An 89,720-nucleotide genomic window follows, 5' to 3' on the forward strand; every position below is an offset into this window, starting at 1 on the left:
GGGACGACCTTCGTCGCCGCGGTCGCCAGCAGCCCCGCCGCCTCGGTCACGCCGTGCTGCGCGCGCGCGGCCGCGAGGGCATGGCGTAGCGCGTCCCTGTCCTGTGGCGTCAGCGCCTCCCGCCCCGCCAGCAGGCGCAGGCGCTCGGCGAGGCTGTCGGGCGTGATCGGCGCTTCCACCGCGACGATCTCCCCGATCGCGGCGGCCAGGGTCGCGGGCGGGATCTCCGCAGGGGGCAGGCCTTCCGGCAGCGCGGGCGCGGCCTCGCGATAGGGCTCGGCGAGGCCAGGAACGGGGGGCGCCGCAGGCGGGGGCGCGGCGGCGGGGGAAGCCGCGGGCGCGGCGCTGAGGGCGGCCTTGACCTTCGCCGCCTCCGCCTCCGGCCGCGCATACCAGGCGAGCGACCAGGCGCGCGCGAGGCGCCAGCCCATCATCTCCAGCGCCGCCGGACGGCCGCGCTCGCGGTCGCGCGCGCAGCGCAGCGCGGACCAGTCGCCGGCATCGGCCTCGATGCCGAGCTCGTAGCCCTGCTCGCCGCGCGCGGCGACGTCGAGGAAGAGGCCCGCGAGGCCGACATGCGGCACCGGTTCCTTGCCTGCCTCGCGCACCGCCGCGGAGATCGCCTCGGTGATCGCGCCGCCCACGCCCTCCCCGCCGCCGCGCGGCGGCGCGGCAGGTGCCGCGGCGAAGGCGAGGAAGGTCTTGAGCGCCGCGACGCCGCGTCCGGAGGCGCGCTCGAGGTCGATGTCGTCCGCGCCGATGCCGGAGAAGACGACGCAACGCTTCTTCGCGCGGGTGATGAGAACGTTCAGCCGTCGCTCGCCGCCCTCGGCGGAAAGCGGGCCGAAGCGCATGGCGAGCCGGCCGTCCTTGTCGCGGCCGTAGCCGACCGAGATGAGGATCGCGTCGCGCTCGTCGCCCTGCACGTTCTCGAGGTTCTTGACGAAGAAGGGCTCGTCCTCGCGCGCGGTGAAGAAGGCGTCGGCGGAGGGGTCGGCGCGGCGCGCGGCCTCGATTGCATCCATGATCGCGTCGCGCTGCTTGATGGAGAACGCCGCGACGCCGAGCGTGTCGCCCGGGGTCTGCCTCGCGTGGCGCATCACCGCCTCCGCGACGGCTTCCGCTTCCGCCCGGTTGACGCCCTCGCCCGTCTCCCAGGCACCGTCCACGCGCACCAGGGACAGGCCAAGCTCGGCCGAGCGCGGGCGCGGCGAAGGCAGCACGAGCAGCCGGTTCCCGTAGAACTCGGCATTGCTCGTCGCGATCAGGCTCTCGTGCCGCGAGCGGTAGTGCCAGCGCAGCAGGGCGCAGGGCACGCCGCGCGCGTTGCACAGGCCGAGGATGCTCTCCACGTCGCGGGCGGCGACGGAATCGGGCGCGTCCTCCGGCGCCGTGTCGTCCTCCTCGCCGGTCATGCGCTGGAAGAAGCGCGTCGGCGGCATCTGGCGGTCGTCGCCGACGACGACGACCTGCCGGCAGCGCGCGATGGCGCCGAGCGCATCGACGGGTTCGATCTGCGAGGCCTCGTCCATCACCAGCAGGTCGAAGGTGAGGCCAGGGCGCAGCCCGTGCGGCGGCGCGAGGAACTGCGCGACGGACAGCGGGCTCATCATGAAGATGGGCTTCGCCGCCTGCACCGCGGGCGCGGCACGCAGCAGCAATTCGCGCACCGGCAGGTGGCCGCGCTTCTTCTCCATCTCGCCGCGGATCACGGTCATGCCGGGCATGCCGTCGCGCACCTGCTTCACGCGTTCCGCATGCGCGCGCGCGGCCTCGGCGCGGGTCAGGGCGATGCGGGCGCGATCGGCTTCGCGGAACTCGGTGACCAGGCGGTCATAGCCGGCGGCGTCGAAGGTGGCGAGGTCGGGAAACTGCGCGCTGGCCGCGCGCAGCAGGCCCTCATGCAGGGCGTAGGCGAAGGCGTCCTCGGCGGCCTCGGGCACGAGGCGGCCGTCCTGCAGGCGCTCCACCACCGGGCCGAGGCCCTGGGCTTCCGCCAGCGCGCGGCGCCAGCCCTGCCAGAGCGGCAAGGCCTCGGGTCGCATGGCCCATTCGCCGAGGCGCTCCGCGAGCGCGGCGAAGGACGGATCCGATGCGCCGAAGGCGGCGGCGGGATCGAGGGCCGTGGCCTGCTTCAACTCCTCCCATGCCGCAGCTCCGGCCTCGAGCACGGCGGCGTCGGCGGCGGGCGTCTCCTCGGCGAGCGCGGCGGCAGCCTCGGGTCCATGCTTCTGGCGCCAGAGGATCAGGGCGGACATGACCGAAGGGTCGGTGTCCTCCCCCAGCCACAGCCGTCCGAAGGCGGCGGCGCCGAGGGCATTGCCGCCGCGCACGCGGGCGCGCGCGGCCTGGCCGGCGATGGCGGCATCCAGCGCCGCGACGGGATCGGCGCCGTCGCGGGCGATGCGGGACGCGACCTCCTGCGCCGCGCGGCGGCCGGAATTCAGGAAGCCGAAGAAGCCGCCGGACGCGGCGAGCGTCCCGCGCGCCTCCTCCAGCCCCGTCACGTCGAGCGCGCCGGGCTTCAGGCGCGGGTCGCGCTTCGCGATGGCGAGGTTGGCGACGGCCTCGGTCAGCGCCACCAGCGGCGCGGGATCGGCGCGCCAGGCGGCGGAGCGCATCGCGTCCTTGTCGTGCGCCGGCGCCTCGCGCAGCGCGGCGGCGGAGCGCAGGCGCGCTGCGACGACGGAAGGTCCGGGCGCCGTGCCACCAGCCGTGGACAGAGCCGCACCGGCCGCGGCGAAGGCACGGATCCAGCCTGGCAGGCGTGCCATCAGCCGGTCGGCATCCGCCGGGCCGAGATCCGCCGTCACGCCGCGCCAGGGATTGCTGGCGCCGTCCGCTTCCACCGCGCGCGCGGCGAGGTCGCGCACCGCGTCGCGCTTCGCGGCGATCGTCGCGCCGTCCCAGGCAGCAGGGTCGAGGGTGAAGTCCGGCACCGCCACGCCCTTGCGGCGCAGTCCGACCAGCGTGCCGATCACCTGGTGCAGCGGGACGCCCGAGGCGCCCGCCGTGGCGCGCATCGCCGCGGCGTGGCGGTTGAGACGGCCGCGCAGCGTGGCCAGGCGTTCCACCACCGCCTGGCGGTTCGGCTTGGGTGGCGGCGGCAGGGCGAGGGTCGCGCGGAGTTCATCCAGCACCGCGCGCTTCGACTGCTTCTCGCTGTGCAGTTCGAGGCAGGCGGCGCCGAGTCCGATCTGCTCCAGCCGTCGCTTCACCACCTCCAGCGCGGCAAGCTTCTCGGCGACGAACAGGACGGAGCGTCCATCCAGCACCGCCTGCGCGAGGATGGTCGCGATGGTCTGCGACTTGCCGGTGCCGGGCGGGCCCTGGATGACGACATGGCCGCCGCGGCGCACGCTCTCGGCCGCCAGCGCCTGGGACCCGTCCATGTCCATGACGTGGTCGAGGCGCTCGACCGGGATCGCCTCGTCCACATCGGCGTCGTCGGGGAAGGTGGGCGGGGCGGAGAGCGGGTCTCCGCCGACGAGGGAACGCACCAGCGGGTGGTCGGCGAGGCCGGGATTCTCCTCCGGCCCCAGGTCACGCCACATCAGGAACTTTGCAAACGAGAACAGGCCGAGGGCGAGACCGTCCGCATCCACCGACCAGTCGGCGCGATCCTTCACCGCCGCTGCCACGGCCTCGGCCCAGCTCGTGGGGTTGTAGGTGTCGGGGTCGAATTCGGGCAGCGCGGTGGTGAAGTTGACCTTCAGCAGCTCGCGCAGGGAGAGGTTCTCGGCGACCTCGTTCGCGGTCGCGCGCAGGCGGAAGGTCTGCGAGACCCCTTCCCTCTCGAGCGCCACCGGCAGCAGGGCGAGCGGGGCGCGGCGCTCCGTCTCGGGCGTCGCGGGGTCGCGCCACACCAGCGCGCCGAGGGCGAGGTAGAGCGTCGGCACGCCCGTCTCCTCGCGCGCAGTGCGCGCATCCGTCATCAGGTCGCGCAGGCGGCGGGCGAGGTCGGGCGGCGGCAGGCGGACGCGCAGGCAGTCGTCGCGCTGCCATTCCTCGCGGGTGGCCTTGTCGTCGGCCTTCGTGACGCCCTCGGCCTTGGCGGCGGCCTTGGTGTTGCGGCGGCGGGTGCGGCGGGGCTTGCCTTCCTCGGGGGCGGGCGGTGGTTCGGGCGCTTCCTCCCCCGCGGCCTCGAAGCCGAAGGCGCGGCCGGCGGCGAGCGCACCCACCACGAAGTCGGCATCCTCGTCGTCGAGAATGACCACCCCGCGCGACCGCCCCGGCTTCGGCAGGGACAGCAGGCGGTTGCGGGTGGACAGGTCGAGCAGGGCGCGGCGGGCGTCCTCGAGGGCCTGGCGGAGATCGGTCATGTCCGGTCCTGGTCTGTCCGCCGGCGCGTTTCGAGCGCGGCGAGGATGAGGCGATCGATGGGATACCAAAGAAGCAGGCCCAAGGCGCCGAACAACGCCGAGCCCCACGACAGATGGCCGAGAAGCAGCAGGGCCGCGGGCAGCGCGACGGAGGCCGCGACGAGGGCCACGCCGGCGGCGGCGCGAAGGCGGGGTTCAGCCATGCTCCGCGCCGAGCAGGCGACGGAGGCGGAGTTCCTCGAGGTCGAGTTCCTCGGTCAGCCGGGCCATCAGTTCTTCCTCCAGCCCGTCCTCGGCGTGGTGGCGCAGCAGGCGGGCGCGGCCCGCGCGCAGCGCGTGCAGCCGGTGCTCGAGGCGGGCGGCGCGCTCAGCGGCGATCGCACCCTGGTTGATGCCGTCGAGCAGGCGCACGCGGTCGCGGTATTCCGGCAACAGGTCGTGGGCGATGGCGCCGGCCAGGATGTCTTCGGCGCGGCGTTCCATCTCGCGCAGGGATGCATGGGCGATGAGGGTGCGCGCGGCGGCTTCCTCGATGCCCATGCCCGGCCGGCGCTTCTCCTCCACGCCGAGCCGCCAGATCACCAATTGGAGCGTGGTGCCCTGCACCACCAGCGTCGCGAGGATGGCGCAGAAGGCCAGGAAGACGATGAGGTCACGCTCGGGAAAGGTCACGGGCAGGGCGAGCGCGGCGGCGAGCGAGACCACCCCCCGCATGCCGCACCAGGCGATGATGGTGGTGTGGCTCCAGGGCCTGGCCGAGCCGAAGCGCCCGAGGGCGGGGATGAGCCGCGGTATCAGCGAGGCCGGGAAGACCCAGACGAAGCGCGAGACGATCAGCACCAGGGAGAGCACCACGGCGAACCACGCCAGCGTCCACGCGCCGTAGGCGTCCATCCGGCCCAGGATCTCGTTGAGTTGCAGTCCGATCAGGATGAACACCAGGCTGTTCATCACGAACTCGATGAAATCCCAGACCACGCGGGATTCCCGCCGCGTGCGCGCCGAAAGCCCGTGCTGCGCGTGGCCGAGCACGAAGCCCGTCGTCACCACCGCGATCACGCCCGAGACATGGACGAATTCCGCGGCGAAGAAGGACGCGAAGCAGGCGATGAAGGACATCGCGGTCTCGAGCAGCGTGTCCTCGAGCCGCCGGATCGCGATGATGGCGCCGCGGCCCACCGCCCAGCCGATCGCCGCCCCGCCGATGGCCAGCGCGATGAAGGAGATCCCCGCCTCGGCCCAGGAAAACGCCCCGGCGATCGTCGCCGCCACCGCGAGGCGATAGAGCACCAGCGCGGCGGCGTCGTTCACCAGGCTCTCGCCTTCCAGCACCGCCACGATGCCCTTGGGCAGCCGCAGGCGGTGCAGCACGGCCCCGGCGGCAACGGCATCCGGCGGCGCGACGATGGCGCCGAGGGCGATCGCGGCCGAGAAGGGCAGCCACGGGATCAGCGCCACGGCGGTCACCGCGATGCAGAAGGCGGTGAAGAGCACCGCGCCGACGGCGAGGAAGAGGATCGGCCGGATATTGCCCTTGAAGGCCCGCCAGTCGGTCCGGTAGGCGCTGGCCTGCAGCAGCGGCGGCAGGAAGAAGGCGAGCGCGATCTCGGGGTCGAGCTCGACATTGGGCGCGCCGGGGATGAAGGCGATCGCCATGCCGCCGAGCACCAGCACCACGGCATAGGGCAGCCGCGCCCGCCGGGCCACCAGCGCGAAGCCGATGCAGACCGCGATCAGTGCCAGCAGCGCTTCGACGATCGGCATGGCGGCGGAAAGTGCCAAGGACTGGGCCGCATGGGAAGCGGCGGCAGTGGCGGGGTCCTGCCCCTGCCCCTCATTTCATGCCGAGTTGCGGCAGGAAGAAGATCAGGATCCCGAGCGTGATCAGCACCCGGACGAGGAAGTCCATGCTGTAGACGTAATCGAGGAAACGGTCAGCCGAGCTGCGCCGGTCGGTGTCGAGCGCCCTCATGATCATCGGGAGGAACACGGCCGCCGCGACCAGCAGCGCCACCAGGGCGAACAGGGCCACCTCGCCCAGGACGAGCAGGATGGGGGATACCGGTCCGGCTTGTTCCACGGCGGGACTCCGGGAAGGGCGGCCGTGCGGGCCTGCCCGCGCGACCGCCCCCAGATGACGGCACCGCGGGGCGAAACCGCCTTGACCTCGCGCAATTGGCGCGGCGGGCGCGCCCCTATTCGTCCTTCCGCCAGCGCCACAGCACGACGAAGCCCACGGCGCAGACCAGCACGACGGTGGACAGCATGCCCTGCACCACGCCGAAATTCGGGCTGTCCTTCGCCACGAACAGCGCGGCGATGCTGCCCCCGGCCGCCAGCAGAAGCCGGACGACGAGGTTGATCATGCCGAGGCCCCCCGCCCCTCCATCGAATCGATCCGTGCCAGGGCGGCCTTGAGCAGCTGCGTCAGTTCCAGCAATTCCCGCTCGCGCATCAGGTCGATCTTCTCGTGCAGCAGGGCGATCTCCGCCTCGGCGCGGATGTTCACCTGATAGTCGGCGAGAGCGCGGTCGCGGTCCACATCCGCCTGGCGGTTCTGGCTCATCATGATGACCGGCGCGGTGTAGGCCGCCTGGAAGGACAGCAGCAGGTTCAGCAGGATGAAGGGATAGGGATCCCAGGAGCCGGAGCCGAACAGGGCGTTGCCCAGGATCCAGGCCGAGATCATCCCGGTCTGGATCATGATGAACCGCCAGGAGCCGACGATCGCGGCGACGGCATCGGCCAGTGCTGCACCGAAGGGCGGCCGCGGTGCCGGCCCCAGGGTGCGGCGCCGCTTCCGGGCCCGCGCGATGGTCGCGCGCAGGTGCTGCCGGTAGGTGGGGGCCATGTGCCGCACCCCGTTTGTGGCCGTCTGCTGGTTCATCGCCGAGTCCCCGTCACCGTCCGGCCGGGCCAAGGTGGCCCCGCGGGCGGGCCGGCTCAATGGCTGGAGCGGAGCGTTCCGCCATCCACGTGGATCACCTGGCCGGTGATGTAGCGGGCGAGCGGCGAGCACAGGAAGGCGACCAGCACGGCGAGGTCCAGGGGCTCGCCAATGTAGCCGACCGGCACCTCCTTCTCCGCCCATGCCTGCCGGGCCTCCGGCGTCGGCATGATGCGGGTGTCGATCTGCTCGGAATGGATGCGGCCCGGCGGCACGCAATTCACCGTGATGCCGTCCTTCCCCAGCGTGCGGGACAGCGCCTTGGACCAGATGTGCACGGCGCCGTTCGGGGCATTGGCGGGGTTGATCGAGAAGGGTTCGTCCGTGCCCGTCAGGCTCACGATGCGGCCCCATTTCTGCGCCTGCATGGCCGGGATCAGGGCATGGGTGACGCGGCGGCCGGCCTCGAAGTTGAGCAGCATCGCCTCCTGCCAGACCTCGTCGCTGCCGAGGTCGGCCTGCGGGCGGGAACCGCCGGCATTGTTCACCAGGATGTCGCAGCGGCCGAAATGGCCGAGGACGGCATCGCGGATGCGCGGGGCGGCGTCGGGGGCGGTGATGTCCTGCTCGATGACCAGCGGCGTGGCGCCGGGCGGCAGTTCGGCCGCCAGGCTCTCGAGCAGCGCGCGGCGGCGGGCGAGGATGGCGAGGCGGCAGCCCTCCGCCGCCAGGGTCTTCGCGATGACACGGCCGAGGCCGACCGAGGCACCGGTGACAAGGGCGATCTTGCCGGTCAGTTGCAGGTCCATGGGCCAGGCTCCTCTGCGGTGACGCCGGGGCCAGCCTGCCATGGCGGCGGGCCCGCGGCGATGGCGCGGGCACGCTTGAGCGGCAGCGTGGCCGCCGGCATGCTGGTACCGCTTAAGGGCAGGTGCCATGCCGCGCGGCCCCGAGATCGACGCTTTCGCCGAGAAGCTCCGGCTGCTGCTGGACCGGGCGAACCTGTCCCGTGCGCAGGTGGCGCAGCGCGCCGGGGTGGACAAGTCGGTCGTCGCCCGCTGGCTGAACGGCGCCTTGCATCCGAGCGATCACACCCTCTCCGCGCTCAGCGCCGCGCTGGCGCAGGAGGTGGCGGGCTTCTCCCGGGCCGACTGGGCGCTGCCGGCGGCGGCGTTCGCTTCGCGGCTCGGCCTCCCGTCGCGGGCGCCGCCGTCACCGGGCGCCACGCCCGCCCCCCTCCTGCCCGGCGTGCTGGACTGGACGGCAGGGACTCGCGCGCGGACGGACCCGATGTATGCCGGCCTCTGGGCGCTGGCCTTCGCCTCACCGGCGAATGGCGGCCGCATCTTCTGCGTGCCGCTGCGCATCTGGCGCGAGGCCGGCGCGCCGACGCTGCAGGTCGAGTACTCGAATGGCATGATGCTGCATAACCGTGGCGCCGCCTTCGCCCTGGCCGGACGGCTCTGGGCGGTGATGGAATCCGTCGCCCGCCGGGATGCGCTGTCGATGCTCGTCGTGCAGGGCGTGGTCGAGCAGCCGGCGCTGATCCTCGACGGCCTGTTGAGCGGGCGGCGCAACACCGCCGTCGCGGCCCTGTTCAGCACGCGGGCGATGCTGTTCCGCCTCGGCCCGGAGCCGGATGAGGAAGGCTTCGCAGCCGCGATCGCCCGCGCCAACGACCTCGCCCGCGAAGGCTGGGAGCGGCGCCTGCCGCCGGCGCTGCTCGCGGCCTTCGCGATGCCGCCTGCCGAGGCGCCCGGGCCGAACTGGCTGCTGCTCGAACTCCGCGATGCCTGGACGCTTGGCGCCTGGCGCGACGAGGATGCGGCGCGCGCACCGCAGCGCGAGGCGCTGGCCTGCATCCGCGCTGCCTTCGGCGTGGCGGCGGAACCGTCGTGACGCATCGCGATGCGCCTCCCGGCGCCGCCTGCCGCGCCTGACCGCGCATCGGTCGGATGGGGATGCTTCCCGCCACGGACCGGGCGATCAGCCGCCCGGCCGGTGGAGGGTCCAGAAGATGCTCGGTTTCATCGTGCTCGCGGCCGGCGTGGTCATCCTGGCGCTGCTCGCGCCGCCACTCTGCCCGGCCGAGGAGGAACGACTGCGGCTCAGCCGCGACCCGGGCTTCATGGCCGGGCCGGTGTGACCGGGGCGCCGCCGCACCCCGGTCCGGCAGGCCGCACTACGCCGCGGTGACGAAAGCCCGCAGCGACTCGGCCTCCTGCTCCGCCTGCTCGATGCGCGCCTTCACCAGGTCGCCGATCGAGACCATGCCGAGCAGCCGCTCCTCCTCGATGACGGGGAGGTGCCGGCAGCGATGGGTGGTCACCAGCGCGAAGGCCTCGGCGATGTGCGTGCTGGCGCGCACCGTGATGAGCTCGCTCGTCATCAGGTCGCGTGCGGTGTGGGCCAGCGCGGCGGTGCCCTCCCGCGCGACGGCGCGGACGATGTCGCGCTCGCTGACGATGCCCAGGACCTTGCCTTCCGCATCACGCACCAGCGCGGCGCCGATGCGGTGCTGCGACAGGGTCTGGGCGATGGTCACTGCGTCCTCACCCGGGCCGACGGAGAACACGTCGCTGCCCTTCTGACGCAGGATGGCCTGAATGGTCATGTCTGCTCCCTCCTTTCCGCCGCCGGCCGGGGGGCAGGCGGGGCGCGATGACGGGACGCGCCGGGAGTGTGGCGAGGCGAGGGTCCGGCGAGCCCCGTCCGCGCAACCAATGCGCGAGCCTGCCAGCCCGGGACGGCACGACGCAAGGAAAGAAGCGCAGCGAAGGGGAAGGCCGCCAGCGTCCGGGCCGAACGATGCGGGGCCACGGCGCCGTCGGCCTGGCCGGCACCCGCCGCGGTGGTTGCCGGCGCGGCAGGTTAGCATGATGATCGTACATCTGAGGCCAACCAGGATGCATCGCATGGTCATCGCCAGGCGCTGCTCCTCGACGTTTCGGCCAAGCCCCAAAGGAGGAAACACACCGGTGACTTCGATCAACGGCCCGCGGCGCAGGGCGATCCTGGCGGCGGGCGCGGGCCTTCTCGCCGCCCCCGCGGTCCGCGCGCAGCCAGCCTTCCCCAATCGCCCCTTGCGGATGATCATTCCCTTCGCGCCCGGGGGCGGGACCGATCTCCAGATGCGCGCGCTGTGCGACGCCGCGTCACGCCGCCTGGGGCAGCCCATCGTGATCGAGAACCGATCGGGCGGCGGCGCCATCCTCGGCGCCATGGCGCTGGTGAACGACCGCTCGCCGGACGGGCATCTGCTCAGCCAGATGCCGTCCAATGTGTTCAGCTATCCCTTGCAGCAACGCAATGCGCCGTTCGATCCGGTGAACGACTTCAGCTGGATCATCCAGATCACCGGCTATGTCTTCGGCATCGCCGTGCGGGCCGACAGCCCGTTCCGGACGCTTGCGGATCTCATCGAGCATGCCCGGAAGAATCCGGGGCGTGTCAGCTATGGCTCGACCAGCGTCGGCGGCGTCCCGCATCTCACGACCGAGCGGATCGCCGAGCATTTCGGCGTGGAGATGACGAATGTTCCCTACCGCGGCGGGCATGAGTCCATCACGGCCGTCATCAACGGCACCATCACCGCCATGTCGGGCAGCGGCTGGACGGAGTTCGTCCGCAACGGGCAGATGCGGGCGCTGTGCTCGTGGGGCCCGCGCCGGCTCGCGAGCTTTCCGGATGTGCCGACGCTGAAGGAACTCGGCGTGGACATCGTCCAGACCGGTCCCTACGGCTTCGCCGGCCCGAAGAACCTGCCGGCGAACGTCGTCGCGACCCTGCACGACGCCTTCCGCGATTCGCTGAACGACCCGGCGCACCTCGCCGTCCTGGCGTCGGCGGACATGGAAGTGGATTACCTCGGGCCGCGCGACTACGCGGCGAGCGTCGCGCGCATCGTCGAACAGAACCGCGCGGTGTTGGGGCGGCTGGGATTGCTGGCCGGCTGAACGGCGCGCCACGATGCCGGTCGTCCGGTGCCTGGCGGCACGGGACGGCCGGCATCGGCCGCTGCGCGACGCCGCGGACGGGCGCCCCGCACGACCGGTCGCCTTCAGTGCGCCGGCACCGCCCCGCCCGCGAGCTGCGTCCGCACCAATTCCGCGAAGCGCCCATCCATCGCCACGAGCTCCGCGAAGGGCCCGCGTTCGGCGACGCGGCCGCCGTCGAAGACCAGGATCTCGTCCGCTTCCCGCACGGTGGACAGACGGTGGGCGATGATGAAGGTGGTGCGCCCCGCCATCAGCGCCGAGAGCGCCTTCTGCACCCGCGCCTCGGTGGCGGCGTCGAGGGCGCTGGTCGCCTCGTCGAGGATCAGCACCGGCGGGTTCTTGATGAGCGCGCGGGCGATGGCGAGGCGCTGCCGCTGCCCGCCCGACAGGTTCGAGCCGCGTTCGCCCACCACCGTGTCGTAGCCCTGGGGCTGGCGGATGATGAATTCGTGCGCCTCGGCCTGGCGGCAGGCGTCCTCGATCTCCGCCTGGGTCGCGTCGGGCCGGCCGATGAGGAGGTTCTCCCGGATGGTGCGGCTGAACAGCATGGATTCCTGGAACACCACGCCGACGTTGCGGCGGAGCGATTCCAGGCTGATCTCGCGCAGGTCGTGGCCGTCCAGCGTGATGCGCCCTTCCACCGGGTCCCACAGGCGTTGCAGCAGCGCCATGGCGGTCGACTTGCCCGCGCCGGTCTGCCCGACCAGGGCGATGGTCTTGCCCGGCGTGGCGCTGAAGGAGACGTCGCGCAGGATCGGCGGGCCGCCGGGATAGGCGAAGCCCACGCCCTCGAAGGCGACGGTGCCGGCGGCGCGGCCGACATCCAGCGCGTTCGGCGCCTCCGGCACCGTCGAGCGGGCGTCGAGCACGCCGAAGAGTTCCGCGATGCGCGGCTGCACGAAGACCATGTGGGAGACGAAGCCGATCGCGCTTTCCAGCCGCCCGATCAGCAGCGTGGCGAAGCCCATGAAGGAGACGATCTCGCCCACCGTCGCCTGGCCGCGCACATGCAGGACGGTGCCGTAGACGAAGATGGCGATGACGCAGAGCGTCGAGGCCGCGCGCGTCAGCACCGCGACGATCGCCCACCAGTTCAGCACCGGGAACTGGTGGTCGAGCACCTGGCGGATGATGTCGCCGAACATCCGCGCCTCGGAATTCAGGCGCGTGAAGGATTGCACGACGACGACGTTGGACAGCGCATCCTGCGCGTTGCCCGCGAGGCGCGAATGGAACTGCTCCACCTGCGCCTGCGCGTCCTGGGTGCGGCGGATGACGAAGGCGGAGACGGCCGCGAAGACGACCACAAGCACGATGAGCAGCGCGCCCAGCCGCCAGTTCATCGCCATGGTCAGCGGCAGCAGCACGATGAGCGAGACGAAGGTGATGATGTGCTCGCGGAAGAAGCCGAGCCACAACCCGAACAGGTTGTCGGTGCCGACCAGCATGATCTTCATCAGCCGGCCCGACTGCGTGTCCCCGTGGAAGGACAGCGGCAGCGCGAGCACGTGCTGGAAGTAGTCGTGCATCACCTTGAGCCGGTTGCGGTGCGCCATGCGGTCGGCAAACAGGCCGACGGCGACATTGGCGGCGATGCCGGCGAAGCCGACGGCGCCCCAGATGGCGAGCAGCGTCGTCGCCTCCTGCCACAGCGCCGCCGACTCCATGCGGTCGGAGCGCGCGAGCAGGTCCACCACGCGGCCGAACAGCACGGGTTCGAGGAACTGCAGCCCCGCCAGGGCCAGTGCGGCCACGGAGAGCCCGACCGCCATCGAACGATCGGGCCCGAGCAACCACAGCACGCGCCCGTACAGACTGAGGAACCCCATCGATCCGCGCCCCCTGCCCCGCACACCCTCCAGGGCCGCCGCCAGACTAATCGGGACAGCGCGCGCGCGCGAGGTTGATCCCGGCGCCCGGCCGGGCCAGTTTTCCACATCGGAAAGAACCGACCCGCCGCACGGGTCGCCGGGAGGAGAAACGAATGATCGACCGCCGCGCCCTCATGGGCGGAATCGCCCTTGCGCCACTGGCCCGCCCCGCCTTCGCCCAGGCCTGGCCTTCGCGGCCCATTCGCCTCGTCGTCGGCTTCCCTCCGGGTGGAACCACGGACCTCGCCGCCCGCGTGCTGATCGAGCCGCTGACCACCCGGCTCGGCCAGTCGGTGGTGGTGGAGAACCGGCCGGGCGGGTCGGGCGGCAACATCGGCGCCGACGTGGTCGCGAAGGCGGAACCGGATGGCTACACGCTGCTGATGCAGACCGTGTCCTCGGGGGCGATCAACTTCGGCCTCTACGGGTCGCGCATGCCGCACAGGCCGGAGGACCTCGCCGCCGTCGCGCTGGTGGTGAAGGTGCCGAACGCGATCTTCGTCAACAACAACCTGCCGGTGCGGAACCTGCGGGAACTGGTGGACCTCGCGAAGCGGCAGCCGGGCAAGCTCAACATCGGCTCCTCGGGCGTCGGCACCTCCCTGCACATGACCGGCGAGTTGCTGAAGCAGGCGGCGGGGATCGAGATGACGCACGTGCCCTTCCGCGGCGCCGGGCCGATGATCCAGGAGATCATCGCCGGGCGCGTCGAGGTGGGCGTGGACAACCTGCCTTCCGTCATCGGCCACCTGCGCGAGGGGCGGCTGCGGCCGCTCGCCGTCACCACCGCGACGCGCACGCCGACCCTGCCCGACGTGCCGACGACCGCCGAGGCCGGCTTCCCCGCCGTCGAGGCGACCGCCTGGTTCGGCATCGCCGCCCCGGCGCGCACGCCGCGCGCCATCATCGACCGCGTCGCGCGGGAGACCAACGCCGCACTCGCCGACCCGGCGGTGTGGCAGAAGCTCGCCGATCTCGGCGGCATGAAGCCGGGTCTGACGCCGGACGGGCTTTCCACGCCGGAAACCTTCCAGGCCTTCATCACCGCCGAGATCGCCAAGTGGGGCGAGGTGGTCCGGCGCGGCAACATCACGGTGGACTGAGGCCGCGGCATTGCGGCGGGCACCGCATGGTCTAGGCTGTCCCGACAATGAGGCGGAGCGCATCGTGACTGCTCCGCCCTGACGGGAAGGAATCGACCATGGGTATCGCCCGCCGCAGCGTGCTTGCCGCCTTGCCTGCCGCGCTCGCCGCGCCGCGCCTCGCCTGGGCGCAGGGCTTCCCCTCGCGCCCCATCCGCCTCGTCATTCCCTTCACGCCCGCAGGCACCACCGACCTCGTCGGCCGGCTGACGGCGGAGATGCTGGGCCGGCGGCTGAACCACCAGGTGGTGGTAGACAACCGGCCCGGCGCCTCGGGCAATGTCGGCGCCGAATACGTCGCGCGCAGCGAGGCCGACGGCCACACGCTGCTGCTGACCACCATCGGCACCGGCGCCATCAATTTCCCCGTCTTCCGCGAGCGCATGCCCTACAAGCCCGAGGACCTGCGGGCGGTCGGGCTGATGACGCGCGTGCCCAACGTGCTGATGGCGGCGAACAACACCAACATCCGCAGCGTCGCCGACCTGGTGCGGGAAGCCCGCGCGCGGCCGGGGCAGATCAACTACGGCACCGCCGGCATCGCGACATCCCCGCATGTGGTGGTCGAGCAGTTGCGGCTGGCCACGAACATCGACATCACCCACGTGCCCTTCCGCGGCTCCGCGCCGATGCTGACCGAGATGATGGCCGAGCGCATCGAGATCGGGATGGACAACATTCCCTCGGCCCTGACCTTCATCCGGGAAGGAAAGATCCGTGCCATCGGCACGACCGGCGCGCAGCGCAACCCGACCCTGCCCGACGTGCCGACGGTGGCGGAGCAGGGCCTGCCCGGGTTCGAGGCGACCGCCTGGTTCGGCGTGCTGGCGCCCGCCGCCACGCCGGCGCCGGTGGTGCAGATGCTGGGGCGCGAACTCAATGCCATCGCGCTCGATCCCGCCTTCCGCCAGCGCATGGAAGCGGTCGGCGCCGAGCCCCCGCGCCTGACCCCGGATGGCGGCACCAGCCCCGAGACCTTCGCGGCCTTCCTGCGCGCGGAAATCGCGAAATGGACGGATGTCGTCACGCGCGCGAACGTCCGGGTGGAGTGACCGCCATGCTGCGCCGTCGCTCGCTGATTGCCGCCGCCGCCGCCACGCTGCCGCTTCCCGCCCTCGGGCAGGAAGGGCCGTATCCCTCCCGCCCCATCCGCATGATCGTGAACTTCCCGCCGGGCGGGACCACGGACATCGCCGCGCGCATCTACGCCGAGCGGCTGCAGGCGCGGCTCGGCCAGCCCGTGCCGGTGGAGAACCGCGGCGGCGCCACCGGCAACATCGGCGCCGAGGCCGTCGCCCGCGCCACCCCGGACGGCTACACGGTGTTGAGCACCGCCGTCTCGCCGGCCGCGATCAACTACGCGCTGTTCGGTGCGCGCATGCCCTACAGGCCGGAGGACCTGGCCGCCGTCGGGCTCTACCTGCGCGTGCCCAACGTCATCATGGTCCATCCCTCCCAGCCCATCCGCACCATCCAGGACCTGGTGGCGGCGGCGAAGGCGCGGCCGGGGCAGCTCAACTACGGCAGCGCGGGCAGCGGCGGCTCCCCGCACATGTCGATGGAGATGTTCCTGCTGCGCACCGGCACGCGCATGACGCACGTCCCCTTCCGCGGCGCCGGTCCGATGCTGATCGAGGCGGTGGCCGGGCGGCTCGAGGCCTCGGTGGACAACATCCCGTCCTGCATTGGCCACATCCGCGACGGGCGGCTGCGCGCGCTGGCGGTGACAGGGCATGTGCGCTCCTCCGTCCTGCCCGACGTGCCGACCCTGGCCGAGACCGTGGTGCCCGGCTTCGAGGCGACCGCCTGGTTCGGCATGCAGGCGCCCGCCCGCACCCCGCGCGCGGCGATCGAGCGGCTGGGCGCGGAGATCGACGCCATCAGCAAGGAACGGGGCACGCGGCTGAAGCTCGCCGAGCTGGGCGCCGATCCGCCGAACCTGACGCCGGACGGCGGCACCACGCCCGCAACCTTCGAGACCTTCATCAAGGCCGAGATCGAGAAATGGGCGGAGGTGGTGCGCGCCTCGGGCGCGACGCTCGAGTGAGTGCGCGCCTCAGGCGCGACGCCCGAGTGAGTGCGCGCCTCAGGCGCGATGCCCGAGTGAGTGCGCGCCTCAGGCGCGACGCTCGAGTGAGCGCGCGCGCCATGCCCGGCGGCGATCCCTCCGCCGCATGCCCGAAGACACGCGGCAGATGAGGCGCACCTTCTACGGCTGGGCCACGCCGAACTCGAACCGCGTCTCCGTCATGCTGGAGGAATGCGGGCTCGACTACGCCGTGCGCGGCGTGAACATCCGCCGGCGGGAGCAGTTCGCGCCGGAGATCCTGGCGCTGAACCCCTACGGCAAGGTGCCGATCCTGGTGGAGGAGGCGGAGGACGGCAGCCCGCCGCTGGTGCTCTTCGAGAGCGGGGCGATCCTGCTCCACCTCGCCGAGACGCAGGGCATGCTGCTGCCGCGCGAGCCGCGCGCGCGGGCGGAGGCGATGGCCTGGCTGATGGTCGCGCTGACCTCGCTCGGCCCCTACACCGGCCAGGCGCATCACTGGACGGAACTCGCGCCGGAGAAGCCGGAGGCGGCGCGCGCCCACAGCCTTGCCCTGGTGGACCGGGTCTACCGGCTGCTCGACGGGCGGCTGGCGCGGGTGCAGCATCTCGGCGGCGACGCCTACGGCATCGCCGACATCGCAGCCTTCCCCTGGGTGGCGCGGCATGGCTGGGCGGCGCGGCGGCTCGAGGAGACGCCCAACCTGGCGCGCTGGTTCGCGGAGGTGGGCGCGCGGCCCGCCGTGCAGCGCGGCATGACGAAGCCGGAGGGGGCGCGGCTGGAATAGCGCCCCGTGCGCGGCGGCGGGGCGGCCTTTCGCCCCTTGCCGGGCCGCCGCGTTCGACGGATCGGGCGGGCGGGCGTGAGCCGCCTGCCGCGCGGATCACGCCACCGGCATGGTTGCCGGGCATGTCCGCACGCGGGGCTGTCGGGGCCGCCGCGTGCGGGACGATGGCGATACGGGCGGCAACGACCCTCGACCGCGAGTCAGCGATCGCTGCCCCGTATCAGTCCAGTTGGGCGCCGGAGGCACGCACCACTTCGCGCCACTTGGTGCTCTCGGCAGCGATGAAGCGCGCGAAATCGGCCGGGCCGAGTGGGCGCGGCTCGCTGCCGACCTCGCGCAGCTTCGACTGGAAGGCCACATCGTTGACCGTCTGCAGCACGGCGGCGGACAGGCGCTCGACGATCGGCGCCGGGGTGCGGGCGGGCAGTTGCACGCCGAACCAGGCCACGGCCTCGAAGCCGTCGATGCCGCTTTCCTGCACGGTCGGCGCGTTCGGCGCCGAGAACCAGCGTTCCCGCGAGGTGACGGCAAGCAGGCGAAGCTCGCCATTGTTGATCAGCGGCAGGTAGGAAGGCAGGTTGTCCACCGCCACCTGCACGCGCCCGGCCAGCAGTTCCGGGATCACGCCACCCGTGCCGCGGAAGGGCACGTGGGTCATGTCGATGCCCGCACGGGTCTTGAGGTACTCGCCGGAGAGGTGCCCCGAGGTGCCGTTGCCCGGCGTGCCGTAGTTCAGCGCGCCGGGATCGCGCTTCGCCACGGCGATGAGTTCCGCCAGGGTGGTGGCCTGGACGCTCGGGTGCACGATGATGCCGTTGGCGACCTGGCTCACCAGTGCGACGGGGGCGAGGTCTTCCGGCTTGAAGGGCATCCGGCGGTAGAGGAACTGGTTGATCGAGGCGGTGCCGATCGTGCCCATCAGGATGGTGTGGCCGTCCGGGTCGGCCTTGGCGACGAGGTCGGCGCCGATATTGCCGCCGGCCCCGGCGCGGTTGTCCACGATGAAGGGCTGGCCGAGCACGGCACCGAGGCCTTCGGCCAGCACGCGCGCGGTCACATCGGTGGCGCCGCCGGCCTGGAAGGGTACGACGAAGCGGACCGGACGGTTCGGCCAGGCGGGCTGGGCACGCAGCGCGGCGGGAGCGGCGAGCAGCGGCAGGGCGCCGAGGGCGGCGCGGCGGGTGATGGCGGTCATGTCGACTCCCCGAATGCATGGGTGCCGGGCCGGTTCCGGCGCAGGTCGGCGCGGGCCCCGGTGCCTGTGCGCAGGCCATGGGGGGCGGCGCCGCCCGGCAGGGTACCTGCGCTACGCCAGCGCCGGCGCAAATTCAATCATGATTATTCATGAATTCTCGCCGATCAGGCCCGCCATTCCCGCGGCACATGGCGGAAGGGCAGCGCCCCGAGGTCGAGTGCCGCGGGTCCCGGCGCGTCGCATTCGACAATGGCGGCGCAACGGTCGCTGAAAGCCGCGCGGAAGTGGTTCTTCGCCTTGTTGGCGAGCAGCCGCGTCGCGCCCAGGTCGATCCCGTGCAGCGTGAAGAAGGCCGGATCCACCGCGGCTTCCTTGCGGTCGGTGCAGATGACGCGGAGGTTGCCCGCGCGCAGCACGCAGGTGGCCCCGAGATCGACCGGCGCACCGCGTTCCATCGGTCCCTCGTTGACGAAGCGGCCGTCGGTCAGGCGCTCGACCTCGACCTCGGCGATGACGGGCGGGCCGAACATCTCCGTCACCTGGCCGCCGAGGTGGCGGGTGATGCGCGCGCCGATGCCTGCCTCCCGCGCCGCGGCGACGGAGGCGGGGTCGTGCAGGAAGGCGAAGACGGCGGGCACCCCGAGCCGCGCCGCGACCAGCGTGCGCAGCATCCCCGGCGTATCGGCGATGCCGCCGGAAAGCGGGTTGTCCGCCGGGTCGAGCAGCGCCACCAGGCCGGGCGGGCCGGCAAGCGCCCGGGAAAGCGCGGTGGCCGGATCGGGCAGCGTGACGGCGAAGCGGTCGCGGCGCGACGCGATGGCATCCGCGAGGCGTTCCGCGAGGTCGCGCGCCGCGCCCGCATCCTCCGCCCAGACCATGGCGGAAGGGCCGGCATGCGGGCTGTCGCCCCAGGCGAAGCCGCCGAAGATCGAGGCGTCGAGGATGGGCGCATGTTCCGCCGCCGCGGCCTCGGCCCAGACCTCGGCCATGGGGCCGGCCTCGTGGCGCATGTGGAAGGAGTGCAGCACCATCGGGCGCTTGGCGATGTGGCCCTGCGCGCGAGGGGCGCCGGAGAGCGCGCGTTTCAGCAGCCGCAACGCGCGCGCCGCCGCCGCGTCCATGTCCACATGCGGATAGGTGCGGTAGGCGGAGCCGCCGTCGAGCCATTCCGCGATCTCCGGCGCCATGTTGGCATGGAAGTCGAAGGAGGCGGTGATCGGCACGCCACGCCCGACGATGGACCGGATGCGGGAGATCGTCGTCGCGTCCGCCTCGGGGTCGGATTCCGTCACGCAGGCGCCGTGCAGCGAGAGGTAGACGCCGTCGAAGCGCTGCGCGCGCAGGGCGGCCTCCACCTCCTCCCGCCAGGCGCGCATGGCGTCGTCGGCCATCGGTCCTCCGGGCTGGGCGGCGATGCAGGGCAGCACCGTGGCGCGCCAGTCCGGCCGCACGGCGAGGAAGGCGCCGAGCGCGCCGAGTTCCGTCGCCGTGCCGGCATAGCGCGCGAGGTGCTCCGCACCGCTGCCCCATTCGCGGGATGCGAAGGCGCTGCGGGGCGTGGGGACGGGGGTGAAGGAATTCCCTTCGAACCAGAGGCGGGCGACGGCGATGTGCGGCATGGCGCGAGGCTAACGTCGCCCCGGCCGCCTCACCAGGGGCCGGCAGCCCCGCGCCGGTGCAGCGCGTGGATCGCGGTCAGAGGCTGCCGGCGGCGAAGGTGTCGCAGGCGTCGAGCCGCCCGGTCTCCAGGCCGCGCCGGAACCACCGCACGCGCTGCGCCGAGGACCCGTGGGTGAAGCTCTCGGGCACGACGTAGCCCTGGCCGGCGCGCTGGATGCGGTCGTCACCCACGGCGGCGGCGGCGTTCAGCCCTTCCTCGATGTCGCCCTTGTCGAGGATGTTGCGCGTTTCATGCGCGCGGCGCGCCCATGCGCCGGCCAGGCAGTCGGCCTGCAACTCGATGCGCACCTGGATGGCGTTGGACTCGGCCTCGCCGCGGCCGCGGCGCACCTGGTCGGCACGCCCGAGCACGCCGAAGAGGTTCTGCACGTGGTGGCCGACCTCGTGCGCGACGATGTAGGCGGCGGCGAAGTCGCCCCCCGCGCGCAGGCGGCGCTGCAGGTCCGCCATGAAGTCCAGGTCGATGTAAACCTTGCGGTCGTTCGGGCAGTAGAAGGGCCCCATCTGCGCCTGGGCGAAGCCGCAGCCCGATTGCGTGGCGCCGGAGAAGAGCACCAGCGTCGGCTCCTCGTAGCTGCGACCGAGGCGGGAGAACTCGGCGTGCCAAACCTGCTCGGTCTCGCCCAGCACCTGGGCGACGAAGCGGCGGCCGGCCTCGTCCTCCGGCGTCAGCTGGCGCTGAGCGCCCGGCGATCCCTGCTGCGCCCCCGGATTGCCCTCCAGCAGCACGGAGGGATCCACGCCGAGCAGCAGCGCGATGACGAGGAGCACCACGCCGCCGAGGCCGCCGCCCACGGCGATGCCGCGGCCGCCGAAACCCTGTCCGCGGCGATCCTCCACGTTCCGGCTCTCGGGGCCATCCAGGCGCATGGCATTCCTCCGTCAGTCGTGGCCGCGCAGCATCCTTGTCAAACCCGGAGAGAGGCCGAGAGTTTCGCGCCCGGTGCAGGCGGCGAAGCAACCGCGGCGCAGACGGGAATGATCGCCGCCGTGATGTCGGCATAGGCGATCGGAAGGCGCATCAGCCGGGTTCCGCGACAGTGCGGCGGGAATGCCGCATCGTGATGCGAAGCCGGCGGAATTCCTGCGCCGTCTCCGGCGCCTCGGCCGGCGCTTCCGCCAGCGTGCGGCGCTTCCAGACGAGGTGCGGGTTGAACAGCAGCAGGTCGCCGGGGCGTGGTTCGAGGCGCAGCAGCAGGGCCGGCTCGGCGCAGACGGAATCGAGCAGGTCGAAGGCCGGCCGCAGGCCCGCAGGCAGCGGCGGCGCGCCGGGCTGCGGCGCGGCGGCGGCCTCCTCCACCGCATGGCGCGTGTAGCGCGCGGCGAAGGCGCCCTCGGTCATCGTGAAGACGGCGCGCTCGACCGACTCGCCGTCCTCGAGCAGCGGCGCGGGCGCGTAGAGTTCCGCCAGCGCGGCGCGGTCGCGGCGCATCACTTCGTTGTGCACGGCGCCGGCCGAGACGAGGACATGCACCGGCGCCGCCGGCCCGTTGACGAGGCAGAGCAGCGCGATGGCGTCGCAGGCCTCGATATGGAAGCGCGGCGTGCCGGAAGCCGGGCCCAGTTCCCCCGGCGGCACGCCGATGAGGCGGGAGACGGGCGAATCCTGTCCGTTCAGCGGCGTGCCGAGATGCTGGCCGAGGGCCAGCAGCGCCGCCTCGGCCGCCGTGGCGCCGTGCCGGTCGAAGGGCAGGCCGCGCAGCAGGCAGAAGCCGCGCCCGGTGTTCAACCGCGCGGTGACATCCGTGAGGATCGGCGCGAGGCGTGCCAGGGGCGGCACCGGCGCCGCGGCCTCCGCGGCGGTCAGCGCGGCTTCGAGCTCGTGGGCTTCCTCGGTGCCCACGGGCACCATCCAGTCCGCGGCGGTGAGGTCGGCAGCCACCCAGACGGCGGGCCCGGTCTGGGGCACCATGCGTAGGCGGGGACGTGTCGGGGGCGTCATGCACGCCAAGGTAGCATGACGGGGCGGCCGGTGCGAAAGCGCCGTGCCTCTTGCCGCCCGCGGCGGACGGGGCGAGGCTCCCGGCGCAGCCACGCCGGAGAGCCATGATGACCGAATTCGCCGCCACCGCCCTGCCCTTCGACGCGGAGGAGATCCTCGCGCGCCTGACGCGCTGGGCCGCCTGCGAGAGCCCGACCTTCGACGCGGCGGCGGTGAACCGGATGATGGACCTCGCCTCCCGCGACCTGGCGCTGATGGGCGCGCGGATCGATCGCATCCCGGGACGGATGGGACTCGGCGACTGCGTGCGCGCGCGCTTTCCGCACCCGGCCGGAGACGCCGCGCCAGGCATCTGCGTCATGGCGCATCTCGACACGGTGCATCCGGTCGGCACGCTGGAGAAGCTGCCGATCCGGCGCGAGGGCAACAAGTGCTACGGGCCCGGCATCCTCGACATGAAGGGCGGCACGGTGATCAGCGTGGAGGCGATGCGGCTGATCCTCGCCGCCGGCATGGCGACGAAGCTTCCCGTCACCTTCCTGCTAACGAGCGACGAGGAGATCGGCAGCCCGTCCACGCGCGACCTGATCGAGGCCGAGGCCGCACGCAACCGGTTCGTGCTCGTGCCGGAGCCGGCGCGCCCGGATGGCGGCGTGGTGACGGGACGCTACGCCATCGCGCGCTTCAACCTGAAGACGACGGGGCGGCCCTCCCATGCCGGCGCGCGGCTGGCGGAAGGGCGCAGCGCGATCCGCGAGATGGCGAGGCAGATCGTCGCGATCGAGGAGATGACGACGGAGGACTGCACCTTCTCCGTCGGCGTCATCCATGGCGGGCAGTGGGTGAACTGCGTCTCCACCACCTGCGAGGCCGAGTCGCTGTCCATGGCCAAGCGGCAGGAAGACCTCGATGCCGGTGTCGAGCGGATGCTGGCGCTGCGGTCCGGTGCGAACGACGTGACGCTGGAGGTGACGCGCGGCGTGACGCGACCGGTGTGGGAGCCGGATGCGAAGGGCATGGCGCTGTTTGGCCATGCGCGGAAGATCGCCAACAGCATCGGCTTCGACATCAACCCGCAATCCTCCGGCGGCGGCAGCGACGGCAACTTCACCGGCGCGATGGGCGTGACGACGCTCGATGGCCTCGGCGTGCAGGGCGCATTGGCACATACGCTGGAGGAGCACGTGCTGATCGACAGCCTGGTGCCGCGGGCGAAGCTGATGGCCGGGCTGCTGACGACGCTGGAGTGAACCGGGGCCCGGGTCAGCCGCGTCCGGCGATGTGCTCGGCGAGGTGCTCCGCATCCTCGCCGACGCCCCAGAGAAAGGCGGACTTGATCTTGTGCATGCGCGGCAGGCCCAGGAAGAGCAGGCCTGGCTCACGCGTGATGCCGCGGTCGTGGATGAGCGTGGCCCGCTCGTCCCGCACCGGGCAGGCGATCCAACCGAAATCGACGCCGTAGCCGAGCGCCCAGACGACGCTGGTGATGCCGGCGGAGGCGAGGTCGAGCGCTTCGACCTCCGGGACCCGTTCGCCGATGGTGCGCGCCTCGGCCTCGGCGGCCTCGTCGCGCGGGGCGTCGATGCCCTCCCTTTCGACGTAGGCGTCGATCTCGCGCAGGGTCGCGCGGAAATCCTCGTCGCCGGCATCAAGGCTCGCATTCAGGTCGGCATTGAGGAAGACGCGCCCGTCCTCGATGCCGCGCAGGCTGCCCAGCAGCGTGACGCCGCGTTGCACGAGACGCCGCACATTCGCGGTGTGGCCGCCCTTGTGGCCCGTGACCAGCGGCGGCCGAAAGCCGGGCGGAATGGTGCGCGCCACCCGGCTGGTGAAGCCCGACTGCTCGTTCCAGATGCCGAAGTCCCGCCCGCGGTAGCTGCGCGGCACGCGGCGATGGCCACGGAGCGCATAGTGCACGCGGCGCCCCTGCTGCAGCAGGTCCTCGACGATCTGGAAACCGGAGGCGCCCGAACCCACGACCAGGACGCCGCCTGGCGGCAGTTCTCCGGGGTTCGTGTAGCGATTGGCCGTCACCTGCTGGATACCGGGCGGAAGCCCCGCGGCTGCAGGCGGCACCTTGGGCACCTGGTAGGGGCCGGTCGCCACGACGACGTTCGCGGCTTCCATGGCGAAGGCGCCGGTCTCGATACGGAGCCTGCCATTGTCGGCGCGGCGCAGCGCGGTGACCTCGATGCCGCAGCGGACCGGCGCGGCGTTGCGCATCGCGTAGTCCGTGATGAAGCGGACGACGCCGTCGCGATGCGTGAAGCCGTCCGGGTCGTCGCCGGCATAGGCATGGCCGGGCAGGCGCATCATGCGGTTGGGGAACTGGAAGTAGAGCGAATCCCATCGCTCGCTGCGCCACCGCTCGGCGATGCGCGCGCGTTCGAGGAGCACATGCTCGCGCCCCCGCTGCGCGAGGTGATGGCTCATCGCGAGGCCGGCCTGGCCGGCGCCGATGACGATCGTCTCGATGAACTCCGCCATGACATGAGCCTAGGGCCTGCCGCCGCCCCGCTCCAAGGCGAACTGGCGTCCGGCGGCTCTACTTGCCGCCGTCCACGCTCAACACCTGCCCATTCACGTAGTTCGCCATGGGCGAGGCGAGGAACATCACCGCATTCGCGATGTCCTGTGCCTCCCCGAGCCGGCGCAGCGCGATGGAGGAGATCACCCGCGCCTGCCCTTCCGGCCCGTAGCCCTCCCACTGCCCGATGCTGGACGGGTTGGACAGGATCAGCCCCGGCGCGACGCTGTTCACGGTGATGCCGTGCGGGCCGAGTTCGTGCGCGAGCTGCCGCGTCAGCCCGACCAGCCCGTGCTTCGCGCTGGTATAGGCCTGGATGCCGGTGCGCGAGGGCTGCAGCCCCGCGCCGCTGCTGATGGTGACGATGCGCCCATGGCCGGCGCGCTTCATTCCCGGCGCCACCGCCTTGGCGAGCGCGAAATGCGCATGCAGGTTGATGGCGATGATGTCGTGCCAATCGGCGTCGGGCACCTGTTCGACCGGCCGCATCACCTGGCCGCGGACACCGCCGGCATTGGAGACGAGCACGCCGACCGGGCCTTCCGCGTGCTTCTCGACATCGGCGATCCAGGCGGCCGCGGCGCCCTGCGCCGTCAGGTCGAAGGCGCTGGTGTGGATGGCGCCGGGATGGTCGGCGGTCTCCTCGAGTTCCTCGGCCGAGAGGTCGGTCGCATAGACCTGCGCGCCGAGCGCGGCGAAGGATTGCGCGATGGCGCGGCCGAAGCCGTGGCCCGCGCCGGTCACCGCGACCGTCACGTCGGCGAAGTCGTATTCCTTCATGGCGACATCAGCTCCGTCAGTTTGGCATCCGCCATGGGGCGCGTGCCGGCTTCGCATTCATGGGTCATGGCCACCCGGCGACGCACGATGGGGCAATCGATGCGGATCGACGGGTCCTTCGATGGCAGGCCCGTGCGCAGCATCGGAGATCGCAGCGACGTGGTCCTTCTCGATGCCCACCAAGACCACCGCGTGGCGCGCACGCACCGGCGCCGCGCCGATCGCACCCGCGCGCCACAGGCCGGGATGGGACCGCGGTCCACCGCGCCCCGCGCCGCCGCCCGAGCCGCTTCCTTCGCCATCCCGCCCTTTCCCGCCTGGACGACGTTCACGCGCCGCCGCTATCTGCCGGACGCTACGCCGGAGGCTGCGGCCGTCAATGCTCCAGGGACTTTCGGGGAATCTCCGCGGCGGGCTGCTGATGGCGCTCGCCGCCGTGCTCTTCGCGGCGGAGGCACTGGCGATCCGCTTCATGAACCAGCGCGGCATCCCGATGGAGGTGCAGGTCTTCGCGCGCGCCGCGGGGCAATTGCTGTGGGTGGCGCCGCTGGTCGCGCATTCCGGCCTTGAGGTCTTCCGCAGCGCGCGGCCCGGGCTGCATCTGCTGCGCGGAACGTGCAGCCTGCTGACCTGGGGGTTCTACTACGCCTCCTTCGGGCCGCTCGACCTTGCCACCGCGACGGTGCTGTCCTTCACCAACGTGATGTTCACCACGCTGCTCGCCGGGCCGGTGCTGGGCGAGCGCGTGGACCGCTGGCGCTGGGCGGGGACGATCGCGGGATTCCTCGGCGTGGCGGTGATGCTGCGGCCGGGGACATCGGTCTCGCTGGTCGGCGTGGCGCTGGCGATCGCCTCGGCGACGGCCTGGTGCGGGATCACTCTGTCTTCGCGCGTGCTGGCGCGCAGCGAGAGGAACTCCACCATCATGGCCTGGGTCGGGCTGGTGACGACGGCGGGCGTGACGCCCTTCGCGGTGATGGCCTGGGTGCCGCTCGGATCGTTCGACCTGGCGTTCCTGCTCGGCTTCGCGCTGTTCACGCCGGCGATCATCTGGCTGCTCACCTCGGCCTATCGTCATGGGGAGGCCTCGGCACTGGCGCCGTTCCAATACCTGCGGCTGGTGGTGGTCGCAGGTTTCGGCTGGGCGATCTTCCATGAGGTGCCGGACGGCTGGACCTGGGCGGGCGCGGCGGTGATCCTCGCGGGCGCGGTGGTGATCACCGTCGCGGAGGCGCGGCGGCAATAGCCTTTCCGTGCCCGCACGCGCGGCGACGGCGGCCGGGCGTCAGCGGCGCGCCTCCCTGATCGCGCGCGCGAAGACCGGCAGGGATCGCTCGACCATCGCGTCGTTCGCCGTCAGGCTGATGCGCAGCCGCCCCGGCAGGTCGCAGAGGCTGCCCGGCAGAACCCATACGCCCCCTTCCGCGAGCCGCGCCGCGAAGGCCCTGTCGTCCGGCACCGGAGAGCGGGGGATCAGGTAGAAGGTGCCTTCCGGCATCGGCACCTCGTAGCCCGCCGCACGCAGTCCTTCGACCATGCGCCTCACTCGGCTCTGCAGGGCGGCGATGTCGATGCAGAGTTCCTCGAGTTCCGGCAGCGCGCGCTGCAGCGTGCGCCCTGCGAACCCCCACCCATGCGCGACCTGCGCCGTCGTGACCGCCTCGCGCAGCCTGACGCGATCCGGTTCGGGCATGTCCGGGCCGAGCGCAAGCCAGCCCAGGCGCTCACCCGGCGCAAGCAACGTCTTGCCATAGGAATAGGCGATGAGCGTGTAGGGGTAGCTTTCGGCCGGGCCGACATGGGTTCGCCCGTCGAGCACGATGCGCGCATACGGCTCGTCGGCCAGGAGATAGATGACCTTGCCGTGCCGCGCGGAGGCCTCGGCGAGGACGCGCGCGAGCGCATCGAGCTGCCTGCGCGGATAGATGCGCCCGGTCGGATTGTGCGGCGTGTTCACCACGACGACACGCGTGCGCGGGCTGATCGCTGCGGCGATCGCGCCAGGGTCGAGGTCGAAGCTGTCCGGCACGAGATCCACCGGCACGGGCGTCCCGCCGGCGCCACGCGTCAGCACCCCGTAGTTGAACCAGCCGGGGCGCGGGTAGAGCACTTCCTCCTCCGGTTCGAGCACCGCCAGCAGCGCCGCGGCGATGGCGCCGAAGCCGCCGGCCGTGATGGCGACATCGGCCGCTGCATAGGGCCGCCCGCGCGAGCGGGTCAGCGACCGCGCGACCGCCTCCTGCGCCACCGGTTCGTATTGCTTGTAGGCGAACCACTGCGTGTCGCGCGGCTCGGCGTGGCGGATCAGCGCCTCCACCAAGCCGCGCAGCGGCATCTCCTGCGGGTTGCCGAACAGGAAGTCGCAGGCATCCGGGCCGAGTCCGCCGCTGAAGATGCGCTGGCCGAATTTCACCACGGCGCGCTTCTCGTCCGCGCTCTGCCGGATGCGGCTGGAAATGGGCGCGATGACCATCGTGCGCTCCCGTTGCAGGTCCCGGGCGCCGGCGGAGCCGAGCATCCGCACGTCGCCACCGCCCATCACAATATTGCGCCGGCAGCCGCGGAAGCGAGCATTTTGACGAAGTTCGCTATCCCCGGACCTGCGCGCGACCGCCGAAGCCCGACGCGGCGATGGCCGCGTCGAGCGGCGCGCTGTCGAAGGCGAAGTCGCGGTAGCCGTGGCGCAGCCGCTGCACGTATTCCGGCGCGGGCGGGCCGGGGCGGTGGACGATTTCCTCATAGGTCCAGGCCATGCCGCCATCGGGCAGCGCGACCTTCGTGCGCGTGTAGGTGTGCGGGCCCTCAAAGCGGTCGAGCGCCGCCAGGTCCGCCGCGGTCACGCGCCACAGGCCGACCGGGCAGGCCGCGTCGTCGTCGCGCTCGATCAACGCATACTTGCGCAACACCAAGCGCCAGCCGGGCAGGACCAGGCTGCCGGCAACCTCGGCGTCGGGACAGCGCCGGCGCATCTGGTCGTGCCAGAGGTTGCTGCCATAGGCTGCGTAGGGTTCAGGGAGGAAGTCAGGCATGCAGTCGCCCCCACCGGTGGACCGGATCGAGATAACCGTCCTAGTGGACAACGTCACGGACAGCCTTTCCACCACGCCGCCCTTCGTGACGCGCGAATGGGTGCGGCTGCAGCGGATGGGCATGAAGCGCACCTCGGGCGGATCGCTCTGCTGCGCGAATCATGGCCTGTCCCTCGTCATCACGGTCGAGGCCGATGGCGAGCGCCGCAGCGTGCTCTTCGACGGCGGCCCGGTGGACTACGCGGTGGAGCGCAACGGCACGCGCCTCGGCGTCGATTTCGGCGCCATCGAGGCGATGGTCCTCTCCCACGGGCACTGGGACCATGCCGGCGGCCTACCCCAGGCGATCGCGATGGTCCGCGCCGCCAATGGCAAGCGCGCCGTGCCGCTGCACCTGCATCCCGGCATGTTCCGCGAGCGCGGCAGTCGCCAGGCGGATGGCGGCGTGCTGCCGATGGACCGCGTGCCCTCGCCCGCCGAATGGGAAGCGATGGGCGCCGCGCCGCAGGTCTCCCGCGAGCCGGCGGTGATCGCGGGGCATGTGCTGGTCAGCGGGGAGATCCCGCGCGTGACCGACTACGAGACCGGCCTGCCCGGCCAGGTCGCGCGCGGCTCGGACGATGCACCCTGGGAGCCGGACGAATGGCTTTCGGATGAGCGTTTCGTCGCCGTCCACCTGCGCGGCCAGGGGCTGGTCGTCTTCTCCGCCTGCTCGCATTGCGGCATCGTCAACGTGCTGCACGAGGCACGGCGACTGATGCCGCACATCCCTCTGCTCGCGGCGATGGGCGGCTTCCACCTGTCCGGCACGAATGAGCGGGTGATCCCGCAGACAGTGGCCGATCTCGGCGGCTTCGGGCTGCGCTGGATGTTCCCCTCCCACTGCACTGGTTGGCGCGCGCTGAATGCGCTCGAGCGCGCCTATGGCGATGCGGTGGTGGTGCCCGGCGCAGTGGGCAAGACCTTCGTGCTCGAGGCGTGACGCTCCTCCTGCAATCCGCCCCGCTGTTGCTGCTGGTGGGGCTGCTGCTCTCGGGGCGCGCGGGGCCGCTGCCGGCGGTGCTGGCGGCCATCGCCGTGGCGCTGCCGGCGGCCTTCGTCTCGCTGCCCGGGGGCATTTCCTTCCCCGGCTTCGTGCTGGACGAGGCCTTACGCGGTGCCTTCCTCGCCTCCCAGCCGATCGGCGTGGTGGTGGGCGGGTTGCTGTTCCATGCCGCGGTCGAGGGGCGCGGCGGCGCGGCCGAGGCCCGCCCGGCGACGCCGCGCGCGATCTTCACCGCGACGCTGCTGATGGGCGTGTTCATGGAAAGCGTGACCGGCTTCGCGGTCGGCGCGGTCTTTGCCCTCGCCGCCCTGCGCAGCATGGGCATCGGCGGCGCGCCGGCGGCGGCGCTGGCGCTGCTCTCGCTCTGCCTGATCCCGTGGGGAGGGCTCGGGCCGGGCACCTCGCTCGGCGCGGCGCTGGTGGACGTGCCGGCGCAGGAGATTGCGGCGCTCACGGCCCTGCCGGCCGCGGCCTGGCTGATGGTGCTGGGGCCGGTGTGCTGGCGGCTCTGCGCGGCGGCGGGGGTGCCGGTGTCGGCGGCCGAGCGCCTGGCACAGGCGGGCATGCTGGCGACGATGGCGGCGATCCTGGTGCTGGGGCATCGCGTGCTGCCCTTCGAGATCCTTGGTATCCTTGCCTCCGGCGTGCCGTTGCTGGCCGCGCTGTGGCGCGCGGATCCGCCGCGGGGTGCCGAGGGGTGGGACCGCGCGGCGCGCGCCATGGGACCCTACCTGCTGCTGACGGTGGCGCTGCTCGCCGCGCGCGCGGTGCCGAACCCGCCGGCCTTCCGGCCCTATGAGACACTGCCGGCCTTTCCCGTGACGCATGTCGCGGTGGTGCTTCTGGCCGTGGCCGCCGGTCTGCTGCTGCTGCGCGAGCATCCCGCGCGGCGTTCCACGGCGGCGCTGAAGCGTGCGCTGCGTCCGGCGGCGGCGATGCTGCTGTACGTGCTGCTGGCGCGGCTGATGGCCGGCAGCGGCGCGACGGCGGCGCTGGCCCAGGCGGCGGCAGGTGCGCTGGGGGCTGCGGCGCCCTTTGCGGTGCCGGTGCTCGGCCTCGCGGGTGGCATGGTGACGGGCAGCAATGTCGGCTCCAACGCCGCGCTGATGCCGGTGCAGAATGCGCTCGGCCTGGCCGCCGGGATGCCGCCGCTGCTGGCGCCGGCGGTGCACAACTTCTCGGGCGCCGCGGGGGCGGGCGTGTCCTTCGCCGTCACCGCGATGATCTGCGGGCTGCTCGCCGACGGGACCAGGCCGGCGGCGATCTGGCGGCTGCTGCTGCCTTCCCTGGCCGCGGTGGTGCTGATCGGCTGGGCCACGGTCGCGCTGCTGCGCTGAAGCCCCGGGCTTGCGCCCGCGCGCCAGCGCGCACAGGCTGCGTTCCGCAAGTAAGACCAACCAAAGGGGAACGTCAGGATGAGGATCACACGCCGGGGTGCGTTGACGGCCGCCGCCACGATGCTTGCGGCGCCGGCCGTGCAGGCGCAGGGCACTTTCCCGAACAAGCCGGTCCGCATGATCGTGCCCTACCCGCCCGGCGGCGTGACCGACATCATGGGCCGCCTGGCGGCGGAGGCGATGTCGCGCCAGCTCGGCCAGCCGATCGTGGTCGAGAACCGCGCCGGTGCCGGCGGCAATATCGGCGCCAAGGCCGCGGCCCTGGCGGAGCCCGACGGCTACACGCTGCTGCTCGGCACCTCGGCGACGCAGGGCGTCAATCCGGTTCTCTACCCCGATCCGGCCTTCGATCCGCGGCGCGACCTCACGGGCATCGGCGTGATGGCCGACATGCCGAACCTGCTGGTCTGCAACCCGCGCCGCTGGAACCCGTCCAGCGCCGCCGAGGCCATCGCGCGCTGCAAGGCGGAACCGGGCAAGGTCCTGTTCGGGTCCGTGGGCAACGGCTCCTCCTCCCACCTGTCCCAGGCGATGCTGACGAAGATGGCGGGCATCGAGGTGGTGCACGTGCCCTATCGCGGCTCCTCGCCTGCGGTGGCAGCGATGATCGCGGGCGACCTCGACCTGTTGTTCGATGCGTCCGCGACCTCCACGCCGCACGTGCGCGGCGGTTCGGTCAAGGCGCTGGCGGTGACGATGCGCCAGCGCTTCTCCCTGCTGCCGGACGTGCCGACGCTCGACGAGCAGGGGGTGCGCGGCTACCACCTCTCGGTCTGGAACGGGGTGCTGACGCAGTCCCGCGTGCCGGCACCGGTCCTCGCGCGGCTTCGGCAGGCCTTCGAGCGGGCCATGGACGATGCGATGCGAGAACGGCTGAAGGCCAACTTCACCGAGCCGATGAGCATTCCGACCGCCGGGTTGCAATCCTGGCTTGCCGAGGACGCAGAACTCTGGGGTCGTGTCGCGCGGGACAGCGGCATCCGGGCGGACTGACGCGCGGCACCCGGGCGGATTTCATGAACATGGATTCAAGATTGCACGCTTGAAACTTGCCGCGGCGCTCGCGCCGACTAGCGTCCGCGGCACAGCCGTACCCCTCCGGGGCGGCGCCGGGAGTGAAAAATGGACGGCTTGTTCGCGGCGGCACCGCGCTTCCTCGAGATCCTGTGGCTCAACATCATCCTGTCGGGCGACAATGCCGTGGTCATCGGCATGGCGGCCGCGGGCCTCGCGCCGAAGCTGCGCAGCCGCGCAGTGCTGTTCGGCATCGTCGCCGCGGCGGTGCTGCGCGTGGTGTTCTCGATCTTCGCCACCTACCTGCTGAACCTGTGGTGGATCGCCTTCCTCGGCGGCGCCGCGCTGCTCTACATCGCCTGGGGGTTCTGGAAGGAACTCCGCCAGCACGGCGAGGAGGAGCAGGACGCGTCGGGTGAAGGGAAGGAAAAGACCCTCGTCCAGGCGCTGTGGCAGATCGTGCTCGCCGACGTCTCCATGAGCCTCGACAACGTGCTCGCGGTGGCGGCGGTCGCGCGCAACGACATGGTGATGCTGGTGATCGGCCTCAGCGTCTCGATCGTGCTGATGGGCCTGCTGGGCGGGATGCTGGCGCGGCTGCTCGACCGCTTCAAGTTCATCGCCTATGTCGGCGTGGCGCTGATTGCATGGATCGGCATCGAGCTGATGTGGGAGGGTGCGGCGAACGCCAATGCGGCGCTGCATCTCGGCCTGCCCCTCCCGGCCCCGCAGCACGGTGAAGCCGCGCCGCATTGAAGGCCCGGCCGGGCATATCTATACGCCTTCGCATGCGGGCGGCCGACCGAGCCGCCCGCCCTGGAGGAGACAGCATGAGCCCGACCCGTCGCGCGGCCCTCGCCGCCCTGTTCGCCGCACCCTTCGCGGCGGCGCCCGCGCTGGCGCAGACCACCATCACCATCCAGCACCCGCTGCCGATCGCCAGCCATTACGGCGCCGGCGCGATCGCGCTGAAGGAGAGCTTCGAGCGCGCGACGGGCGGCCGCTACCGCGTCAACATCCAGCGCAACGACAATGAGCGCGAGGTCGTCGAGAGCGTCCAGATCGGCACGGTCGAGTGCTACCTCGGCTCCACCGGCCCGGTCGGCAACTTCGTTCCCGCCGTGCGCGTGGTGGACGTGCCTTTCCTGTTCCGCGACTACGCCCATGCCCGCGGCGTGCTCGATTCCGAGATCGGCCAGTCGCTGCTCCAGCAGTTCAACGCCCGCGGCCTGGTCGGCGTGATTTGGATGGAGAATGGCTTCCGCCACCTGACCAATTCCCGCCGCGAGGTGAATACCCCCGGCGACGTGCGCGGCCTGAAGGTCCGCACCATGGAGAACCAGGTGCACATGCGCGCCTTCTCGACGCTCGGCGCGCTGCCGACGCCGATGGCGTTCAGCGAACTGGTTCCCGCGCTCCAGCAGGGCACGGTGGATGGGCAGGAGAACCCGATCCCGGTGATCGTCTCCAACAACCTGAACCAGGTGCAGCGCTACCTGACGCTGACCGGCCACGTCTATTCGCCGGGCCTGCTCATCTGCAACCCGGCGATGATGCAGCGGATGTCGCCCGCCGACCGCACCGCCTTCATGGAAGCCGCGCGCGCCGGCCAGCAGGCCAACCGCGACAAGGTGACGGCGGACGAGAATTCCGGCGTCGAGGAACTGCGCCGGCGCGGCATGCAGGTGGTGACGCAGGTCGATACCGCCGCCTTCCAGACGGCGCTCGCCGCCGCCTTCGCGCAGTATGAGCGCGAGCTGGACGGCGCGCTGCTCCGCCGCATCCGGGACTGGCGCCCGAACTGAGCCGGGCGTGACCCGACCGGGGGCGCGGGCGGAACCCGTGCCCCTCCGTGCATCAGGGGGGACTGCATGAACGCGATGAACCTGCTGCCCTTGCAGGTGACGGTGGCGGCGACGCTGCTGACCGTGGCGGTGGCCCTCTGGGCCGCGTCGGGGGATGGCGCGCGCGCCGGCCTGCGGCGGGCGATCCTGGCGATCGACCGCTTCAGCACCGGCATCGCCGCGCTGCTGGCGAGCCTCGCGCTCGCCGTCGCGGTGGCCGCCGGGCTCTGGCAGGTGGTGGCGCGCTTCGCCACCGAGACCCCCTCCATCTGGTCCGAGGCGCTGGTGCGCACGGCGCTGGTCTGGATGGCCTTCCTCGGCATCGCGGTGGCGCTGCGGGCAGGCGCGCTGGTTTCGATCGACGTGGCGCACCGGTATTCCGGCGGCGCGCTGCGCCGGGCGCTGGAAGCCGCGGCCCTGGCGGCGAGCCTGTCGATGCTCGGCATCATGTTCTGGTTCGGCTGGATGATGGCCGAGCGCGTGCAGTTCCAGGAGATGGCGGGGCTCGAGGTCTCGATGACCTGGGGCTATGCCGCGATCCCCTTCGGTGCGGTCTTCGCGATGGTGGGGGCGGTCGCGCATTTCCTCGACCGCCGATCCGAGGAGTTGGAGGCCGCGGTATGAGGCACCACCCAAAGCGGCACGCCGGAGGCGTGCCGGGAGCGCACGGCGCGACCGCGCGCGGCCGGCAGTGGAGACCTGGGCTGTCCTGGCTGCGCGCAAGCCAAGCGCGCGGATGCGCGCGCCCGGCGTCTGAGGGCATGAAAATATGACCGGCGCCATGCTCACGGTGATGCTGGTGCTGTTCGCGGCCAGCATCCCGGTCGCGATCGCCATCGGCATCGCCGCCATCGTCGGCATCGCCGGCTTCACCTCCTTCCCGCTGATCGTCGCGGCGCAGCAGTTGTTCGTCGCGCTGGACAAGTTCCCGCTCGCGGCGATCCCGTTCTTCATCCTGGCGGGCAACCTGATGGATGTCGGCGGCATCTCCCGCCGGCTGGTGGAATTCGCGCGCTCGATCGTGGGCGGCGTCCAGGGCGGGCTGCCGGCGACCTGCGTCGTCACCTGCATGATCTTCGCGGCGATCAGCGGGTCCTCGGTCGCGACCACCTTCGCGATCGGCGCGATCATGATCCCGGCGCTGGTGAAGGCGGGCTATCCGGTCGGCTTCGCGGCCGCATTGCAGGCGACGGCAGCGGAACTGGGCGTCATCATCCCGCCGTCGATCCCGATGATCCTCTACGGCGTCACCACGCAGACCTCGATCCCGGAACTGTTCATCGCCGGCTTCGGGCCGGGCTTCGTCATCGGCGGGGCGCTGATCGTCACCGTGCTGGTGTGGTGCCGCATCATGGGCTGGGGCAAGCAGGACGGCGAGAACCGCCTGCCCTTCCTGCGTGCCCTGCGCGAGGCGGTCTTCGCGCTGGTCATGCCCGTGATCGTGCTGGGCGGCATCTACGGCGGCGTCACCACGCCGACCGAGGCCTCGGTCGTCGCCGTGGTCTATGCGCTCATCGTGGGCATGTTCCTGCACCGGGAGATCGGGCTGCGGGACCTGTTCCCGATCTTCCGCAGGTCGGTGATGTCGTCCGCCGTCATCATGTTCATCATCGCCTGCGCGGCGCTGTTCTCCTGGCTGCTCAACCGGCAGAACGTGCCCGACGCAGCGGCGGCGTGGCTCACCACGTCCTTCGACACGGCGGGGATGTACCTGCTGGTGGTGAACCTGTTCCTCTTCGTCGTCGGCATGTTCGTGGAGACCTCGGCCTCCATCATCGTGCTGGCGCCGATCCTGCAGGAGGCGGCGCAGCGACTCGGCATCGACGGCGTGCATTTCGGCACGGTGATGGTGGTGAACCTGGCGCTCGGCATGATCACGCCGCCCTTCGGCGTGAACCTGTTCGCCGCGGCGCAGGTGGCGGGGTGCAGCATCGACAGGATGATGAAGTACCTCGTGGTCTTCATCGCGGTGGTCTTCGCCTGCCTGATGGTCATCACCTACGTCCCGGCCATCACGCTGACGCTGCCGCAGATGGTGTTCCGGTGAGCCTCGGCACGCCAGAGGCGCTGAAGCACCTGCGGCGAGATCCCGTGCTGAAGGGCGTGCTCCGCCAGGTCGGGCCCTTCACCATGAAGCCGGCGCGGCGCCAGCCCTATGAGGCGCTGGTCCGCGCCATCGCCCACCAGCAGGTGCATGGACGGGCGGCGGAGGCGATCCTCGGCCGCTTCCTGGGCTGCTGCGCGTGCGAGGGGTTTCCCTCGCCGGAAGCGGTGCTCTCCCTGACGCCGGAGGCGATGCGCGCCTGCGGGCTTTCGGCGAACAAGGTGCTCGCCATCCGCGACATCGCGGAGAAGGCTGCGGCGGGGGTGGTGCCGACGCGGGCAGCGGCGCGGCGGCTGTCGGATACCGAACTCATCGAGCGCCTCGTCCCACTGCGCGGCGTGGGCCAGTGGACGGTGGAGATGCTGCTGATCTTCACCCTCGGCCGTGCCGACGTGCTGCCGGTGGACGATTTCGGGGTGCGGGAGGGGTATCGCGTCGCCGCCGGCCTCGAGGAACAGCCCAAGCCCAAGGCGCTGCGGGAGATCGGCGAGGCCTGGGCGCCGTTCCGCACCACGGCGGCCTGGTATCTCTGGCGCGCGGCGGACCTGCACAAGGAAGGGCGCTTCCGGCAGCCCAAGGCGATCTGAGCCAGGATCGCGCCGCAGCGGCGCCACGATCGGGTGCAGGATACGCCGCATGATCGGACGGCGCGGCGTCTTCCTCGGTGCGGGCGGGCTGGCGGCGGTGGGCGGCGGGCTCGGCGCCTATGGCTTCGGCGTGGAGCCATTCCTGCGACTGGCGGTGCAGCGGCATGCCTTCACGCCCCCGGGCTGGCCGGCAGGGTTGCGATTGAAGGTCGCCGCGCTGTCGGATCTGCACGCCGGTGCACCCCTGATGGATGAGGCCCGCATCGAGCACATCGTCGCCACGGCCAACGCTCTCTCGCCGGACCTTGTGCTGCTGGTGGGGGATTTCGGCGCCGCCTCCCGCTTCGTCACGCGCGTGCTGCCGCAACGCGACGTCGCGCGGCGGCTCGGCGCGCTGCGAGCGCCGCTCGGCGTCTTCGCGGTGAACGGCAACCACGACTGGTGGGAGGACGAGGCCGCCATGGCCCGGCGCGGCGGTTCGACGATGATCGGACGGGCGCTGGAGGCCTCGGGCATCGCGGTGCTGAGCAACGCGGTGCTGCGCGCGGGGCCGGTGCTGGTTGGCGGGCTCGAATCCTCCTGGGCCTTCCGCGCGGGGCGCGGGGCGGACGACCTGCCGCGCCTGCTCGACAGTGTGACCGGCGAGACACCGCTGCTGCTGATGGCGCATGAACCGGATGTATTCCCCACGGTGCCGGGACGGGTGGCCGTGACCTTCTCGGGGCACACCCATGGCGGGCAGGTCCGGGTGCTGGGCTGGTCGCCGCGGATCCCGTCCCGCTACGGCAACCGCTACGCCTGGGGACATGTTCGGGAAGGCGGGCGGGACCTGGTGGTCTCGGGCGGGCTCGGCATCACGGCCTTGCCGGTGCGGTTCGGGGTGCCGCCGGAGATCACCCTGGTGGAGATCGGGTAACGAGGGGGCGGCGCCCCCTCGTCAGTCTTCGGCCAGGAAGGGTTCCAGCAGCGCCAGGAACCCCGCCGGGTTCTCCGCATGCACCCAATGCCCCGCCCCCGGCACGGTGGCGAAGCGCGCGCGCGGGAAAAGCGTGCGGAACAGAGGATGGTGCTCCGGCTTGATGTAGCCGGAGCGTTCCCCGCCCATCACCAGCACCGGCCCGTCGTAGCGCGCGCCCGGCGGGACGGAGAAATCCTCGATCACCGGCATGGCGAGGGCGATTTCCGCGAGGCCCAGCCGCCATTCCGGCGGGTCGGATTCGAAGCGCAGGTTCTGCAGCAGGAAGCCGCGGATGCCCCCTTCGGGGATGGCGGCGGCGAGCGCGGCGTCGGCCTCCTTGCGCGTCAGGCCGGGGCGCAGCGGCAGCGCCTGCATCGCGGCGATGTAGCCGCGCAGCGTCGGTGCGTATCGCACCGGGGCGATGTCCGCGACGACCAGGCGCTCGACGCGCGAGGGATGCGCCAGCGCGAAGGCCATCGCCGCTTTGCCACCCATCGAATGGCCCAGCACCGCGGCGCGCGCGATGCCGGCGGCGTCCAGCGTCTCGGCGATGTCGGCGGCCATGGCGGCGTAGGTCATCTCCGCTGCGCGCGCGGAGGCGCCATGGTTCCGCAGGTCCGGCGTCAGCACGCGATGGCGCGGGGCGAGCGCCCGGCGGATCGCGCCCCAGTTCTGCCCGGCGCCGAACAGGCCGTGCAGCAGGATCAGCGGCGGGCCCTCCCCCGCCTCGGTCGAGGCGAGGATCATTCGCGTGCCGCCAGCGCCACCGAGGCGACGATCAGCCCGCCACCCAGCGCCAGGTCCCAGCCGATCCGCTCGCCGAGCCAGAGGGTGCTGACCAGCACGCCGAAGGCCGGCACCAGCAGGAAGGCGACCGAGGCCACGGCGCCGGGGAGCCGGCGGCCGACCTCGATCACGCACCATGTCCCGATCGGAGCCACGATCAGGCCGATATACAGCATGTAGGGCCAGGAGGGACCGAAGATGCCGCCCTGCGGTTCCAGCACCAGGGCGAAGGGCAGGATCAGCAGCGTCGCCAGCCCGAAGCACCAGGGCAGCAGCTCGAAGACCGGCGTGCGCGGCGGCCATTTGCGGGTGGCGACGATCGCCAGCGTCCAGAACAGCGCGGCGGCCATCAGCATCAGGTGGCCGGTGAGCTGCGTGCGGTCCGTCCAGTCCACCGCCCAGGGGCCCGCGAGCGCCGCGACGCCGGCGAGGCCCAGCCCCGCCGCGACCCAGCGGTGCGCCGGCACCTTCTCCCCCAGCACCAGGACGGAAAGCGGGATCAGCCAATAGGTGACGACCGCCGAGATGATGGCGGTGCGCCCGGCTTCCACCATCGCCACCGCGGCATGCGCCAGCACGAAGAAGGCGCCGAGCTGCAGCAGGCCGAGGGCAAGCACGGATGGCATGTCGGCCCGCTTCGGCCGGTGCAGCCGCCCGAGAGCGGCAAGCAGCAGCGCCGAGACGAGAGCCGCGAGCCCCGCCCGCCCGACCGCGAACCACATCGGCGTGGCGTGCGCGAGCGCCGCCTTGGTCACGGGCCAGGCGCCGCCAAACAGGAATATGGCGACGATCAGAAGGTGGAAGGCCGAACGCATGACGGAGGCGCAGAGGTCCCAGGTGGTGGCACGGACCCGTGTCGCGACGCGGCCCCGTTTCAATCTTGAGCGGGATTTCCAACTTCTGGAAAGCCGATGTGCGTGACACGTTCAGCCGCAGGCGGCAACCATCTCCGCACGCGTGCGCACCGCATCTATGGAGGCATCGGGCGGGGCGTCAACGGCGGTGACGATCGCGCCTTCCGGCACGTCGCGCGTCAGGCGGATGCCGTGGGCGAGGCCGATCGGCAGTGCGCCGAGCGCGCGGGAACGGGCGGCCGGGATGCACTTGCCCCAGACGCAGGCGCCGCCCTCGCCGTCCAGCACCACGCCGGCCTTCAGCGGGCGCTTGGCCACGGCGACCACGTCGCCGCGCCACGAATCGGAGCAGCCGGTCGGCTCCCGCCGCAGCGCCGCGGAGGCGACCGAGACGCCGAGTTCCAGCCCGATGAAGTGGTAGGGCCGCCACAGCGCGGCGTAGCGGCCGGAAGGATCGGTCGCGACGCCGTACTCGGTGAAGCAGCGGCGGGCGTATTCGGTCTCGCCCTCGAACACCGCATAGACGCCCCAGCGGAGATTGTCCGGGATCTCGGAACCGTCGCGGCGGACGGAGGAGACGACCTCCACCATGCCTTTGCACGGCAGGATGCCGCCCTCGTTGTGCGGGCGCAGAATGGCGGGGAGTTCCGAGGTGCCGGCGGGCGGGAAGGCGAGCCCGTCCTCGGGCGGTTCGAGGCCGGTGGCATTGGCGATGGCCGCCATCTCGATCCCGGACTTCGTGCCGTCGAGGAAGGAATTGAACATCTGCGGGTTCATCCCGCCCGCCTTCGCCTGCTCCGCGCTCAACCCGTAAAAATCCCAGACGGTGGCGGGCGTGCTGGCGTGGAAATGCGGCAGGTATTTGGTGCCCTTGCCGGCGGCGACGACGTTGAAGCCATCGGCACGCAGGGTGTCCACCAACTCGCAGACCAGGGCGGGCTGGTCGCCATAGGCCATGGAATAGACGACGCCGGCCTTCGCGGCCTCGCGTGCCAGCAGAGGGCCGGCGAGGACATCGGCCTCGACGTTCACCATCACCACGTGCTTGCCGTGGGCGATGGCGGCACGGGCATGGCGCAGGCCGGCGGCGGGATCGCCGGTGCATTCCACCACCACCTCGATGCGCGGGTCGGCGATCAGCGCCATGGCGTCCTGCGCCAGGTGGGTGGCGCCGGTCGCGATGGCGTCGTCGAGCGACGCGGCATCGTAGGACCCGTCCGGCCAGTGGATGCGGGCGAGCGCGGCACGGGCGCGCGGGATGGACAGGTCGGCGATGCCGGTCACGTGCATCCCTGCCGTGGTGCGCGCCTGGTGCAGGAACATGGAGCCGAACTTGCCGGCGCCGATCTGGGCGATGCGGATGGGGCGGTCTTCGGCGGCGCGCTTCAGCAGCAGGCGGTGCAGGTTCACGGGGTGCGGAATCCGTCGGTCAGGAAGGGGAATGCCAGCGGCGCGGCCCATGGCCGGGCAACTGCCCGCGGCGCAGCAGGACCAACGCGGCGCCGGCGAGGGCGAGCACCGCTCCGCCCGCTGCGAAAGCCCGCCCGCCGCCACGCGGCAGGCGCGCGACGAGGATGGCGAGCAGCACGGCAGCGGCGAGCAGCGCGAGGAACATCTCTCAGTCCATGTAGAGGCCGCCGTTGATGTGCACCGTCTCCCCGGTGACGAAGGCGGCGGCGTCGGAGGCAAGGAAGGCGATGACGGAGGCGACTTCCTCCGGCGTGCCGAAGCGCTTCATCGGCGTCGCGGTGATCAGCGCCGTGCCGTTCTGCGCCATGATGGCTTCCGTCATCGGCGTTGCGATGATGCCCGGCGAGACGCAGTTCGCGCGCACCCCGCGCGGGCTGAGTTCGTGCACCAGGGACCGCGTGAAGCCGAGCACTGCCGCCTTGCAGGCCGCGTAATGCGCGTGCCGGACCGAACCGCGATGCCCCGCCATGGAGGCGATGTTCACCACGCTGCCACCCTTGCGCAGCAGCGGCATGGCCGCGCGGCAGGCGTAGAAGACGCCGTCGAGGTTCACGCCGATGGTGCGCCGCCAGTCCTCATCGGACATCGCGGGCACTTCCTGCTCGACATAGAGGCCCGCGCCGGTGACGAGGATGTCGATGCCGCCGAACTCGCGCCCGGCCATGGCGACGGCCTCGTCCACCTCCTCGCGGTCGGTGACGTCCACGCGGGCGGTGAGGATGCGGCCCCCGGCGGCGGGGAGGGATTTGGCGAATTCCTCGAGCACGGCGGGATCCAGGTCGGTCAGCACCAGATGCGCGCCGAGGCGGCGGAAGAGCGCGGCCGTCGCGCGCGGGATGCCGCCATTGGCGCCGGTCAGCAGCGCCACCTTGCCGGTCAGGTCGAACATGCCTTCCCCCTTTCGAAGCCCGTGTGCCGATGACGAAGGGCCAAGGGCCCGCAGCTTAACCCGGGCAGCGTCGTGTCAGGTCATCATCCATCCGCCGGCGACGTCCAGCGTCTGGCCGGTCACGAATTCCGCATCGGGCCCGGTCAGGAAGCAGACGGCGCGCGCCACTTCCTCCGGCGTGCCGAGGCGGCGCAGGGGCGTCTCGGCCATCACGGCCGCGTTGGTCGCCCCGCCGGCGACGGCGACCATCGGCGTCGCGATGCGCCCCGGCGCGATGGCGTTCACGGTGATGCCGTGCGGGCCGAGTTCCCCGGCCAGGTGGCGCGTCAGCCCGATCAGCGCCGCCTTGGTCGCCGCGTAGTGGCAGGCGACGATGGGTGTGTACGCCTTCCCCGCGATGGAGGACTGGTTGACGATCCGCCCCGACCGGCGCGCGACCATGCCGGGCGTCAGGCGGCGGATCAGGTTCCAGGCGCCGGTCAGGTTCACCGCGAGCACGCGGTCCCACTCGGCCGGGTCCATCTCCTGCACGGCGGCCGCGCGGCCATCGTGCTTGGGGCTGATGCCGGCGTTGTTCACCAGGATGTCCACCGGGCCGAGTTCGGCCTCGACCCGCGCGCAGGCGGCGTCCACCGCGGCGCGGTCTGCGACGTCGCAGAGGATGGCGCCGGCTTCCGCAGCCAGCGCCGGGTCGGCTTCCAGCGCCGCGACCTTCGCGCCGCGAGCAGCCAGTTCCGCCGCGATCGCCGCGCCGATGCCGCGACCGGCGCCGGTGACGATCGCGACGCGGCCCGCATGCGTCGCGGCGGTCATGGTCAGGCCGCCACGGTCAGCATGATCTTGCCGACATGCTTGCTGCTCTCCATCAGGCGATGCGCCTCGGCGGCCTGGGCGAGCGGGAAGGTCTTGTAGATCTCCGGCCCGCACTTGCCCTGGGCCAGCATCGGCCAGACCTTGGCTTCCAGCGCGGCGGCCAGTTCGCCCTTCTGCGCCGTGGTGCGCGGGCGCATGGTGCTGCCGGTGACGGTCAGGCGCTTCAGCATGATCGGCCGCAGGTCGGCCGCATCCGCCTGGTGGCCGCCGAGGAAGGCGATCAGCACCAGCCGCCCGTCCCAGCCGAGGCTGCGCAGGTTCCGCTGGAAATAGGCGGCGCCGACCATGTCGAGGATGACATCCACGCCCTTGCCGTCGGTCAGGCGCTTCACCTCCTCGGCGAAGTCCTGGGACTTGTAGTTGATCGCGGCGTCGGCACCGAGGCGCAGGCAGGCCTCGCACTTCGCATCCGTGCCGGCGGTGGCGAAGACCCGTGCGCCGAAGGCCTTGGCGAGCTGGATGGCGGTGACGCCGATCCCCGAGGTGCCGCCATGGACCAGCACCGTCTCGCCCGCCTGCAACCGGCCATGGCCGAACAGGTTGGCCCAGACGGTGAAATAGGTCTCCGGCAGGGCCGCGGCGCGAGTCGCATCGTAGCCGGCCGGCCAGGGCAGGGTCTGGGCCTCGGGGGCCGTGCAGTATTCCGCGTAGGCGCCGCCATTGGTCAGGGCGCAGACCTTGTCGCCGGCCTTGTAGCGCTTCACGGCATCGCCGACCGCGACGACCTCGCCCGAGCATTCCAGGCCGAGGATCGGGCTCGCGCCCGGCGGCGGCGGATAGGAACCGAGCCGCTGCTGGACATCCGGGCGGTTCACGCCCGTCGCCATGACGCGGATCAACACCTCGTCCGGCTTCGGCGCGGGCAGCGGGCCGCGGGCGGGGGTCAGCACGTCCGCGCCACCGCCGGCCCCATGGGTGATAAAGGTCATCTCCTGCGGCAAGCCGGTCATCGCGTCATTTCCCCTCGATGCGTCGCGGGGACCATTCTCCCCGCGACGCCCGCGCGTCAAGGCGGCGGGACGGGCTTGCCAGGGCGCGCCAGGGCGCGGAACATCCCGGCCAACTCGAAGTCACGGAGGAAGTTCATGGTCGCCATTCGTCGCCGCCCCTTGCTGGGCGGGCTCGCCGCCGCTGCCGTCGCGCCGCGCTTCGCCGCGGCCCAGGGAGGCGAGATCAAGTTCGGCGCCCTCTATCCCTTCTCCGGCGGCCTGGCCCTGCTGGGCGACGAGAGCTTCCGCGGCCTGGAAGTGGCCGTCGAGGAGCGCAATGCCGCCGGCGGCGTGCTCGGCCGGCAGGTCCGCCTGATGAAGGGCGACGCGGTGGACCAGAACCAGGCGATCGGCGAGGTCCGCCGCCTGATGTCCGTCGAGCGCGTCGTCGCCGTGTTCGGCACCTACGCCTCCCCCCTCGCCTTCGCCGCGACCCAGGTGACCGAGCTGCAGGGCGTGCCGTATTTCGAGATGGGTGCGATCTCCGACCCCATCACCGAGCGCGGCTTCCGCTACGTCTTCCGCACCTGCCCGCGGTCTTCCGACTTCGGCGCCGCGACGGTCGGCGGCATCGTCGATGCGCTGGCGCCGGCCTATGGCATCGATCCGAAGACGCTGAAGATCGCGATCCTCCATGAGGACGCGCTCTACGGCCAGACCGTGAGCGGCTTCCAGGAAGCGCAGATCCGCCAGCGCGGGCTGAACCAGGTCGAGAAGCTCGCCTATTCGGCGCGGTCGGTCGATCTGTCTTCCGTCATCCAGCGCCTGCGCGGCGTGAACGCCGACATCGTGCTGCACACCGGCTACCAGAACGACATCGTGCTGTTCTTCCGCGGCATGCAGGAAGCCAACTGGAAGCCGCGCATGGTGATCGGCTCCGGCGCCGGCTACTCGCTGACCGACACCGCGCGCGCCGTCGGCCCGGCCTTCGATGGCGTGATGAACGTGGACTTCACCCAGTTCGCGGTGAACGAGCAGTACGCGCCGGGCGTCGCCGCCTTCGTCGAGCTCTACAAGCGGCGCTATGGCTCCGACCCGCGCTCGGGGCATTCGCTGGCCAACTATTTCGGCGCGCGGGTCTACCTCGATGCCGTGCAGCGCGCCGGCGGGACCGACAAGGACCGCATCCGCACCGCGGTGCTGGCGACCGACGTGGCGGAAGGCACCACGCCGACCGGCTGGGGCGTGCGCTTCGACGAGCGTGGGCAGAACACCCGCGTGCGACCCTTCCTGCTGCAGTGGCAGGGCGGGCGCCAGGTCACGGTCTTCCCGGCCCAGGCAGCGGTGGCGCAGCTGCGGCCGCAAATGGGCGCGTAAGAGAACGCGGGAAAGGGGGGCGGCTTCGGCCGCCCTTTTCGCATCATGGACATCCTCCTCCAGCTCATCGCCAACGGTGCGCTGCTCGGCGGCGTCTTCGCGCTGATCAGCATCGGGCTGACCCTCATCTTCGGCATCGTGCGCGTGGTGAACTTCGCGCATGGCGAATTCCTGATGGTCGGGCTCTACGCCACCTGGATCATGGCGAGCCAGCTCGGCCTGCATCCCTACGTCGCGGCGCTGCCGCTCGCGGTGGTGTTCTTCTTCCTCGGCGCGCTGATGCAGCGAGCGATCATCCAGCCGCTGATGAACGCCGACCCGCATATCCAGATCTTCGCGACGGTGGGCATCGGCACGGCGCTGGCGAATGGCGCGCTGATGCTGTTCTCGGCGGACCTGCGCAGCGTGGACCTGCCCTGGGCGCGGCAGGCGACGGACCTGTGGGGGATCGCCTCCGTCTCGCGCGGCAACCTCGTCGCCTTCTTCGTCTCCTTCGCCGCGACGGGCGCGCTGATCGCCTTCCTGAACCGCACGCATCTCGGGCGCGCCATCCGCGCGGTGGCGCAGAACCGCTACGCGGCGCCGCTGATGGGCATCGACGTCAACCGCATCTACGCGATCACCTTCGGCATCGGCACGGGCTGCGTCGGGCTGGCGGCGGCGGTGCTGGCGCCGCTCTACCCGGCCTTCCCGACCGTCGGCTCCTTCTTCGTGCTGACCGCCTTCGTGGTGGTGGTGCTGGGCGGCATGGGCAGCCTGGAAGGTGCCGTGATCGGCGCGCTGATCATCGGCCTGGTCGAGAGCCTGGCCGGCTACTACATCGCGCCGGATCTCAAGGAAGTCGTCTATTTCGCCATCTTCCTGGGCATCCTGATCGTGCGGCCCGCGGGGCTGTTCGGCGTGCGGGGGAACGAGTGATGCGGGTCGCGCTTGCCCTCGGCGGCCTCGCCGCGCTGTTTGCCCTGCCCTTCTGGCTGATCCCGGCGATCGACCCGGAAGGGTCGGGCTTCTGGCAGCACATCTTCGTCACGATCTTCGTCTTCGCGGCGATGGCCTGCGCGTGGAACATCCTCGGCGGCTTCGCGGGGCAGCTCTCGCTCGGGCAGACGATCTTCTACGGCATCGGCGGCTATGCCGGCGCGATGCTGAACCAGCATTTCGGGCTGATCCCGTGGTTCGGCGGGATTGTCGGCGCGGCGGTGGCGGTCGCCGTGGCCGTCTTCATCGCCTGGCCCTGTCTCAGGCTGCGCGGGCCGTTCTTCGCGCTCTCCACCATCGCCTTCCTGGAAGTGATCCGGCTGCTCGCCATCCACTTCAAGGATTTTACGGGCGGATCCGCCGGGCTTCCGGTGCCGATGTTCGTCGGCACGGAGATGCGCATCGGCTGGGCCTGGATGCTGTTTCGCGAGAAGGAGAACTACCTCATCATCGCCTTCGGGCTGATGGCGCTGGCGCTGGCCGTCTCCTGGCTGGTGCGCAACTCGCGGCTCGGCTTCTACCTGGTCGCGGTGCGGGAACGCGAGGACGCGGCGCGCGCCGTGGGCGTGAACGCGACCGGCGTGAAGCTCGCGGCCTTCGCGATCTCGGCGGCGCTGACCTCGCTGGTCGGCACCTTCCACGGCATCTACCTGAACTTCATCGACCCGGAGACGATGTTCTCCCTGCCCACCGCGATCCAGGTGGCGATGTTCGCGTTGATCGGCGGCCTCGGCACCGTCACCGGCCCGATCTGGGGCACGCTGCTGGTGGTGCCGATCGCGGAAGCCGCGCGCGGCTGGCTGGGTGCCGCGGCGAACGGGTTGCACGGGCTGGTCTATGGCCTCGTGCTGGTCGGGGTGGTGCTGACCATGCCGAAGGGGTTGGTGGGCTCGATCGGTCCCTGGCTGAAGCGGCGCTTCGGCGGCGTGGCGGAGGTGGATAGCGCGGCGCGCATCCAGCCGCCGGCACCGGCCGCCCCCGGCGAGGAACGCCCGCCGGTGGGCGAGCCACTGCTCGAGGCCCGCAACCTGGTGAAGAAGTTCGGCGGCCTGGTGGCGACCAGCGATGTCTCCATCACGCTGCGCGAGGGCGAGGTGCTCGGCGTCATCGGCCCCAACGGCGCGGGGAAGACGACGCTGTTCAACCTGCTTTCGGGCTTCCTGCCGCCAAGTTCGGGCGGGGTGCGCGTGCGGCTGGCGGATGGCGCCTGGGTCTCGCCCAATTCGCCGCACGGCTTTGCGGCGGCGGGTGTCGCGCGCACCTTCCAGATCGTGCAGCCCTTCACCGGGCTGAGCGTGCGGGAGAACATCATGCTCGGCGCCTTCCACGGCACGCGCAGCGCGGTGGAAGCACGACGCATCGCCGAGGAAGTGGCGGCGACGGTCGGGTTGACCGGTCTGCTGGACGCGGAGGCGCGCAGCCTGACGGTAGGCGGCGCCAAGCGGCTGGAAGTGGCCCGCGCGCTGGCCATGAAGCCGCGCGTGCTGCTGCTGGACGAGGTGATGGCCGGCCTCAACCCGGCCGACGTGCAGCAGGCGGTGGAACTGATCAAGCGGGTGCGCGACAGCGGCGTTTCCGTCATCGCCATCGAGCACGTCATGGCCGCGGTGATGGCGCTGTCGGACCACATCGTCGTCATCAACTCGGGCAGGCTGATCGCGGAGGGGCCGCCATCCGAGATCGCGCGCAACCCCGCGGTGATCGAGGCCTATCTCGGCGAGGAATACGCCCATGCTGCGGCTTGAGAACCTCCGCGCCGGCTACGGGCCGGTCACCGTGCTGCAGGACGTCTCGCTGGAAGTGAACGCCGGCGAGGTCGTGACCATCGTCGGCGGCAACGGCGCCGGCAAGACGACGACGCTGCGCGCCATCTGCGGCCTCATCAAGCCGACGGGCGGGCGCATCACCGTGGACGGCAAGGACACGGCCAGGCTGTCGCCGCCCGGGATCGTCGATCTCGGCATCACCATGGTGCCGGAGGGTCGGCAGCTCTTTCCCTTCATGACGGTGCGCGAGAACCTCATGCTCGGCGCCTACAAGCCGGCCGCGCGGGCACGCATCGAGGAACGGATGGAGGAGGTGCTGACCCTGTTCCCCCGTGTGCGGGAACGGCTGACGCAGTTGGCCGGATCGCTCTCGGGCGGCGAGCAGCAGATGGTCGCGATCGCGCGCGGCATGATGGCGAACCCGAAGCTGCTCATGTTCGACGAACCCTCGCTCGGCCTCGCCCCGCTGATCGTGAAGCAGGTGTTCGGGATCGTGGACCGCGTGGTCGCTTCCGGCACCACGGTGCTGATCGTCGAGCAGAACATCGTCCACACGCTGCAGATCGCGACGCGCGGCTACGTGCTCGAGAACGGCAAGGTGGTGATGAGCGACACCGGCCCCGCGCTGCTGAAGGACCCGCATGTGAAGCGGGCCTATCTCGGTGTCTGAGCCGATCTCCCCGCTGCCGCCGCCCGGCACGCGCGTGCTGGTGACGGGTGGCGCGCGGGGGATCGGGCGGGCGGTCGCGGATGCCTTTGCCGCGCGCGGCGCGCGGGTGTGCATCCTGGATCGCGATACGGTGCCGGATACGCCGGAAGGATGGCTCCGCGTCGCCGGCAACGTCGCCGACGCCGCCGAGGTCGAAGCGGCCTTCGCGGCCATGGATGCAGCCTGGGGCGGCGTGGATGTCGCCTTGGCGAATGCAGGCTTCTCGATGAACACGCCGACGCTCGACCTGTCGGTCGAGGACTGGCGGCGGACCGTGGACGTGAACCTGACCGGCGCCTTCCTGACCGCGCAGGCGGCGGGGCGGCGCATGGTGCGGGACGGCGCCGGGCTGATCCTGTTCACGTCATCGCTCTACGGCACGATCGGCGGGGCGGAGCGGGCGGCCTATTGCTCGACCAAGGCGGCGGTGGCGAATCTCGCGCGATCCCTCGCCTGCGAATGGGGACCACGCGGGGTGCGGGTGAATGCGCTGGCGCCCGGCTACACCGAGACCACGCTCGTCAGCGACCTGGTCGCGCGCGGGCGGCTCGACCCGGCTGCGCTGACGGCGCGTGCGCCGCTGCGGCGGCTGGTGCAGCCTGAGGAGGTCGCCGCCCTCGCCTGCTTCCTCGCCTCCCCCGCCGCCTCGGCGATCACCGGCGCGGTGCTGCCGGTGGATGCCGGATGGACCGCCAACGGAGCGCCCTGACATGCCGCAGACCACACCGCTCCAGCCTTCCGCCCCCTGCGTCCGGCTGACGACCACGGATGCGGACTGGGATGCGCTTTCGCCCGACGAAGCCCGCGCCCTCTGGTGGTCCATGCAGGCCATCCGTTCCTTCGAGGAAGCGGTGCTGCGGCTGGCGGGCGAGACGCTGGTGCATGGGCCGGCGCATTCTTCCATCGGCCAGGAAGGTGGCGCGACAGGTGCGATCTTCGCGCTGAAGCCGGGCGACCAGATCAACGGCAGCCATCGCGGGCATCACCAGTTCCTCGCCAAGGCGCTGCGGCATGTCGGCGCGGCGGATGCGGTGACGCCGAAAGCGCGCGGCGTGCTGCGCCAGGCGCTGGCGGAAATCATGGGCCTGTCGCCGGGCTGGTCGGGCGGGCGTGGCGGGTCGATGCACCTGCGCTGGGCGGAAGCGGGCTGCCTCGGCACCAATGCCATCGTCGGTGGTGGCGTGCCGCTCGCGGCCGGTGCCGCGGCAGCGATGAAGTTCGCGGGCACGGACAATGTCGCCGTGACCTTTCTCGGCGACGGGGCGACGAATATCGGCGCAGCGCTGGAGACGATGAACCTCTCCGCGGCCTGGTCGCTGCCGATGGTGTTCTTCATCGAGAACAACGGCTACGCGGTCTCCACCACCGTCGCGGAAAGCACGCGCGAACCGCGCCTCGCCGCACGCGGCATGGGCTTCGGCATCCCGTCCTGGCAGGTGGATGGGATGGACCCGCTGGCGGTGAAGCTCGCGATGGAGCAGGCGGTCGCGCTGTGCCGCGAAGGCAAGGGTCCGGCGTTGATCGAGGCGGAATGCTACCGCTTCTTCCACCAGAACGGCCCCCTGCCCGGTTCCGCCTTCGGCTACCGCTCGAAGGAGGAGGAAGCCGTCTGGCGCGCGCGCGACCCGATCGCCGCGCTGGGCAAGCGCCTGCCGCAGTCCGAGACGACGCGCATGCGCGCCGGGATCGAGGCCGCGATGGCCGAGATCGTCGCCGATTTCACCGAACCCGCCGGCAATGCCCGCCGCATCCGTCCCGCGCTGTGGCCCGATCCGGCGACGAAGGACCAGCACATCCGCGGCGACCTGTCGGAACTCCGCGGCGCGCGCACGGAATTCCGCGGCAGCATCGTGACGCGGAAATTCATCGACTGCGTGTCGGAGGTCATGCACCGCCGCATGTCCACCGATCCGCGCATCATCGTCATGGGCGAGGACGTGCACCGTCTGCGCGGCGGCACCAACGGCGCCACGCGCGGGCTGACGGAGGCCTTTCCCGGCCGCATCCTGGGCACGCCGATCGCCGAGGCCGCCTTCATGGGCCTCGCCGGCGGCATGGCGATGGACGGCCGCTTCCGCCCGGTCGTCGAGTTCATGTACCCGGATTTCCTCTGGGTCGCGGCGGACCAGGTGTTCAACCAGGCGGCCAAGGCACGGCACATGTTCGGCGGCACGGCCAAGGCGCCGCTCGTCCTGCGCACCAAGGTCGCGATCGGCACCGGCTACGGCAGCCAGCATTCGATGGACCCGGCCGGCATCTTCGCCACCGCGCCGGGATGGCGCATCGTCGCGCCCGCCACGCCCTACGACTACGTCGGACTGATGAACGCCGCGCTGGCCTGCGACGATCCGGTGCTCGTGCTGGAACATGTCGCGCTCTACCAGAGCGAGGGCGAGGCGCCGGAAGGCGACTGGGACTACGTCATCCCGATCGGCTCCGCGAAGACCGTGCGGCGCGGAAGCGCGGTGACGGTCGCGACCTATCTCAACATGGTTGGGCAAACCGTCGCAGCGGCGGAAGCGACGGGCGTGGATGCGGAAGTGATCGACCTCCGCACGCTGGACCGCGCCGGCCTCGACTGGGCGATGGTCGAAGCGAGCGTGAAGCGCACCGGCGCGCTGATCGTGGTGGAGGAAGGCGCGCAGGGCCCCTCCTGGGGCGGCTGGTTTGCCGATGCGGCGCAGCGGCGGCTGTTCGACTGGCTCGATGCGCCGGTCGCGCGCGTCACCGGCGGCGAGGCCAGCCCGACCATCTCCAAGGTGCTGGAACACGCCGCGCGCGCGACGCAGGTGGATGTCGAAGCCGCCCTCCTCGCGATGAAGCGCGACCGGGGGCGGCGGTGAACGCGCCTCGCGCCGCGCAGTCGCGCGCCTCCATCTCCGGCGCGACGGCGATCACGGCGATCCTCGCCCATCCCGTCGCGCATGTGCGCACGCCGCAGATGATGAACACCCATTACGACGCGCTCGGCCACGATGGCGTGCTGGTGCCGCTGCACGTGCTGCCGGAGGACCTGGCGACCGTGCTCGACGGGCTGCGCCGGATGCGGAACCTGCGCGGCTTCATCGTGACGGTGCCGCACAAGGAAGCGATCGTCGCGTTCTGCGATACGCTGACCGACGCGGCCCGCGAAGTCGGCGCGGTGAACGTCGTCCGGCGCGAGGCCGATGGCCGGCTCACCGGCGGGCAGTTCGACGGCGAGGGATTCATCGCCGGGCTGCGCGACGCCGGGCATGAGGTCGCCGGCCGCGCGGTGGTCATGGCGGGTGCGGGCGGCGCCGGGGCGGGCCTTGCCTTCGCCTTCGCCCGGCACGGCGCCGCACGGCTGACCATCCACAACCGCACCATGGCGAAGGCGGAGCAGCTCGCCGCGCGGGTGCGCGCCGCCTACCCCGCCTGCGACGCGCGCGCGGGCAGCGCCGATCCCTCGGGCCATGACATCGTGGCGAACGCGACCTCCCTCGGCATGAAGGACGGCGATGCGCTGCCGCTCGACGTCACGCGCCTCGCCCCGCCGATGCTGGCGGCGGAGGTCATCATGACGCCGGAGGTGACGCCCTTCCTGGCCGAAGCCACGAAGCGCGGCTGCGCGACCCATGGCGGCAAGCCGATGCTCGCCGCCCAGATCCCGCTGCTCGCGCGCTTCATGGGCGCCGGCTGATCAGTCGATGCGGATCCCCGCCTCGCGGATGATGCCTTCCCACTTCGCGCGCTCGGAAACCATCCAGGCGGCGGCGCGGGCGGGCGAGCTGTCGGGCTCGAGGCGCATGGCGAGTTCGGCGAGGCGCGCCTGCGTGGCGCGTTCCGCGGCCACCTTGCCGAAGGCCTGCGCGATCGTGTCCACCACCGGCGCGGGCGTGCCCGAGGGCGCCAGCACCATGTGCCAGGTATAGGCTTCGAGGCCCGGGAACCCGGCCTCGGCCGTGGTCGGCACGTCCGGCAGTTGCGGCAGGCGCTGGCTGTCCATCACCGCGAGCGCGCGCGTCTCCCCGCGCTGCACGAAGGGCAGCGTGGAGGTGGCGACGTCCACGATGAGGGGAATGGTGCCGTTCAGCACGTCCGGCATCGCCGCCGCGGTGCCGCGGTAGGGCACGTGGTTGGCGCGCACCCCGGCGCGGCGGAGCAGCAGTTCGGCCGCGAGGTGCAGGGCGCCGCCATTGCCGCTGCTGGCGTAGTCGTGCTGGCCCGGCTCCTTGCGCAGCTTCTCGACCAGTTCCTGCAGCGTCCGGACCGGGAAGTCCTTGTTCACCGTGATCACCATCGGGATCACGCCGACCAGGGTGACGGGGGTGAAGTCCGCCACCGGGTCGAAGGGCAGGCGCGGGAAGAGCGCCCCCAGCACCGAATGCGCGACCGTGGTGTAGAGCAGCGTCTGCCCGTCCTTCGGCGCCTTGGCGACGGCATCGGTGCCGACCACCACGCCGGCGCCGGTGCGGTTCTCGACGATCACGCGCTGCGGCAGGGCCTTGGAGAGTTCCTCGGCGAAGAGGCGCGCGGGAATGTCGGTCGGGCCGCCGGCGGCGAAGGGCACCACCAGGCGGACCGGCTGGGTCGGCCAGGACTGGGCGCGTGCGGCAACGGGGGCAAGGGCCGCGGCGGCGCCGAAGCCCAGCAGGTGACGACGGTTCATGAGGCTATCTCCAGAAGGCCGGACGCATGAACGATGCGTCCGCCCCCGTCAATTGCCGTCCACCGCGCCGTTACATCGCTACCGTAACTTTCCTGCGACCCGTCATCCGTTCGCGGTGATATTCGCGCTGCGGATGATCGGCTCCCACTTGGCGATCTCGGCGTCGAGGAACGCCTTGGCGCTGGCCGGCGTGCTGTCGGCGACGACGTTCATCGTCAGTTCCTGCAGCCGGGCCTTCACCGCATCGGGTGCCAGCGCGCGGTTGGTGGCGGCGTTGATCGCCTGCACGATCGGCGCCGGGGTGCCGGACGGGACCAGCAGCATGTGCCAGGTATAGGCGACGAAGTTGCGCACGCCCTGCTCGTGGAAGGTCGGCACGTTCGGCGCCGCCGGGGAACGCCGCATGTCGGTGATGCCGATCGGCCGCAACTCGCCGCGCGCGAGGTAGGGCAGCGCGCCGGCCGCCACATCCATGATGATGGGAATGCGGCCCGAGAGGACGTCCGGCATCGCCGCGCTGGACCCGCGATAGGGCACGTGGTTCACGCGCAGCCCCCCGGCCTCGTGCCAGAAGAGCTCGGTCGCGAGGTGCACCGCGCCGCCATTGCCGGACGATGCGTAGTCGTACTTGCCCGGATTGGCGCGCAGCAGCGCGATGAGTTCCTGCGCGTTGCTCACCCCGAGCGAGGGATGCACCATCAGGATCATCGGGATCTGCCCGCAGAGCGCGACCGGCGTGAAATCCGCGATCGGGTCGAAGGGCAGGCGCGGGAAGAGCGCGCGCAGCACCGCATGGGCGATGGTGCTGTAGAGGAAGGTGCTGCCGTCCTTCGGCGACTTGGCGACGACCTCGGTGCCGATCACCACGCCGGAGCCGGTGCGGTTCTCGACCACGACGCGGTGGGGCAGCGCGTCGCTCATGCGGTCGGCGATCAGGCGGCCGACGACATCGGTCGGGCCGCCGGCGGCGAAGGGGATCACCATGCGGCTCGGCTGGGTCGGCCAGGCGGGAGCCTGCGCGCGGGCGACGAGGGGCGCGACCATGCCGGCAGCGCCGAGGCCCAGGATGTTACGACGATTCATGGCAAGGCTTCTCCCGATTGCTTGCCCGCAATCTGGGAGGTCGGCCCCGCGCCCGTCAATGGGCGCTCAGGCGGGATCGAGGCGCCGGCCGCCCTCCGCGTCGAAGACGTGCAGCGCCGGAAGTTCCGGCGCGACGCGCAGCCCTTCGCCCGGCACGCCGCCGGGCAGGCGCGCCGTCAGCGCGGTGCCGTCGGGCAGCCTTCCATGCACCACGGTCTCGGAGCCCATGGGCTCGGCGAGTTCGATCGCCAGGGGCAGGCCGTCGGCGCCATCGGCCAGCAGGTGCTCGGGGCGGATGCCGAGGGTCACGGCGCGTCCGTCCCCACCCGGTCGTGCGCCGTCGGTGAAGCGCCACACCGCGCCGCCGGCCAGCCGCGCCGCCGCGCCGCCCTCGGTCAGCGTGGCGGGCAGGAAGTTCATCGCCGGGCTGCCGATGAAGGAAGCGACATAGGTGTCGGCCGGGCGCGACCAGACCTCCATCGGCGTGCCGATCTGCGCGGCGCGGCCTTCGTGCATCACGACCAGCCGGTCACCGAGCGTCATCGCCTCCACCTGGTCATGGGTGACGAAGAGCGAGGTGACGGAAAGCCGCTTCTGCAACCGGCGGATCTCCGCGCGCATCTGCACGCGCAGCTTGGCGTCGAGGTTCGACAGCGGTTCGTCGAACAGGAACAGCTTGGGGTGGCGCACGATGGCGCGGCCCATGGCGACGCGCTGGCGCTGCCCGCCCGAGAGTTGCCGCGGCTTGCGTTCGAGAAGCTGGCCGATGGAGAGCAGGTCCGCCGCTTCCTGCACGCGGGCGCGGATCTCCGCCTTGGGCAGGCCGCGGATCTTCAGGCCATAGGCCATGTTGTCGAAGACCGACATGTGCGGATAGAGCGCGTAGGTCTGGAACACCATGGCGATGTCGCGGTCGGCCGGTTCCAGCGGCGTGACGTCGCGACCCTCGATCAGCACCTTGCCGCCGGTCGGCGTTTCCAGCCCCGCGACGATGCGCAGCAGGGTGGACTTGCCGCAGCCCGAGGCGCCGACGATCACCACCATCTCCCCGTCGGCCACGGCAAGGTCGATGCCGTGCAGCACCTTCGTCGCGCCGAAGGACTTGGTCACGCCCTGGATGTCGAGGCTCGCCACGCGGCTACTTCTCCGTCTCGGTCAGGCCCTTGATGAACCAGCGCTGCATCAGCACCACGACGGCAACCGGCGGCAGCAGGGCGAAGACCGCCGTGGTCATGATGAGGTTCCACTCGTTCTGCGTGTCGCCGATGCCGATCATTTTGGTCAGGCCGACGATGATGGTTTCGAGGTCGCGGTTCGACACCATCAGCAGCGGCCAGAGGTACTGGTTCCAGCCATAGATGAACAGGATGACGAAGAGCGCGGCGATGTTGGTCGCGGACAGCGGCAGCACCACGTCCTTGAAGAAGCGCAGTGGCCCGGCGCCGTCCACCTTGGCGGCTTCCACGTATTCGTCGGGGATGGTCAGGAAGAACTGGCGGAACAGCAGCGTCGCGGTGGCCGAGGCGATCAGCGGCAGCGTCAGCCCCGTCATGGTGTCGATCAGCGACAGGTCCGTCATCACCTGGAAGGTCGGGATGATGCGGACCTCGACCGGCAGCATCAGGGTGATGAAGATCATCCAGAAGAAGACCATGCGGAAGGGGAAGGCGAAGAACACCACCGCGAAGGCCGAGAGCAGCGAGATGGCGATCTTCCCGACCGCGATCAGCATCGCCATGATGAAGCTGTTGAGCAGCATGGTGCCGGCCGGCACGGCGAAGGTGTTGCGGCCGCCGCCGCCCTCGGACCACGCCCTGGTGTAGTTGCGCAGCGCCTCGCCCCCCGGCAGCAGCGGCACCTCGCCGCGGCCGATCGTGTCGGTGTCGTGGGTGGAACCGACCAGGGTGATCCAGATCGGCAGCGCGAAGACGGCGACGCCAAGGATCAGGGCGAGGTGCGTCAGGAAGCGTTCCCGCGCCTTGCGGCGGCGGGATGCGGCGGCCAGCGCCTCGACATCGATGGTCGCGCCCGACATCAGTAATGCACCCGCCGTTCGATGAAGCGGAACTGGATCGCGGTCAATGCGATGACGATGGCCATGAGCACCGCGCTCTGCGCGGCAGAGGAACCGAAGTTCAGGTTCTGCACCCCGTCCACATAGACCTTGTAGATCAGCGTCTCGGTCGCATTGCCGGGACCCCCGCGCGTCAGCGCGTGGATGACGCCGAAGGTGTCGAAGAAGGCATAGACGAGGTTCACCACCAGCAGGAAGAAGGCGGTCGGCGAGAGCAGCGGGAAGACCACCGTCCAGAAGCGCCGCATCGGCCGCGCGCCGTCGATGGCCGCGGCCTCCAGCACCGAGGTCGGGATGGATTGCAGCCCGGCGAGGAAGAAGATGAAGTTGTAGGAGACCTGCTTCCACGCCGCCGCGACGATCACCATCGCCATCGCCTGCCCCCCGTTCACCCGGTAGTCCCAGTCGATGCCGATGGCGGAGAAACCACGCCCGACGAGCCCGATCGAGGGATGGAAGATGAACAGCCAGAGCACCGCGGCGAGCGCCGGCGCCACCGCATAGGGCCAGACCAGCAGCGTCTTGTAGAGGCCCGATCCGCGGATCTGCTTGTCCGCCTGCACCGCGAGGAACAGCGCCGAGCCGAGCGCCAGCGCCGCGACCGAGGTCGAGAAGACGACCGTGTTCCAGGCGGCGTTGAGGTAGATCGCGTCGGTGAAGAGGTCGAGGAAGTTCTCGAAGGCGACGAATTCGGTCCGCAGGCCGAAGGCGTCCTCCCGCTGCATCGACTGCCAGACCGTCATGCCGGCGGGCCAGAAGAAGAAGACCAGCGTCACCGCCATCTGCGGCAGCAACAGCAGGTAGGGCAGCACGGCGCCACGGAAGATGACCTTCTTTCTCACGGTATCCTCCGCGGCGCCGGGCCTGTCATCAGCCGCGGTTCGCGCGCTCGAAGTTGCGCAGCACGACGTTGCCGCGCGTGGTCGCGTTGGCCAGCGCCTGCTGGGCGTTCTGCTGGCCCTGGAAGGCGCGCTCGAACTCCTCCTCCATGATGGTGCGGATCTCGACGAAGCCGCCGAGGCGGATGCCGCGGCTGTTGTCGGTCAGCGTGCCGCCGCCGCGCAGGAGCTGCTCGATGGGCACGTCCGCGCCCGGGTTGTCGCGATAGAAGCCCTTCTCCCGCGCAATGGCGTAGGAGGCGCGGCGCACCGGGACATAGCCCGTGTCCATGTGCCACTGCGCGTCGACCTCGGGCTGGCTGAGATACTTGAAGAACTCCGCCACGCCCTGGAACTCGTCGCGCGAGCGCCCGCCACCCGCGGCCGGGCCCTTGTTCATCACCCACAGGCTGGCGCCGCCGATGATGCTGTTGATCGGCGCGTTCGGCGTGCCCTGGTAGTAGGGCAGCATGGCGACGCCCCAGCCGAAGCGCGCCTCCCGCTGCACCCGCGCGCGGAACCCGGAGGAGGTGAACATGATCGCCGCCTCGCCGTTCGGGAAGGCGGGCTCGCCGGCGTTGTTGCGGCCGCCGTAGCGGAACAGGCCGTCCTTCTGCCAGTCCACCAGCGCCTGCATGTGGCGCTGCACCAGCGGGTTGTTGATCTGCAATTCGGTGCCGAGGCCGCCGAAGCCGTTCGCCAGGGTGGCGAGCGGGATGTCGTGGATGGCCGAGAAGTTCTCGATCTGCGCCCAGGTGAGCCAGGCGGTGCTCATCGGCACGGCTGTGCCGCCGCCGGCCTTCAGCTTGGGCAGGATCTCGGCCACGCCCTGCCAGGTTTCGGGGAACTTGTCGGGATCGACTCCGGCGCGGCGGAAGGCATCCTTGTTGTACCAGACGATGGTGGTCGAGCTGTTGAACGGCATCGACATCATCCGCCCGTCCGACAGGCTGTAGTAGCCGCGGACGCCGGGCAGGTAGTCGTTGAAGTCGATCTGCACGCCCGTCTCGGCCAGCAGCTCGTGCACCGGCTTCACCGCGCGGCCGGCGCCCATCATGGTGCCGGTGCCGACCTCGAACATCTGCACGACATGCGGGGCGTTGTTGGCGCGGAAGGCGGCGATGGCGGCGACCATCGTCTCGGGGTAGGACCCGCGGAAGGTCGGCACGACCTTGTAGCGGGTCTGCGTGGCGTTGAAGTCGGTGGCGCGCTTCTCGAGCATGCCGCCGAGCGGCTGGGCGAGGCCATGCCAGAACTGGATCTCGATCGGCTGGGTCTGGCCGATCGCAGGTGCGGCGACGCCGAGGGACATCGCCCCGGTCAGCAATGTACGGCGGTGCATCAGCTCGTCCTCTCCCGTTGTGGCGACGCGGCGAGTTAGCCGCCCGCCTTTGCAGGGAGATTACAGATCGGCGTCACGGAGATGAAGGGGCATGTCCCACAAGTTTTGTGTAAACCTCCACATCGGTGGCGCCCTCGGTGCCGAAAAGCAGCACGCGGCTCGATTCATCCAGGCCGAGGGCCGCCCGCGCGAAGGGCTCGCGCGCGGCCAGCAGCAGGGCAGCGAGGCCCGCCACCGCGCTTTCCCCAGCCACGACCGCCGGCTTGCGGGCGGCCAGCGCCTTCATGCTCTCCACCGCAGTTTCGTCCGGCACCGCCATGAAGGCGAAGGCGCCGCGCTCCAGTTCCTGCCACGCGAGCAATGACGGCTCGCCGCAGGCCAGGCCGGCCATCAGCGTGTCGAGGTCGCCCGGAACCGTGGTCGGCTGCCCGGCCTCGGCGCTCGCGAGCAGGCAGGCGGCCTTGTCGGGTTCGACCACCACCACCTTCACCGAGCCGCCGAAGCGCGCGCGCATCTGCACCGAGACCGCCGCCGCCACCCCGCCGACGCCGCCCTGGATGAAGACATGCGTCGGCGCCTGGCCGATCTGGTCCGCGGCTTCCTCGGCCATGACGCGGTAGCCCTGCATCACGTCGCGCGGGACTTCCGTATAGCCGGCATAGGAGGTGTCGGAGACGACGAACCACTTGTTCGCCTCGGCCTGCTTCTGCGCCTCCCGCACCGCATCGTCGTAATTGCCGGGGACGACGCGGATTTCCGCACCCCATTTGGCAATCGCATCGCGGCGGCCCTGGCTGACGTGCTCGTGCACGAAGATGACGCAGGCCGCGCCGAATCGCTGCGCGCCCCAGGCGACGGAGCGGCCGTGGTTGCCGTCGGTCGCGCAGCAGACGGTCACGCTGCGCGTGGCATCCTTGTGCTTCCCTTCCATCAGCTCCGCGGCCGTGGCGGCATTGGCCACGCCCCGCCGGGCAAGTTCGGCCTGCAGCAGCCGCATGACGGCGAAGGCCCCGCCCAGCGCCTTGAAGGAGCCGAGGCCGAAGCGCCCGCCCTCGTCCTTGTAATGGACGGAGCCCACCCGCGCCGCGGCGGCGGCATCCGGCAAGTCGACCAGCGGGGTCGGCGCATAGCCGGGCCAGGAGGAGATCTCCTCCTTCGCGCGGCGGAAGCCGCCATCGGGCAGGACGACGACGCCGGGCGTGCCGTGGTGGCGGTTGACGAGGAAGCGGAAGGGTGCGGTCGGGATCATGGCGGGCGGATATTGCGCCGGCGCGCGCCGCGCGCCAAACCGGGAGCGGATTCGGAGGGGACGGCATGCAGATCACGATCCTGGGCGGCGGCGGGTTCCTCGGCCGCAAGCTCGCGGCGCGACTGGCGAAGGACGGCACGCTGGGCGGCCGGCCCATCACCGGGCTGACGCTGTTCGACCTGGCGGCGCCGAAGCCCCTGCCCGCCCCCTTCCCCCTGCGCTGCCTGGGCGGGGACGTGGCCGACCCGGCCGCGCTCGCCGCCGCCATCCCGCCGGGCACGGGGGTGGTCTTCCACCTTGCCGCCGTGGTCAGCGCGGCGGCGGAGGCCGACTACGACCTCGGCATGAAGGTGAACATCCACGGCACGCTGGCGGTGCTTCAGGCCTGCCGGGCGCTGGGGACGAAGCCGCGGGTGGTCTTCACCTCCTCCGTCGCCTCCTTCGGCGGCGGGCAGGAGGCGGTGGTGCCGGATGACGGGCGCCAGGTGCCGACCAATTCCTACGGCGCGCAGAAGGCGATCGGCGAATTGCTGCTCCAGGATGCGAGCCGCAAGGGTTTCCTCGACGCGGTGAACATCCGCCTGCCGACGGTCATGGTCCGGCCGGGACGACCGAACAAGGCGGCGTCCTCCTTCGTCTCGGCCATCATCCGGGAACCCTTGCTGGGGCTGTCCACGGACTGCCCGGTGCCGCCGGAATTCGCGGTGTGGATCTGCTCCCCGCGCAGCACCGTCGAATGGTTCCTGCACGCGGCGACGATGGACACCGCGCCGCTCGGCCTCGACCGCGGGATCAATCCGCCGGGGCGCAGCGCGACCGTCGCCAAGCTGCTGGAGGCGCTGGAGGCGGTCGCCGGTCGCACCGCGCGCGACAAGGTCGGCTTCGCCTTCGACAAGGAAGTCTTCGACATCGTCGTCGGCTGGCCGGGATCCTTCGAGGCCAAGCGCGCCCGGCGCCTCGGCTTCCCCGAGCAGGAACCGCTCGCGGACCTGGTGCGGGCGTTCATCGAGGACGACCTCGAGGCGACGAAGGCGGACAGGGGCCTCTGAGCGATGGAGCGGCTCATCGAGCGGGTCATCGCGGTCAGCCGCTGGGCGCTGGTGCCCTTCTACCTCGGGCTCGTGGTCGCGCTCGGCACGCTGTTCGTCGCCTTCCTGCGCGAGCTGTGGTCCGCGGTGAGCAACGCCACGAGCTACAGCGAGCACCAGGCGATCGTGAAGGTCCTCTCGATGGTGGACCTGACCCTGATGGCGGGGCTGGTGGTCGTGGTGCTGTTCTCGGGCTACGAGAACCTCGTCTCGCGCCTCGACCAGGCGGGCGAGCGCACCTGGCCGGAATGGATGACGCAGGTGGATTTCGGCGGGCTGAAGAAGAAGCTCTTCGCCGCCATGGCCGCGATCTCGGGCGTGACGATGCTGAAGGCGCTGATGAAGCTCGAGGATACGGTCAGCGAGTCGCAGCTCTTCTGGCTGGTGGTGATCAACCTCGTCTTCCTGGCCGGCTACCTGCTCATGGCCCTGGCGGATTGGTTCGCCGCCCGGGCCAAGCAGATGGCGGACTGAGCGTCACACCTCGGCCACCGCGCCGTCGCGCTCGGCCATCAGGCGGCGCATCGCGTCGGGGATCTCGGCCTTCTTCCCCGTGGCATTGTCCACCACGACGCAGAGCGCGCGCGCCGAGCACAGCAGCCCGTCGCGCCACATGCCGTACTGGTGGACGAAGGACGAACGGCGGAAGGACGCCGTGCGCGCCGTCAGCAGCACCTTGTCCTGGAAATGGCCGGGGCGGTGGTACTTCACCTCCAGCGAGCCCACCACCGGGCCCGGCGCGTCGGGGGCGAAGGTGCCGCCGGCGCCGAGCCACCAGGCGATTCGCATGTCCTCGAACAGCGTCAGGTAGGCGGCGTGATTGACGTGGGCGTAGATGTCGCATTCCGCCCAGCGGATGGTGTGTTCCTGCCAGAGGGCCCATTGGCCCTCGACCTCGAAGCCTTCGCGCAGTGTCGCGTCCATGGTGCCGTCCCTGCCGTGTGTGGGGCGGATTGTGCGGCGTGCCGGCGCCCGGGGAAAGCCGGCGCTTGATCGGCGGGCGAACAGCGGCGAGGCTTCCCGCAACGACATACGGGGAAGCGCCATGATCTCTCGCCGTCACCTGCCGCTGGCCGGGCTCGGCCTCTCGCTGCCATTCATCCGTCCGGCGCAGGCCGCGTGGCCGGCGGATCGGCCGATCGAGGTCATCGTCCCCTTCCCGCCCGGTGGCGGCGTCGATGCCGTCGGGCGCTTCGCCACGCACCAGATCACGCCGCGCCTGCCCGGCGTGCGCTTCGTCGTCAGCAACCGGCCGGGCGCCTCGGGGCAACTGGGCATGGAGGCGATCTTCAACGCCGCGCCGGACGGCTACACGATCGGGGCGATCGGCAGCCTGAATGTCTCGACCCTGCCGCTGGAGCGGCCGGTGCGCTGGAAGGCGGAGGAATACACCTACATCGCCAATATCGTGGACGATGCCTGCGGGCTCTGGGTGCTGGCGAATTCGCCGCTGCGCTCGCTCGGCGACCTCGTGGCGGCGCTGAAGCGGAACCCGGAAAGCCTTTCGGTCGGCAGCGCGGCTGGCGTCGGCTCGGACGACCACCTGGTGCTGCTGGGGCTCGAGGAGAAGGCGGATATCCGCGCCCTGCACGCGCCCTTCAACGGCACGGCGCAGGTGCAGCGGGACCTGCTCGGCGGTTCGGTCAACGTCGCCTCCTTCAACATGAGCGAGGGCATCGTGCTGATGCGGGAAGGCAAGATCCGCTGCCTCGGGCAGGCATCGCCCGCGCGCTGGTCCGCGGCGCCCGACGTGCCGACCTTCCGCGAGCAAGGCTTCGACGTGGTGATCGGGTCCGCCCGCGGCATCGTCGCCCCGCCCGGCTTCCCGCCCGAAGCCGCGCGCGCCATGGAGGCCGCCTTCGCCGCGACCTTCGCCGACCCGAACTTCGTCCGCGACGCCGAGCGCGTCTCGCTGCCGCTACGCCCGCTGGTCGGCCGAGAGTATCGCGACATGGTCCTGGCCGAAGGCGAGACCGTGCGCGCCATGTTCGCACGGCGGCCCTGGCGGCGCTGAAAACCTTGCGGCGACGTTCGCGCGCCGCCTAGCCTTCCCCCCAACGAATCTGGGAGGAACCACCTCATGACCACGCGTCGCGCCCTGCTTGCCGGGGCGGGGGTGCTTGCTGCGCCCGTCCCGCTCCGCGCACAGGCCGTCTGGCCCGCCGACAAGCCGGTGGAGATCATCGTTCCCTTCCCTGCCGGCGGCGGCGTGGACGTGATGACGCGGCTGGTCATGCCGCTGGTCGCGGCGCAGATCCCGGGCTTCCGGCCAGTGGTGGTGAACCGCACGGGTGCGGCGGGACAGATCGGGCTCGAGGCGACCTTCAACTCGCCCGCCGACGGCTACGTGCTGGGTGCGACGACGATCCCGGCGCACAACGCCATCCCGCTCGAGCGCCAGGTGCGCTACCGGGCGATGGACTTCACCTTCCTCTGCAACATCGTCGAGGATGCGAACTGCTTCTACGTGCGCGCCGACAGCCCGTTCCGCTCGTTGCAGGACGTGGTGAACGCGGCGAAGGCGCGGCCGGGGCAGATCACCTACGGCACCACGGGCATCGGCAGCGACGACCACCTGTTCATGCTGGCCTTCGAGGCCGCGGCCGGGCTGCAACCGCTGGTCCATGTGCCCTTCGCGGGCGCGGCGCCGCTGATCCCGCAACTGCTCGGCGGCAACATGGACCTCGCGGCGATCAACGTGAACGACGCGATCCAGCTGAAGCGGGAGGGGAAGCTGCGCATCCTCGCCCAGGCCGCCGCGCGGCGGCAGCCGGAAGCGGGCGACGTGCCGACGTTCCGCGAACTCGGTTTCGACGTCATCGCCGGCGCGAGCCGCGGCATCGTCGCTCCGCCCGGGATGCCGGCGCCGGTGGTCGCGCGGCTGGAAGCGGCCTTCCGCAACGCGATCAACGACGAGGGCTTCCGGCGCGAAGCCGAACGCCAATTCATGCCGCTGCGGCCGTTGATCGGGTCGGACTACAAGGCCTTCGCGCAGCAGGTGGATGACAACCTGAAGCGGCTTTGGCAGGTGAGACCCTGGAGGGGCTGAAGCGGAGGGGGAAGGAGAACCTTCCCCCGCGCCCCATGGCTTCGCTTTGTCACTTGGGAGCCGACTTCTGAGATAGTCTCGGCCTCCCGGAGAAGCCACGTCAGGGAGAAGGTGGAGGAGGTCCGGGGGAGAAGTTCCGTCCTCCCCGCCTTCCTCAAAGCCCCGTCTGCTCCAGCCGCAGGATCGCGCGCGCCATCGCCTGCGCCCGCGGCACGAAGCTCTCCACTTCCAGGTATTCCTCCGGGCTGTGGGCCTTGCCGCCCACGGGGCCGACGGCGCAGAGCGTCGGCGCGCCCAGGGCCGCCGTGAAGCCGGAATCGGCGCAGCCGCCGGTGAACTCGCCTTCCACCTTCAGCCCGCTGTCCGCCGCCGCCGCCTGATAGACCTTGAAGACGCGATCCGAGGCGGGCGTGGGATTGAGCGGCAGGAACTCCCCCTTGACCGTCAGCGCGGCCTTGGTGCCGGGCACGTAGGCGCGCGCGACGATGTCGTGGATCCTGCCCATGATCTCGTCGCGGTCGGCGGGCTCGACATAGCGCAGGTCGATCTGGAACTGGCAGTTCGGCGCGGTGGTGTTCACCGACTGGCCGCCCTGGATCAGGCCGACATTCAGCGTGATGCCGCGCTTGAGGTCGGTCAGCGCGTGGATGGCGACGATCTTGTGCGCGGCCTCCCCGATGGCGCTGATGCCGGCCTCGAAATTGCCGCCCGAATGCGCGGCCTTGCCCTCGATGTCCACGACGGAGAAGACGCCGCCCTTGCGCGCCTTCACCACATTGCCGGAGGCGCGGCCCGGCTCGCTGTTGAAGACGACGCGGGCGTTCTTCGCCTCGGCCTCGATGACGGGGCGGCCTTCGGGGCTGCCGATCTCCTCGTCGCCGGTGAAGAGCCCGACGAGCGGGCCCGGCGCGCCGCCGAACTTCCGGAAGGCGGCGAGGACGAACATGTTCATCACGATGCCGGCCTTCATGTCCGCGACGCCGGGGCCGTAGGCGATGCCGTTCTCGATGCGGAAGGGGCGGCGCTCCGGTTCGCCCTTCGGGAAGACCGTGTCGCGATGGCCCATCAGCACGATGTTGCTGCGCTGGTTGCCGGTGCCGAGGGAATGGCCGCCCTCGACGATGCCGCGGATGCAGTCGCCGTGCTTCTGCTGCGGCAGCGTTTCGGTCGCGATGCCGTGGGATTCGAGGAAGCGCTTCACCTGGGCGCCGGTGCGGTCCACGCCCGGCTTGTCGTAGGAACCGCCGTCGGTGTTCACCATCTCGGCCAGTTCGGCGAGCATCGCGTCCTTCTGCGATGCCAGCCAGGCGGTGATCTGCGCTTCGGTGCTCATGCGGGTTCTCCTTGCCGGCCGGAAGGTCGCATTCAATGCGGCGCGCGCAAAGAGGGCGGGTGAGGAGAACCTCCCCCTTCATTGTCGTTTGGAGACCGACCTCCGAAGTCAGTCCCCAAGTGACAAAGAAGGTTGGGGGGTGCGGGGGGAAGTTCCCGTCCCCCTGCCCTTCACTCGATCTTCCCCAGCGCCCGCACCACCCGCACGAGCCGCGCCGCATCCTCGTTATAGAAGCGCAGGAACGCCTCCCCGTCACGATGGTCCAGGGTATTGCCGCTCGCCGCCATGGCCCGGCGGAATTCGGCGTCCTGTGCGGCCTGTCGCGATGCGTCGCGGATGCGCGCGATGACCGGCGCCGGCGTGCCGGTGGGCGCGAAGAGGCCGACCCAGATGTAGAACTCGCAGTCGGGGAAGCCCTTCTCGATCAGCGTCGGCACATCCTCGAAGCCCGCGAGCCGCGTGCGGCCCCAGGTGGCCAGCGGGCGCAGCGCGCCGCTGCGGATATGCGGCGCGATCGGTCCCGGACCTGACGCCAGGCACTGCACCTGGCCGCCGAGCAGCGCCGTCAGCGCCGGCCCGCCCCCCTGGAAGGGCACGTGCAGCATGTCGAGCCCCGCCGCCTGGCTGAGCTGCGCCATCGGCACGTGCAGCGCCGAGTAATTGCCCGCGGAGGAATACGACACCTGCCCCGGCCGCGCCTTCACGTCGGCGATGAACTGCTCGAGCGTGCGGATCGGGCTCGACGCGGGCACGACGAGCACGGTCGGATCGGCGGAGAACAGCGCGATCGGCGTCAGCATCTCCGGCGCATAGGTCGGCTCCCGGCCGTTCACGCGCGCCGCTTCCGGCAGCAGCGCCATGGAGGAGAGCGCCATCAGCAGCGTATAGCCATCCGGCGTCGCCCGCGCGGCATAGGCGTTGCCGATGGCGCCAGCGGCGCCGCCGCGGTTCACGATGGGCACGGCAACGCGCCAGATGCGCTCCAGCGCCGCGGCGACGGGCCGCGCCACCACATCGGCCTGCCCGCCCGGCGGGAAGGCGACGACCATGGTGACGGGGCGCGCGGGAAATGCCTCCTGCGCCTTGGCCCCGCGCGCAAGGGCAGCCGCGGCGGCTGAGCCGATCAGGACGCGACGCTTCATTCTTGTTTCCTCCCGGTTGGTGTCGTTGGTGTCAGGTCACGCGACGGGGTTCTCCAGCACGCCGATGCCAGGCACCTCGATGCGCACCTTGTCGCCCGGCTTGAGGAATTTCGGCGGGGCGAAGCCGATGCCGACGCCGGCCGGCGTGCCGGTGGCGATGATGTCGCCGGGCTCGAGCGTGATCGCCGCGCTGATCGTCGCGATCAGCGTCGGGATGCCGAAGATCAGGTCGTTGATGGTGGCGCGCTGGCGCAGCTCGCCGTTCACCCAGGTGGAGATGGCGAGCCGCGGCGGCATGCCGGCGGCATCGGCGGTGACGATCGCCGGCCCCATCGGGCAGAAGCCGTCGATCCCCTTCCCCAGGATCCACTGCCGGTGCCTGTGCTGCAGCGTGCGCGCGGTGACGTCGTTGACGATGGTGTAGCCGAAGACATGCGCGTAGGCGTCGGCTTCCTGGATGCCGCGGCCGCCCTTGCCGATGACGACGGCGATCTCGCCCTCGTAATCCGTGCTGTTCGACGAATCGAGGAAGGAGGGGATCGGGTCGTGCGGCCCGATCACGCTGGTGGGCGGCTTGCTGAAGACGACCGGCGCCTCGGGCACCACTTCCTTCGCCGTCGCGTCGAAGCCGGAGGAAGCGAACTCCTTCGCGTGCTCGTGGTAGTTCTTGCCGACGCAGAAGATGTTCTTCACCGGGCGCGGGATGGGGGCGAGGATGACGGCGCCCTCGGCCACCGGCGCCTTGTCCTCCGCGGCACGCGCAGCGGCGAGGGCCGCATCCCCGCCGGCGATCAGCCCGAGCATGTCGCGCGGCAGCGCGACGTCGGCGGCGAGGAGGTCGAGCACCTTCCCTGCCTCATCCAGCGCGCCGATGCGCGTGCCCCGCGCGTCCCTGAACGTTACCAGCCGCATCGCGGTATCCCCCCTTCCCGCCGTTCAGCGCTTGCGCACGAATTCCGTGCGCAGCACCAGGCCCTTGATCGTATCGTGGCGGCAGTCGATCTCCTCGGGATTCTCCGTCAGGCGGATCGACCGGATGACGGTGCCCTGCTTCAGGGTCTGGCTGGTCCCCTTCACCTTCAGGTCCTTGATGAGGGTGACGGAATCGCCGTCGGCCAGGACATTGCCCGCCGCGTCGCGCACCACGACCTTGGCGGCCTCGGCCGCGGCGGCGGCCACCTCCGACGCCGGCCGCCATTCGCCGGTCGCTTCGTCATAGACGTAGTCGTCGTTCGTACCGCTCATGTCAGCCCCCGCACCTGTGCTGCGCCGCTGCCGCGTCGGCATCCGCGAGCGGCAGCGTCGCTGCGCGCTCCAGCGCCCGCGCGCCGCGGAAGGCCAGGTCGTCGCGATAGAGCGCCGCGACCACCTGCACGGCGCGCGGCATGCCCTCGCCATCGATCGCCACCGGCACGGAGATTGCCGGCTGGCGGGTCAGGTTGAAGGCGAAGGTCCAGGGCGCCCAGTCGCGCCACAGCGCCTCGGCCGGCTTGATCGTCGGCTGGTCGGCGGCGAAGGCGGCGGTCGGCGTGCAGGCGGTCAGCACCAGGTCGTAGCGCTGGTGGAAGCGCGCCATGGCGTGCGCCGCCTCCAGGCGCATCGCCTCGGCGGCGAGATAATCCACCGCCGACATGCTGCCTTCCTTGCGTGCGACCTCCAGGATGCCGGGGTCGAGCAGTTCGCGCTTCTCCTCCGGGATGGTCGCGACGACGCGGGAGAGCGCCACGCCCCAGACCCGGCCGAAAATGGCGCGGGTGTCGGGCAGGCCGGGATCGGCTTCCTCCACGATGGCGCCCTGGTCGGCCAGCATCTGTGCCGCACCTGCCAGCACCGCATCGCCATCCGCGTCGAGCGGTGGCTCGAAGCCCATGCGCCGCACCACGGCGATGCGCATTCCGGCGACGCCGTCCTCGATGCCGTTGCGCCAGTCGCGCGGCTCATCCGGCAGGCAATAGGGATCGCGCAGGTCGAAGCGCGCCATGGCCGAGAACATCAGCGCCGCATCGCGCACCGTGCGCGTCATCGGCCCCGCCGCCGCCACATGCCCGAAGGCACCGAGCGGCCATTGCGGGATGCGCCCGAAGGTCGGCTTCATGCCCACGAGCCCGCAATAGGCCGCCGGGATACGGATAGACCCGCCCGCATCCGTGCCGATGTGCAGCGGCCCGAAGCAGGCTGCCCCGGCCGCGCCCGCGCCGGAGGAGGACCCCCCCGGCGTGCGCTGCGGGTTCCATGGGTTGCGGGTGATGCCGTTGAGCGGACAGTCGCCCGGCGTCTTCCAGCCGAACTCGGTCGTCGTCGTCTTGCCGAGGATGACGGCACCCGATTCCTTCAGCCCGATGACGGCCGGCGCGTCCTCGGTGGCCGCTGTCGTATCGGTGCTGCGGCTGCCGCGGCGAGTCGGGAAGCCGGCCATGTTCAGCAGGTCCTTCACCGTCGCGGGCACGCCGTCCAGCGGGCCGATCGGGCGGCCGGCGGCCCAGCGCGCCTCGCTCTCCCCGGCCGCCTGCAGGGCGCGGGGGTTCATCGCGGCGAATGCGTTGACCCAGGGGTTGTAGCGGGCGACGCGCTCCATCACGGCCTTCAGCGCCTCGACCGGCGACAGGGCACGGCGGGCGTAGAGGCCGAGGAGCGCCTCGGCGGACATCAGCGCGGGATCGGTGTCGGACATCGGGCCACCATGTCCCCCTGCCCCGTGCCGTTCAAGTCAGGCCGGGGCTGTGGAGAAGAACGGGGGGAAGGGGACTTCCCCCCGAGCCCCCCAACCTTCCTTGTCGCTTGGGGACTGGTCTCGGGGGTCGGTTTCCGAAAGGCGGGGGAGGTTCCCCATCACAACGGCCTGTCCGAGCGCCTGGGACATCCCCGGTGCCATCGGCCGGCTGACCGCATCCAAAGGCGGGAACCGGGCGACCAGGCGGATCAGGCCGTGCCCCAGCCCGGCTCCGTCATGCCGAGCAGTGCCCGACGCCAGTCGGGCCCGCAATCGGCGGGCAGCAGATCGAGCAGCAGGCCCATCACGCCGAGGCCCGCGACGCGCGCGCGCATTCGCAGACCGCCGCGCCGTGGCAGCACCAGCACGACCTCCTGCCCCAGTCCGAGGCCGCCGACGCCGGCCACCACCGCGCCGGCCGGCCCGGCATGGCGCACCATGCCGTCGCGCACCCGGCCGTTCGCCGAATGCAGGGTGCAGGGCTCGGCCACCGGATGCAGGCGCGGCGCGGCACTCGCCTGGCCGGGCTCCCCGGATTCCGGACGCCGCTCGCGCGTGGTGGGGGCAAGCAGGGCGAGGTCGTGTGCGGCGAACATTCGGCTTCGGTCTCCGTCCCGTCACGCGGCGGGATGGCAGCAAGGCTACCGGAGGCCCCTTAACGGAAGCCTGCGACGCCACTCAGCCGAGCACGTCCTTCAGCGCCTCGCGCCAGATCGCCTGGTCCCCGGCGCCGTCGATCGCGACATGCACGCCGATCAGGCTGACGCCACGGACGCGCGCGCCGATTGACCAGTCCGGCCGCCGCGCCAGGCGGATGTGGATCAGGTCGCCCGCGGCCACGCCGCGGACGCCGTGCAGCATCGCGCCGCCCGCCGACACGTCGCGCACCGAGGCGTGATGGACGTGCGCACCCGCGAAGACGGTGCAGTTCTCGCGCAGAGGGAAGCGCGGGCCATCGCGGCGCTCGTCGAGCGCGGCGGCGATGCTGTCGGCCGCGCCGCCGTCCGGCGCTGCCTCGTCCGGCTCGGGTTGCGCATCATTGTCGCCAGCCGGCATCGCTCTTTCCCCGAATCGACCCCGCAAGGCGGGATTGCGGAACGGTAGCGCCCATCGCCGCACGACGGCATTCACCAATCCGGGCGCTGCGGCGGGCGGACGGGCGCAACCCCCGCTCGCCGCGGCGTTCAGGCGGCCGCGCGCGAACCCTCCTCGCGCCGCATGGCGGTGATGGCGGCCTGCCAGGCCAAGCCGTCATCCGCAGCGTCGATCTCGATGTGGATGCCGTTCAGGCCGAGCGCGCGCGCCTCCGCGCGCAGCCGCAATCCGCGATGGTCGGGCAGCACCAGCACTAGCGCCTGCCCTTCCTGCACGCCCGAAAGCCCCGCGACCAGCGCGCCATGCGCCGAGACGCTGACCAGTCGTCCCTCCTGCACGCCGGATGCGAGCTCGACGCGGCACGCCGCCCTGACGGCGAAGTGCTGCGACAGGCGCCGGTCCGCCTCGGCGACGGAGGTCCGCACCACCTCGACGAGCTTGCCCTGCAGCGCCTCGACGTCGGCGTTGACCGCGGCGGTGGTGCCGCTGACGCCTTCCGCGCGCACCCCCGCTTCCCGCGCCGCGGTGGAAACCGCCTCGGCCTCGTCGCTCATGCGGCGCACGGCCTGGCCGCTCTGCGCCACGTTGCGGGCGATCTCCTGGGTCACCGCCGCCTGCTGCTCCATCGCCGCGGCGATGGCGCCGGCGGCCTCGGCGATCTCGGCGATCATGCCGCCGATGCCGGCCACGGCGGCGACCGCGGCCTCGGTGCTGCCCTGGATCTCGGCGATCTGGCGGCCGATCTCCTCCGTGCTGCGGGCGGTCTGGCCGGCGAGGTTCTTCACTTCCCCCGCCACCACGGCGAAGCCCTTCCCTGCCTCCCCGGCGCGGGCCGCCTCGATGGTGGCATTCAGCGCGAGAAGGTTGGTCTGGCCGGCGACGGCGCGGATCAGGTGCACGACCTCTCCGATGCGGCCGACCGTCTCGCTCAGGTGGCGGATCGCCTGCTCGGCGGCCTCCCCGCCGGAGACGGCGCGGCGGGTGATCTCCCCGGTGCGCGCGGCCTGGGCGGTGATCTCGTGGATCGAGGCGGCGAGTTCCTCGGCCGCGGCGGCCACGGCCTCGACCGCGTCGCGCGCGTCGGAGGAGACGCCTGCCATGCCGTCCGCGCGCTCGGACAGGCGTGCCGCGATGGCGGCCATGGCCTCGGTCTCGGCGGCGATGCTGCCGGTGCGCGCGGCGACGGTGTCCACCGCGCCGCGGGATTCCGCCTCGACCGTGCCGGCCAGCTCGCCGATCGCGCGGCGGCGTTCCTCGGCGGCCTGGCGCTCGCGCGCGGCGCGTTCGGCATCGGCGAAGGCGAGGCGCGCGCGCAGCATGCGCTGCAATGAGAAAACGCGATGGAATTCGCGCGCCGACGGGGGCGCCAGTGGGCGCCCGTAGTCGCGCGCGGCGACCGCGAGCAATTGTTCCTCGAGCGCCGCGACCGGGCGCCGGACGGCGAGGACCGCGCGCCAGGCGCAGAACGCCGCCACCAGCATGGCGAGCAGCGCCACCATCGCCGCCTGCCAGGCACGGGCGGTGAGGTTCGCCCGCGCGCTGGCATGGGCCTCGCCGGCGGCCCGGAGCTGGCGCTCCAGGATCTCGCGCAGCGCGCCGACCGTGGGGGTGATGAGCGGCAGGCCACGGTCGCGCATATGCGCCTCGAGCGCCTGCGCGTCGCCCGCCTCCGCGAGGCGCAGGGCGGGCGCCAGCCCGTCCCGCATCCAGGCCTCGCGGGCGGTGAGGAAGCGCGCGGCCGCGGCGTGTTCCTCGGCGGGGCGCGGCAGCGCGGCGTAGCCCTCCCAGGCGGCGCTGACGTGGCCCACCTGGTCGCGGATCCTGCGCAGCCGCTCGGCCGCCGGATGGCCGCCGCGCAGCTCGGCCGGGATCATGGCGAGTTGCGCGCCATTGTCGCGCAGCAGGTCCAGCGCGTCGGTCAGTCGCGCGGCAGGCGCGGTGTGCTGCTCGTACACCACGCGCAGCGCTTCGTTGCTATCGCGCATGCCGGCCAGCGCGACCAGGCCGGCACCGGCCGAGGCGAGCACCGCCGCGGCGAGCGCGGCGCCGACGCGTATCGTCACGCTGCCCCGCCATTCCGCGAACCGGGCGCGCCAGCCGGTGCGCACCAGTTCGCCGTCGCGCAGGCCGATGCCTTGGCCGCGCCCCGCACGGATGGCGGCGTAGGCGGTGCCGGCGGCGGCCTTCTCCTCCGCTGTCGGGCGACTGCGGATGGAGATGTAGCCGGTGACCGCGCCGGCTTCCTCCACCGGCGTCACGTTGGCGCGCACCCAGTAGAAGGCGCCCGACTTCGCCCGGTTCTTCACCAGCCCGTCCCAGGGGCGGCCCGCTTTGATGCACGCCCAGAGGTCGGCGAAGGCCTCCGGCGGCATGTCGGGGTGGCGCACGATGTTGTGCGGCGCGCCGAGGAGTTCCTTCTCCCCGAAGCCGCTGATGCGCGCGAAGGCCGCATTGGCGAAGACGACCCGCCCGCCGGTGTCGGTGCGGGAGACGAGGACCTCCCCGGACGGAACCTCGATCTCCTGGTCGATGACCGGCTCGTTCACGCGCATGCCAGCAATACCTCTCGCCCTGATTCGGCTCAGGCGGGAGGTATCGCGGGGGCGCTTAAGGAAGCGTGATGCGCCCGGCGGTCACTGGGCGAGTGCGGCGCTCCAGGGGCTCAGCACATCGGTGATGCCCTCGCGCGTGCCGTCGGCGCCGATGCGGATGAGGTTCGGGCAGGCGAAGTTCACCGGCAGCACGGCGTGCTCCACCTCGGTCACCTCGGCGTCCTTCGCCAGCGCGGCGATCGTCTCGGCGCCGAGGCGGCGATCCGCCGTCACCCCTTCCGGTCCCGAGACGTCGAGCCGCGGATGATGTGCGGCGGCTTCCGGGCCCATGCCGAAATCCGCGACGAAGGAGAGCAACTGGAACACCGCCGCCATGATGCGCCGCCCGCCCGAGGCGCCCATGCCGATGACCGGCGCGTCGCCCTCGGCGGCGATGACGGGGCACATGTTGCACAGCGGGCGCTTCGACGGCGCGATGGCATTGGCGCTGCCCGGCCGCGGGTCGAACCACATGACGCCGTTGTTCATCAGCACGCCCGAGCGCGGCAGCACGACGCGGCTGCCCATGCTCGACAGCAGCGTAGTCGTCATCGCGACCATCATCCCGTCCTTGTCGCAGACGGTCAGGTGGGTGGTGCAGGAATCGGCCCCCTGCGGCTCCGCGTCGCCGAGGCCGGCGAGGCGTTCCGCATAGGCCTCCCGCATGGAACGGGCGAGATGCGCATACCAGGCGGCGGACGGCGCGGCGCCGGAGAAGTCGGCGTCGCGCATGCCGTTCAGCACGCGCGCGAGCGTCGGCGCGGCGGTCAGGCCGTTGGCGAGCATCAGCCGCTTGCCGCGCCATTCGACCTCGAGCGCCGGCTTCACCACGGCGTGGCAGCCGAGGAGGTCGGCGGCACTGATCGGGGAACCCATGTCGCGGAAGTCGGCGAGGAGTTCACCCGCGACCTCGCCCTCGTAGAAGTCGCGCAGGCCGGCATGGGCCAGGCGCTCGATCGTCTCGGCGAGCTTGCCCTGGGTGAAGAAGCCGGGGCTGCCCTGGTAGGGCGGCACGGGCGGCAGGCCGTTCGGCAGGTAGATGCGCGCGCTTTCCTCGTAGAGGCGCAGCACCGAGGCGCTGTTGGCGACCTTCAGCGTGGTGAACCAGTCCTGCGACAGCCCGCGCTTCGCGAGCGCGATCGCCGGCGCCAGCACCACCGAGAGCGGCAGCCTGCCGTGGCGCGCGTGCAGTTCCGCATAGCCCGCGACCGAGGACGGGATGACGAAGGACAACGGGCCGTGGATGTTGCGGTCGCCGACCACTTCCGGCCAGGTGAAGAGGTCCGCCTTCATCGTGCCGGTCAGCGGATAGGCGGACGGATCGAGGCGCTGCGGGGAGACGGGGCCGAAATCGAAGGTCTGAGCCTCCCCGCCCGGGGTCATGACCTGGGTGAAGCCGATGCCGCCGAGGCCCGAGTTCCAGGGTTCGACGACGGCCAGCGCGAAGGCGGTGGCGACGGCGGCGTCGGCCGCGGTGCCGCCTTCCTCGAGAATCGCGATGCCGGCCTCGGCCGCGTCGCGCGCCTGGGAGGCGATCATGCCCCGGCGCCCCGTCGCCCCCGGCTTGGTGACCTGCCAGTGCTGCGAGACATGCGGGGGCGGCGTCCAGGCCATGATGGCGTCCTTCCGGAAATGCGAGGCCGGCACCCTCGCGCCAGGGCGCCCGCCGGGCAACCCCCGTTTGCCCCGGGGCGGCTTTCCTCCTAGGAAGCCCGAAGGAAATCGGCGCTCCGCGAGGACCGCCGCGCCTTCAGGAGAGCTTGCCATGGCCGCAACAAAGGGTCTCGTCGTCGCTCCGGTCCTCAAGGCCTTCATGGAGGCCGAGGCGCTGCCGGGCACCGGCGTCGAGCCCGCGCGCTTCTGGGAAGCATTCGAGCGGATCCTGCGCGAACTGGCGCCGGCCAATGCCGCGTTGCTGAAGAAGCGGGACGAGCTGCAGGCGAAGATCGATACCTGGCACCGCGCGCATCCGGCGAAGCCCGTGGACATCGCGGCCTATACCGCCTTCCTCAAGGAGATCGGCTACCTGCTGCCGGAGCCGGCCGAGGTGAAGGTCGGCACCACCGACGTGGACGCGGAGATCGCATCGCTGGCGGGGCCGCAGCTCGTGGTGCCGGTGTCGAACGCGCGCTACGCGCTCAACGCGGCCAATGCGCGCTGGGGCTCGCTCTATGACGCGCTCTACGGCACCGACGCGATCCCGCAGGAGGGGCCGAAGGCGAAGGGCTACGACCCGGCGCGCGGCGCGAAGGTGATCGCCCGTGCCCGCGCGGTGCTGGATGGGGCCGTGCCGCTCGCGCGTGGCAGCCACGCGGACGCCACCGGCTACCGGCTCGAGGCCGGCGCGCTCGAGGTCTCGCTCAAGGACGGCACGAAGGTCGGCCTGGCGCGGCCGGGGCAGTGCGTGGGTTTCCTGGGTGACGCGCACGCGCCGTCCTCGCTGCTGTTCGTGAACAACGGGCTGCACATCGAGGTGAAGTTCGACCGCGCGCATCCGATCGGGAAGACGGATGCCGCCGGCATCTGCGACGTGGTGCTGGAGGCGGCGCTGACCACCATCCAGGACTGCGAGGATTCCGTCGCCGCCGTGGATGCCGGAGACAAGGTCGACGTCTATCGCTGCTGGCTTGGGCTGATGCGGGGCGACCTGACGGCCGAGTTCGAGAAGGACGGGAAGGTGATGACGCGGCGGCTCGCCGCCGACCGCATCTTCCAGAAGCCCTCGGGCGGCGCGATGACGCTGCACGGGCGGTCGGTGATGCTGGTGCGCAATGTCGGCCATCACATGATGACCGACGCCGCGACGCTGGACGGCCATGAGATCCCGGAGACGATCCTCGACGCGATGTGCACCGTCGCGATCGCGCTGCACGACATCCGCGGCAAGCGGATGAACTCGCGCGCCGGGTCCGTCTACATCGTGAAGCCGAAGATGCACGGGCCGGAGGAAGTGGCCTGGGCGGATACGCTCTTCGCCCGCGTGGAGGACGCGCTCGGCCTGAAGCGCGCCACGCTTAAGATGGGCATCATGGACGAGGAGCGGCGCACCACCATCAACCTCAAGTCCTGCATCGCCGCGGCGAAGGATCGCGTGGTGTTCATCAACACCGGCTTCCTCGACCGCACGGGCGACGAGATCCACACCTCGATGGAAGCCGGCGCGGTCGTGCGCAAGAACGACATGAAGGCGCAGCCCTGGATCAGGTCCTACGAGGACTGGAACGTGGACACCGGCCTGATGTGCGGCCTGCGCGGGCGCGCGCAGATCGGCAAGGGAATGTGGGCGATGCCCGACATGATGGCCGCGATGCTCGAGCAGAAGGTGGGCCACCCGAAGGCCGGCGCGAACACGGCCTGGGTGCCCTCCCCCACCGCCGCGACGCTGCATGCGCTGCACTACCACGAGGTGGACGTCGCCGCGCGGCAGGACGAACTGGCCAAGGGCGGCCGCCGCGCGACGCTGGACGACATCCTCACCGTGCCGCTGGCGCGCGACACCAACTGGTCGCCGGCCGACGTGCAGGCGGAACTCGACAACAACGCGCAGGGTATCCTGGGCTATGTCGTGCGCTGGGTGGACCAGGGCGTGGGGTGCTCCAAGGTGCCGGACATCAACGATGTCGGGCTGATGGAGGACCGCGCGACGCTGCGCATCTCCTCCCAGCACATCGCCAACTGGCTGCGGCATGAGGTGGTGACCTCCGCCCAGGTGATGGAGACGATGAAGCGCATGGCCGCCGTGGTGGACCGGCAGAATGCCGACGACCCCGCCTATGTGCCGATGGCGCCGAAATTCGACGGGCCGGCCTTCAGGGCGGCGTGCGACCTGGTGTTCGAAGGCGCGAAGCAGCCGAACGGCTACACGGAATTCGTGCTGACGCGGCGGCGGCGGGAGGCCAAGGCGGCGGGGTGAAGACCCGCCCGGCACTCTGGCACTTCAGGGCCTGGGAAGGCTTCGCGAGGATTGGTTGGGTAATTTTTCCTATAAAGGGGAGCGCTTGCCGCTAGCAAGGGCGGAACGGAGACGTGCCGCACTCACCACCGCGTGACGTGCGGCCGTCGGGCTCTTGCTTGTTCGGGCCGAAGGGATGCGGGATAAGGTCGGGCCGGGTCCGAAACGTCAGGAGCGATGTCACACGCCATGACCGCCTTTGCTGCACCCGCTTCCGCCGCCCGGCTTTCCCGCCGCCTCGCCCTTGCCCTGCCCGCCGCCACGGTGGCCACGCCGGCCCTCGCGCAGGGCGCGGCGCCGAGCGAGGCCGAGGCCGCGCGCATCGCCAGCGAGGCCTATGTCTTCGGCTACCCGCTGGTGACCATGGAGATGACGCGGCGCGCCTCGACCAACGTGCCGAACGCGACGGCCCATGTCGGCCGGGCGCCGATGGGGCAGTTCCACATGTCCCGCGCCTATCCCACCGCCGCTTTCCGCGACGTGACGGCGCCCAACGCGGATACGCTCTACTGCACGGCCTGGCTGGATCTCGGCGCGGAGCCCTGGGTGGTGTCCTGGCCGGAGATGCCCGATCGCTACTACCTGATGCCGATGCTGGACGGCTGGACGAGCGTGATCGCCTCGGCGGGCACGCGCACCACGGGGCACCAGGCGCAGACCTATGTCCTCGCGGGGCCGAAATTCCGCGGCGCGACGCCGCCTGGCATCCCGGTGGTGCGCTCGACGACGGACATGCTGTGGATCCTCGGCCGCGTCTATTGCACCGGCACGCCGGAGGACTATGCGGCGGTGCACGCGATCCAGGACCGGATGAAGTTGCAGCCGCTTTCGAGCTGGGGGCGGGCCTATGCGCCGCCGGAGGGGCGCGTCGATCCGGCGATCGACACGCGGACCGGGGTGCGCGACCAAGTGGACCGGCTGAGCGGCGCCGACTACTTCCGCATGCTCGCGGACCTCATGGGCGCGAACCCGCCGGTCGCGGCCGATGCGCCGATGGTGGCCCGGATGGCGCGCATCGGGATCGTGCCGGGCAGGCCCTTCCAGGCGGCACGCGCGCCGCAGGCGGTGCGCCGCGCGGTGGATGGCGCGCCACGCGCCGGCCAGGCGGCAATCATGGGACGCATCCGCACCAGCGAGGCACGGGCGCGGCAGACCAACAACTGGTTCGTCCTTACCGAGACGGGGCAGTACGGCACCAACTACCTGAACCGCGCCTACGTCACCGCGGTCGGGCTCGGCGCGAACCGGCCGCACGATGCGGTCTATCCTTTCACGGAATTCGACGCGGCCGGGCAGAAGCTGGACGGCGCCAACCGCTACGTGCTGCGCTTCCCGCCGGGGCAGCGGCCCCCGGCGCGCGGGTTCTGGTCGCTGACGATGTACACTTCGCAGTTCTTCTTCGTGGACAATCCGCTCAACCGCTACACGCTGAGTTCGCGCAGCGAGTTGAAGCCGAATGGCGATGGCTCGACGGACCTGCTGATCCAGGCCGATGATCCCGGGCCGGATCGCCGGGCGAACTGGCTGCCGGCGCCGCGGGACGGCTTCGTACTGATGTTCCGGCTCTATTGGCCGATGGAGCCGCCGGCCTTTTCGGTGATCGACGGAAGCTGGTACCCGCCGCAGGTGGTGCGAGCCTGAAGGGCGGCCGGGAGGGCAGGACCTTCCCGCCCCCCGCTTTCTTGTCCTTGGCATCCTGCGATCGCTGCCCTACCCCGGGCGCCCACCAGGCCGGCCGTTCGGCCGAACCGCGCAAAGGTAGCGACCATGCCCGACACCCTCCCCGACAGGCTCTCCACCGACCCTTCCAGCCCCTATTTCAACGAGGACCTGCTGCAGCGCGGCATCGGCATCCGGTTCCGCGGGCAGGAGAAGACGAATGTCGAGGAGTACTGCGTCTCCGAAGGCTGGGTGCGGGTCAGCCTGGGCAAGGCGGTGGACCGGCGCGGCCGGCCGCTGACGATGAAGCTGACCGGCCCGGTCGAACCCTACCTGCGCGACGAACCGAAGTAGCGCCCGCGCGCCACGCCCCGGCGCAAGGAAAAGGGCCGGGCGACGGCGCGCCCGGCCCTTGGTCAGCCGCAGCATCCATGTGCCGCCTCGCGGCCGCTCCCCCAAGCGGCCGGGCGGTCCTCACATGTCCTGCGACTTGTAGATGCTGAGGGCGCCGAGAATCATCGTCAGGGCACCGCAGGCGACCAGGTAGACGCTGACCGTCTGCGATTCGGTCGCCGGCAGCCCGCCGGGCAGGGTCAGCATCCAGACGGCGTCGCCGTAGGCGAGCCAGATCCCGGCTCCGATCGCGCCGAAGCCCATGAGGATGGCGATGATGCCGAGCGCAACCGCCAGACGACCATCATCCGCCGTCGGCGCCTTCTCGTAGATGGCCTGGACGCTGCGCCGGCCGAAACTTCCCGCATCCGACATGGTGCCTGCCCTCGCTGCAATCATCGCGAGAAACAAAGCACACCGACACGCGTGTTTGCAATCAATTAACTATTCGTATTTTTGAGACAGTTCGAGACGACCGCTACATGTTGCGGTGCGCGCCGCAATTGAGCCACAAGCGGTAGATTAACGCTGAATTCACGAACGCGCCTCGTCATCCAATGCAACTTCTGCGTTGGTGGGACTGCGCAACGCGCCCCCCGTCCGATCGCCTCCCAGGCCGGCGTGACGGCCTCCCGCGGGCGCCGGGGGAAGTTCCAGCGCCGCTGCGGCGTGACGGCCGCCCGCGCCTCCCCCGCCCGCCCGGCGCGCCGGCGCCGAGGGGTTCAGCCGGCCGCGGCGCGCCGTGTGGCGCCCCGCGCGGCGAGCCAGGCCTCCATTCGCGCCAGCGCCTCGTCCAGCAGCGCGTCGCCCTTGCAGAAGGCAAAGCGCGCGTAGTGGTTGGGCGCGTTCTCGCTGGCATAGAAGGCGGTGACGGGAATGGCGGTCACCTTCGCCTCCTCCGTCAGCGCCCGACAGAAGGAGACATCGTCGCCGTTCCAGCCGAGCGGCCGGACATCGGTGGTGATGAAGTAGGTCCCCTGGGTCTGCAGCACCCCGAAGCCGAGGCGCTTCAGCCCCTCGCCCAGCCGGTCGCGCTTCTGCTGCAGGTGGGCGGACAGGCCGGCGAAATAGGCGTCGTCCTTCGCCAGCCCCACCGCCACCGCGCGCTGCAGGTTGGGCGGCGTGGTGAAGGTCAGGTTCTGGTGCGCCTTGGTGACGTTCGCCGCGAGGCCGCGGTCGGTCGTGATGTAGCCGACCTTCCACCCCGTCAGGCTGAAGGTCTTGCCGGCGGACCCGATGCGCATGCAGCGCTCGCGCATGCCCGGCAGCGTCATCAGCGGGATGTGCTTCCAGCCGTCGAAGGTCAGGTGCTCATAGACCTCGTCGCAGATCGCGTAGCAGTCGTGGCGCTGGATCAGTTCCGCGAGGAAGGCGAGCTCGGCCGCGGTGAACACCTTGCCGGCCGGGTTCATCGGCGAGTTGAACAGGATCGCCTTGGTCTTCGGGCCGAAGGCGGCGGCGAGTTCGGCGCGCGGCAATTCCCAGTTCGGCGGCGAGAGGCGCACGAGCTTCGGCACCGCGCCGAGCAGCTTCACCACCGGAAGATAGGTGTCGTAGAGCGGCTCGATCAGCACGCATTCGTCGCCGGGGTTCAGCACCGCCATCAGGCAGGCGGTCAGCGCCTCGGTGGCGCCGGAGGTGACGATGACCTCGGCGTTCGGGTCCACCTCCAGGCCGTAGAAGCGCCTGTTGTGCGCGGCGACGGCGTTGCGCAGTTCCGGCAGGCCGGTCATCGGCGGATACTGGTTGCGGCCGTCGAGCAGCGCCTCTGCCGCGGCGCGGACCACGTCCTCCGGCCCGTCATAGTCGGGGAAGCCCTGGCCGAGGTTGATCGCCTGGTGCTGGTTCGCGAGCGCCGACATGACCGTGAAGATCGTGGTGCCGGTGGCGGAGAGGAGAGCGTTCTGCGGCTGCATCGGCCGTGGCCCGGTATCCTGCTGGGGGTGATTCGGCCAGGCGGCGCCGGCCGGTCGCGAGGATGGCGTTATGGAGCCCCTTCCGGGGTGGGGCAAGCCGCGCGCCCGCAAGACCGCCTAATTCTTGGGCACAATTCCTGGGCAGTTCGCCCACGAATTCATCAACCCTATGCCTGGCAGGGTGTTTTTCCCCAATGCCCCGTGATTGCTGGCCCGGCATGCTGCGTGCAATACCCGGCGCGTGCGGGGCTCAGCGTCCAGCACACGCTGCACACGGGCAACAACGGACCGGGAACCAAAACCGGGGGGACCGGCCGCAGCGCCTTCAAGGGCGCGAGGGCCGCGGGACAGGAGCCGATGAAGAAGATCGAGGCCATCATCAAGCCCTTCAAGCTCGACGAGGTGAAGGACGCGCTGCACGAGATCGGCCTGCAGGGCCTGACCGTGATCGAGGCGAAGGGCTTCGGGCGGCAGAAGGGGCACACCGAGCTCTATCGCGGCGCCGAGTACGTCGTGGACTTCCTGCCCAAGGTGAAGATCGAGGTCGTGTGCAGCGACGACATGCTGGACCGCGCCGTGGAGGCGATCCAGCAGGCCGCGCGCACCGGGCGCATCGGCGACGGCAAGATCTTCGTGTCCGACATCGCGGAGGTGATCCGCATCCGCACCGGCGAGCGCGGCGAGGAAGCCGTCTAGGCCGCGAGGTTTCCGCCCGCCCCTCTCTTCGGCGGAGGGGCGGCGCGGGGTCCGGGCCGGGTGCTGCGCGCATCCACCGGGCCGGAACAGCCAGGGGCGCGGCCGCAGGGCCTGCGCGCCTGGTGCCGGATCGCGCCGCGGGGCACCGAAGCCGCGGCGCGGGACTGAGTTTCGGGGTTTTCGCAGTCAGGGAACAGGACCGCACATCATGCCCAAGAAGCCCGCCGCCGCTGGAGGCGATGCCGTCTCCAAGGTGATGGAGATGATCAAGGAGCACAGCGTCGAGTACGTGGACTTCCGGTTCACGGACCCGCGCGGCAAGTGGCACCACACCGCGCAGCACGTCTCGACGATCGAGCCCGAGATCTTCGAGGAAGGCATCATGTTCGATGGCTCCTCGATCGGCGGCTGGAAGGCGATCAACGAGTCCGACATGATCCTCATGCCGGACCCCGCCACCGCGGTGATGGATCCCTTCTCGGCCAAGCCGCAGATGATCCTGTTCTGCGACATCTACGAGCCGTCGACCGGCCAGCGCTACAGCCGCGATCCGCGCGGCACGGCGAAGAAGGCCGAGGAATACCTGAAGTCCACCGGCATCGGCGACACCGCCTTCGTCGGCGCGGAAGCCGAGTTCTTCATCTTCGACAACGTGAAGTTCGGCACGGGCGGCACCTACGGCATCTACCAGCTCGACAGCATCGAGGGCCCGCAGGCCAGCCTGAAGGACTACCCCGAGGGCAACATGGGCCACCGCCCCGGCCTCAAGGGCGGCTACTTCCCCGTTCCGCCGGTGGACAGCGAGCAGGATCTCCGCGCCGAGATGCTCTCGACCATGGGCGAGATGGGCCTGCCGATCGAGAAGCACCACCATGAGGTGGCGCAGTCCCAGCATGAGCTCGGCACCAAGTTCGGCCAGCTCGTGCAGCACGCCGACTTCATGCAGATCTACAAGTACTGCGTGCACAACGTCGCGCACAGCTACGGCAAGACCGCGACCTTCATGCCGAAGCCGGTCTATGGCGACAACGGCTCGGGCATGCATGTCCACCAGTCGATCTGGAAGGGCGGCAAGCCGGTCTTCGCCGGCAATGGCTATGCGGACCTGTCCGACACTGCGCTCTACTACATCGGCGGCATCATCAAGCACGCCAAGGCGCTGAACGCCTTCACCAACCCGCTGACCAATTCCTACAAGCGGCTGGTGCCGGGCTTCGAGGCGCCGGTGCTGCTCGCCTACTCGGCGCGCAACCGCTCCGCCTCCTGCCGCATCCCCTACGCGACGAGCCCGAAGGCGAAGCGCGTCGAGGTGCGCTTCCCGGATCCGGGCGCGAACCCGTACCTGGCATTCGCGGCGATGCTCATGGCCGGCCTCGATGGCATCAAGAACAAGATCCATCCGGGCGACGCCATGGACAAGGACCTGTACGACCTGCCGCCGGAGGAGCTGAAGGGCATCCCGACGGTGTGCGGCTCGCTGCGCGAGGCCCTGCAGTCGCTGGCCGCCGACCACGAGTTCCTGCTCGCCGGCGACGTGTTCACGAAGGACCAGATCGAGAGCTACATCGAGCTGAAGTGGCAGGAGGTCTACAAGTTCGAGCAGACCCCGCACCCGGTCGAGTTCGAGATGTACTACTCCGTCTGATCCCGCCCGGATCTGACGAAGGGGGGCCCCGCCGGAGCGATCCTGCGGGGCCTTTCCTTTGGTTGCGGTTCCATCTTCCCGGCCGGCGGGGGCGGCGCGCGAACGGCACGAGCGCCTCGGGGCCTGCCGCTGGCACGACCGACACCGCGGCCCGACGGTGCAATCGCCGTTCGCGGCCGGTGGGGCACGCCGATCCGGATCGGCGGATGCCGGGGCGCAAGCGGCGCCGGCGCCATCCTCCGCGAAGCCGGACGTGATCCAGATCGCATCGCGTGAGGCGGCGGTGAAGCTCTTCGTGGTGGCCGCGGCGCGGGTCGCATAGGTGTCGATGCATCGATCCCGGGCCGCAGCGGCCCGGGCAATCACAACTCAGCCGAGGGGAGCATCACCATGTCCTTCATGGACGACCTCATGGAGGTCGCGAACGGCGTGCTGCGGCATGCCGGCACCAATGTCTACGAAGCCGGAACCATCATGGTGAACGCCGCCGCGCTGCCGAAGCTGCTGGCGGCGAAGGACGAGGCGCTGCGCTGGTCGCGCAATGTCTCCTATGCCTTCACCTCGGGCATGGAGACGGACCAGGCCGAGAAGGTCGCCAGCACCTCGCGCAACGCCGGGCCGGCCGATGCGCTGCGGCACTGCTACCTGTCCGCGATGCTGGGGCGCGACCTCGGCTACGAGGACGCGCTGACGGTGCTCGTCGCGCACGAGATGAACGATGAATGGGGCTCGCCGGCCTCGCGAATGGACCTCTTCAACAACGCCGTCGGACTCGAGATCGGCGTGCGGATGAAGACCGCATCCGACGGCGACCTGCAGGAGGCGACGATGAACGCCTTCCTGCAGGGGCGGCTGCGGGTGGTGGACAAGGCCAACGGCAACGCGCTGGTGCCGACGAAGTCGCTGACCTTCGGGCGGTGACCTGAGGGGGCCTTGCCCCTTCATACTCCCCCACCAAGGGCTTTAGGCCCTTGGAACCCCCGACCTCATCGGGATCGGGGGGTATGATGCGCGCCCCGGCGACGGGTATTTCGGTCGCGCCGCGCGGAACTTCCACGTGATGGTGTCCAAAGGACTCTCCGCCTTTGGAGGGAGAGTCCCAGAGGGGCGGAGCCCCTCTCACGCCGCGGCGCGGAGTTCCGCGCGGAATGCCGCGACGAAGCGGTCCACGTCTTCCTCGTCGTTGTAGACATGGGGGCTGATGCGCAGCCGCCCGAGGCGCGGCGCCGCGTGCGCGCCGCGCGAGGCGAGCCGCTCCACGAACCCCGCCGGCATCCCACCCGGGAAGGCGACGCAGAGGATATGCGGCGCGCGCAGTTCCCGCCGCGGCAGGATGGCGCCGGCGGCGGCGAGCCCGTCCTCCAGTCGCGCCGTGAGCATGGCGCAGCGTTCCTGGATCGACGGTTGGCCCAAGGCGGCCATGATCTCCATCCCGACCGCGGCCATCTCGAGGCCGATGAAGTGGTCGCGCTCGCCCATGTCGTAGCGGCGCGCGCCGTCGACGTAGGCGAGGTCCGCGAAATAGGGCGCGCGCTCGGCGGCGACGCCGCGGCGGCCATGCGCGGTCTGCTCGAGCGGCACGCCGTCCTGCCGGCGCTTCGCGACATACAGGAAGGCACGGCCATAGGGGCCGAGCACCCATTTGTAGGTCGGGAAGATCAGGAAGTCGGGGTCGATGCGGCGGACATCGACATCCATCATGCCGGCGCCGTGCGTCGCGTCGATCAGCAGCGCCGCCCCCCTCGCCTTCAGCGCGGCAGAAATGCGGTCCATGTCGAGCGCGCCGCCGTCCGACCAGTGGACGTTGGAGATGGAGGCGAGCGACACCGGCGCGCCGGGCCGGGCGATGGCTTCCTCCACCGCGGCGGTCCAGTCGCCGTCGGACGGGCGCTTCACGGTATCCACCGCGAAGCCCTGGATGGGGGCGCGCACCATCCATTCGAGGACGGGGGAGGAGTGGTCGTCCTCCAGCACCAGCACGCGGCTTCCGGCGGGCGGGGCGAAGACCTTGCCCGCCGTGGCGACGCCGTAGCCGACGGAGGAGATGAGCGCGACATCCTCCGCCGCGGCGCCGATGAGCGCGGCGGCGGCGGCGCGCGCGCGGTCGAACTGGCGCGCCTGGTGACCGGGATCGATCTCCCAGGGCCGGCCCTTGCGCCCGGCGCCGTTGCGGCCGGCCTCCTGCACCGCCAACGGCAGCGGCGACCAGGCGGCCGCGTTGAGGTAGGCAATGTCGCGCGGAATGTCGAAGAGGTGGCGCTGGGAGGGGAGCATCGGAGGCATCCTTGCCGGGCGGGGAAAGAAGCCTAGGCCAGCGCGCGCGAAGGGCGAAATCGGCCCGCCGCCCCGGCCTCGCGGGCCCGTGGCGCCTGCCCGGCCAGGGGCGGCCGGCCGGACCGGCGCATGGCCCGCCTCTCCGGAGATGAAGGATGCCGGTCCAGGACGTCGAAGGGATTTGTACTCTGCTCCGACGCCGCCTTGTCGAGATCGAAACGATGCCAATTTCTTGATTTCGATCAAGTAAGCACACTGCATTTGACTTATATCAAATGCCTTGGAATTGAATTACTTCGAAATCACCCGGTTGCGATATAACTTTTTTGTGAGCATATCCAATTTATTTAGTTTGCGGTCCCAATCATCAACCAATCGTTGATTTGTTTACCCGCATTGGTGATCGTCTCTAATAATCTTTGCTATTATAAGTTGTCCCACTAATTTCCCACCCCTTGTCGTTCCAGGCACTTAAATGAAACAAAATTCTTCCTCATTGAATTCACCACCCGCCCTGCCGAATCAAAGATTCGACTCACTGGTTCCTTGATTTCTCTCTAATTTCCGACGCGGGCCACGCTCGTTCCGGGGCACCTGACGAATACCACGGCATCTTCTGGCGATGGCATTGCGGGCAATGCCGGCATGTAGCGCTGCGCCCATGAGTAGGGGGCTACTCGCGGCAGTTTCAGATCGGGAGAACCAGATCATGGCCTATACGTTCGATGCAGAAAACAGCACCAGGTTCAGTCTCACCGGAACCATACTCAATGATACGGTGAACCTGAGCGACAACCTCATTCAGGCCGACGAAGTCGCGAACGATGATCCTACCCTGCCGCAGTCTGTCGATTTGCTGGCCGGTGGGATCGGCTTCTTCCGCCGTATCGATGTCGTAGGCGGCGACGGCGATGACTCCGTCATCGCCGGCAACAATGTGCTGGCGAAACTCATCGTCAGTGGCGATGCCGGCAATGACTGGCTCGAAGGCGGCCGCAACCACGATGTCCTGGCCGGCGGCAGCGGCAACAACTTCATCAACGGATACGACGGCAATGACGTCATCAGCGCCAATGGCGGCAACGACACGCTGATCGGCGGCGCCGGCAACGACCTGATCAATGCCGGCGGCGGCGACAACAACGTCAGGGGCGACGGCGGCAACGACACCATCAGCGCCAATGGCGGCAACGACACCATCGACGGCGGCACCGGAAACGATGTCATCAACGCCGGCGGCGGCAACAACAACGTCAATGGCGGCGACGGCAACGACAGCATGACCGCCAACGGCGGCAACGACGTCATGAACGGCGGCGCCAACAACGACACGATCAACGCCGGGGACGGCGCCAACGTGGCGAACGGCGGCGATGGGGACGACAACATCTCCGCCGGCAGCGGCCACGACACCATCACCGGCGGCAGCGGCAACGATCTCGTCAATGCCGGCGACGGCAACAACAGCATCGGCACCGGTGCCGGCAACGACACGATCAACGCCGGCTCGGGCGACGACATCATCAGCTCGAACGGCGACAACGACGTCGTCAATGCCGGCGACGGCAACAACTGGGTCAATTCCAACAGTGGCAACGATTCCGTCACCACCGGCAGCGGCGCCGACACGATCATCGCCGGCGACAACAACGACACCATCTCCTCGGGCGACGGCAATGACCGGGTGAACGCGGGCACCGGCGACGACCTCGTCAGCGGCGGGGCCGGCAACGACATCATCGACGCCGGAGAAGGCAACGACACGGTCGACCCGGGCGCCGGACAGGACACGATCTATACGCGCTCGGGCAACGACCAGATCCTCCTGTCGGACGGCGACAACGACACCGTGCTGAACACGAACGACCTCAATGCCGACGTGTTCCGCTGGACGTCGCTGGCGTCGAACGAGGACGGCCCCGAGTGGGACCGCCTGTCCTACTTCGACGTCAACTCGGCCACCCATGACCAGATCGACGTCTCGCAGCTGGGCAACAACCTGGTGGCCGAGGTCTACGGGTCGGCCGGGGACAGCGGCGCCTTCGTCATCTACACCGACGAGGAAGCCCGCTTGGCCGGCGATGCCAGCCTGGTCATCGAGTGGGACAACGGCACTCCGATCGAGCAGATCAACATCGGCATCCAGAGCGGCGCCGACATCCGGATCGGCTTCGGTTGGACGGTCCATGACGCGGTCTCGGGGGACACGTTCTTCTGATCCCCCCGCGGCGTGCGACGGCCGGGCTGTGAGGACGCTCCGCCCGGCTTGCCCGCCCTTCCCCGTGCCCCGGGAAGGGCGGGGGCCTGGGGGAGGCCCGCCTCCCCCGGCCTCGCCACATCACGGGCAGCAGCGCCAGCGCGCGGACGCCTGAGCGGACCGCGCATGCAAGACACTCAGGTTCCCCCGGCTGCCTGCGCGCCGCCGGACGTTACATCCGTGACACGCAATCGTTCACGCTCCGGTCATGGGGCCATTGGCGCCCCCAGCGCACGTGGCCCCGACGCCTGCCGCTACGGCAGAAGGGCCAAGGCCGGCGATGCCGGCCGCACCATCCAGGGCGGGGTGCACCTGGTCGCGACCTTCGAGGCCGCGTGGCGGCGCCTCGCCTTCACGGACATCGCGGTCATGGCCCAGGCACCAGCAGCGCGGCAGCCCCGCGTCGCCCTGCCGCACCTTCGCGCCCTGGCCACCTGCGCGGCGCGGGCGGTCAGGCGTCGAGCGCCTCGGCCTCCAGGCTCGCGGCGTTCTCCTGGATGAAGCGGAAGCGCAGTTCGGGCTTCCGGCCCATCAGGGCCTCCACGAGATCCGAGGTGCGGGCGCGATCCTCCGGCGGCAGGACCACGCGCAGCAGGGTGCGCTTGCGCCGGTCCATGGTGGTTTCCTTGAGCGAGGCGGGCGGCATCTCGCCCAGGCCCTTGAAGCGGCTGACCTCGACCTTCTGGTTCGCCTTGAAGCGGGATTTCAGGACGCGCTCGCGGTCGGCATCGTCCATCGCGTAGACACTCACCCCGCCGGCCTGCAGGCGATAGAGCGGCGGCTGCGCCAGGAAGACGCGGCCTTCCTTCACCAGCGCCGGCAGTTCCTTGTAGAAGAAGGTCATCAGCAGGGCGGCGATGTGCGCGCCGTCCACGTCGGCGTCGGTCATGATGACAACGCGGCCGTAGCGCAGCCGGGCGATGTCGAAGCGGTCGCCGACGCCGCAGCCGAGCGCCTCGATCAGGTCCTTCAGCTCCTGGTTCTGCCGCAGCTTCTCGGTGGACGCGCTGGCGACGTTCAGGATCTTGCCGCGCAGCGGCAGCACGGCCTGGGTCTCGCGGTCGCGCGCCTGCTTGGCGGAGCCGCCGGCGGAGTCACCTTCCACCAGGAAGAGCTCGGTGCCCTCCGCGCTCTCGCGCGAGCAATCGGCGAGCTTTCCCGGCAGGCGCAGCTTGCGCGTCGCGGATTTGCGCGGCGTGTCCTTCTCGGCGCGCCGGCGCAGGCGTTCCTCCGCGCGCTCGATGGCGAAGGCGAGGAGGTTGTCGGCCCTTGCCGGATCGCCCGCGAGCCAATGGTCGAAATGATCGCGCAGCGCGTTCTCGACCAGTTTCGCGGCCTCGGAACTGGTCAGCTTGTCCTTGGTCTGGCCCTGGAACTGCGGGTCGCGGACGAAGACGGACAGCATGCCGGCGAGGCCGCCGAGCAGGTCCTCCGCCGTCACGCTGCCGGCGCGCTTCTCCTTCTTGAGCTCGCCATAGGCGCGCAGGCCCTTGACCAGCGCGGCGCGGAAGCCGGCCTCGTGCGTGCCGCCCTGCGGGGTCGGGATGGTGTTGGCGTAGGTGTTCAGGAACCCCTCGCCGCGCTCAACCCAGGTCGCGGCCCATTCGACACGGCCGGCGCCATCGGGGAAGTCGGCCTCGCCGGCCCAGGGGGCGGGGACGACGGTGGGCTGACCTTCGATGGCGGAAGCGAGGAAGTCCTGCAGGCCGCCGGGGAAGTGCAGCACCGCCTGCGCCGGCGTCTCGTCCTTGACCAGGGAGGGATCGCAGGACCAGCGGATCTCGACGCCGCGGAACAGGTACGCCTTCGACCGGCACAGCCGGTAGAGCCGCGCCGCCTTGAATTCCTGCGCGCCGAAGATTTCCGTATCCGGCTTGAAGCGGATCGAAGTGCCGCGGCGGTTCTGCACCTGGCCGGCGTTCTTGAGCTTCGTGACCGGCTTGCCGCGCTCATAGGCCTGGGTGAACAGGGTGCGGTCGCGCGCGACCTCCACCTCCATCCGTTCGGCGAGCGCGTTCACCACCGAGGAGCCGACGCCGTGCAGGCCGCCCGAGGTGTCGTAGGCCTTGCCGGAGAACTTCCCGCCCGAATGCAGCGTCGTGAGGATCACTTCCAGCGCGGACAGCTTCGGGAACTTCGGATGCGGGTCCACCGGAATGCCGCGGCCGTTGTCACGCACGGAGATCCAGTTGCCGGCCTCGAACGACACCTCGATGCGGTCGGCATGGCCCGCCACCGCCTCGTCCATGGCGTTGTCGATGATCTCGGCGGCCAGATGATGCAGCGCGTTCTCGTCGGTGCCGCCGATATACATGCCGGGGCGCCGCCGGACGGGCTCCAGCCCCTCCAGCACCTCGATGTCCTTGGCGGAATAGCCGTCGCTCTGCCCGACGGCGCCCTTGCGCGCACCGCCCCGGCCGAACAGGTCGTTCATGTCTTGTTCCCTTATCGGGGGCGAGAATACCGACCGGCGGCGCTGGAAACAACGCGCGGCGCGAGTCGTTCCGTCAGCTTGCCAATTCGAAGCCGGAGACGGCGGCCTCCCGCGCCAGGGCCAAGCTCTCGGCGAAATTGTCGCGCTTGGCAATGTTGCTCGCGGCGAGGACGCGCACCTGCCCGCCCGGCCCGGCGGAAGCCGCCAGTGGCGCCACGCGCTCGGCCACCTGGAAGGCGCCGCTCGGCGCATAGCCGCGCAGGCCCCCCTGCCCTTCCACCAGCGCGAAGCCGGACTGGGCGGGGCGGACCGTCACGGCCTGGCCGGCGGGGACGCGGCCGATCTCGGGCGCGCCGGCCTCCGGCCGCAGTCGCAGGGGCACCGTCGCGGCGGCAACCACCCGGCGAGTGGCGCCGGACTCCGCCCGGGCGCGCTGGGCAGTC

Annotated in this window: 83 protein-coding genes; 36 read left to right on the forward strand and 47 right to left on the reverse strand. The window is 71.0% G+C overall.

Features of this window, described 5'->3' with window-relative positions; all coding sequences use genetic code 11:
* The 7 genes from GXW76_RS06345 to GXW76_RS06375 all read right to left on the reverse strand — a co-directional run.
* Nucleotides 1–4,322: DUF4011 domain-containing protein (locus GXW76_RS06345; RefSeq protein ID WP_211861156.1), on the reverse strand; the 4,322-nt coding region annotated here is incomplete at its 3' end.
* On the reverse strand, nt 4,319–4,525 hold the full coding sequence (locus tag GXW76_RS06350; protein ID WP_211861157.1) for a hypothetical protein: 207 nt from the start codon (nt 4,523–4,525) through the stop codon (nt 4,319–4,321). The genes GXW76_RS06345 and GXW76_RS06350, both read right to left, overlap by 4 nt.
* Nucleotides 4,518–6,086: a Na+/H+ antiporter gene (locus tag GXW76_RS06355; protein WP_211861158.1), complete on the reverse strand. Its 1,569-nt coding sequence runs from the start codon at nt 6,084–6,086 to the stop codon at nt 4,518–4,520. The genes GXW76_RS06350 and GXW76_RS06355 overlap by 8 nt, the downstream gene beginning before the upstream one ends.
* Nucleotides 6,087–6,156: 70 nt before the next feature.
* Complete coding sequence (locus tag GXW76_RS06360) at nt 6,157–6,402, reverse strand: hypothetical protein (RefSeq protein WP_211861159.1); 246 nt, start codon at nt 6,400–6,402, stop codon at nt 6,157–6,159.
* A 115-nt stretch (nt 6,403–6,517) separates the two neighbouring features.
* Entirely contained in the window at nt 6,518–6,688 is a 171-nt protein-coding gene (locus GXW76_RS06365) for a hypothetical protein (RefSeq protein WP_211861160.1), read from the reverse strand.
* Nucleotides 6,685–7,173, reverse strand: coding sequence for a DUF1003 domain-containing protein (locus tag GXW76_RS06370; RefSeq protein WP_211861161.1), 489 nt, complete (start codon nt 7,171–7,173; stop codon nt 6,685–6,687). The genes GXW76_RS06365 and GXW76_RS06370 overlap by 4 nt, the downstream gene beginning before the upstream one ends.
* A gap of 92 nt (nt 7,174–7,265) precedes the next feature.
* Nucleotides 7,266–8,018, reverse strand: coding sequence for an SDR family oxidoreductase (locus tag GXW76_RS06375; RefSeq protein WP_211861162.1), 753 nt, complete (start codon nt 8,016–8,018; stop codon nt 7,266–7,268).
* A gap of 127 nt (nt 8,019–8,145) precedes the next feature.
* On the opposite strand from GXW76_RS06375, the gene GXW76_RS06380 reads away from it, so the two are divergent.
* Complete coding sequence (locus GXW76_RS06380; RefSeq protein ID WP_211861163.1) at nt 8,146–9,108, forward strand: helix-turn-helix domain-containing protein; 963 nt, start codon at nt 8,146–8,148, stop codon at nt 9,106–9,108.
* A gap of 118 nt (nt 9,109–9,226) precedes the next feature.
* Entirely contained in the window at nt 9,227–9,355 is a 129-nt protein-coding gene (locus tag GXW76_RS25950) for a hypothetical protein (protein WP_272876026.1), read from the forward strand.
* A gap of 36 nt (nt 9,356–9,391) precedes the next feature.
* On the opposite strand, the gene GXW76_RS06385 is transcribed toward GXW76_RS25950, so the two are convergent.
* On the reverse strand, nt 9,392–9,823 hold the full coding sequence (locus tag GXW76_RS06385) for a CBS domain-containing protein (protein ID WP_211861164.1): 432 nt from the start codon (nt 9,821–9,823) through the stop codon (nt 9,392–9,394).
* A gap of 241 nt (nt 9,824–10,064) precedes the next feature.
* Here GXW76_RS06385 and GXW76_RS06390 point away from each other — a divergent pair, with 241 nt between their 5' ends.
* A complete protein-coding gene (locus tag GXW76_RS06390) occupies nt 10,065–11,165 on the forward strand; it encodes a Bug family tripartite tricarboxylate transporter substrate binding protein (protein ID WP_246513976.1) in 1,101 nt (366 codons plus the stop codon).
* Between the two features lie 104 nt (nt 11,166–11,269).
* Here the strand turns inward: GXW76_RS06390 and GXW76_RS06395 are convergent, their stop codons facing one another.
* Complete coding sequence (locus tag GXW76_RS06395; RefSeq protein ID WP_211861165.1) at nt 11,270–13,036, reverse strand: glucan ABC transporter ATP-binding protein/ permease; 1,767 nt, start codon at nt 13,034–13,036, stop codon at nt 11,270–11,272.
* A 155-nt stretch (nt 13,037–13,191) separates the two neighbouring features.
* Between GXW76_RS06395 and GXW76_RS06400 the strand changes: the two genes are divergently transcribed.
* From GXW76_RS06400 to GXW76_RS06415, 4 genes are all read left to right on the forward strand, one after another.
* Nucleotides 13,192–14,181, forward strand: a complete 990-nt coding sequence (locus GXW76_RS06400; protein WP_211861166.1) for a Bug family tripartite tricarboxylate transporter substrate binding protein — start codon at nt 13,192–13,194, stop codon at nt 14,179–14,181.
* Between the two features lie 98 nt (nt 14,182–14,279).
* Nucleotides 14,280–15,272 (forward strand): Bug family tripartite tricarboxylate transporter substrate binding protein, encoded by a 993-nt coding sequence (locus GXW76_RS06405; protein ID WP_211861167.1) that lies wholly within the window; start codon nt 14,280–14,282, stop codon nt 15,270–15,272.
* Nucleotides 15,273–15,277: 5 nt separating this feature from the next.
* Complete coding sequence (locus GXW76_RS06410) at nt 15,278–16,267, forward strand: tripartite tricarboxylate transporter substrate binding protein (protein WP_211861168.1); 990 nt, start codon at nt 15,278–15,280, stop codon at nt 16,265–16,267.
* Nucleotides 16,268–16,415: 148 nt separating this feature from the next.
* Nucleotides 16,416–17,054 carry a glutathione S-transferase family protein gene (locus GXW76_RS06415; RefSeq protein WP_211861169.1) on the forward strand — a complete coding sequence of 213 codons (639 nt, stop codon included), beginning with the start codon at nt 16,416–16,418 and terminating at the stop codon, nt 17,052–17,054.
* A gap of 220 nt (nt 17,055–17,274) precedes the next feature.
* Here the strand turns inward: GXW76_RS06415 and GXW76_RS06420 are convergent, their stop codons facing one another.
* The 4 genes from GXW76_RS06420 to GXW76_RS06435 form a co-directional block, all read right to left on the reverse strand.
* Nucleotides 17,275–18,249: a Bug family tripartite tricarboxylate transporter substrate binding protein gene (locus GXW76_RS06420; protein WP_211861170.1), complete on the reverse strand. Its 975-nt coding sequence runs from the start codon at nt 18,247–18,249 to the stop codon at nt 17,275–17,277.
* Nucleotides 18,250–18,413: 164 nt separating this feature from the next.
* The gene (locus GXW76_RS06425; RefSeq protein ID WP_211861171.1) at nt 18,414–19,868 is read right to left on the reverse strand and encodes a M81 family metallopeptidase; all 1,455 of its coding nucleotides are present in this window, start codon (nt 19,866–19,868) and stop codon (nt 18,414–18,416) included.
* A gap of 76 nt (nt 19,869–19,944) precedes the next feature.
* Entirely contained in the window at nt 19,945–20,799 is an 855-nt protein-coding gene (ypfJ, locus tag GXW76_RS06430) for a KPN_02809 family neutral zinc metallopeptidase (RefSeq protein WP_211861172.1), read from the reverse strand.
* Between the two features lie 151 nt (nt 20,800–20,950).
* Nucleotides 20,951–21,841, reverse strand: coding sequence for a TauD/TfdA family dioxygenase (locus GXW76_RS06435; RefSeq protein WP_211861173.1), 891 nt, complete (start codon nt 21,839–21,841; stop codon nt 20,951–20,953).
* Between the two features lie 134 nt (nt 21,842–21,975).
* On the opposite strand from GXW76_RS06435, the gene GXW76_RS06440 reads away from it, so the two are divergent.
* The gene (locus tag GXW76_RS06440; protein WP_211861174.1) at nt 21,976–23,121 is read left to right on the forward strand and encodes a M20/M25/M40 family metallo-hydrolase; all 1,146 of its coding nucleotides are present in this window, start codon (nt 21,976–21,978) and stop codon (nt 23,119–23,121) included.
* A gap of 13 nt (nt 23,122–23,134) precedes the next feature.
* Here the strand turns inward: GXW76_RS06440 and GXW76_RS06445 are convergent, their stop codons facing one another.
* From GXW76_RS06445 to GXW76_RS06455, 3 genes are read right to left on the reverse strand one after another with little or no spacing between them, the layout of a single operon-like run.
* Nucleotides 23,135–24,358, reverse strand: a complete 1,224-nt coding sequence (locus GXW76_RS06445) for a flavin-containing monooxygenase (protein WP_211861175.1) — start codon at nt 24,356–24,358, stop codon at nt 23,135–23,137.
* 58 nt (nt 24,359–24,416) lie between these two features.
* Entirely contained in the window at nt 24,417–25,178 is a 762-nt protein-coding gene (locus GXW76_RS06450) for an SDR family NAD(P)-dependent oxidoreductase (protein ID WP_211861176.1), read from the reverse strand.
* Nucleotides 25,175–25,321 carry a hypothetical protein gene (locus GXW76_RS06455; RefSeq protein WP_211861177.1) on the reverse strand — a complete coding sequence of 49 codons (147 nt, stop codon included), beginning with the start codon at nt 25,319–25,321 and terminating at the stop codon, nt 25,175–25,177. The genes GXW76_RS06450 and GXW76_RS06455 overlap by 4 nt, the downstream gene beginning before the upstream one ends.
* A gap of 236 nt (nt 25,322–25,557) precedes the next feature.
* Between GXW76_RS06455 and GXW76_RS06460 the strand changes: the two genes are divergently transcribed.
* Nucleotides 25,558–26,424, forward strand: coding sequence for a DMT family transporter (locus tag GXW76_RS06460; protein ID WP_246513977.1), 867 nt, complete (start codon nt 25,558–25,560; stop codon nt 26,422–26,424).
* A gap of 39 nt (nt 26,425–26,463) precedes the next feature.
* Here GXW76_RS06460 and GXW76_RS06465 read toward each other — a convergent pair whose 3' ends face one another.
* On the reverse strand, nt 26,464–27,717 hold the full coding sequence (locus tag GXW76_RS06465; RefSeq protein WP_211861178.1) for an aminotransferase class I/II-fold pyridoxal phosphate-dependent enzyme: 1,254 nt from the start codon (nt 27,715–27,717) through the stop codon (nt 26,464–26,466).
* 49 nt (nt 27,718–27,766) lie between these two features.
* Nucleotides 27,767–28,207, reverse strand: a complete 441-nt coding sequence (locus GXW76_RS06470) for a gamma-glutamylcyclotransferase family protein (RefSeq protein WP_211861179.1) — start codon at nt 28,205–28,207, stop codon at nt 27,767–27,769.
* Between GXW76_RS06470 and GXW76_RS06475 the strand changes: the two genes are divergently transcribed.
* From GXW76_RS06475 to GXW76_RS06515, 9 genes are all read left to right on the forward strand, one after another.
* Complete coding sequence (locus tag GXW76_RS06475) at nt 28,206–29,189, forward strand: MBL fold metallo-hydrolase (protein WP_211861180.1); 984 nt, start codon at nt 28,206–28,208, stop codon at nt 29,187–29,189. The genes GXW76_RS06470 and GXW76_RS06475 overlap by 2 nt on opposite strands.
* A complete protein-coding gene (locus GXW76_RS26125) occupies nt 29,186–30,589 on the forward strand; it encodes an L-lactate permease (RefSeq protein ID WP_211861181.1) in 1,404 nt (467 codons plus the stop codon). The genes GXW76_RS06475 and GXW76_RS26125 overlap by 4 nt, the downstream gene beginning before the upstream one ends.
* A gap of 78 nt (nt 30,590–30,667) precedes the next feature.
* Entirely contained in the window at nt 30,668–31,642 is a 975-nt protein-coding gene (locus tag GXW76_RS06485; protein WP_211861182.1) for a Bug family tripartite tricarboxylate transporter substrate binding protein, read from the forward strand.
* A 129-nt stretch (nt 31,643–31,771) separates the two neighbouring features.
* Entirely contained in the window at nt 31,772–32,419 is a 648-nt protein-coding gene (locus GXW76_RS06490) for a TerC family protein (protein WP_211861183.1), read from the forward strand.
* A gap of 74 nt (nt 32,420–32,493) precedes the next feature.
* Nucleotides 32,494–33,468: a TRAP transporter substrate-binding protein DctP gene (dctP, locus tag GXW76_RS06495; protein WP_211861184.1), complete on the forward strand. Its 975-nt coding sequence runs from the start codon at nt 32,494–32,496 to the stop codon at nt 33,466–33,468.
* Nucleotides 33,469–33,534: 66 nt separating this feature from the next.
* Nucleotides 33,535–34,131 carry a TRAP transporter small permease gene (locus tag GXW76_RS06500; RefSeq protein WP_246513978.1) on the forward strand — a complete coding sequence of 199 codons (597 nt, stop codon included), beginning with the start codon at nt 33,535–33,537 and terminating at the stop codon, nt 34,129–34,131.
* Nucleotides 34,132–34,276: 145 nt separating this feature from the next.
* Complete coding sequence (locus tag GXW76_RS06505; protein ID WP_211861185.1) at nt 34,277–35,554, forward strand: TRAP transporter large permease; 1,278 nt, start codon at nt 34,277–34,279, stop codon at nt 35,552–35,554.
* The gene (locus GXW76_RS06510) at nt 35,551–36,198 is read left to right on the forward strand and encodes a DNA-3-methyladenine glycosylase family protein (protein WP_338150901.1); all 648 of its coding nucleotides are present in this window, start codon (nt 35,551–35,553) and stop codon (nt 36,196–36,198) included. The genes GXW76_RS06505 and GXW76_RS06510 overlap by 4 nt, the downstream gene beginning before the upstream one ends.
* A gap of 49 nt (nt 36,199–36,247) precedes the next feature.
* Nucleotides 36,248–37,114 carry a metallophosphoesterase gene (locus GXW76_RS06515; protein ID WP_211861186.1) on the forward strand — a complete coding sequence of 289 codons (867 nt, stop codon included), beginning with the start codon at nt 36,248–36,250 and terminating at the stop codon, nt 37,112–37,114.
* A 21-nt stretch (nt 37,115–37,135) separates the two neighbouring features.
* Here GXW76_RS06515 and GXW76_RS06520 read toward each other — a convergent pair whose 3' ends face one another.
* The 7 genes from GXW76_RS06520 to GXW76_RS06550 form a co-directional block, all read right to left on the reverse strand.
* Entirely contained in the window at nt 37,136–37,903 is a 768-nt protein-coding gene (locus GXW76_RS06520) for an alpha/beta fold hydrolase (RefSeq protein ID WP_211861187.1), read from the reverse strand.
* Complete coding sequence (locus tag GXW76_RS06525; RefSeq protein WP_246513979.1) at nt 37,900–38,820, reverse strand: DMT family transporter; 921 nt, start codon at nt 38,818–38,820, stop codon at nt 37,900–37,902. Before GXW76_RS06525 ends, GXW76_RS06520 begins: the two co-directional genes overlap by 4 nt.
* Before the next feature lie 48 nt (nt 38,821–38,868).
* Nucleotides 38,869–40,206 carry an NAD(P)H-dependent oxidoreductase gene (locus tag GXW76_RS06530; protein ID WP_211861188.1) on the reverse strand — a complete coding sequence of 446 codons (1,338 nt, stop codon included), beginning with the start codon at nt 40,204–40,206 and terminating at the stop codon, nt 38,869–38,871.
* A gap of 19 nt (nt 40,207–40,225) precedes the next feature.
* Nucleotides 40,226–40,411 (reverse strand): hypothetical protein, encoded by a 186-nt coding sequence (locus tag GXW76_RS06535; protein ID WP_211861189.1) that lies wholly within the window; start codon nt 40,409–40,411, stop codon nt 40,226–40,228.
* A gap of 3 nt (nt 40,412–40,414) precedes the next feature.
* Nucleotides 40,415–41,155: an SDR family NAD(P)-dependent oxidoreductase gene (locus GXW76_RS06540; protein ID WP_211861190.1), complete on the reverse strand. Its 741-nt coding sequence runs from the start codon at nt 41,153–41,155 to the stop codon at nt 40,415–40,417.
* Between the two features lie 75 nt (nt 41,156–41,230).
* Nucleotides 41,231–41,968, reverse strand: a complete 738-nt coding sequence (locus tag GXW76_RS06545) for an SDR family oxidoreductase (protein WP_211861191.1) — start codon at nt 41,966–41,968, stop codon at nt 41,231–41,233.
* Between the two features lie 2 nt (nt 41,969–41,970).
* Nucleotides 41,971–42,978 (reverse strand): NAD(P)H-quinone oxidoreductase, encoded by a 1,008-nt coding sequence (locus GXW76_RS06550; protein ID WP_211861192.1) that lies wholly within the window; start codon nt 42,976–42,978, stop codon nt 41,971–41,973.
* Nucleotides 42,979–43,113: 135 nt separating this feature from the next.
* Here GXW76_RS06550 and GXW76_RS06555 point away from each other — a divergent pair, with 135 nt between their 5' ends.
* From GXW76_RS06555 to GXW76_RS26130, 7 genes are read left to right on the forward strand one after another with little or no spacing between them, the layout of a single operon-like run.
* Complete coding sequence (locus tag GXW76_RS06555; protein WP_211861193.1) at nt 43,114–44,334, forward strand: ABC transporter substrate-binding protein; 1,221 nt, start codon at nt 43,114–43,116, stop codon at nt 44,332–44,334.
* A 45-nt stretch (nt 44,335–44,379) separates the two neighbouring features.
* Nucleotides 44,380–45,252: a branched-chain amino acid ABC transporter permease gene (locus GXW76_RS06560; protein ID WP_211861194.1), complete on the forward strand. Its 873-nt coding sequence runs from the start codon at nt 44,380–44,382 to the stop codon at nt 45,250–45,252.
* Entirely contained in the window at nt 45,252–47,057 is a 1,806-nt protein-coding gene (locus GXW76_RS06565; RefSeq protein WP_211861195.1) for a branched-chain amino acid ABC transporter ATP-binding protein/permease, read from the forward strand. Before GXW76_RS06560 ends, GXW76_RS06565 begins: the two co-directional genes overlap by 1 nt.
* Complete coding sequence (locus tag GXW76_RS06570; protein WP_211861196.1) at nt 47,044–47,748, forward strand: ABC transporter ATP-binding protein; 705 nt, start codon at nt 47,044–47,046, stop codon at nt 47,746–47,748. Before GXW76_RS06565 ends, GXW76_RS06570 begins: the two co-directional genes overlap by 14 nt.
* Nucleotides 47,741–48,496 (forward strand): SDR family NAD(P)-dependent oxidoreductase, encoded by a 756-nt coding sequence (locus tag GXW76_RS06575; RefSeq protein ID WP_211861197.1) that lies wholly within the window; start codon nt 47,741–47,743, stop codon nt 48,494–48,496. Before GXW76_RS06570 ends, GXW76_RS06575 begins: the two co-directional genes overlap by 8 nt.
* A 1-nt stretch (nt 48,497) precedes the next feature.
* Nucleotides 48,498–50,630 (forward strand): alpha-ketoacid dehydrogenase subunit alpha/beta, encoded by a 2,133-nt coding sequence (locus tag GXW76_RS06580; protein ID WP_211861198.1) that lies wholly within the window; start codon nt 48,498–48,500, stop codon nt 50,628–50,630.
* A complete protein-coding gene (locus GXW76_RS26130; RefSeq protein ID WP_338150902.1) occupies nt 50,627–51,448 on the forward strand; it encodes a shikimate dehydrogenase family protein in 822 nt (273 codons plus the stop codon). The genes GXW76_RS06580 and GXW76_RS26130 overlap by 4 nt, the downstream gene beginning before the upstream one ends.
* Here the strand turns inward: GXW76_RS26130 and GXW76_RS06590 are convergent, their stop codons facing one another.
* From GXW76_RS06590 to GXW76_RS06620, 7 genes are all read right to left on the reverse strand, one after another.
* Entirely contained in the window at nt 51,449–52,417 is a 969-nt protein-coding gene (locus GXW76_RS06590; protein ID WP_211861199.1) for a Bug family tripartite tricarboxylate transporter substrate binding protein, read from the reverse strand.
* Nucleotides 52,418–52,519: 102 nt separating this feature from the next.
* Nucleotides 52,520–53,500: a Bug family tripartite tricarboxylate transporter substrate binding protein gene (locus tag GXW76_RS06595; protein WP_211861200.1), complete on the reverse strand. Its 981-nt coding sequence runs from the start codon at nt 53,498–53,500 to the stop codon at nt 52,520–52,522.
* Between the two features lie 66 nt (nt 53,501–53,566).
* A complete protein-coding gene (gene ugpC, locus GXW76_RS06600; RefSeq protein ID WP_211861201.1) occupies nt 53,567–54,634 on the reverse strand; it encodes a sn-glycerol-3-phosphate ABC transporter ATP-binding protein UgpC in 1,068 nt (355 codons plus the stop codon).
* Nucleotides 54,635–54,638: 4 nt separating this feature from the next.
* Nucleotides 54,639–55,535: a sn-glycerol-3-phosphate ABC transporter permease UgpE gene (ugpE, locus tag GXW76_RS06605; RefSeq protein ID WP_211861202.1), complete on the reverse strand. Its 897-nt coding sequence runs from the start codon at nt 55,533–55,535 to the stop codon at nt 54,639–54,641.
* The gene (gene ugpA, locus GXW76_RS06610) at nt 55,535–56,416 is read right to left on the reverse strand and encodes a sn-glycerol-3-phosphate ABC transporter permease UgpA (protein WP_211861203.1); all 882 of its coding nucleotides are present in this window, start codon (nt 56,414–56,416) and stop codon (nt 55,535–55,537) included. The genes ugpE and ugpA overlap by 1 nt, the downstream gene beginning before the upstream one ends.
* 28 nt (nt 56,417–56,444) lie before the next feature.
* Entirely contained in the window at nt 56,445–57,794 is a 1,350-nt protein-coding gene (gene ugpB, locus GXW76_RS06615) for a sn-glycerol-3-phosphate ABC transporter substrate-binding protein UgpB (protein ID WP_211861204.1), read from the reverse strand.
* Between the two features lie 73 nt (nt 57,795–57,867).
* A complete protein-coding gene (locus GXW76_RS06620; protein WP_211861205.1) occupies nt 57,868–59,043 on the reverse strand; it encodes a diaminopropionate ammonia-lyase in 1,176 nt (391 codons plus the stop codon).
* A 65-nt stretch (nt 59,044–59,108) separates the two neighbouring features.
* Between GXW76_RS06620 and denD the strand changes: the two genes are divergently transcribed.
* Together denD and GXW76_RS06630 are read left to right on the forward strand one after the other, a co-directional pair.
* Complete coding sequence (gene denD / locus GXW76_RS06625; RefSeq protein WP_211861206.1) at nt 59,109–60,092, forward strand: D-erythronate dehydrogenase; 984 nt, start codon at nt 59,109–59,111, stop codon at nt 60,090–60,092.
* Nucleotides 60,093–60,095: 3 nt separating this feature from the next.
* A complete protein-coding gene (locus tag GXW76_RS06630) occupies nt 60,096–60,605 on the forward strand; it encodes a TIGR00645 family protein (protein WP_211861207.1) in 510 nt (169 codons plus the stop codon).
* A gap of 3 nt (nt 60,606–60,608) precedes the next feature.
* Here GXW76_RS06630 and GXW76_RS06635 read toward each other — a convergent pair whose 3' ends face one another.
* Complete coding sequence (locus GXW76_RS06635) at nt 60,609–61,055, reverse strand: acyl-CoA thioesterase (protein WP_211861208.1); 447 nt, start codon at nt 61,053–61,055, stop codon at nt 60,609–60,611.
* 121 nt (nt 61,056–61,176) lie between these two features.
* Here GXW76_RS06635 and GXW76_RS06640 point away from each other — a divergent pair, with 121 nt between their 5' ends.
* Together GXW76_RS06640 and GXW76_RS06645 are read left to right on the forward strand one after the other, a co-directional pair.
* Nucleotides 61,177–62,145 carry a Bug family tripartite tricarboxylate transporter substrate binding protein gene (locus GXW76_RS06640; protein ID WP_211861209.1) on the forward strand — a complete coding sequence of 323 codons (969 nt, stop codon included), beginning with the start codon at nt 61,177–61,179 and terminating at the stop codon, nt 62,143–62,145.
* Between the two features lie 66 nt (nt 62,146–62,211).
* Nucleotides 62,212–63,180 carry a Bug family tripartite tricarboxylate transporter substrate binding protein gene (locus tag GXW76_RS06645; RefSeq protein ID WP_211861210.1) on the forward strand — a complete coding sequence of 323 codons (969 nt, stop codon included), beginning with the start codon at nt 62,212–62,214 and terminating at the stop codon, nt 63,178–63,180.
* 154 nt (nt 63,181–63,334) lie between these two features.
* Here the strand turns inward: GXW76_RS06645 and GXW76_RS06650 are convergent, their stop codons facing one another.
* From GXW76_RS06650 to GXW76_RS06690, 9 genes are all read right to left on the reverse strand, one after another.
* A complete protein-coding gene (locus GXW76_RS06650) occupies nt 63,335–64,513 on the reverse strand; it encodes a M20 family metallopeptidase (RefSeq protein WP_211861211.1) in 1,179 nt (392 codons plus the stop codon).
* Nucleotides 64,514–64,683: 170 nt separating this feature from the next.
* Entirely contained in the window at nt 64,684–65,655 is a 972-nt protein-coding gene (locus GXW76_RS06655; RefSeq protein ID WP_211861212.1) for a tripartite tricarboxylate transporter substrate binding protein, read from the reverse strand.
* A gap of 36 nt (nt 65,656–65,691) precedes the next feature.
* Nucleotides 65,692–66,567, reverse strand: coding sequence for a fumarylacetoacetate hydrolase family protein (locus GXW76_RS06660; RefSeq protein ID WP_211861213.1), 876 nt, complete (start codon nt 66,565–66,567; stop codon nt 65,692–65,694).
* Nucleotides 66,568–66,591: 24 nt separating this feature from the next.
* The gene (locus GXW76_RS06665; RefSeq protein WP_211861214.1) at nt 66,592–66,900 is read right to left on the reverse strand and encodes a zinc ribbon domain-containing protein YjdM; all 309 of its coding nucleotides are present in this window, start codon (nt 66,898–66,900) and stop codon (nt 66,592–66,594) included.
* Nucleotide 66,901: 1 nt separating this feature from the next.
* Nucleotides 66,902–68,326, reverse strand: coding sequence for an amidase (locus GXW76_RS06670; protein ID WP_211861215.1), 1,425 nt, complete (start codon nt 68,324–68,326; stop codon nt 66,902–66,904).
* A 248-nt stretch (nt 68,327–68,574) separates the two neighbouring features.
* Nucleotides 68,575–68,961: a hypothetical protein gene (locus GXW76_RS06675; protein ID WP_211861216.1), complete on the reverse strand. Its 387-nt coding sequence runs from the start codon at nt 68,959–68,961 to the stop codon at nt 68,575–68,577.
* Nucleotides 68,962–69,043: 82 nt separating this feature from the next.
* Nucleotides 69,044–69,421, reverse strand: coding sequence for a PilZ domain-containing protein (locus GXW76_RS06680; protein ID WP_211861217.1), 378 nt, complete (start codon nt 69,419–69,421; stop codon nt 69,044–69,046).
* 128 nt (nt 69,422–69,549) lie between these two features.
* A complete protein-coding gene (locus GXW76_RS06685; RefSeq protein ID WP_211861218.1) occupies nt 69,550–72,012 on the reverse strand; it encodes a methyl-accepting chemotaxis protein in 2,463 nt (820 codons plus the stop codon).
* Nucleotides 72,013–72,093: 81 nt separating this feature from the next.
* Entirely contained in the window at nt 72,094–73,665 is a 1,572-nt protein-coding gene (locus tag GXW76_RS06690; protein WP_211861219.1) for a gamma-glutamyltransferase, read from the reverse strand.
* Nucleotides 73,666–73,816: 151 nt separating this feature from the next.
* Here GXW76_RS06690 and GXW76_RS06695 point away from each other — a divergent pair, with 151 nt between their 5' ends.
* From GXW76_RS06695 to GXW76_RS06705, 3 genes are all read left to right on the forward strand, one after another.
* Nucleotides 73,817–75,964, forward strand: coding sequence for a malate synthase G (locus GXW76_RS06695; RefSeq protein WP_211861220.1), 2,148 nt, complete (start codon nt 73,817–73,819; stop codon nt 75,962–75,964).
* A 228-nt stretch (nt 75,965–76,192) separates the two neighbouring features.
* Nucleotides 76,193–77,644 (forward strand): DUF1254 domain-containing protein, encoded by a 1,452-nt coding sequence (locus GXW76_RS06700; protein ID WP_211861221.1) that lies wholly within the window; start codon nt 76,193–76,195, stop codon nt 77,642–77,644.
* Nucleotides 77,645–77,770: 126 nt separating this feature from the next.
* A complete protein-coding gene (locus tag GXW76_RS06705; RefSeq protein ID WP_211861222.1) occupies nt 77,771–78,016 on the forward strand; it encodes a DUF3297 family protein in 246 nt (81 codons plus the stop codon).
* A gap of 120 nt (nt 78,017–78,136) precedes the next feature.
* Here GXW76_RS06705 and GXW76_RS06710 read toward each other — a convergent pair whose 3' ends face one another.
* Together GXW76_RS06710 and GXW76_RS06715 are read right to left on the reverse strand one after the other, a co-directional pair.
* The gene (locus GXW76_RS06710) at nt 78,137–78,430 is read right to left on the reverse strand and encodes a hypothetical protein (protein WP_211861223.1); all 294 of its coding nucleotides are present in this window, start codon (nt 78,428–78,430) and stop codon (nt 78,137–78,139) included.
* 347 nt (nt 78,431–78,777) lie between these two features.
* Entirely contained in the window at nt 78,778–79,971 is a 1,194-nt protein-coding gene (locus GXW76_RS06715) for an aminotransferase (protein ID WP_211861224.1), read from the reverse strand.
* A 357-nt stretch (nt 79,972–80,328) separates the two neighbouring features.
* Here GXW76_RS06715 and GXW76_RS06720 point away from each other — a divergent pair, with 357 nt between their 5' ends.
* The 3 genes from GXW76_RS06720 (at nt 80,329) to GXW76_RS06730 (ending at nt 83,233) form a co-directional block, all read left to right on the forward strand.
* Nucleotides 80,329–80,667, forward strand: a complete 339-nt coding sequence (locus GXW76_RS06720; RefSeq protein WP_211861225.1) for a P-II family nitrogen regulator — start codon at nt 80,329–80,331, stop codon at nt 80,665–80,667.
* Between the two features lie 208 nt (nt 80,668–80,875).
* Complete coding sequence (gene glnA / locus GXW76_RS06725) at nt 80,876–82,312, forward strand: type I glutamate--ammonia ligase (RefSeq protein ID WP_211861226.1); 1,437 nt, start codon at nt 80,876–80,878, stop codon at nt 82,310–82,312.
* 390 nt (nt 82,313–82,702) lie between these two features.
* On the forward strand, nt 82,703–83,233 hold the full coding sequence (locus GXW76_RS06730) for a DUF6973 domain-containing protein (protein ID WP_211861227.1): 531 nt from the start codon (nt 82,703–82,705) through the stop codon (nt 83,231–83,233).
* A 198-nt stretch (nt 83,234–83,431) separates the two neighbouring features.
* Here the strand turns inward: GXW76_RS06730 and GXW76_RS06735 are convergent, their stop codons facing one another.
* A complete protein-coding gene (locus GXW76_RS06735) occupies nt 83,432–84,586 on the reverse strand; it encodes an aminotransferase class V-fold PLP-dependent enzyme (protein ID WP_246513980.1) in 1,155 nt (384 codons plus the stop codon).
* Nucleotides 84,587–85,295: 709 nt separating this feature from the next.
* On the opposite strand from GXW76_RS06735, the gene GXW76_RS06740 reads away from it, so the two are divergent.
* Nucleotides 85,296–86,804: a calcium-binding protein gene (locus GXW76_RS06740; protein WP_211861229.1), complete on the forward strand. Its 1,509-nt coding sequence runs from the start codon at nt 85,296–85,298 to the stop codon at nt 86,802–86,804.
* Nucleotides 86,805–87,294: 490 nt separating this feature from the next.
* On the opposite strand, the gene parE is transcribed toward GXW76_RS06740, so the two are convergent.
* Both parE and GXW76_RS06750 read right to left on the reverse strand, forming a co-directional pair.
* Nucleotides 87,295–89,277 (reverse strand): DNA topoisomerase IV subunit B, encoded by a 1,983-nt coding sequence (gene parE, locus GXW76_RS06745; RefSeq protein ID WP_211861230.1) that lies wholly within the window; start codon nt 89,275–89,277, stop codon nt 87,295–87,297.
* Between the two features lie 73 nt (nt 89,278–89,350).
* The coding region (locus GXW76_RS06750; RefSeq protein ID WP_211861231.1) for an SH3 domain-containing protein at nt 89,351–89,720 on the reverse strand (370 nt) is incomplete at its 5' end.

Origin of the sequence: Neoroseomonas soli, assembly GCF_018129065.1 — a bacterium.
GTDB classification, from domain to species: Bacteria; Pseudomonadota; Alphaproteobacteria; order Acetobacterales; family Acetobacteraceae; genus Neoroseomonas; species Neoroseomonas soli.

Bases quoted from the DNA above. Each gene is read 5' to 3' on its own strand.
- GXW76_RS06350 (WP_211861157.1), bottom strand. From the start codon at position 4,525: ATGGCTGAACCCCGCCTTCGCGCCGCCGCCGGCGTGGCCCTCGTCGCG.
- GXW76_RS06355 (WP_211861158.1), bottom strand. From the start codon at position 6,086: ATGCCGATCGTCGAAGCGCTGCTGGCACTGATCGCGGTCTGCATCGGC.
- GXW76_RS06365 (WP_211861160.1), bottom strand. From the start codon at position 6,688: ATGATCAACCTCGTCGTCCGGCTTCTGCTGGCGGCCGGGGGCAGCATC.
- GXW76_RS06370 (WP_211861161.1), bottom strand. From the start codon at position 7,173: ATGGCCCCCACCTACCGGCAGCACCTGCGCGCGACCATCGCGCGGGCC.
- GXW76_RS06375 (WP_211861162.1), bottom strand. From the start codon at position 8,018: ATGGACCTGCAACTGACCGGCAAGATCGCCCTTGTCACCGGTGCCTCG.
- GXW76_RS06380 (WP_211861163.1), top strand. From the start codon at position 8,146: ATGCCGCGCGGCCCCGAGATCGACGCTTTCGCCGAGAAGCTCCGGCTG.
- GXW76_RS25950 (WP_272876026.1), top strand. From the start codon at position 9,227: ATGCTCGGTTTCATCGTGCTCGCGGCCGGCGTGGTCATCCTGGCGCTG.
- GXW76_RS06385 (WP_211861164.1), bottom strand. From the start codon at position 9,823: ATGACCATTCAGGCCATCCTGCGTCAGAAGGGCAGCGACGTGTTCTCC.
- GXW76_RS06395 (WP_211861165.1), bottom strand. From the start codon at position 13,036: ATGGGGTTCCTCAGTCTGTACGGGCGCGTGCTGTGGTTGCTCGGGCCC.
- GXW76_RS06400 (WP_211861166.1), top strand. From the start codon at position 13,192: ATGATCGACCGCCGCGCCCTCATGGGCGGAATCGCCCTTGCGCCACTG.
- GXW76_RS06405 (WP_211861167.1), top strand. From the start codon at position 14,280: ATGGGTATCGCCCGCCGCAGCGTGCTTGCCGCCTTGCCTGCCGCGCTC.
- GXW76_RS06410 (WP_211861168.1), top strand. From the start codon at position 15,278: ATGCTGCGCCGTCGCTCGCTGATTGCCGCCGCCGCCGCCACGCTGCCG.
- GXW76_RS06415 (WP_211861169.1), top strand. From the start codon at position 16,416: ATGAGGCGCACCTTCTACGGCTGGGCCACGCCGAACTCGAACCGCGTC.
- GXW76_RS06420 (WP_211861170.1), bottom strand. From the start codon at position 18,249: ATGACCGCCATCACCCGCCGCGCCGCCCTCGGCGCCCTGCCGCTGCTC.
- GXW76_RS06425 (WP_211861171.1), bottom strand. From the start codon at position 19,868: ATGCCGCACATCGCCGTCGCCCGCCTCTGGTTCGAAGGGAATTCCTTC.
- ypfJ (WP_211861172.1), bottom strand. From the start codon at position 20,799: ATGCGCCTGGATGGCCCCGAGAGCCGGAACGTGGAGGATCGCCGCGGA.
- GXW76_RS06435 (WP_211861173.1), bottom strand. From the start codon at position 21,841: ATGGTGCCCCAGACCGGGCCCGCCGTCTGGGTGGCTGCCGACCTCACC.
- GXW76_RS06440 (WP_211861174.1), top strand. From the start codon at position 21,976: ATGATGACCGAATTCGCCGCCACCGCCCTGCCCTTCGACGCGGAGGAG.
- GXW76_RS06445 (WP_211861175.1), bottom strand. From the start codon at position 24,358: ATGGCGGAGTTCATCGAGACGATCGTCATCGGCGCCGGCCAGGCCGGC.
- GXW76_RS06450 (WP_211861176.1), bottom strand. From the start codon at position 25,178: ATGAAGGAATACGACTTCGCCGACGTGACGGTCGCGGTGACCGGCGCG.
- GXW76_RS06455 (WP_211861177.1), bottom strand. From the start codon at position 25,321: ATGCTGCGCACGGGCCTGCCATCGAAGGACCCGTCGATCCGCATCGAT.
- GXW76_RS06460 (WP_246513977.1), top strand. From the start codon at position 25,558: ATGCTCCAGGGACTTTCGGGGAATCTCCGCGGCGGGCTGCTGATGGCG.
- GXW76_RS06465 (WP_211861178.1), bottom strand. From the start codon at position 27,717: ATGGGCGGTGGCGACGTGCGGATGCTCGGCTCCGCCGGCGCCCGGGAC.
- GXW76_RS06475 (WP_211861180.1), top strand. From the start codon at position 28,206: ATGCAGTCGCCCCCACCGGTGGACCGGATCGAGATAACCGTCCTAGTG.
- GXW76_RS06470 (WP_211861179.1), bottom strand. From the start codon at position 28,207: ATGCCTGACTTCCTCCCTGAACCCTACGCAGCCTATGGCAGCAACCTC.
- GXW76_RS06485 (WP_211861182.1), top strand. From the start codon at position 30,668: ATGAGGATCACACGCCGGGGTGCGTTGACGGCCGCCGCCACGATGCTT.
- GXW76_RS06490 (WP_211861183.1), top strand. From the start codon at position 31,772: ATGGACGGCTTGTTCGCGGCGGCACCGCGCTTCCTCGAGATCCTGTGG.
- dctP (WP_211861184.1), top strand. From the start codon at position 32,494: ATGAGCCCGACCCGTCGCGCGGCCCTCGCCGCCCTGTTCGCCGCACCC.
- GXW76_RS06500 (WP_246513978.1), top strand. From the start codon at position 33,535: ATGAACGCGATGAACCTGCTGCCCTTGCAGGTGACGGTGGCGGCGACG.
- GXW76_RS06505 (WP_211861185.1), top strand. From the start codon at position 34,277: ATGACCGGCGCCATGCTCACGGTGATGCTGGTGCTGTTCGCGGCCAGC.
- GXW76_RS06515 (WP_211861186.1), top strand. From the start codon at position 36,248: ATGATCGGACGGCGCGGCGTCTTCCTCGGTGCGGGCGGGCTGGCGGCG.
- GXW76_RS06520 (WP_211861187.1), bottom strand. From the start codon at position 37,903: ATGATCCTCGCCTCGACCGAGGCGGGGGAGGGCCCGCCGCTGATCCTG.
- GXW76_RS06535 (WP_211861189.1), bottom strand. From the start codon at position 40,411: ATGTTCCTCGCGCTGCTCGCCGCTGCCGTGCTGCTCGCCATCCTCGTC.
- GXW76_RS06540 (WP_211861190.1), bottom strand. From the start codon at position 41,155: ATGTTCGACCTGACCGGCAAGGTGGCGCTGCTGACCGGCGCCAATGGC.
- GXW76_RS06545 (WP_211861191.1), bottom strand. From the start codon at position 41,968: ATGACCGCCGCGACGCATGCGGGCCGCGTCGCGATCGTCACCGGCGCC.
- GXW76_RS06550 (WP_211861192.1), bottom strand. From the start codon at position 42,978: ATGACCGGCTTGCCGCAGGAGATGACCTTTATCACCCATGGGGCCGGC.
- GXW76_RS06555 (WP_211861193.1), top strand. From the start codon at position 43,114: ATGGTCGCCATTCGTCGCCGCCCCTTGCTGGGCGGGCTCGCCGCCGCT.
- GXW76_RS06560 (WP_211861194.1), top strand. From the start codon at position 44,380: ATGGACATCCTCCTCCAGCTCATCGCCAACGGTGCGCTGCTCGGCGGC.
- GXW76_RS06565 (WP_211861195.1), top strand. From the start codon at position 45,252: ATGCGGGTCGCGCTTGCCCTCGGCGGCCTCGCCGCGCTGTTTGCCCTG.
- GXW76_RS06570 (WP_211861196.1), top strand. From the start codon at position 47,044: ATGCTGCGGCTTGAGAACCTCCGCGCCGGCTACGGGCCGGTCACCGTG.
- GXW76_RS06580 (WP_211861198.1), top strand. From the start codon at position 48,498: ATGCCGCAGACCACACCGCTCCAGCCTTCCGCCCCCTGCGTCCGGCTG.
- GXW76_RS06590 (WP_211861199.1), bottom strand. From the start codon at position 52,417: ATGAACCGTCGTCACCTGCTGGGCTTCGGCGCCGCCGCGGCCCTTGCC.
- GXW76_RS06595 (WP_211861200.1), bottom strand. From the start codon at position 53,500: ATGAATCGTCGTAACATCCTGGGCCTCGGCGCTGCCGGCATGGTCGCG.
- ugpE (WP_211861202.1), bottom strand. From the start codon at position 55,535: ATGTCGGGCGCGACCATCGATGTCGAGGCGCTGGCCGCCGCATCCCGC.
- ugpB (WP_211861204.1), bottom strand. From the start codon at position 57,794: ATGCACCGCCGTACATTGCTGACCGGGGCGATGTCCCTCGGCGTCGCC.
- GXW76_RS06620 (WP_211861205.1), bottom strand. From the start codon at position 59,043: ATGATCCCGACCGCACCCTTCCGCTTCCTCGTCAACCGCCACCACGGC.
- denD (WP_211861206.1), top strand. From the start codon at position 59,109: ATGCAGATCACGATCCTGGGCGGCGGCGGGTTCCTCGGCCGCAAGCTC.
- GXW76_RS06630 (WP_211861207.1), top strand. From the start codon at position 60,096: ATGGAGCGGCTCATCGAGCGGGTCATCGCGGTCAGCCGCTGGGCGCTG.
- GXW76_RS06635 (WP_211861208.1), bottom strand. From the start codon at position 61,055: ATGGACGCGACACTGCGCGAAGGCTTCGAGGTCGAGGGCCAATGGGCC.
- GXW76_RS06640 (WP_211861209.1), top strand. From the start codon at position 61,177: ATGATCTCTCGCCGTCACCTGCCGCTGGCCGGGCTCGGCCTCTCGCTG.
- GXW76_RS06645 (WP_211861210.1), top strand. From the start codon at position 62,212: ATGACCACGCGTCGCGCCCTGCTTGCCGGGGCGGGGGTGCTTGCTGCG.
- GXW76_RS06650 (WP_211861211.1), bottom strand. From the start codon at position 64,513: ATGAGCACCGAAGCGCAGATCACCGCCTGGCTGGCATCGCAGAAGGAC.
- GXW76_RS06655 (WP_211861212.1), bottom strand. From the start codon at position 65,655: ATGAAGCGTCGCGTCCTGATCGGCTCAGCCGCCGCGGCTGCCCTTGCG.
- GXW76_RS06660 (WP_211861213.1), bottom strand. From the start codon at position 66,567: ATGCGGCTGGTAACGTTCAGGGACGCGCGGGGCACGCGCATCGGCGCG.
- GXW76_RS06665 (WP_211861214.1), bottom strand. From the start codon at position 66,900: ATGAGCGGTACGAACGACGACTACGTCTATGACGAAGCGACCGGCGAA.
- GXW76_RS06670 (WP_211861215.1), bottom strand. From the start codon at position 68,326: ATGTCCGACACCGATCCCGCGCTGATGTCCGCCGAGGCGCTCCTCGGC.
- GXW76_RS06675 (WP_211861216.1), bottom strand. From the start codon at position 68,961: ATGTTCGCCGCACACGACCTCGCCCTGCTTGCCCCCACCACGCGCGAG.
- GXW76_RS06680 (WP_211861217.1), bottom strand. From the start codon at position 69,421: ATGCCGGCTGGCGACAATGATGCGCAACCCGAGCCGGACGAGGCAGCG.
- GXW76_RS06685 (WP_211861218.1), bottom strand. From the start codon at position 72,012: ATGCGCGTGAACGAGCCGGTCATCGACCAGGAGATCGAGGTTCCGTCC.
- GXW76_RS06690 (WP_211861219.1), bottom strand. From the start codon at position 73,665: ATGGCCTGGACGCCGCCCCCGCATGTCTCGCAGCACTGGCAGGTCACC.
- GXW76_RS06695 (WP_211861220.1), top strand. From the start codon at position 73,817: ATGGCCGCAACAAAGGGTCTCGTCGTCGCTCCGGTCCTCAAGGCCTTC.
- GXW76_RS06700 (WP_211861221.1), top strand. From the start codon at position 76,193: ATGACCGCCTTTGCTGCACCCGCTTCCGCCGCCCGGCTTTCCCGCCGC.
- GXW76_RS06705 (WP_211861222.1), top strand. From the start codon at position 77,771: ATGCCCGACACCCTCCCCGACAGGCTCTCCACCGACCCTTCCAGCCCC.
- GXW76_RS06710 (WP_211861223.1), bottom strand. From the start codon at position 78,430: ATGTCGGATGCGGGAAGTTTCGGCCGGCGCAGCGTCCAGGCCATCTAC.
- GXW76_RS06715 (WP_211861224.1), bottom strand. From the start codon at position 79,971: ATGCAGCCGCAGAACGCTCTCCTCTCCGCCACCGGCACCACGATCTTC.
- GXW76_RS06720 (WP_211861225.1), top strand. From the start codon at position 80,329: ATGAAGAAGATCGAGGCCATCATCAAGCCCTTCAAGCTCGACGAGGTG.
- glnA (WP_211861226.1), top strand. From the start codon at position 80,876: ATGCCCAAGAAGCCCGCCGCCGCTGGAGGCGATGCCGTCTCCAAGGTG.
- GXW76_RS06730 (WP_211861227.1), top strand. From the start codon at position 82,703: ATGTCCTTCATGGACGACCTCATGGAGGTCGCGAACGGCGTGCTGCGG.
- GXW76_RS06735 (WP_246513980.1), bottom strand. From the start codon at position 84,586: ATGCTCCCCTCCCAGCGCCACCTCTTCGACATTCCGCGCGACATTGCC.
- GXW76_RS06740 (WP_211861229.1), top strand. From the start codon at position 85,296: ATGGCCTATACGTTCGATGCAGAAAACAGCACCAGGTTCAGTCTCACC.
- parE (WP_211861230.1), bottom strand. From the start codon at position 89,277: ATGAACGACCTGTTCGGCCGGGGCGGTGCGCGCAAGGGCGCCGTCGGG.